General features: G+C 35.4%; 96 protein-coding genes and 1 tRNA gene (1 of these 97 only partly in view). 49 read left to right on the top strand and 48 right to left on the bottom strand.

What is annotated here, in order from left to right:
- Positions 1-1,115, bottom strand: the 5' portion of a protein-coding gene (locus tag IEV50_RS13385) for a sodium:solute symporter family protein (RefSeq protein WP_188415140.1). The gene continues 577 nt to the left of window position 1, outside the view; only the first 1,115 of its 1,692 coding nucleotides appear in the window; it begins with the start codon at positions 1,113-1,115; its stop codon lies beyond the left edge, outside the window.
- Positions 1,116-1,212: 97 nt separating this feature from the next.
- Positions 1,213-3,720 (bottom strand): PIG-L family deacetylase, encoded by a 2,508-nt coding sequence (locus tag IEV50_RS13380; RefSeq protein WP_188415139.1) that lies wholly within the window; start codon positions 3,718-3,720, stop codon positions 1,213-1,215.
- A 132-nt stretch (positions 3,721-3,852) separates the two neighbouring features.
- On the opposite strand from IEV50_RS13380, the gene IEV50_RS13375 reads away from it, so the two are divergent.
- From IEV50_RS13375 to IEV50_RS13365, 3 genes are all read left to right on the top strand, one after another.
- On the top strand, positions 3,853-5,190 hold the full coding sequence (locus tag IEV50_RS13375) for a sigma-54-dependent transcriptional regulator (protein WP_188415138.1): 1,338 nt from the start codon (positions 3,853-3,855) through the stop codon (positions 5,188-5,190).
- A 338-nt stretch (positions 5,191-5,528) separates the two neighbouring features.
- Positions 5,529-7,109, top strand: coding sequence for a M1 family metallopeptidase (locus IEV50_RS13370; RefSeq protein ID WP_188415137.1), 1,581 nt, complete (start codon positions 5,529-5,531; stop codon positions 7,107-7,109).
- Between the two features lie 452 nt (positions 7,110-7,561).
- A complete protein-coding gene (locus IEV50_RS13365) occupies positions 7,562-9,190 on the top strand; it encodes a PAS domain-containing sensor histidine kinase (protein ID WP_188415136.1) in 1,629 nt (542 codons plus the stop codon).
- 8 nt (positions 9,191-9,198) lie between these two features.
- Here the strand turns inward: IEV50_RS13365 and IEV50_RS13360 are convergent, their stop codons facing one another.
- The 4 genes from IEV50_RS13360 to IEV50_RS13345 all read right to left on the bottom strand — a co-directional run bounded on the left by IEV50_RS13360 (position 9,199) and on the right by IEV50_RS13345 (position 14,124).
- Positions 9,199-9,675, bottom strand: coding sequence for an acyl-CoA thioesterase (locus IEV50_RS13360; protein ID WP_188415135.1), 477 nt, complete (start codon positions 9,673-9,675; stop codon positions 9,199-9,201).
- A gap of 279 nt (positions 9,676-9,954) precedes the next feature.
- Positions 9,955-12,090: a glycoside hydrolase family 97 protein gene (locus IEV50_RS13355; RefSeq protein ID WP_229746728.1), complete on the bottom strand. Its 2,136-nt coding sequence runs from the start codon at positions 12,088-12,090 to the stop codon at positions 9,955-9,957.
- Positions 12,091-12,404: 314 nt separating this feature from the next.
- Positions 12,405-13,655 (bottom strand): DUF2130 domain-containing protein, encoded by a 1,251-nt coding sequence (locus IEV50_RS13350; RefSeq protein WP_188415133.1) that lies wholly within the window; start codon positions 13,653-13,655, stop codon positions 12,405-12,407.
- An 88-nt stretch (positions 13,656-13,743) separates the two neighbouring features.
- Positions 13,744-14,124: an OsmC family protein gene (locus tag IEV50_RS13345; protein ID WP_188415130.1), complete on the bottom strand. Its 381-nt coding sequence runs from the start codon at positions 14,122-14,124 to the stop codon at positions 13,744-13,746.
- A 354-nt stretch (positions 14,125-14,478) separates the two neighbouring features.
- On the opposite strand from IEV50_RS13345, the gene IEV50_RS13340 reads away from it, so the two are divergent.
- Both IEV50_RS13340 and IEV50_RS13335 read left to right on the top strand, forming a co-directional pair.
- Positions 14,479-14,844, top strand: a complete 366-nt coding sequence (locus IEV50_RS13340) for a YtxH domain-containing protein (RefSeq protein WP_188415128.1) — start codon at positions 14,479-14,481, stop codon at positions 14,842-14,844.
- Between the two features lie 290 nt (positions 14,845-15,134).
- Positions 15,135-15,719: a YdcF family protein gene (locus tag IEV50_RS13335; protein WP_188415126.1), complete on the top strand. Its 585-nt coding sequence runs from the start codon at positions 15,135-15,137 to the stop codon at positions 15,717-15,719.
- Between the two features lie 98 nt (positions 15,720-15,817).
- Here the strand turns inward: IEV50_RS13335 and obgE are convergent, their stop codons facing one another.
- The 5 genes from obgE to IEV50_RS13310 all read right to left on the bottom strand — a co-directional run bounded on the left by obgE (position 15,818) and on the right by IEV50_RS13310 (position 19,490).
- A complete protein-coding gene (gene obgE, locus IEV50_RS13330; protein ID WP_188415124.1) occupies positions 15,818-16,813 on the bottom strand; it encodes a GTPase ObgE in 996 nt (331 codons plus the stop codon).
- A 162-nt stretch (positions 16,814-16,975) separates the two neighbouring features.
- Complete coding sequence (locus tag IEV50_RS13325; protein ID WP_188415122.1) at positions 16,976-17,545, bottom strand: adenylate kinase; 570 nt, start codon at positions 17,543-17,545, stop codon at positions 16,976-16,978.
- A 327-nt stretch (positions 17,546-17,872) separates the two neighbouring features.
- Positions 17,873-17,946, bottom strand: a tRNA-Arg gene (locus IEV50_RS13320).
- A gap of 75 nt (positions 17,947-18,021) precedes the next feature.
- A complete protein-coding gene (locus IEV50_RS13315; protein WP_188415120.1) occupies positions 18,022-18,486 on the bottom strand; it encodes a redoxin domain-containing protein in 465 nt (154 codons plus the stop codon).
- A gap of 92 nt (positions 18,487-18,578) precedes the next feature.
- Positions 18,579-19,490, bottom strand: coding sequence for an SDR family oxidoreductase (locus IEV50_RS13310; RefSeq protein ID WP_188415118.1), 912 nt, complete (start codon positions 19,488-19,490; stop codon positions 18,579-18,581).
- A gap of 161 nt (positions 19,491-19,651) precedes the next feature.
- Here IEV50_RS13310 and atpD point away from each other — a divergent pair, with 161 nt between their 5' ends.
- The 18 genes from atpD (at position 19,652) to IEV50_RS13220 (ending at position 40,207) form a co-directional block, all read left to right on the top strand.
- Positions 19,652-21,157 carry a F0F1 ATP synthase subunit beta gene (gene atpD, locus IEV50_RS13305; protein ID WP_188415116.1) on the top strand — a complete coding sequence of 502 codons (1,506 nt, stop codon included), beginning with the start codon at positions 19,652-19,654 and terminating at the stop codon, positions 21,155-21,157.
- Between the two features lie 86 nt (positions 21,158-21,243).
- Complete coding sequence (atpC, locus tag IEV50_RS13300) at positions 21,244-21,489, top strand: ATP synthase F1 subunit epsilon (RefSeq protein WP_188415114.1); 246 nt, start codon at positions 21,244-21,246, stop codon at positions 21,487-21,489.
- A gap of 650 nt (positions 21,490-22,139) precedes the next feature.
- The gene (ilvE, locus tag IEV50_RS13295) at positions 22,140-23,030 is read left to right on the top strand and encodes a branched-chain-amino-acid transaminase (RefSeq protein ID WP_188415112.1); all 891 of its coding nucleotides are present in this window, start codon (positions 22,140-22,142) and stop codon (positions 23,028-23,030) included.
- A 137-nt stretch (positions 23,031-23,167) separates the two neighbouring features.
- The gene (gene ilvD / locus IEV50_RS13290) at positions 23,168-24,850 is read left to right on the top strand and encodes a dihydroxy-acid dehydratase (protein ID WP_188415110.1); all 1,683 of its coding nucleotides are present in this window, start codon (positions 23,168-23,170) and stop codon (positions 24,848-24,850) included.
- 46 nt (positions 24,851-24,896) lie between these two features.
- Positions 24,897-25,496, top strand: a complete 600-nt coding sequence (locus IEV50_RS13285; RefSeq protein WP_188415108.1) for an ORF6N domain-containing protein — start codon at positions 24,897-24,899, stop codon at positions 25,494-25,496.
- A gap of 21 nt (positions 25,497-25,517) precedes the next feature.
- Positions 25,518-27,269, top strand: coding sequence for a biosynthetic-type acetolactate synthase large subunit (gene ilvB / locus IEV50_RS13280; RefSeq protein WP_188415106.1), 1,752 nt, complete (start codon positions 25,518-25,520; stop codon positions 27,267-27,269).
- 76 nt (positions 27,270-27,345) lie between these two features.
- Entirely contained in the window at positions 27,346-27,984 is a 639-nt protein-coding gene (gene ilvN, locus IEV50_RS13275) for an acetolactate synthase small subunit (RefSeq protein ID WP_188415208.1), read from the top strand.
- A 97-nt stretch (positions 27,985-28,081) separates the two neighbouring features.
- Positions 28,082-28,543, top strand: coding sequence for a DinB family protein (locus IEV50_RS13270; protein ID WP_188415104.1), 462 nt, complete (start codon positions 28,082-28,084; stop codon positions 28,541-28,543).
- Between the two features lie 335 nt (positions 28,544-28,878).
- Positions 28,879-30,360: a ketol-acid reductoisomerase gene (ilvC, locus tag IEV50_RS13265; protein ID WP_188415102.1), complete on the top strand. Its 1,482-nt coding sequence runs from the start codon at positions 28,879-28,881 to the stop codon at positions 30,358-30,360.
- 56 nt (positions 30,361-30,416) lie between these two features.
- Positions 30,417-31,829, top strand: coding sequence for a 3-isopropylmalate dehydratase large subunit (gene leuC, locus IEV50_RS13260; RefSeq protein ID WP_188415100.1), 1,413 nt, complete (start codon positions 30,417-30,419; stop codon positions 31,827-31,829).
- A gap of 65 nt (positions 31,830-31,894) precedes the next feature.
- Positions 31,895-32,188, top strand: coding sequence for an antibiotic biosynthesis monooxygenase family protein (locus IEV50_RS13255; RefSeq protein WP_188415098.1), 294 nt, complete (start codon positions 31,895-31,897; stop codon positions 32,186-32,188).
- 152 nt (positions 32,189-32,340) lie between these two features.
- A complete protein-coding gene (locus tag IEV50_RS13250; RefSeq protein ID WP_188415096.1) occupies positions 32,341-33,105 on the top strand; it encodes a class I SAM-dependent methyltransferase in 765 nt (254 codons plus the stop codon).
- A 63-nt stretch (positions 33,106-33,168) separates the two neighbouring features.
- The gene (gene leuD / locus IEV50_RS13245) at positions 33,169-33,774 is read left to right on the top strand and encodes a 3-isopropylmalate dehydratase small subunit (protein ID WP_188415094.1); all 606 of its coding nucleotides are present in this window, start codon (positions 33,169-33,171) and stop codon (positions 33,772-33,774) included.
- 242 nt (positions 33,775-34,016) lie between these two features.
- Positions 34,017-35,477, top strand: a complete 1,461-nt coding sequence (locus IEV50_RS13240; protein ID WP_188415092.1) for an ATP-binding cassette domain-containing protein — start codon at positions 34,017-34,019, stop codon at positions 35,475-35,477.
- A gap of 88 nt (positions 35,478-35,565) precedes the next feature.
- On the top strand, positions 35,566-36,666 hold the full coding sequence (gene leuB, locus IEV50_RS13235; protein WP_188415090.1) for a 3-isopropylmalate dehydrogenase: 1,101 nt from the start codon (positions 35,566-35,568) through the stop codon (positions 36,664-36,666).
- Positions 36,666-38,171 carry a 2-isopropylmalate synthase gene (locus IEV50_RS13230; RefSeq protein WP_188415088.1) on the top strand — a complete coding sequence of 502 codons (1,506 nt, stop codon included), beginning with the start codon at positions 36,666-36,668 and terminating at the stop codon, positions 38,169-38,171. Before leuB ends, IEV50_RS13230 begins: the two co-directional genes overlap by 1 nt.
- A 301-nt stretch (positions 38,172-38,472) precedes the next feature.
- On the top strand, positions 38,473-39,723 hold the full coding sequence (gene ilvA, locus IEV50_RS13225) for a threonine ammonia-lyase IlvA (protein WP_188415086.1): 1,251 nt from the start codon (positions 38,473-38,475) through the stop codon (positions 39,721-39,723).
- A 136-nt stretch (positions 39,724-39,859) separates the two neighbouring features.
- Positions 39,860-40,207 carry a cupin domain-containing protein gene (locus tag IEV50_RS13220; protein WP_188415084.1) on the top strand — a complete coding sequence of 116 codons (348 nt, stop codon included), beginning with the start codon at positions 39,860-39,862 and terminating at the stop codon, positions 40,205-40,207.
- A gap of 28 nt (positions 40,208-40,235) precedes the next feature.
- Here the strand turns inward: IEV50_RS13220 and IEV50_RS13215 are convergent, their stop codons facing one another.
- Positions 40,236-40,796, bottom strand: coding sequence for a DUF4230 domain-containing protein (locus IEV50_RS13215; RefSeq protein WP_188415081.1), 561 nt, complete (start codon positions 40,794-40,796; stop codon positions 40,236-40,238).
- Positions 40,797-40,932: 136 nt separating this feature from the next.
- Here IEV50_RS13215 and IEV50_RS13210 point away from each other — a divergent pair, with 136 nt between their 5' ends.
- The gene (locus IEV50_RS13210) at positions 40,933-41,304 is read left to right on the top strand and encodes a hypothetical protein (RefSeq protein ID WP_188415079.1); all 372 of its coding nucleotides are present in this window, start codon (positions 40,933-40,935) and stop codon (positions 41,302-41,304) included.
- 261 nt (positions 41,305-41,565) lie between these two features.
- Here IEV50_RS13210 and IEV50_RS13205 read toward each other — a convergent pair whose 3' ends face one another.
- The 5 genes from IEV50_RS13205 to IEV50_RS13185 all read right to left on the bottom strand — a co-directional run bounded on the left by IEV50_RS13205 (position 41,566) and on the right by IEV50_RS13185 (position 45,771).
- Positions 41,566-42,558, bottom strand: a complete 993-nt coding sequence (locus IEV50_RS13205) for an ABC transporter ATP-binding protein (protein ID WP_188415077.1) — start codon at positions 42,556-42,558, stop codon at positions 41,566-41,568.
- A 163-nt stretch (positions 42,559-42,721) separates the two neighbouring features.
- Positions 42,722-43,534: an outer membrane beta-barrel protein gene (locus tag IEV50_RS13200; protein WP_188415075.1), complete on the bottom strand. Its 813-nt coding sequence runs from the start codon at positions 43,532-43,534 to the stop codon at positions 42,722-42,724.
- A 126-nt stretch (positions 43,535-43,660) separates the two neighbouring features.
- Positions 43,661-44,401 (bottom strand): hypothetical protein, encoded by a 741-nt coding sequence (locus tag IEV50_RS13195; RefSeq protein WP_188415073.1) that lies wholly within the window; start codon positions 44,399-44,401, stop codon positions 43,661-43,663.
- The gene (locus IEV50_RS13190) at positions 44,382-44,951 is read right to left on the bottom strand and encodes an RNA polymerase sigma factor (protein ID WP_025146912.1); all 570 of its coding nucleotides are present in this window, start codon (positions 44,949-44,951) and stop codon (positions 44,382-44,384) included. Before IEV50_RS13190 ends, IEV50_RS13195 begins: the two co-directional genes overlap by 20 nt.
- Positions 44,952-45,165: 214 nt before the next feature.
- Positions 45,166-45,771: a hypothetical protein gene (locus IEV50_RS13185; RefSeq protein ID WP_188415071.1), complete on the bottom strand. Its 606-nt coding sequence runs from the start codon at positions 45,769-45,771 to the stop codon at positions 45,166-45,168.
- Between the two features lie 202 nt (positions 45,772-45,973).
- Between IEV50_RS13185 and IEV50_RS13180 the strand changes: the two genes are divergently transcribed.
- Positions 45,974-47,476, top strand: coding sequence for an IS1182 family transposase (locus IEV50_RS13180; protein ID WP_188415069.1), 1,503 nt, complete (start codon positions 45,974-45,976; stop codon positions 47,474-47,476).
- A 32-nt stretch (positions 47,477-47,508) separates the two neighbouring features.
- Here IEV50_RS13180 and IEV50_RS13175 read toward each other — a convergent pair whose 3' ends face one another.
- From IEV50_RS13175 to hemA, 12 genes are all read right to left on the bottom strand, one after another.
- A complete protein-coding gene (locus IEV50_RS13175; protein WP_188415067.1) occupies positions 47,509-48,663 on the bottom strand; it encodes a lipid A deacylase in 1,155 nt (384 codons plus the stop codon).
- A 154-nt stretch (positions 48,664-48,817) separates the two neighbouring features.
- Entirely contained in the window at positions 48,818-49,372 is a 555-nt protein-coding gene (locus IEV50_RS13170) for a CopD family protein (RefSeq protein ID WP_188415065.1), read from the bottom strand.
- The gene (locus IEV50_RS13165) at positions 49,369-50,115 is read right to left on the bottom strand and encodes an ATPase (protein ID WP_188415063.1); all 747 of its coding nucleotides are present in this window, start codon (positions 50,113-50,115) and stop codon (positions 49,369-49,371) included. The genes IEV50_RS13170 and IEV50_RS13165 overlap by 4 nt, the downstream gene beginning before the upstream one ends.
- Before the next feature lie 2 nt (positions 50,116-50,117).
- Positions 50,118-50,351 carry a hypothetical protein gene (locus IEV50_RS13160; protein ID WP_188415061.1) on the bottom strand — a complete coding sequence of 78 codons (234 nt, stop codon included), beginning with the start codon at positions 50,349-50,351 and terminating at the stop codon, positions 50,118-50,120.
- A 44-nt stretch (positions 50,352-50,395) separates the two neighbouring features.
- Positions 50,396-51,421, bottom strand: coding sequence for a uroporphyrinogen decarboxylase (gene hemE / locus IEV50_RS13155; protein ID WP_188415059.1), 1,026 nt, complete (start codon positions 51,419-51,421; stop codon positions 50,396-50,398).
- A gap of 192 nt (positions 51,422-51,613) precedes the next feature.
- Positions 51,614-52,129: a hypothetical protein gene (locus IEV50_RS13150; protein WP_188415057.1), complete on the bottom strand. Its 516-nt coding sequence runs from the start codon at positions 52,127-52,129 to the stop codon at positions 51,614-51,616.
- Positions 52,129-52,833 carry a response regulator transcription factor gene (locus tag IEV50_RS13145; protein WP_109926856.1) on the bottom strand — a complete coding sequence of 235 codons (705 nt, stop codon included), beginning with the start codon at positions 52,831-52,833 and terminating at the stop codon, positions 52,129-52,131. Before IEV50_RS13145 ends, IEV50_RS13150 begins: the two co-directional genes overlap by 1 nt.
- A gap of 8 nt (positions 52,834-52,841) precedes the next feature.
- On the bottom strand, positions 52,842-53,708 hold the full coding sequence (locus tag IEV50_RS13140) for a sensor histidine kinase (RefSeq protein WP_188415055.1): 867 nt from the start codon (positions 53,706-53,708) through the stop codon (positions 52,842-52,844).
- A gap of 414 nt (positions 53,709-54,122) precedes the next feature.
- Positions 54,123-55,493: a glutamate-1-semialdehyde 2,1-aminomutase gene (gene hemL / locus IEV50_RS13135; RefSeq protein WP_188415052.1), complete on the bottom strand. Its 1,371-nt coding sequence runs from the start codon at positions 55,491-55,493 to the stop codon at positions 54,123-54,125.
- A 153-nt stretch (positions 55,494-55,646) separates the two neighbouring features.
- On the bottom strand, positions 55,647-56,615 hold the full coding sequence (gene hemB / locus IEV50_RS13130) for a porphobilinogen synthase (protein WP_188415050.1): 969 nt from the start codon (positions 56,613-56,615) through the stop codon (positions 55,647-55,649).
- Between the two features lie 359 nt (positions 56,616-56,974).
- Positions 56,975-58,555: a hydroxymethylbilane synthase gene (hemC, locus tag IEV50_RS13125; protein WP_188415048.1), complete on the bottom strand. Its 1,581-nt coding sequence runs from the start codon at positions 58,553-58,555 to the stop codon at positions 56,975-56,977.
- A gap of 689 nt (positions 58,556-59,244) precedes the next feature.
- The gene (hemA, locus tag IEV50_RS13120) at positions 59,245-60,471 is read right to left on the bottom strand and encodes a glutamyl-tRNA reductase (RefSeq protein ID WP_188415046.1); all 1,227 of its coding nucleotides are present in this window, start codon (positions 60,469-60,471) and stop codon (positions 59,245-59,247) included.
- 127 nt (positions 60,472-60,598) lie between these two features.
- On the opposite strand from hemA, the gene IEV50_RS13115 reads away from it, so the two are divergent.
- Both IEV50_RS13115 and IEV50_RS13110 read left to right on the top strand, forming a co-directional pair.
- Positions 60,599-60,976, top strand: coding sequence for a DoxX family protein (locus tag IEV50_RS13115; RefSeq protein ID WP_188415044.1), 378 nt, complete (start codon positions 60,599-60,601; stop codon positions 60,974-60,976).
- Between the two features lie 262 nt (positions 60,977-61,238).
- Positions 61,239-62,066, top strand: coding sequence for an alpha/beta hydrolase family protein (locus IEV50_RS13110; protein WP_188415043.1), 828 nt, complete (start codon positions 61,239-61,241; stop codon positions 62,064-62,066).
- A 212-nt stretch (positions 62,067-62,278) separates the two neighbouring features.
- On the opposite strand, the gene IEV50_RS13105 is transcribed toward IEV50_RS13110, so the two are convergent.
- From IEV50_RS13105 to IEV50_RS13080, 6 genes are all read right to left on the bottom strand, one after another.
- On the bottom strand, positions 62,279-63,562 hold the full coding sequence (locus IEV50_RS13105; RefSeq protein WP_188415042.1) for a mechanosensitive ion channel family protein: 1,284 nt from the start codon (positions 63,560-63,562) through the stop codon (positions 62,279-62,281).
- Positions 63,563-63,701: 139 nt separating this feature from the next.
- On the bottom strand, positions 63,702-65,684 hold the full coding sequence (ispG, locus tag IEV50_RS13100; RefSeq protein WP_188415041.1) for a (E)-4-hydroxy-3-methylbut-2-enyl-diphosphate synthase: 1,983 nt from the start codon (positions 65,682-65,684) through the stop codon (positions 63,702-63,704).
- Between the two features lie 65 nt (positions 65,685-65,749).
- Entirely contained in the window at positions 65,750-66,361 is a 612-nt protein-coding gene (locus IEV50_RS13095; protein ID WP_188415040.1) for an RDD family protein, read from the bottom strand.
- A gap of 58 nt (positions 66,362-66,419) precedes the next feature.
- Positions 66,420-67,400: a toast rack family protein gene (locus IEV50_RS13090; RefSeq protein WP_188415039.1), complete on the bottom strand. Its 981-nt coding sequence runs from the start codon at positions 67,398-67,400 to the stop codon at positions 66,420-66,422.
- Between the two features lie 54 nt (positions 67,401-67,454).
- A complete protein-coding gene (locus IEV50_RS13085; protein ID WP_188415037.1) occupies positions 67,455-68,084 on the bottom strand; it encodes a PspC domain-containing protein in 630 nt (209 codons plus the stop codon).
- Between the two features lie 19 nt (positions 68,085-68,103).
- Positions 68,104-68,793: an SDR family oxidoreductase gene (locus IEV50_RS13080; RefSeq protein WP_188415035.1), complete on the bottom strand. Its 690-nt coding sequence runs from the start codon at positions 68,791-68,793 to the stop codon at positions 68,104-68,106.
- Between the two features lie 146 nt (positions 68,794-68,939).
- Here IEV50_RS13080 and IEV50_RS13075 point away from each other — a divergent pair, with 146 nt between their 5' ends.
- The 7 genes from IEV50_RS13075 to msrA all read left to right on the top strand — a co-directional run bounded on the left by IEV50_RS13075 (position 68,940) and on the right by msrA (position 73,750).
- Positions 68,940-69,674: an MlaE family ABC transporter permease gene (locus IEV50_RS13075; protein ID WP_188415033.1), complete on the top strand. Its 735-nt coding sequence runs from the start codon at positions 68,940-68,942 to the stop codon at positions 69,672-69,674.
- Positions 69,674-70,426 carry an ABC transporter ATP-binding protein gene (locus IEV50_RS13070; protein WP_188415031.1) on the top strand — a complete coding sequence of 251 codons (753 nt, stop codon included), beginning with the start codon at positions 69,674-69,676 and terminating at the stop codon, positions 70,424-70,426. Before IEV50_RS13075 ends, IEV50_RS13070 begins: the two co-directional genes overlap by 1 nt.
- Positions 70,427-70,446: 20 nt before the next feature.
- The gene (vapB, locus tag IEV50_RS13065) at positions 70,447-70,686 is read left to right on the top strand and encodes a type II toxin-antitoxin system VapB family antitoxin (protein ID WP_188415029.1); all 240 of its coding nucleotides are present in this window, start codon (positions 70,447-70,449) and stop codon (positions 70,684-70,686) included.
- A 218-nt stretch (positions 70,687-70,904) separates the two neighbouring features.
- Positions 70,905-71,075 carry a PIN domain-containing protein gene (locus IEV50_RS19940; protein WP_371870273.1) on the top strand — a complete coding sequence of 57 codons (171 nt, stop codon included), beginning with the start codon at positions 70,905-70,907 and terminating at the stop codon, positions 71,073-71,075.
- A gap of 3 nt (positions 71,076-71,078) precedes the next feature.
- Positions 71,079-71,960 carry an RsmD family RNA methyltransferase gene (locus tag IEV50_RS13060; RefSeq protein WP_123206860.1) on the top strand — a complete coding sequence of 294 codons (882 nt, stop codon included), beginning with the start codon at positions 71,079-71,081 and terminating at the stop codon, positions 71,958-71,960.
- A gap of 103 nt (positions 71,961-72,063) precedes the next feature.
- Positions 72,064-73,110, top strand: coding sequence for a hypothetical protein (locus IEV50_RS13055; protein WP_188415027.1), 1,047 nt, complete (start codon positions 72,064-72,066; stop codon positions 73,108-73,110).
- A gap of 94 nt (positions 73,111-73,204) precedes the next feature.
- Positions 73,205-73,750 (top strand): peptide-methionine (S)-S-oxide reductase MsrA, encoded by a 546-nt coding sequence (msrA, locus tag IEV50_RS13050; protein ID WP_188415025.1) that lies wholly within the window; start codon positions 73,205-73,207, stop codon positions 73,748-73,750.
- Here the strand turns inward: msrA and IEV50_RS13045 are convergent.
- The 5 genes from IEV50_RS13045 to IEV50_RS13025 all read right to left on the bottom strand — a co-directional run bounded on the left by IEV50_RS13045 (position 73,747) and on the right by IEV50_RS13025 (position 81,437).
- Positions 73,747-74,835, bottom strand: coding sequence for an acyl-CoA dehydrogenase family protein (locus tag IEV50_RS13045; protein WP_188415023.1), 1,089 nt, complete (start codon positions 74,833-74,835; stop codon positions 73,747-73,749). The two genes, msrA and IEV50_RS13045, sit on opposite strands and share 4 nt — an antisense overlap.
- Before the next feature lie 60 nt (positions 74,836-74,895).
- Entirely contained in the window at positions 74,896-75,516 is a 621-nt protein-coding gene (gene pnuC / locus IEV50_RS13040) for a nicotinamide riboside transporter PnuC (protein ID WP_188415021.1), read from the bottom strand.
- Positions 75,517-76,051: 535 nt separating this feature from the next.
- Positions 76,052-78,943 (bottom strand): DNA gyrase/topoisomerase IV subunit A, encoded by a 2,892-nt coding sequence (locus IEV50_RS13035; RefSeq protein ID WP_188415019.1) that lies wholly within the window; start codon positions 78,941-78,943, stop codon positions 76,052-76,054.
- A 195-nt stretch (positions 78,944-79,138) separates the two neighbouring features.
- Positions 79,139-79,549, bottom strand: coding sequence for an endonuclease domain-containing protein (locus IEV50_RS13030; RefSeq protein WP_188415017.1), 411 nt, complete (start codon positions 79,547-79,549; stop codon positions 79,139-79,141).
- Positions 79,550-79,757: 208 nt separating this feature from the next.
- Entirely contained in the window at positions 79,758-81,437 is a 1,680-nt protein-coding gene (locus IEV50_RS13025; protein ID WP_188415015.1) for a PNGase F N-terminal domain-containing protein, read from the bottom strand.
- Between the two features lie 66 nt (positions 81,438-81,503).
- Here IEV50_RS13025 and IEV50_RS13020 point away from each other — a divergent pair, with 66 nt between their 5' ends.
- On the top strand, positions 81,504-81,680 hold the full coding sequence (locus IEV50_RS13020; RefSeq protein ID WP_188415013.1) for a hypothetical protein: 177 nt from the start codon (positions 81,504-81,506) through the stop codon (positions 81,678-81,680).
- Positions 81,681-81,694: 14 nt separating this feature from the next.
- Here the strand turns inward: IEV50_RS13020 and IEV50_RS13015 are convergent, their stop codons facing one another.
- Positions 81,695-82,183, bottom strand: a complete 489-nt coding sequence (locus tag IEV50_RS13015) for a cytidine deaminase (RefSeq protein ID WP_188415012.1) — start codon at positions 82,181-82,183, stop codon at positions 81,695-81,697.
- A gap of 146 nt (positions 82,184-82,329) precedes the next feature.
- Here IEV50_RS13015 and IEV50_RS13010 point away from each other — a divergent pair, with 146 nt between their 5' ends.
- The 3 genes from IEV50_RS13010 to IEV50_RS13000 are packed head-to-tail and all read left to right on the top strand — an operon-like array spanning position 82,330 to position 90,623.
- Complete coding sequence (locus tag IEV50_RS13010; RefSeq protein WP_188415010.1) at positions 82,330-87,324, top strand: translocation/assembly module TamB domain-containing protein; 4,995 nt, start codon at positions 82,330-82,332, stop codon at positions 87,322-87,324.
- A 16-nt stretch (positions 87,325-87,340) separates the two neighbouring features.
- Positions 87,341-89,599, top strand: a complete 2,259-nt coding sequence (tamL, locus tag IEV50_RS13005; RefSeq protein WP_229746726.1) for a translocation and assembly module lipoprotein TamL — start codon at positions 87,341-87,343, stop codon at positions 89,597-89,599.
- Positions 89,600-89,606: 7 nt separating this feature from the next.
- A complete protein-coding gene (locus tag IEV50_RS13000; RefSeq protein ID WP_188415000.1) occupies positions 89,607-90,623 on the top strand; it encodes a YihY/virulence factor BrkB family protein in 1,017 nt (338 codons plus the stop codon).
- A gap of 8 nt (positions 90,624-90,631) precedes the next feature.
- Here the strand turns inward: IEV50_RS13000 and IEV50_RS12995 are convergent, their stop codons facing one another.
- The 3 genes from IEV50_RS12995 to IEV50_RS12985 all read right to left on the bottom strand — a co-directional run bounded on the left by IEV50_RS12995 (position 90,632) and on the right by IEV50_RS12985 (position 95,250).
- Positions 90,632-92,782, bottom strand: coding sequence for an ATP-binding protein (locus tag IEV50_RS12995; protein WP_188414998.1), 2,151 nt, complete (start codon positions 92,780-92,782; stop codon positions 90,632-90,634).
- Between the two features lie 38 nt (positions 92,783-92,820).
- Positions 92,821-94,689, bottom strand: coding sequence for a DNA topoisomerase IV subunit B (locus IEV50_RS12990; protein WP_188414996.1), 1,869 nt, complete (start codon positions 94,687-94,689; stop codon positions 92,821-92,823).
- A 396-nt stretch (positions 94,690-95,085) separates the two neighbouring features.
- Complete coding sequence (locus IEV50_RS12985) at positions 95,086-95,250, bottom strand: hypothetical protein (RefSeq protein ID WP_188414995.1); 165 nt, start codon at positions 95,248-95,250, stop codon at positions 95,086-95,088.
- A gap of 4 nt (positions 95,251-95,254) precedes the next feature.
- Between IEV50_RS12985 and IEV50_RS12980 the strand changes: the two genes are divergently transcribed.
- A complete protein-coding gene (locus IEV50_RS12980; protein WP_188414993.1) occupies positions 95,255-96,592 on the top strand; it encodes an APC family permease in 1,338 nt (445 codons plus the stop codon).
- 266 nt (positions 96,593-96,858) lie between these two features.
- Positions 96,859-98,193, top strand: a complete 1,335-nt coding sequence (locus tag IEV50_RS12975; protein WP_188414991.1) for an MFS transporter — start codon at positions 96,859-96,861, stop codon at positions 98,191-98,193.
- A gap of 276 nt (positions 98,194-98,469) precedes the next feature.
- Here the strand turns inward: IEV50_RS12975 and IEV50_RS12970 are convergent, their stop codons facing one another.
- Positions 98,470-100,182, bottom strand: coding sequence for a RagB/SusD family nutrient uptake outer membrane protein (locus IEV50_RS12970; RefSeq protein WP_188414989.1), 1,713 nt, complete (start codon positions 100,180-100,182; stop codon positions 98,470-98,472).
- Positions 100,183-100,197: 15 nt separating this feature from the next.
- On the bottom strand, positions 100,198-103,428 hold the full coding sequence (locus IEV50_RS12965) for a SusC/RagA family TonB-linked outer membrane protein (protein WP_188414987.1): 3,231 nt from the start codon (positions 103,426-103,428) through the stop codon (positions 100,198-100,200).
- Positions 103,429-103,984: 556 nt separating this feature from the next.
- On the opposite strand from IEV50_RS12965, the gene IEV50_RS12960 reads away from it, so the two are divergent.
- A complete protein-coding gene (locus IEV50_RS12960; protein ID WP_188414985.1) occupies positions 103,985-105,280 on the top strand; it encodes a DEAD/DEAH box helicase in 1,296 nt (431 codons plus the stop codon).
- A gap of 646 nt (positions 105,281-105,926) precedes the next feature.
- On the opposite strand, the gene IEV50_RS12955 is transcribed toward IEV50_RS12960, so the two are convergent.
- Both IEV50_RS12955 and IEV50_RS12950 read right to left on the bottom strand, forming a co-directional pair.
- The gene (locus tag IEV50_RS12955; RefSeq protein WP_188414983.1) at positions 105,927-108,827 is read right to left on the bottom strand and encodes a leucine--tRNA ligase; all 2,901 of its coding nucleotides are present in this window, start codon (positions 108,825-108,827) and stop codon (positions 105,927-105,929) included.
- A 389-nt stretch (positions 108,828-109,216) separates the two neighbouring features.
- Complete coding sequence (locus IEV50_RS12950) at positions 109,217-109,621, bottom strand: hypothetical protein (RefSeq protein WP_188414981.1); 405 nt, start codon at positions 109,619-109,621, stop codon at positions 109,217-109,219.
- Positions 109,622-109,823: 202 nt separating this feature from the next.
- On the opposite strand from IEV50_RS12950, the gene IEV50_RS12945 reads away from it, so the two are divergent.
- From IEV50_RS12945 to IEV50_RS12910, 8 genes are all read left to right on the top strand, one after another.
- A complete protein-coding gene (locus tag IEV50_RS12945; protein WP_188414979.1) occupies positions 109,824-110,702 on the top strand; it encodes a cell division protein FtsX in 879 nt (292 codons plus the stop codon).
- Positions 110,702-110,929, top strand: coding sequence for a DUF3098 domain-containing protein (locus IEV50_RS12940; RefSeq protein ID WP_188414978.1), 228 nt, complete (start codon positions 110,702-110,704; stop codon positions 110,927-110,929). The genes IEV50_RS12945 and IEV50_RS12940 overlap by 1 nt, the downstream gene beginning before the upstream one ends.
- Before the next feature lie 39 nt (positions 110,930-110,968).
- A complete protein-coding gene (vapB, locus tag IEV50_RS12935) occupies positions 110,969-111,172 on the top strand; it encodes a type II toxin-antitoxin system VapB family antitoxin (protein WP_188414977.1) in 204 nt (67 codons plus the stop codon).
- Positions 111,172-111,507: a type II toxin-antitoxin system VapC family toxin gene (locus IEV50_RS12930; protein WP_188414976.1), complete on the top strand. Its 336-nt coding sequence runs from the start codon at positions 111,172-111,174 to the stop codon at positions 111,505-111,507. Before vapB (IEV50_RS12935) ends, IEV50_RS12930 begins: the two co-directional genes overlap by 1 nt.
- Positions 111,508-111,572: 65 nt before the next feature.
- Positions 111,573-112,367 (top strand): undecaprenyl-diphosphate phosphatase, encoded by a 795-nt coding sequence (locus IEV50_RS12925; protein WP_188414975.1) that lies wholly within the window; start codon positions 111,573-111,575, stop codon positions 112,365-112,367.
- 26 nt (positions 112,368-112,393) lie between these two features.
- A complete protein-coding gene (gene truB, locus IEV50_RS12920) occupies positions 112,394-113,125 on the top strand; it encodes a tRNA pseudouridine(55) synthase TruB (protein ID WP_188414974.1) in 732 nt (243 codons plus the stop codon).
- Positions 113,122-113,982 (top strand): YitT family protein, encoded by an 861-nt coding sequence (locus tag IEV50_RS12915; RefSeq protein ID WP_188414973.1) that lies wholly within the window; start codon positions 113,122-113,124, stop codon positions 113,980-113,982. The genes truB and IEV50_RS12915 overlap by 4 nt, the downstream gene beginning before the upstream one ends.
- 183 nt (positions 113,983-114,165) lie before the next feature.
- Positions 114,166-115,179, top strand: coding sequence for a bifunctional riboflavin kinase/FAD synthetase (locus IEV50_RS12910; RefSeq protein WP_188414972.1), 1,014 nt, complete (start codon positions 114,166-114,168; stop codon positions 115,177-115,179).
- Positions 115,180-115,343 lie beyond the last annotated feature (164 nt).

Genomic DNA, 115,343 nt, shown 5'->3' with positions numbered 1-115,343 from the left:
ACATGCAAATCTTTAACTTTTGATTGAGTAGTTTTGAAATCTTCAATTGTATTAACCAAAGCAGTAGAGTGGCTTTTTTTCAGCTTTAGAATTTCTTTTGATTCTGCATTAAATTTCTGTTGCAAAGCTTGATGCTCTTTTTCAAAAACTGCAGCTTGTTCGGGTTTTGTTTCTTTTAAATATTGATAAGAACGCTCGTTAAAATATATTGGTGCGGGTTTTAGCGAGAAGAAAGCAAACAACAGAGCGCCAATTAATAATATTGCAAATTGCATAGGGATTTTAACCAATCCGTTTAAAAGTAAACCCATTTTAGCATTCGTATTATCTTTTGCAGTGATGTATCGTCCAACCTGACTTTGATCGGTACCGAAATAAGAAAGTGCAAGGAAAAACCCACCAATTAAACCACTCCAAATGTTATATTTATCTTTCCAATCAAATTCTGTCGTAATTACATTTAACTTGCCTGATTTCCCTGCTAGATAGAGTGCATCTTTAAAACCAATACCATTTGGCATATTTTGAACAAGTAAATAACCAGCAAAAGCCATGGTTCCTAAAATAATCAAGAATTGAAGCTTTTGAGTATGTGCAATCGCTTTTGCACCACCTATGTAGGTGTAAATTAAAAGTATTCCACCGGTTAGTACGTTGGTTAAGTAAATATTCCAGTTTAAAACACTTGAAAGAATTATACTAGGTGCATAAATGCTTATTCCGGTTGATAATCCCCTGGAAAACAGAAAAAGTAAGGAAGTCAAAACTCTTGTTTTTTTATCGAAACGATTTTCAAGATACTCGTAAGCCGTGTAAACATTTAGTCGTTGAAAAATGGGGATGAAAGTAATACAAATCACAATCATCGCTAATGGCAAACCGAAATAATACTGAACGAAGCGCATGCCGTCAGTATAAGCTTGTCCGGGCGCTGAAAGAAAAGTAATTGCACTGGCCTGAGTGGCCATAATACCCAAAAGCACAATGTACCAGGGCATTTTATTATCTGCTTTTAAATAAGACTCGTTACTTTTTTGTCCGCGGCCAATAAAAACACCGTACACCACAACGGCAACAAGCGTAAAAATGAGCACCATCCAATCGATATTACTCATGCCCAGAATTTAGTAAACAAATAATAAAATACGATTTGAAATATTAATGCCAGTGCCAATAATATATACCATGTATTCCAGTTTTTAAGTTGGTTTTTCATTTATTTTGCTGTGCCGACAAGAAGTTAAAAAACAATTTTGCTGCTCCAACATTACCTGCTGGCAACTGCCTGAAAAAAGCTAAAGGCGTATAAATAAAATTCCCTTTACCATATTTTGCGTATAATGTAGATCCTTGCAAAGGTTCCTCATCAGTATCATTCATTTCAAAAAGCGGTTCATATTCTGCGTCCCATTTATCAGGAAAATAGGCACCACGTTCTTGTACCCATCCTTTAAAATCATCTGGTGTGATTTTGTTCGGAAAGTTTAGTAATTTATGATTTGGTTTTAAGAATTTCACTTCCGAATTTTCTTCAGTAACCCTTCTGTTTGCTATGCTGAATGGATATATACCCAATTTATCAACCGTTACATCTTGATTAGTATTGTATTGCATAACCAAGTTACCACCAGCTCTAACATACGACCATAAAAAAGGCATCCATCTACCGAGTTTTTTCTCGGTATTATTTGCTCGAACACCCAGCACAATTGCATCATATTGAGAAAGCTTATTCGAACCACCATTTACACCAGATTCATCAACATATCCATAAAAATCTTCATCTTTTAAAACATCAACCTGAATGCCTGCAATACGTAAAAATTCGGGAATGAAATCGCCTGCACCCTGAATATAACCAACCTTTTTTGCCCTAACCTGAATATCATTTTTAATAATGATTGCCGTTGCAGATGCAAAATATTGTAAGGAAGGTAAATGTGGATACTGAATTAACACTTGTTTTTTATTATAGGTTATTCCATCAATAACATAACTAGCATATAATTGCAATCGGTTCGAATTTATAGCCTCAAGTTTTGCTTTTGGTATAGGATAATCAATGGTGATCTCTTTCACATTTATATTCGTAAAATCTGCACCACCTAAACGCTCTCCATTATACATTAGGTTTATTTTGCCGTTATCAAACTTCTTATTTGTGTTCACTTTAAAGCTTAAACTTACACGCAAATCTTCGTTTTCTTTTATTATATAAATGGGTTGGGTAAATTTTAATTCTAAAGCCGGAACAATGCGCAAAGCCTCTACAACATCGCCGCGTACGGGATCTAATTTTTTATAAGATAAAGGCAGTTTAACCTGAATTTTTTCATCTCCGATCTTTAAAGATAGTAAAACATTTAAAGGCGATTCTGCTTCGGGCAAACCAATTAATGTATCATTGGCAACCGAAAATGTTGCTTCATTTTTTGGCGGTTTGGCCATCCAATAAGGTTCTGTTAAAGCTGCATCGTTTGGGATTTGCAGTTTATGTTCTATCGTGATTAACGAATCTCCTGATAGCTTTCTATTGAAAGTTTCTGACTGATTTAACCATTTCACATTTTCTAAAACAACAGAATTCGTAGCTCTTGAAATTAGGTTTAGCCTAAAATTATAATTATCTCCTGCAACAGCTTCTGCCTGATTGGTTACCATTTCGCCCATAAATCCAGAACAGCTTAAAATGATGTTATCTAATGCAAAAAGCTTATCCTTTTTTAAGTGCTGATCTTTCAAAACCAATACTTTTTTCCTCAAGGCAAGTAGAGCGGTTAAACTTAATTCGGGTTTGTTAAAATTAAATGCTGAAATGATTTTATCTAATGATTGATCAATGTCTGCATTTCCTTTTGCTACCCACGTTTTAGTAATGCCATCAAAGAGTGATGTTTTAGCCTGTTCACCCAACACATGAGTAAAATATTCGTTCCTTATACCTGCAACAGACTGTGTTCCTGCACCCTGACTTTTGTGTAAGCTTCTGCTTAAACCGGCCAGTTCGCCATAACCCATTCCTAGTTGTGCATCATATTGGCCGACTGTAACTTTAAACTGATTTTCTGCCGTTGTATTTACACTGCCAAAGCGGAAGGTATTCCACAATAATCTTGTTGGTTGCCAAACGCTTACATATTTTAACTGATTGGGAAACATATTTTTATCGGCAGCTGCTTTGAAAGCTTTTTCTGCAACTACTGCCGATGCCGCATGCTGACCATGGCCAGCTGCAGACGTTGGTGGAAACCGACAAATAATTACATCAGGACGGAATTTACGGATAACCCATACCACATCTGCAGTAATGCTGTCTGCATCCCATTGTTTAAAAGTATCTTTTGTATTTTTAGAGAAGCCAAAGTCAATCGCTCTTGTAAAAAATTGCTGAGCACCATCGAGCTTTCTGGCTTCTAAAAGTTCATGCGTTCTAATTAAACCTAAAGCAGCACCTTGCTCAGTTCCTAAAAGATTTTGACCGCCATCGCCCCTGGTTAATGATAAATAAGCTGTTTCTACATTCTGATCATTAATTAGCCAAGATAATAAACCCGTATTTTCATCATCAGGATGTGCAGCAAGGTATAAAACTTTTGGAATATGTTTCAGGGTTTTCAGTTCTCGGTAAATTTCTGAAGATTTTGATGGACGAACCTGTTGGGCCGAGCAAAAAATCGCAAAAAAAACTAAAAAAAATGTTATGGTTATTGGCTTAAACATAGAGTTTGCTTTGTGTTGTTTCAAAGATGCTAAAAATGGTTTTATTTTAAAGTGCAGGAAACGAAAAAGGTACAAATTATTATCGAGGCAAATTCCTGTTTTATCCTTAATATTGCCTCATAAATTCAACCTATGAATGGAATTGTCCTCATCATTGATGATGAAAAGAAAATTTGCAGTTTACTTTCTCGTATTATCGAACTTGAAGGCTTTAAAACCCTGCAGGCAGATACAGGAAAGGAAGGCATTAAAATGCTTAAAACAAACGATGTAAATCTCGTTATCAGCGATGTTAAATTGCCTGACGTAAATGGCGTTGCCTTAGTTAAAGATATTAAAGCGATTAAACCTTTCGTAGAAATTATAAACCTTACCGCGTACGGAACTATTGCTGATGGCGTTCTGGCGATTAAAAATGGTGCTTTTGATTACCTGGTTAAAGGTGATGATAATGATAAAATTATTCCTCTGCTTTATAAAGCGATGGAGAAATCAACCCTGCAACAAAGAGTTTTCGAATTAGAAAATAAGATTACCAGAAAGCATAGTTTCAATATAATAATTGGCCAGTCAAAAGCTTTAAAAGAAGCAATAGAATTGGCTAAAAGAGTTAGCCAGACAGATACAACTGTTTTGCTTTTGGGCGAAACAGGCACAGGAAAAGAAGTTTTTGCACAATCAATTCATTATGATAGCCCAAGAGCTTTAAAACCTTTTGTGGCGTTAAACTGCAGCGGTTTTAGCCCTGAATTATTAGAGAGCGAGCTTTTCGGTTATAAAGCAGGCGCATTTACGGGTGCAAATAAAGATAAAAAAGGTTTACTTGAAGAGGCTAATGGTGGCACTTTGTTTTTAGATGAAATCGGCGAGATGAACCTCGATTTACAGGCCAAACTTTTAAGGGTTTTAGAGAACCAAAGTTTTATAAAAGTTGGAGATACACTTACTCAACAAGTAAACGTTCGCATTTTAGCAGCAACCAATAAAGATTTAAAAGCTGATGCAGCCTCGGGCAAGTTTCGTTCTGATTTGTATTACCGACTTTCAGTTTTCAGTATTACTTTGCCTCCGCTTCGAGAACGTAAAGGTGATATTGAAGCACTTGCTGATCATTATCTTAAAGAATTTTCGGGCAAGGTGAATAAGACCGGAATTAAAATGGACGATAAACTTCTATCCATTCTTAGTGAGCATAACTGGAAAGGAAATATCAGAGAATTAAAAAATGTAATTGAAAGACTTGTAATTTTATCTGATGGACAAACTTTAAATACAACCGCCTTACCACCAGAGTTTTTTGAATTTGAACCGATAGAAAATGATTATAATTTACAACACGTAGAAAAACAACACATTCAAAAGGTTTTATTCCACACCAAAGGAAATAAAACCGAAACCTCCAGATTATTAGGAATCGGGCTTACAACGCTTTACCGTAAAATAGAAGAATATCAAATTAAGGAAATTTAAAATCGGTATTGAAAAATATTCACTAAGTTTGTTATGTGTGCATTCATATTTATCAAGCCAGAATGGGCAAGTAACTGCAGTTCAACTCCCTATCGAAGAATGCGAGAAGCTTAAAATCATGTATCTGGATATAGAGATGGTTGATTTTTCTTTACCTGAATATTCCTACTTTTGCACCAAAGTCATAATCTAAATATTCAGTTGTATAGAAATTAATAAATTGCTGATTGATCCAGGATTAAAACTTAAAAACTTTCAAAGAGATTAGCAACAGTATTTCCATTACATCAAAAGCTTTCATTTTTAGTACAATTTATTATCTTTCGAAAAAATTTAACATGCAGAAAACTTTTCTAACGGCTTTATTATCATTTTTTACGCTTACCTTATTTGCTCAGCAAAATTATTTTCAACAAAATTTAAACTACAGTATTGATGTTACTTTAAACGATAAAGAGAAATCTTTAAAAGGTTTTGAAACCATTAGTTACAAAAACAATTCTAATACGGCACTTGATTTTATTTGGTTTCACATCTGGCCAAATGCCTATAAAAACGAATCAACTGCACTTTTCAAACAGATAAACAGTGATACTTCCCGTAAGGAAAAACTAAAAAATGTAACTTACGGAAGTATTTATGGCTTAAACTTCAAAGTAAACGGACAAGTGGCAAAAACCGAAGCTCACCCTAATCCACAATTCATAGATATAATCAAAGTAGTACTTCCATCAACTTTAAAACCTGGCGATTCTATAAACATTACAACTGATTTTAATGTGAAATTACCAAGCTATTTTTCGCGTTCGGGTTATGCTGAAACAGAATTTATGGTAACGCAATGGTACCCGAAACCTGCAGTTTTTGATAAAGATGGCTGGCATGAATTTCCCTATTTAGATATGGGTGAATTTTATAGCGAGTATGCCAATTACAAAGTGAATATCACTTTACCATCTACTTATGTTGTTGGCGCAACAGGTGTAATGCAAAATGCCGATGAACTGGCAGACTATAAACGAATTGGCGCAAAAAATGCATCAACCAGAAATGATAAGCCTGAATTATATAATCCAAAAAGTAAATCTGGCACTAAAACTTTAACTTATTCTGTTAGTAACGTTCCTGATTTTGCTTGGTTTGCCGATAAAGATTTAGTTATTCAATATGATACTGTAAAACTTGCATCTGGAAAAGTTGTTGATGCTTTCAGTTACTACCACAATAAGAAAAATACACTCTGGGTAAATAGTATTGATTACATAAAAGACGCAACAAAACACTACAGTAAATGGATTGGAGAATATGAATATCCCGTTGTACAAGCCATTGAGGGACCAAAAAATAACGCAAGCGGCGGCATGGAATATCCAACAATAACGCTTATAACAAGTCCTGATGCAAAGAAAGAAACCCTTGATGGTGTGATTACGCATGAAGTTGGCCATAACTGGTTTATGAGTATGCTTGGTAGTAACGAGCGAATGCATACCTGGCAGGATGAAGGCTTTAACACCTTTTACCAGTTTAGATATGAAGCAGAAAAATACAAATCGAACTCTATCTTTGGTGATGCTATTCCCGAAAAAATTAAGGAGTTACCAACTGATAAATTTCTTGCAAGTATATATGGTGCATTATCGAATGTACCAATGCAATCGGCCATAGAAACACCTGCAGCCGACTTTAAAACCTCAGAAGAATACGGTCTAATTTCTTACGCTAAAACCGCTCTTTGGCTCTATATTCTGGAATCAGAAATTGGTCAGGAAAAATTTGACAAAGCATTTCAGGCATATTTTTCAGAGTGGAAAAACAAACACCCAACACCTACAGACTTTAAAGCTTCTTTTGAAAAATCGCTTGGTGTAAATTTAGATAAATACTTTAGCTTGCTAAATCAGCAAGGCAAATTTTAGTAAATAACTTTTTTAAAATATAATTAGTCTTAGAACCTGTTTAAATTTATATTGTGAAAATGTTTATCGCTTTTTTTGAGCGAAACAAGGCAAATGTTGCAGAGATAGCCAGCCTATCTCGAAATATTTAATGATGTTGCAGCCGAAAAGAAGCATAAACAAATTATTAGATAAATTTTAAACAGACTCTTAGCCTTTATACAAGAATTTTTTAATTAAGAAATTATAAATTGATTAGGAACTCTTCCTTATCAACGGGATTTTGTAGAATATTATATTATATTTTTCTATATAATCCACGCGACAATTAACATAAATAACAAATAAAATAATAGCTTCTAAATAAAATCCAATTTCATCGCTATTTAGTCGGTTAAATTTCAAACATATTTTATAAAGTTCTTGTTACTATCAAATATTTAAATTTTTGATATTAAGTACATCATTATTTTATGAGTTCAGATTCCCTGTTATTAAGTTCGGAGCAGCTATTAGATATATTTAACATTACGCCAACTGCAACAGCAATTCATATTGGAGAAGATGCGGTAATACAAATGGCTAATGATGCAATGCTAAGAATCTGGGGGAAAAGCAGAAGCGTTATTGGTAAATCATTAGAAAATGCCTTGCCGGAATTAAAAGGTCAGCCTTTTATAGATATGTTCAAAAAAGTCTGGATCGAAGGCCTTGTAATTTCCGGAAAAGATACCGCTGCAGATTTAATTATTAACGGTGAGCTTAAAACATTTTATTTTGATTTCGAATACAGGGCTATTAAAAACGAGAATGGAAAAACACTTTGTGTTTTACACACAGCTGTAGACGTTACAGAAAGGGTAATTAATCATCAGCAACTGAAAATAGCTGCTGAAAAAGAAGTTGCTTTGGAAAGAGAGCAGGCACTAAACGAAGAACTGGCTTCATATAATGAAGAACTAAATGCAACAAACGAAGAATTGCATGAGGCCAGGGAAAATTTAAGCTCATTAAACCGTGAACTCAAAACTCGCGTTGAAGATCGTGTAAAAGATTTATCAGATAGCGAAGAAAGATTACTTCAGGCTATCGATACTGCAAATATGGGTACGTGGAGTATAAATCTCGAAACTTTGGAAGTTACGATGTCTGATTTTGTTAAAAATATATTAGGCATACCGTTTAGCGAAAAACCGGAAATGGAAAATATAATGATGGCTATGCTACCAGAATATCATAACCCGCTATCGATAATATTGAAAAAAGCTATAGATAACCAAGAATCTAATGATACGGAATACCCTATAAAAAACATACAAACCGGCGTAATAAAATGGGTAAAAGCAACGGGAAAAGTATTTAATAAAAAGAATGGGGAGCCAAGTGAATATTTTGGTCTTTTTATGGATATTACAGAAAGAAAGCTTGATGAACTCAGAAAGAATGACTTTATAGGCATGGTTAGTCATGAGTTGAAAACACCATTAACTGCGCTAAATGGTTTTGTACAGGTTCTTCAACTTCGTGCTAAAAAATTAGAAGATAATTTTTTAGCTAATGCACTTGATAAAGCTTACAACCAAATCAAGAAAATGACTGTAATGATAAATGGTTTTTTAAATGTTTCCAGATTAGAATCTGGAAAACTTCAGATTGATAAAAAAACATTTGATTTGGAAGAACTTTTCAGAGAAGTAGTGGATGATGCTGGGATTTTACAAAGCTCTCATAACATCAACCTAGGCATTGATAAATCTATTCAAATTAATGCAGATAGAGACAAGATTGGGAATGTTATTTCGAATCTTATTAGCAATGCTGTTAAATATTCTCCAAGTGGCGGAAATATTGATGTTGACTGCAAATGCAATGACGATTCTATTACCTGCTGTATAAAGGATAGTGGAATTGGAATTAAAGCAGAAGATTTAGAAAAACTTTTTGATAGGTATTATAGAGTAGAAAGCAACCATACCATATCAGGTTTTGGAATTGGTTTATACCTTAGTGCAGAAATTGTACGCAGACACAATGGTAAAATATGGGTAGAAAGTGAACCAGGCAAAGGTTCTTGTTTCTACTTCAGCATACCTATTAACTAAATTTCGCATTAAACAATGTAAGGTTCCATTTCCTTATCAATACTTTTACGCAATTCCATTAACTTAATTGCATAACCATGCATTGCAATTTCCTTTTCCGTTTTTGGAGTAAATGATGGAATTACCTTTGGTTGACCATTATCATCAACAGCCACAAAAACAATAATACAATGTGTGTTTTTAACAAAATCTGCCTGTCCAACTGGTTTTGAAAAAGCATCAACAGCAATATGCATACTAGTTTTTCCTGTGTATATAATTCTTGCCTCCATTTTTACCAAATGACCGATATGAACCGGATGGAAAAATCGTATCCCACCAACATATACGGTTACACAATAGGTTTGGCTCCATTGTAATGCACAAGCAAAAGCCGCCTGGTCAATCCATTTCATCATCATACCGCCATGAACTTTTCCACCGTAATTTACATCAGATGGTTCACTTAAAAATTGAAGTTCGATGTGGTTTTTGATTTTAGCCATGTTGACAGATTTAAAGTATTTAAATTAACCGCAAAGTACACAAAGTGAAACGCAAAGAAAATTAAGTTTTGGTTTTTTCAATATCCTTTTATTGTTAACTTGAAGAGATAAAAAAATAGTTCAGATGGAGATTGCTTCGTGCCTCGAAATGAATAAGCCGCCGATTAAATAATAAAAAAGAGGGTGTTCATCTTTTTTTAAAAATGATACACCCTCTTAATAACAAATACACTTGGTGTACTTTGCAAAAAACTTTGCGCCTTTGCGGTTTAACCTACGCTACTTTGCCATTATGCTTATTGCATAACCACCTCCTGGTGCACAATATTGAGTTAGTTTGGTTTTATTTGTCACTTCCATTTTGCGAATGGTGTAAGCTTTTGGATTGGTTTCATAATTTGCATCCTTAGCATCTGCATAAATGGTTGCTGTATATTTTTTACCTGCATCTAAAAAGCTGAAATCGATTTTCGATGTTCGGGCAACTTCATCATTTGTACGGCCAACAAACCAGTTATTTTTACCTTTGGCTTTACGGGCGAAAGTGATATAATCGCCTGGTTCTGCTTCCAAAACTTTAGTGTCGTCCCAATCAACTGCCACATCTTTAATAAACTGGAAAGCATCCATATATTTATTATAAGTTTCTGGTAAATCTGCAGCCATTTGCAACGGACTATACATGGTTACATATAAAGCCAGCTGACGAGCCAATGTGGTGTGAACGAAAGATTTGTTATCAGGATTGTAGGCACTTACCCGGGTTTCGAAAATGCCTGGCGTGTAATCCATCGGACCACCAATTAAGCGAGTGAAAGGTAGAATTGTAGTGTGATCTGCATTGTTACCGCCAAAAGCTTCGTATTCTGTTCCACGGGCAGATTCGTTTCCGATTAAATTTGGGTAAGTACGAGCCAAACCAGTAGGACGAACAGCCTCATGCGCATTTACCATAATTTTGTATTCGGCAGCTTTTTCAATGGCATACAAATAATGATTGTTTAACCATTGCCCATAATGATGCTCCCCACGAGGAATCATATTGCCTACGTAACCACTTTTTACAGCATCGTAGCCATTGGCTTTCATAAACTTGTAAGCCGTATCGAGGTGCCTTTCATAGTTACGAACCGATGAAGAAGTTTCATGATGCATAATCATTTTAATACCTTTACTTGCTGCATAGCGATGCAATTCTTTCACATCAAAATCTGGGTATGGTGTTACAAAATCAAAAACATAATCTTTCGTTTTACCGAACCAATCTTCCCATCCTTCATTCCATCCCTCAACTAAAACAGCATCTAAACCGTTTGCTGCAGCGAAATCAATATATTCTTTTACATGCGCCGTGTTTGCAGCGTGCTTTCCGTTAGGCTTTGTTTTCGAGTAGTCAGTTACACCTAATTGTACGCTGGTTAAATCGTTGTAAGCCCAGGTACTTTTACCGGTAATCATTTCCCACCAAACGCCAACATATTTAGTTGGTTTAATCCACGATACATCTTTAAATTTTGTTGGCTCGTTAAGGTTATAAGTTAATTTCGAAGTTAAAATATCGCCAGCTTTATCGCTCACAATAATTGTTCTCCATGGTGATAAACAAGGCGCCTGCAAATAACCTTTATCTCCTACTGCATCAGGCGTTAACCAAGATTCTAAAACCATGTTTTTATCATCAAGATTTAACGACATTAAAGAGTAGTTTATTAAAGCTGCCTCATGAATGTTGATGTACAATCCATTTTTACTTTTCATCATCAAAGGCGTTTGTAAACCAGTTGGCGAAAAAGTAGTTTGTGATGCATTCGGGGTAACCGCAGCTTTCATTTTACCACGCACTTCTGATAAGTTTGAAGTTATTGTACTATATTCCTGTGTATCGTAATCTCCTGGCAGCCAAAAAGCTTTATGGTCGCCAGCTAAAGCAAACTGTGTTTTTTCTTCTTTAATTACGAAATAATCAAGATTTTTCTGCTCTGGAAATTCATATCTGAAACCTAAACCATCATTAAATAATCGTAACCTAACAATGATAAAACGATTGGTTTCTTTTTGCGTTAAAGTTATCGCAAGCTCGTTATAATGATTTACAATTTCTTTCACCTCACCCCAAACTGGTTTCCAGGTTTCATTGAAAGCACTCGTTTTAGTATCAGAAATTGTAAAACCGTTCACTAGCGATTTGCCTTCTTTGAGTTCTAAACCCAGTTTGCTGGTTTTAATAACATCTTTACCTTTGTATTTCAGGCTATACGTTGGTACGCCACCATCTGCTAAAGAAAAGTTAGCAACTAAATTAGCATCAGGAGATTTTAATTCCTGAGCAAAAGCCATTATGCCAATAAGCAAAAAGCATAGTGTTGTAAATAATTTAGAGAGATTAAAGAAATTGTAGTTTCGGTTTTTATTCACTGTATATAATTTATTTTAATGTTTGTTTTTATTGCTATTACAATCACCACCTAAGACATCTTAGCATAACTAAGCTTAATGATCTTAGGTGCCTTAGGTAGGCATTTTAAAATTTACTTTTATTGCTATTAAAATCACCACCTAAGACATCTTAGCACACCTAAGCTTACACATTCTTTTGTGCCTTAGGTATTCAAAATCTTATTATGGATAACTCACATTCATAGTCGTTCATTTACTTTTACCATATAAGACATTTAAGGAAATATAAGCTTGAGTTTAATCTGTGTTCACCCTGTTTATCTGTGGTAAAACTATTCTAGTAACAATGTATCATCATCATCTGTTAAGCTCAATTGGATGCTATCACTACCTGCAATGCCCTCAATAGAACCTCGAATATGCGTAGCGTTCAACAATACTTTCTCTAATTGTTTTTCACGGGCTTTCCATAAACGTTCCATGGCATCGCGTTCGCGTTGAATGGATAATTTCATACTCATAAAGCCTTCACGAATGGCTTTCCATTGCTCAGAAAACTCTGCTCCGGTTAAATAATCGTACAACATGTGCATTTTATCTCCTCTGTTCTCTTGAGATTTCATAGCCGATGATAAGCGCAAAATTCCATCACGTAACACATAAGCTACTGCATTCACTTCCTCAAAAGAGCAAATCCAAACGCCATCTTTTTGACCGAAACAATCCATGCCTTTAGGATAACATTGACTCACAATTACGGCAACATCAACGCCCATGCTTCGCATGTCTTTCTTCAGTTTTTCAATCCAGTCTCCGCCAAAATCTTTTGTTCGTTTACTTTCATAAATAATTTTGCCACACTCTTGTCCGAAGTTATTCCGAACTACCTGAACACAATCTGCTCCGCGAACGCCTTTGCCAACTTCCTCAATTAAATCGAAAGGAAAATTGCTGCGTAATAACTCTTCTAAAATTAACTCCTGCACCTCACCTTGTAATTGCATGCTACCCTGCTCGGCTTTGCGCTTCATTTCATCAACAAGCTTTTTTTGATCATCAAGTTGCTTTTCAACTTCTCTCATTCGCATTTGATGCTCGGTATCTTTAATGCTATTTTTTTCGGCTTCCTGCTTACGTATTTGCTCTACCAACTCATTACGCTGCTCTTGCATCTTACGTTGCATAGAAAGTTCCATTTCCTGCTCTTTAAGAAGTAAACCTTCTTCCCGTTTCAAAAATTGAAGTTCTTTTTCACGAGCAAGTCTTAATTTTTCGGCATTATCTTTCGCCGAACCTTCTAGCATTTGAAGTTTGGTTTCGTAATCAGAAGAGATACTTTTACGTAGATTTTCTTCTAAATCGCTTTTAAGTTTATTTTTCTCTTCAACCAATTTAGCATCAAAAGCTTTCTGTTGTTGTTGTTTTTCATTTTCCAGCGAAGTAAGTTTTCGCTGAAATTCTTCGTCTTTTTGCCTGGTAAAGGCAACCATTTTCTCTCGCAGCTCTTTCTTATAATCTTCGGCCATAGCCTCTTCCATCGGAAAAACATGGGCACAGTTGGGGCATTTAATTTCAGTCGCCATAAATATTTTTTCACTTCATACAAACCTGAAGGCATACAAATATATCAAAGCTTTTTAGCAATAAGTAAACGAGTTTTGCACCTTTTGTTTACAACACTTTTGAGCGAACTTCATGCCCTACCGTTAAAATTTTACTTACCGGGCATTTTGAGGCAATATCCTCTAATCTAAATTTTTGCTCTTCAGTTAAATTGCCCGTGCAGGTTATTTCTTCAAAAAATATTGTTTCAGCATTTTCTATATTGATGTTAACTTCAACTTCTATTTTTTTGACTTCCCAACCTTTTCTATCTATATACATTCTTAATGTAATTGCAACGCAAGAAGCTAAAGATGCCATTAATAATCCCTTTGGAGCAAATCCTTTATGTGTTCCACCTAAATCGAAAGGTTCATCTACAATTATATCATGCGACCCATTTGTTACTGAACATGCATAATGTTCCATGTTAATCGTTGCTTTTACCATATATTTTTATTTTTAGAATACTAATTAGAAAAGCTTGTTCTGCCTTTTATCGGTCCTGATAGTCCTGCTTTTCGTTTCAATCTTTTTTGACATCTGTAATGGTTATTTTGTACGCTATTGCATGAAGAAACTACAGGATAATTACATTCATTATGCGCTTCAAAAAAGGATTTCCACTTTAATCAGGTTTATAGAAACCATCTAATTTTACTATTATCGAAAACTCGACTAATTTCCTCATCAAACCTGCATGTTAACCAATTTAAACTTAGCAAGAATTGCGCTGAAGTTACCCTTTTCATATTTCCGAAACATTAAATCAATGCATTTGTTTCTTATACAAATCTTATCATTATGAAATACAGAAAGTTAATCGGAAAATGTTTTGTAAAAAAATCTAATAACAGTGCTCAGGTTGCTTTAGCAATGGTTGCAGGATTAGCTGCTGGTGCAATTATTAGCATATTATTCGCACCAGATAGAGGTGCCAATACTAGAGGAAAAATTGCAGGTGGTGCAAAAAATTTACGTTATGGTTTTCAAGATAAATACAGTTTATTAAAGGAAAAAGTATTCGGCGTGGAGGCAATTGAAGAGGATATTGTAGAACAGGAAATTTCACATTTTAAACATAAGGTTGAAAAAAAACGTAAATCTGATGTGAAAGATATTTTAGATAGCGCACATCAAAATGGTCAAGCTGACGAAGAACAAGCATAATGCTTTGTTAATATTATTTTAACAGTCTTATCTACAATCAGAGTATCTAATTAACAATTGTCTGATTAGATACTCTGATAAATTATAATTTAATTGATTTAGATTATACATTTGAGCTTTAATTTCGCTCCATGGCTTTTATTCTTTCTAAACTGTTAATTTTTATACTACAGCCAATCATTTGGATTTTGATAACGCTGTTATGCGCAGTTTTCGCTAAAAGACAACAAAACAGAAAGAAGCTCTTAATAGTTGCCTTTGCATTATTGTTCATTTTTTCTAATCGTTTTTTGATTGGGAAAGTTTATAACCTTTATGAAGCTAAATATCCTGAACCCGCAAAGTATGAAATTGGGGTTTTGTTAGGTGGTTTTTCAAAATCAACTCAACACAATGATTTAGGTGTAAATGAGCGTGGAGACAGGCTTATACAAACCATCAATTTACTCAAAAAAGGTATCATCAAAAAAATTTTAATCAGCGGTGGCTCTGGTAAGTTGATTGGATCAGAATCTATTGAAGCAGATTTAACTGCAAAATACCTGAAAAATATTGGCATTCCTGATTCAGTAGTTTTAGTAGAGAATGAAAGCAAAAACACCATTGAAAACGCAAAATATACTTTTGAGCTGATAAACAAGACGAAGCCAAATGCATCGATACTTGTGATTACAAGTGCATGGCATATTCCACGTTCAAAAATGATTTTTGACAAAATCTTTAATCGCAAGTTGGATTATTATCCTACTGATTATTTTGGAAAAGAAAACTATGACATTTCTGATTATTATTTACCTGATGCCGGAGCTTTTGCATACTGGCAGTTTATCTTAAAAGAATGGATAGGTTTAATCGTTGATAGAATGAGAACGTAGTTACTAGCTATGTAAAATGAGTTAGCTGTCATTTTAGAATACAAAATTCAATAACAAATTCTTCTGAATTCGGACTTTTTACTTTTAATTTTTGATTTTTACGCCTCAATTGCTTTCCAAAGCATGTCTTTCAATTCTAAAATGTTCTTTTCAGCTACCGAAGAAATAAATATTGATGGAATTTTAGGCAAATCCTGTTTCATTTCAGCCATTAATTCTTCATCCAACATATCAGATTTTGTAATGGCTAAAACATGTGGTTTTTGCATTAATTCAGGATTATAAGATTCCAATTCCCTTTTTAATATTTCATATTCTTCTTTTATCGTTCTGCTCGTATCAGCAGGAACCATAAATAACAATACGGAGTTACGCTCGATGTGGCGTAAGAAACGATAACCTAAACCTTTTCCTTTCGATGCACCCTCAATAATTCCGGGTATATCGGCCATTACAAAAGATTTCCCACCTCTGTAACTTACAATTCCCAAATTAGGAACAATGGTTGTGAAAGGATAATCAGCTATTTCAGGTTTTGCAGCAGAAACTACAGATAGTAAGGTAGATTTACCCGCATTAGGAAAACCAACCAAACCAACATCAGCCAAAACCTTTAATTCAAGAATATTCCAAACTTCTTTGCCTTGCTCGCCGGGTTGTGCAAAACGTGGTGTCTGCTGAACCGAGTTTTTAAAATGTGCATTACCCAAACCTCCGCGACCGCCAGGCGTTAAAATTTTGGTTTCGCCATCTTTGGTAATTTCAAAAAGCACTTCGCCGGTTTCTGCATCTTTAGCAATGGTTCCAAGTGGAACTTCTAAAATTTCATCTTTACCCTGGCGTCCGAATTTATGAGAACTTCCACCTGCTAAACCATCTTCGGCAATAATGTGCTTGCGGTATTTAAGGTGTAATAATGTCCAAATGTTACTGCTGCCAACAACAATGATATGCCCTCCACGACCGCCATCGCCGCCATCAGGGCCGCCCATTGATGTTAAAATATCACGATGCAAATGTGCTGAACCTGCCCCGCCCTTACCAGAACGACAACAAATCTTTACATAATCTACGAAATTTGAACCTTGTGACATATTGATTGAAGATTTTAGATTGACAATTTTAGATGTTAAAATTGCCGATAAAATTACTGCATTTACATTCTCGATTTTTTATATGTAAAAATCGCTAAAAAACAAACATCCGCAAAAAACAACTAATGCTTTTTCTGCGGATGCAATTAATTAAATATTGTACTAAAATTTATCAATAACCGAGCAAAGGTCATTGTAAACTGTTTCTATCTCTCCAATTCCATTTACTTTTTTCAACTTCCCTTGTTCCTCGTAATAAGGCAACACGTGGATAGTTTTATCAAAATATTCTGAAATACGTTTTTTCAACTTTTCAGCATCGTCATCAGCTCGACCGCTAACTTTGTGGCGCTCAGCAATACGTTTTGTTAATTCTTCCTGATCTACATCTAGAGCAATAACACCAGCAATTTTACTGCCTTTACGCTCTAAAAACAAATCAAGCTCAATAGCTTGAGGCACCGTACGTGGAAACCCGTCAAACACAAATCCTTTTGCATCAGGATTTTTATCAACCTCTTCTTCAAGCATGGCAATTGTTATCGCATCTGGCACTAATTCGCCATCTGCCAATAATTGGCTAACTTTTTTCCCTAATTTGGTTTCTCCCTTTACATGTGCTCTAAACAAATCGCCGGTTGAAATATGTAATAATTGATATTTTGATATCAACTTTTCGGATTGGGTACCTTTACCCGCCCCCGGTGGGCCAAAGAGAACTAAATTAAGCATCAACGTGGTTTAGGTTATCTTTAAAATTAAAAAAGCCTTATTCCTATGGCTCGCAAATTAATATTATGAAAATCAGACAAAGTGCTGCCTTTCAAGGCTGCAAATATATAATTATTAATTTACATGCCATTATTATTGATAATTTATTTAAAAAACGGGATAGTTTAAAACCTATCTAAACTATTCTACAACAGAAATTGAAGAATATATTCCTAAATCGAAACTTTTAAGGAATGCTTTAAACAATCTAAGAGAAATATGAGGTTTCTTACAGGTAATATGGTATAAAACAAAAAAAGAGGAATCAAAAATGATTTCCTCTTTATGTGCACTTGTAGGGATTCGAACCCCAAACCTTCTCATCCGTAGTGAGATGCTCTATCCAATTGAGCTACAAATGCGTTACCGTGTGGTTAACGGACTGCAAAAGTAAGATTTGAGATTTAATTTCGCAATTATATTTGAAAAAAAATGATTTAAGATTTTAAAGAATCATTAATTGCTTTAAAATCAGGTAAATCACCAGCACTTTCTAAAACCTCTGCATAAACAATTTTTCCATCTTCATCTATAACGAAAGCTGCTCTTTTAGAAACGCCTTTCAATCCGAATACAAATTCATCATAAAAAGCACCATAGGCTTGCGATGCTTCTTTATTAAAATCGGATAATAATGGAAACTGATAACTCTGTACTTCTTTAAATTTAGCTAAAGAGAATGGAGAATCTACAGAAATACCTAAAACTTGCGCATTAATACCTTCATAAAAGCTGAAATTATCTCTTATGGTACATAACTGTTCGGTACAGGTTCCTGTAAAAGCCATTGGAAAGAAATGAATAATTACTTTTTTGCCTTTAAATTCTGATAAAGAAACTTCAGCTAAATCCGAACTGTATAATTTAAAATCTGGGGCTTGATCGCCAATTTGTAGTGACATATTTTAATTGCTTTATTGTTAAGTGTTTTATTTAGTTAATAGTACAATGCATCCAATCTTGATACCTGATACTACTTGATACCTGATACTATCTACTTGATACTATTCTTCATCTGCTCATCCACAATCTTTAACCCCTCGCTAAAACTATGGGGATTGTAACCTAAATCTCTAATCGTTTTATCGAGTACAAATCCAGTTCTTAATGGGCGCTTCGCAGTTTGATTTAAACTTTCAGAACTTATCTCCGAAATAATTGATTTATCAAATGCCCAATAATCGGCAACTTTTCTCACTAAATCTGCAATACTCATGTAATCTTTGCCAGATATATGGTAAATTCCCTGGGCATTTTTTTCTAAAGCCAATAAACAAGCTTCGGCTAAATCTTCTGCTAGAGTTGGCATCCGCCATTGGTCATTAACTACATTAATTGGTATGCCTTTTTCTAAAGCACCTTTCGCCCAAAGTACTATATTACTTCTGCTCATGTCATTCGTAATTCCGTAAACTAAAATTGTTCTTAAAATTACCCAGTTTGCTTTTGAGTTTTTTAACAATTCTTCTGCTAAAACTTTTGACTCGCCATAATAGCTTAAGGGATTAACGGTATCATCCTCTTTATATGGCCCATCGGCCCCATCAAAAACGAAATCTGTGCTTAAATGTATGAATTGAATATTCTTTTCTTCGCAAAGCGATACTAAAGTTTTCACAGCATCAACATTTAACTGGTAGCAAAGTTCTTTATTTGCCTCTGCAGTATCAACATTAGTCATCGCCGCGGTATGGATAATTGCATCGGGCTTACATTTTTCGATAACGGCTCTAACCTGGGCTGGATTTAGAATATCCATTTCTGCGTATTCATAACCATTTGTAATGGGGTAACGATTTGCACCTTTTGAAGTAGCTTTCAGTTTTACCCTACCCTCAGCTAAAATCTTCTCAGTTATTTTTTGACCTAAAAGGCCATTGCTACCTGTTGTTAAAATTGTTTTCATCAGATGATTTTATGCCTCTAAATTATCTAATAAATCCTTGTTGAAAAAATTTATAATATATATTTAAAATTAGGCAAGAATAACTTAACTTTGCCAACCGAATTGGAGCCCCTACAAACAGCTTTAATTCATTGATTGTAATAAATTTACTCACAACAGATATGCCTAACTTAGGAAAAATAGCACAAATTATCGGCCCAGTGGTTGACGTTAGCTTTGCTGATGATGCCCATCTACCTAAAATTTTTGATGCGTTAGAAATAACGAAAGAAAACGGACAAAAAATTGTTTTAGAAGTTCAACAACACTTAGGTGAAGATCGCGTTCGTGCAATCTCGATGGATTCTACAGATGGTTTAGTTCGTGGAATGAAGGTTCTTGATACTGGTTCAGCAATTAAAATGCCAGTAGGCGACCAAATTAAAGGCCGTTTATTTAACGTGGTTGGTGAAGCCATTGATGGTATTACTGCTGTTGATAAAACAGATGGTCGTCCTATACATGCAACTCCTCCTAAGTTCGAAGATTTATCTACCGAAACTGAAGTACTTTTCACAGGTATTAAAGTAATCGATTTATTAGAGCCTTATGCAAAAGGTGGTAAAATTGGTTTATTCGGTGGTGCTGGTGTAGGTAAAACGGTATTAATCATGGAATTGGTAAATAACATCGCTAAAGCTTATGCTGGTTTATCAGTATTCGCAGGTGTTGGTGAACGTACTCGTGAGGGTAACGACTTACTTCGTGAGTTTATCGAATCAGGCGTAATTAACTATGGTGATGAATTCTTACACTCTATGGAAAAAGGTGGTTGGGATTTAAAATCAGTTGATACTGAAAAATTAAAAGAATCAAAAGCAACGTTAGTTTTCGGTCAAATGAACGAACCTCCTGGTGCACGTGCTCGTGTAGCATTATCAGGATTAACAGTTGCAGAATATTTCCGTGATGGTGATGGTGAAGGCGCTGGAAAAGACATACTTTTCTTCGTTGATAACATCTTCCGTTTCACTCAAGCAGGTTCTGAGGTATCGGCTTTATTAGGTCGTATGCCATCTGCAGTAGGTTACCAACCAACATTGGCAACCGAAATGGGTTTAATGCAAGAGCGTATTACCTCAACAAAACGCGGTTCAATTACATCAGTACAAGCGGTATATGTACCTGCGGATGATTTAACTGATCCTGCACCGGCAACAACATTTGCCCACTTAGATGCAACTACGGTACTTTCTCGTAAAATTGCTGAGTTAGGTATTTACCCTGCGGTTGACCCATTGGATTCAACTTCACGTATCCTTTCTCCTGCCGTTTTAGGTGATGAGCACTATAACACTGCACAACGTGTTAAAGAAACTTTACAGCGTTATAAAGAATTACAAGATATCATTGCAATTTTAGGTATGGACGAATTATCCGAAGAAGATAAATTAGTGGTATCAAGAGCTCGTCGTGTTCAACGTTTCTTATCTCAACCTTTCCACGTAGCTGAGCAATTTACAGGCTTAAAAGGTGTGTTGGTTGATATTAAAGATACCATCAAAGGTTTCAACATGATTATGGATGGTGAAGTTGATGAATATCCTGAAGCTGCATTTAACTTAGTTGGTAGCATTGAAGATGCTATTGAAAAAGGTAAAAAATTATTAGCAGAAGCGAACAACTAGTATCAAGATTTGAGTATTAAGTATCAAGATAACTAAACCCTACTCGATACTTGATACTTGCTACTTAATACTCAATTTTAAAAAGAATGAATTTAGAAATATTAACTCCAGATAAAAAAGTTTTCGAAGGTGAAGTAACAGCAGTTACGGTTCCTGGCACTTTAGGTTCTTTTCAGATTTTAAAAGACCATGCAGCTATCATCTCAACTTTAGAAGATGGAGAAGTTATTATTAAAGCAAACAAAACCGACGAACAACGTTTTTTTATCAAAGGCGGTGTAGTTGAAGCCATTCACAATAAAATTGTTGTATTGGCAGAAGGTATTGCATAATTGAAATTCGTCATGCTGAATTTATTTCAGCATCTCAAAAAAGCCTTTTCGATTAATTTCGAAAAGGCTTTTTTTGTAAATTGGAGAATTGATTTTTATAATGGATTATGATGAGGTAACTTGATAAATTCTAAAGTTACTCTTACAATTTATTCCAATAGAAATCTATTAAATTTTTAAATTTCATTTCCAAAAATGCAATTTTAAGAAGAAAAATGGAAAATTTATGATGCAAGCATAATAAACATACCATATACCGTTTTGATATTTAGTCTAGCTTCGTCGGCATTAAATCACTAAATTCACCACTATAAAGAATAATATTCGGAATTAACTTAATATGTTAGAATTATATTCTTATTTCACTTTTTTCTGATTTCTCTTGCATATTAATGAACCAAAAACTAAATTGGTATTTATAAAGCATCAAGAAATAATGACAATTCAAACCAACCGTTTTTCTAACATCGCACCTGCAATTGCAGCAGGAAATGTTTTGTTATTACCTGTCATTATTGTGAACCTACTACTCCTAAATATTTTACTAGGGAAGAAACCGGGCTGCTTTTAAATAGATGTAAATAACTAAATATACTTAAAGCGTCCCGATACAATCGGGACGCTTTTTTTAAATAACAAAACGCAGTATTATGAAGTACTATAATTCTAATACGATTATATACCTTGATGGAAAGTTTGAAAAGGCTGTAGATAGCAGTACTGATCTTTATGGTCAGTCGCTACATTATGGTTATGCTGCTTTTGAAGGTATTAGAGCCTACAAAACGCACAATGGCAATCGCATTTTTAAAGCAGCTGCCCATTTCGACCGTTTAGAGCGATCATGTCAACTGGCAAATATTCCATTTCCATGGGATAAGGAAGAGTTAGTTAAAGAAACCTATAAATTACTTACGCTAAATAAACTGAAAGACGCTTATATCCGTCCGCTTGTTTTTTGCCACCCAAACATGAAATTGAATGGACCAACTGGTGTTTCCATTTTAATTTGTGCCTGGGATTGGGATGCTTATTCGGGGAATAAATTATTGAAATTAACAATTTCCGATTACGAAAGGCCAAATCCAAAATCAACACCCATGGAGGCGAAATTGAGCGGTAATTATGTAAACTCTATCTTGGCAACAACAGCGGCCAACAATAAAGGCTATGATGAAGCTTTGCTTTTAGATATGCATGGTTTTGTGGCTGAGGCATCTGGCGCTAACATTTTCATCGAAAAAGATGGGAAGCTTTATACACCATCTGCAGGCAATATTTTACCGGGCATTACAAGGGCAACTGTTAAAGAACTTTGCACAGTTTTAGATATTGAATGCATAGAGAAAAAATTAACCGTGGAAGATTTGAAGAATGCAGATGGCGCTTTTTTGTGTGGTACAGCTACTGAAATTGCCGGTATCGCATCGATAGATGATATCGTTTTCCGTACGCTTTGGAGAGAATCTTTGGGTTATACCATACAACGTGCTTATAAAAATCTTGTGCTAGAGAAAGTAAATTACGAAGTGATTATTTAGTAGCGAATAGTAAGTATCAAGTACTGAGTATCAAGTATCAAGATTAGCTGAAAACTTTCAACTTCAAAAATATTACAACATTATAACTATTAAGGACGACATTACATCCATACAAAACATTACAACTTCCAATAACAATGAGTGAATTAAATAAGTACAGTAAAACATTTACACAAGACCCAACGCAACCTGCAGCACAAGCCATGCTTTATGGAATCGGTTTAACTGATGCCGATATGGCAAAAGCACAAGTGGGTATAGCGAGTATGGGTTATGATGGAAATACCTGCAATATGCACCTTAACGACCTTGCAAAAGATGTTAAAGCAGGCGTTTGGAAAAATGATTTAGTTGGCTTAGTTTTTAATACAATTGGCGTAAGTGATGGTATGAGCAACGGTACTGATGGCATGCGTTACTCTTTGGTAAGTCGCGATGTAATTGCAGACAGTATCGAAACCATTTGTGGTGGCCAATATTATGATGGTATTATTTCCATCCCTGGTTGTGATAAAAATATGCCTGGTGCCATTATGGCCATGGCTCGTTTAGACCGCCCATCGATTATGGTTTACGGCGGCACGATTGCTCCGGGTTATTACAAAGGTGAAGAACTAAACATCGTTTCTGCTTTCGAGGCTTTAGGCCAAAAAATATGTGGCAACCTTTCTGAAGAAGATTATCAAGGAATTATCAAACATACTTGCCCAGGTGCAGGCGCATGTGGCGGCATGTACACGGCGAATACAATGGCATCTGCAATTGAGGCTTTAGGAATGAGTTTACCTTATTCTTCTTCAAACCCAGCCATTAGCGAAGAGAAAAAACAAGAGTGTTTAGATGCAGGTAAGTACATCAAAATTTTATTAGAAAAAGACATCAAACCTTCTGATATCATGACGAGAAAAGCATTTGAAAATGCCATTCGTTCGATTATCATTTTAGGTGGAAGTACAAATGCAGTATTACACTTTATTGCAATGGGAAAAGCCATTGGCGTAGAAATTACGCAAGATGACTTCCAAAGAATGAGTGATGTAACACCTGTATTAGCCGATTTTAAACCCAGCGGTAAATATTTAATGCAAGATTTACATCAATATGGTGGTATCCCGGCTGTTTTAAAATACTTATTGGATGAAGATTTATTACATGGCGATTGCTTAACCGTAACCGGAAAAACGGTAGCAGAAAACTTGGCTGATGTTAAATCGATTATGGATTACGACCAGAAAATCATTCAAAAATTAAGCGAGCCTATTAAAGCAACTGGTCACTTACAAATTTTGTACGGAAACTTAGCTGAAAAAGGTTCTGTTGCAAAAATAAGTGGAAAAGAAGGTGAAAAATTCGAAGGTCCGGCACGTGTATTTGATGGCGAACATGATTTAATTGCTGGTATTTCGAGCGGTCGTGTTCAACCTGGTGATGTTATTGTGATTAAAAACTCTGGACCTGTAGGCGCTCCTGGAATGCCTGAAATGCTAAAACCAACTTCTGCAATTATTGGTGCGGGTTTGGGTAAATCGGTTGCATTAATTACTGATGGCCGTTTTTCGGGTGGTACTCATGGATTTGTGGTGGGCCACATTACACCTGAATCTTACAAAGGCGGCTTAATTGGCCTGGTGGAAGATGATGATAGAATTTTAATCGATGCTGTAAATAATATTATCAGCTTACAAGTTAGCGATGAAGTTATCTCAGAGCGAAGACAAAAATATGTTCAGCCCGAATTGAAGGTAACTAAAGGTGTACTTTATAAATATGCTAAAACTGTATCAGACGCAGCAAGTGGCTGCGTAACTGATGAATATTAAATTTGAAGTCATCCCGACAATAAATTAATATTTAAATGAATACCACATGCAAATTATTAAAAGCATTGAAAGCAGAATTTATGTAATTCGGGGTGAAAGAGTAATGTTAGATTTTGATTTAGCATCACTTTATGAGGTAGAAACTAAAGTATTGAACCAAGCGGTTAAGCGAAATTTAATGCGTTTTCCGGAAGATTTTATGTTTCAACTGACGACAAATGAATGGGAAAGTATGCGGTCACAAATTGTAACCGGTTATCAAAAAAACAATGATTTGTCACAACAAATGTTGAAAACATACGACCCCAACTTGAAGTCACAAATTGTGACTTCAAGTTGGGGTGGCACTCGAAAGATGTCATATGCATTTACCGAGCAAGGTGTAGCCATGCTAAGTGGTGTTTTGAAAAGTGAAAAGGCAATAAATATGAACATTGCCATCATGAGGACCTTTGTTGATGTTCGGAAAATTTTGCTAAAGCAAAACAACATCAATGAACAACTTACAGAAATTAAAGAACGGATTGGTGAACATGATGTTCAGCTAAATGAACTTTACGATGCTATGGAAAATTTAATCGATGAGAAAATTGCTCAATTAAAGTGGAACGATAGAGAAAGAATTGGGTTTAAAATTAAAAAATAATAGGACCGCAAAAACATAATTATGGAAACTGCACAAGATATGATACAACAAACTGAGGCTAAAGCAGAAACCTCGAAAACTTTATTTAAGGGAACAGGCTCACAGGTTTTGTTGAATGGATTAATTGAAGAGGGTGTAACCACCATTTTCGGTTATCCGGGCGGCGCAATTATGCCAATTTATGATGCACTTTACGATTACTCAGACAAGTTGGAGCATATTTTGGTTCGACATGAACAAGGTGGTATCCATGCTGCACAAGGTTTTGCCAGAACAAGTGGCAAAGTAGGTGTTTGTTTTGCAACCAGCGGACCAGGTGCAACTAACTTAGTTACAGGTTTAGCTGATGCTCAAATTGATAGTACGCCTTTAGTAGTGATTACAGGACAAGTTTTTGCCCATTTATTAGGTACCGATGCTTTTCAGGAAACTGATGTAATCAACATTACAACGCCAGTTACCAAGTGGAACTATCAGGTTACTGATGCCAACGAAATACAGGAAGTTTTAGCAAAAGCATTCTATATCGCTAAAAGCGGGAGACCGGGGCCAGTTTTAATTGATATTACCAAAAATGCACAAATACAGATTGAGGAATTTCCAGAGTATATAAAATGCAATCACATTCGTTCTTATCGCCCTAAACCAAAAGTAAGGGTAGAATATATTGAGCAAGCTGCTGAGTTAATTAACGCAGCTAAAAAACCATTTGTATTATTCGGCCAAGGTATTGTTTTAGGTAGCGCAGAACAAGAATTTAAAGCTTTTATCGATAAAAGTGGCATTCCAGCGGCATGGACAATTATGGGCGAAGGTGCAATCCCAACTTCTCACCCATTAAACGTGGGTATGTTAGGTATGCATGGAAATTATGGCCCGAATGTTTTAACCAATGAGGCTGATGTTATTATAGCCATCGGGATGCGTTTCGATGACCGGGTAACTGGCCGGTTAGACAAATATGCTAAACAAGCAAAAATTGTTCACTTAGATATCGACCCTGCCGAAATTGATAAAAATGTTAAAGCCGATGTCGGCGTTTGGGGCGATTGTAAGGAAACACTTCCGCTATTAACTAATTTGGTTAATGAAAATAAACACGAAGAATGGTTAGCTATTTTCAGAGATTACAATCAACAGGAAATAGACCAAGTAATTACTCCAGAACTTTATCCAGAGGGAGATGAAATTACAATGGGCGAAGTATTACGCAACATCAACGAAATTTGTGATGGTGAAGCAATTATTGTAACAGATGTTGGTCAACACCAAATGGTTGCATGCCGCTATGCCAAATTTAATAATACCAGAAGTAATATTACATCTGGAGGATTAGGCACAATGGGTTTTGGATTACCAGCGGCGATTGGTGCTAAATATGGTGCGCCCAATAAAACAGTTATCGCAATAATAGGCGATGGTGGTTTCCAAATGACACCACAAGAATTGGGTACGATTATGCAATTCGGTGCTGACGTGAAAATCCTGATTTTGAACAACCGCTTTTTAGGCATGGTTCGCCAATGGCAACAGTTATTTAACGATAAACGCTACTCTTTTGTGAACATTACAAGTCCTGATTTTGTGGCTTTAGCAAAAGCATATTACATAGAAGCGCAAATGGTTAACCAACGCGAAAACTTGAGAACTGCTTTGGAAACCATGATAAACCATAAAGGTTCTTACCTTTTAGAGGTTATGGTTGGAAGAGAAAATAACGTTTTCCCAATGGTTCCGCAAGGAATGAGCGTTAGTGAAATTAGGTTAAAATAATTAAGACAAAAGATAAATGAACAAGGATTTTACATTACTCTTTAATCTTTGCTCTTTCATCCTTAATCCAAGAAACATGACTACTGAAGATAAAATAAAATATACAGAAGATACGCTTGACTTAGATGGAAAGCAGGAATATACGATTACCGTATATGCTGAAAACCGCATCGGGTTATTAAATAGAATTGCAATTATCTTCTCGAAAAGAAAAATCAACATTGAGAGTTTAAACAGTTCGGCATCAGAAATTGATGGTATACACCGTTTTAATATTGTAATCCACGAAGGTTACGAAGTGGTGAGAAAACTTGCCCGTCAGATAGAAAAGCAGATTGAAGTATTGAAAGTTTATTTCAATACTAACGACGAAATTATCTGGCAGGAATTGGCTTTGTACAAGGTTTCTACTGATGAAATTGCTGAAAAAGTAACTGTTGAACGTTTATTAAGACAGTATGGTGCAAGCGCAGTGGTAATTCGTAAAGATTACACTGTTTTCGCTGTAACAGGCCATAGAGAAGAAACGGATGCATTAGTTAAGGCACTTGAGCCTTATGAGCTTATCGAATTTGTTCGTTCGGCAAGAGTGGCGATTATTAAAGATAGTGCCGGTTTCCACGAAAAACTGAAAGAATTTGAAGCAGAAGAACCAGGCGAAGAATTGGTTGAAAACGAATTTTTAGAAAAAGGCGGAAAGATATTTACCATGTAAGAGAAAGGTAGAGGGTAGAAAGGTTTAAGCCGGAAGGTACTAAGCTTGATACTTACTACTTGATACTCGATACTTACTACTTGATACAAAAATAACAATGAAACAAATATTTGAATTTATAATAAACTCGAGAAAAGCATTTATCAAATGGATTGATGGCTTAACCATCGAACAATTGAATAAAATTCCTGATGGCTATAACAATAATATCATTTGGAATTTCGGCCATATTGTAGTGAGCACCCAAACGCTTTGTTATGTACGCACAGGGATTTTAGCGGATGCAAGCTCGGTAAAGTTTAATGAATTCTATAAGAAAGATACTCGCCCGACTTATACGGTAACGGAACAGGAAGTTTTAGAATTGAAAGCATTGGCATTAGAAAGTATTGAAAAGATAAAGGAAGATTATGCGAATGGTGTGTTTGCTACCATCACTCCTTTTCCAACTGCAACTTATGGTGTAAAGATGAAGAGCATTGAAGAAATATTGATTACAACGATTGGGCATGATAACCTGCATTATGGATATGCATTGGCATTGAAGAAAAATTTGTGATGATGGAAGATGTTGAGTTGAAAATGGAAGATGGAAAATGGATTAGGATTTGAAACAGCAAAACTAAGTTTTCTAAACCCGATTGAAGTGGAAATACTTTTTGCTGCAGGTTTTTCGACAGGCTAACACTGACAAACACAAAAAGATTGAAACAGAAAGCGGGACTGAACGAGCCGAAGAGTACTGAAACCACCTTTTCAAAAAATAAATCGGTGAAATCATCTCATCAATATATCATCCAAAAGAATAAAAAAAATATAAACCGATAAAATTAAACATCCTGCTAAGTCCTCCCCTCTGGGGAGGGTTGGGTGGGGCTTAAAACCAATAAAACGATGTCAAATTATTTTAACACATTACCTCTTAGAGAAAAATTGAACCAATTGGGTGTTTGCGATTTCATGGATAGCAGCGAATTTTTAGATGGCGTTAGCGCTTTAAAAGGCAAAAAACTGGTAATTGTAGGTTGTGGCGCTCAAGGCCTAAACCAAGGTTTAAATTTAAGAGATAGTGGTTTAGATGTGAGCTACACGTTGCGTAAAGAGGCAATTGAAGGTAAAAGAGATTCTTGGAAAAATGCAACAGAAAACAACTTTAACGTTGGTACTTACAAAGAATTAATTCCTACTGCTGATGTGGTAATTAACCTTACACCAGATAAACAACATACTGCAGTAGTTAATGCAATAATGCCATTAATGAAAGATGGAGCAACACTATCTTACTCTCATGGTTTCAACATTGTAGAAGAAGGCATGCAAATACGTAAAGATTTAACCGTTATTATGGTGGCACCAAAATGCCCGGGCAGCGAAGTTAGAGCAGAATATGTTCGTGGTTTTGGTGTACCAACTTTGATTGCTGTACACCCAGAAAATGACCCTCAAGGTAAAGGATTAGCACAGGCAAAAGCTTATGCGGTTGGCACAGGTGGCCATAGAGCTGGTGTATTAAAATCATCGTTCGTTGCCGAAGTAAAATCCGATTTAATGGGCGAGCAAACCATTCTTTGTGGCTTGTTGCAAACAGGTTCTATCCTATCTTTTGATAAAATGGTAGAGAAAGGAATCGATGCTGGTTATGCATCTAAATTGGTTCAATATGGTGTTGAGGTAATTACTGAGGCTTTAAAACAAGGTGGTATTACTGCAATGATGGACCGTTTAAGCAATGTAGCTAAAGTTAAAGCTTTCGAAATTTCAGAAGAATTGAAAGACATTATGCGTCCGTTGTTTCAAAAACACCAGGATGATATTATGAGTGGCGAATTTAGCCGTATTATGATGGAAGATTGGGCAAATGGAGATAAAAATTTGTTGGCTTGGAGAGCGGAAACTGGCGAAACTGCTTTCGAAAAAACACCTGCTGGCGATGTGAAAATCGGTGAGCAAGAGTATTTCGATAACTATACATTAATGGTTGCTTTCGTTCGTGCAGGTGTCGAATTGGCTTTCGAAACAATGGTTCAGGCTGGAATTAAGCCAGAATCTGCTTACTACGAATCTTTACACGAAACTCCGCTAATCGCTAATACGATTGCACGTAAGAAGTTGTTCGAAATGAACCGCGTAATTTCTGATACCGCTGAGTATGGTTGTTACCTGTTCGACCAAGCTTGCAAGCCTTTGTTAGCCGATTTTATGAAAAAAGTGGATACCGATTTAGTGGGTAAAAACTTTAACGACGGCAAAGATGGCGCTGTTGATAACAGAAAATTAATTGAGGTAAATGAGGCCATTCGCTCGCACGAGGTAGAACAAATTGGCGCTACTTTACGCAAGGCGATGACTGCTATGAAAGCAATTAAAACAGCATAGTAAAAATCAAACCTTATAGGTTTTTAAAACCTATAAGGTTTACAAAATATAACAAAATGTCAAAAACATTAGTAGAAAAAATTTGGGATGCTCACGTTGTAAAAAGCGAAGAAGGCTTTCCCGATATTTTATACATTGATACACACTTAATACACGAGGTTACTTCTCCGCAGGCTTTTGATGGTTTGCGCAAAAGAGGTTTGCCTGTTTTACGTCCGAAACAAACGGTGGCAACAGCCGACCATAACGTACCAACCCTAAACCAATTAATGCCAATTAAAGAAGAGCTTTCCCGCTATCAAGTAGATATGCTCACAAAAAATTGTGCAGAATTTGGAATCGAACTTTATGGCTTAGGTCATCCCTTTCAGGGCATTGTTCATGTAATTGGTCCTGAATTGGGTATTACTTTACCAGGAAAAACAATGGTTTGCGGTGATAGTCACACCTCTACCCATGGTGCTTTTGGCGCAATTGCTTTCGGTATCGGCACATCGCAGGTAGAGCAGGTTTTTGCAACGCAGTGTTTATTGCAGTCGAAACCTAAAACCATGAAAATTGAAGTGAACGGACAGTTAGGGAAAGGTGTTGGTGCGAAAGACATTATTCTTTACATCATCGCACAGATTTCTGCGGCTGGTGGTACGGGTTATTTTATAGAATACGCAGGTTCGGCAATTGAAGCTTTAAGCATGGAGGCACGAATGACGATTTGCAATATGAGTATTGAAATGGGTGCGAGGGGTGGCTTAATTGCTCCAGACCAAATCACTTTCGATTACATTAAAGGCAGAAAGTTTGCTCCTGCCGGAGAAGAATGGGATAAAGCTTTAGCTTATTGGAAAACTCTATACAGCGATGCTGATGCAACATTCGATAGTGTTTTAACTTTCGATGCAGCCGATATTGCACCAATGATTACCTATGGAACTAACCCTGGTATGGGAATGGGTATCCAGGAAAATATCCCGGCTACCAATGCTCAACCAGAAAAAGAAAAACTTTCTTATCAAAAGGCTTTAGATTATATGGGCTTTGATGATGATGCATCTTTAATTGGTAAACCAGTTGATTATGTTTTCATTGGAAGTTGCACCAACTCTCGCATTGAGGATTTACGTGAAGTTGCAGATTTTGTAAAAGATAAGCGCAAAGCAGATAACGTAACGGTTTGGATTGTTCCAGGCTCAAAACAAGTAGAGCAACAGGCCATAAATGAAGGTTTAGATAAAATTTTCGAGGCGGCTGGTTTCCAGTTACGAGAACCAGGTTGTAGTGCTTGTTTAGGAATGAATGAAGATAAAATCCCGGCAGGTAAATATTGCGTTTCTACTTCGAATAGAAATTTTGAGGGCCGACAAGGACAAAATGCAAGAACGTTATTGGCTAGTCCGCTAACGGCTGCTGCTGCCGCTGTAACAGGTGTAATTACGGATGTGAGAGAATTATTAGAAAAGGTTGAAGGTTAAAAGGTGGACGGTTTAAGGTTTCTGCGATTTGCCTAGCCACTCTTCATTGAGGAAAAGTTAAAAACATGATTTTAGAAGTTGCGACATTGAATATAAAAGCAGGCCTATCAGCTGATTTTGAAAAGGCATTTAGCGAGGCTCAAAAAATCATTGCATCGATGGATGGCTACAATTCCCATCAACTAAAGAAATGCTTAGAAGAGACAGATAAATACATTCTGCTTGTAAACTGGGAAAATCTTGAGTCACATACGGAAGATTTTAGATGTTCAACAGCATATCAGGATTGGAAAAAGTTATTACATCATTTTTATGAGCCTTTTCCGATTGTTGAGCATTATATCGAGGCTGAAAGTTAAAAGATAGAAGGTTTAAGGTTTTGCATGATGTCTTACACATAGAAATATAAAAAATGTACTATAAATAATAAGATTTTGAAAGATTTGATGATTAGCCACTACATTCCACAATAATCTTAAAATCCATAAATCTTAGTAAAAGAATAGAAGTTATGCCAGAAATAGTTTGGGACGCCACATTATACGATAAACAACATCATTTCGTATCCGATTATGGAGCGGATGTTTTGCAATGGCTAGCACCGAAGGCACAAGAACATATTTTAGATATAGGTTGCGGAACGGGTCAGCTGGCGGCACAAATTGCAGAGTTTGGTGCTAATGTTTTAGGAACAGATGCATCTGCAGAAATGGTTGCCAACGCAAAAAAAGCTTATCCAAATTTAAATTTTGAAGTATTAGATGGGACTAAACTTCCTTACCATGAAAACTTCGATGCAATTTTTAGTAACGCTACTTTCCACTGGATTGAAGACCAAAATGCATTGGCCGATGGTTTATACAATAGTTTAAAACCTGGCGGAAGATTGGTAGCCGAATTTGGCGGAAAAGGGAACGTGAAAAGTATAACAGATGCAATTTCAGCTGCTGCTGAGCAATTGGGTTTAGCAGATAAAATTGCCACAAACTTTTGGTTTTTCCCATCAATAAGTACTTACACCACATTACTAGAATCAAAAGGTTTTGAAGTGGAACAAGCTTGGTTATTCGATAGGCCAACGAAATTAATCGGTGATGACGGCATGTACATTTGGATTAATCAATTTGCACAACACGCATTTAAAAACCTGACTAAAGAGCAAACCGAATCAATCAAAAATTTAGCTGTTGAAATGCTAAAACCCAACTACTTTATAAAAGGAGAATGGGTTGCAGACTATAGAAGACTGAGAATTAAAGCCTTTAAGAGAGGTTAAAGCATAACGACTAAAGCGAAACAAGTCTTGATACTTGATACTCACGACTTAATACTATTTAAAATGAAAAAGTTCACAAAATTAACATCGGCCATAGTGCCATTAAATATAGAGAATATTGATACCGACCAGATTATCCCTGCGAGGTTTTTAAAAGCGACTACTCGCGAGGGTTTTGGCGAAAATCTATTCCGCGACTGGCGTTATGAAAATGACAATCAGCCTAAAGCCGACTTCGTTTTAAATGACCCAACTTACAGCGGGCAAATTTTAGTTGCGGGTAAAAATTTTGGTTGCGGCAGCAGTCGAGAGCATGCGGCATGGGCTATCCAAGATGCGGGCTTTGATGTAGTTATCAGCAGTTTTTTTGCTGATATTTTTAAGGAAAATGCTTTAAACAACGGCTTATTGCCTATACAAGTGAGTGAGGAATTTTTGAAGAATATTTTTACCGCAGTTGAAACAGACCCAAAAGTAAAATTAACCGTCGATTTAGAAACCCAAACAGTATCTATCGATGAGCAAGTCCTCCCTTCTGGAGAGGATTTAGGTGGGGCTGAATCTTTTGAGATTAATGCTTACAAAAAATCGTGCTTAATTAATGGTTATGATGATATAGACTTCATTTTAGCGCAAAAAGAGTTGATTGAAGAGTTTGAAAAGAGGTAGAAATACCAAAGCTTAAAGACTAAAGCTAAAAGCGAAAACCCATAACTAAACTTTCATTAGCAATTATGATATGCTAGCCACAAACGGTCGTCATGCTGAATTCATTTCAGCATCTTAATAATATGAAAGACCCTGAAATAAATTCAGGGTGACGAACCGCCCATACTAGTTGCCTAAGTAGGAATAAAAAATAAAATCAGTGTAATCAAATAATCTGTGTAATCAAACCACAGGAAAAAAAAATGAAAGAGAGTATCGTCAGTATCCAGAATTTAAACCTAAAATACCAACAAAAGTTGGTGTTAACGGATTTGAACTGGACAATAAATCGTGGCGAAAATTATGTTTTATTTGGCGAGAGTGGAGGTGGAAAAACTTCTTTGGCAAAAATAATAGCGGGCTTACAAAATGGAATTGGCGAAGTAAAAATTAACTTCGACACCAATAGCCATTTACCTGCCGAAGTTTTATTTGTAGAAAGCTGGTATCAATTTAAAAACTTAGAAGGTGTTGCAAACTTTTATTACCAACAGCGTTATACCAGTCAGCAAGCAAAAGATACTTTAACTGTTCATGCAGAATTGGTGAACTATGGTATAGAAAAAAGTCTTAATTTAGACAAAGTCGAACCTATTTTAGAGGCTTTGAACTTTTCTTCTTTTGCGAGTTCTCAACTGATCGAATTATCGAGTGGAGAAAATAAAAAACTGCAATTGGTTAAAGCTTTATGGTTAAAGCCGCAATTATTAATCATCGACCAGCCTTATACGGGCTTAGATGCTGCATCACGTAAAAATCTGACCATTTTACTAAATGATGTTTCGCAAGACGGCGTTCAGTTGATATTAATTTGTAATGACTCGGAGTTACCTATTTCGATTAATCGCTTTGCGGAGATAAAAGATGGTCAATTTATTCAGCTTGATTCGCTGACTCAATCATCGTCCACTGAAAATCATTCTGGGGAAATACCGTCTTTCCTGAAAGAATCGCCTGTTTATTCTTCAGAGAATATTGTAAGAATGGTGAATGTTAACATCAGTTATGGCGAAAAACAGGTTTTAAAAAATATCAATTGGGAAGTAAAAGCTGGCGAAAAATGGTTACTGCAAGGGCACAATGGTTCCGGTAAATCAACTTTGTTGAGCTTAATTAATGGCGACCATCCGCAGTCTTACGCTAACGAACTTTATCTGTTTGGCAACAGACGCGGAAGTGGAGAAAGTATTTGGGACATCAAACAGCACATAGGTTTAATCTCACCAGAGTTTCATTGGTATTTTGATGCTACTTCAACCGTTTGGCAAAGTATCGCATCGGGTTTTTATGATACGGTAGGTTTGTTTCAACAACTTCCTTATTCTAAAAGCCAGCAGGTTGATGAATTGGTAGAATATTTTGGTTTAATGTCTTCAAAAAATGAACTGTTAGGTTCACTCCCACTGGGAAAACAAAGATTGGTTTTATTGGCAAGAACCATCATCAAAAATCCTGAATTATTAATTTTAGATGAACCATGCCAAGGATTAGACCAACAACAAACACAACATTTTAATCATTTGGTTGATGAATTGTGCAGTAATGGAATGACTTTAATTTATGTTGGTCATTTTGAATCGCAGTTACCAAACTGCCTGGAAAAAAGAATACTATTAGAAAGCGGCGAGGTTAAAGTCGTAGAAAATTTAAATATAGAAGCATAAAAATATTAACCAAGATTTATAGGACAAACGCAACTTAGTAAACATCATCCTAAAATCCTAAAAATCCTGGTCATAAGAGAGAGTTACAATGAAGAAGAACATTTTAGTAATACCTGGAGATGGTATTGGACCCGAAGTTACCACATGGGGAAAAGCAGCATTAGAAAAAATTGCCGAAATTTTCGGACACGAATTTGTTTTTGATGAGGCTTTGATGGGACATGCAGCTATCGAAGTTACTGGCGAACCACTGCCGGATGAAACTTTAGAGAAAGCACGAAAAAGTGATGCCATCCTCTTTGGAGCAATCGGTCATGCGAAATACGATAACGACCCTAGCTTAAAAGTTAGACCAGAACAAGGTTTATTAAAAATCCGCAAGGAGCTCGGCCTGTTTGCTAACCTCCGTCCGATATTACTATTTGATGAGCTTCTTCAGGCATCAAGCATTAAGCCCGAAATTTTAAGAGGAACGGATATTTTGTTCTTCCGTGAGTTAACTGGTGATGTTTATTTCGGAGAGAAAACACGCTCAGAAGATAGGAATACTGCATCAGATTTGATGATTTACCATCGTTATGAAGTTGAACGTATAGCGCACAAAGCTTATCAGGCAGCTCAACAACGTAGCAAAAGGTTATGTTCTGTTGATAAAGCGAATGTTTTGGAAAGTTCTCGCTTATGGCGTGAAACCGTTCAGGAAATTGCTAAACAATACCCTGATGTAGAAACGGAGCACATGTTTATCGATAACGCAGCAATGCAACTGATAAAAAACCCTAAGAAATTCGATGTGGTTTTAACAGCAAATTTATTTGGCGATATCTTAACCGACGAGGCTTCGCAAATTGCAGGTTCAATGGGTATGTTGGCATCGGCATCGGTTGGCGAAAGCACAGGTTTTTTCGAGCCAATCCATGGTTCGGCGCATGATATTACAGGTAAAGATTTGGCTAATCCACTCGCCTCTATCCTATCGGCTGCACTGATGCTCGAAATTGGTTTCGGACTAAAAGAAGAAGCAAAATTATTGGTTGATACCGTTGATGCAGTTTTGAAAGAGGGTTTTAGAACGCATGATATTGCTGACCAAACTACCAACCGATTTAAAGTTTTAGGCACTGCCGAAATGGGCAAATTGGTATTGAAATTTTTATCTCAAAAGTTAACCGCAACAACCAAAGCATAATGATACACGACCCAAATAAAGTATATATTTTTGATACCACCTTACGAGATGGGGAGCAGGTTCCAGGCTGCCAGTTGGATACAAACCAAAAAATTGAAATTGCAAAAGCACTTGAATTGCTTGGCGTAGATGTAATTGAAGCTGGATTTCCCATTTCAAGTCCCGGCGATTTTCAAAGTGTGGTAGAATTATCAAAAGCAATAAAAAACCCTACAATTTGTGCTTTAACACGTGCAATTAAGGGCGATATCGACGTAGCTGCTGAATCTTTACAATACGCTAAATATCCACGGATACATACAGGAATTGGTGCATCTGATATGCACATTCAATATAAATTTAACAGCACCCGCGAAAAGATTTTAGAACGTGCTGTTGATGCGGTAAAGTATGCCAAAAAGTTTGTTGAGGATGTTGAATTTTATGCAGAGGATGCCGGAAGAGCGGATAATGCATTTTTAGCTCAAATGATTGAAGCTGTAATTACAGCTGGCGCAACAGTGGTGAACATCCCAGATACAAACGGTTATTGTCTACCAGACCAATATGGTTCGAAAATTCTTTACCTTAAAGAAAATGTTAAAAATATCGACCAAGCCATTATTTCAGTTCATTGCCATAACGATTTGGGCGTTGCAACGGCAAATAGTATTGCCGGAGTTTTAAACGGGGCTCGCCAAATTGAATGCACTATAAATGGAATTGGTGAAAGAGCGGGAAATACGGCGCTGGAAGAAGTTTCAATGATATTGAAAACGCATTCCTTAGGTTTGCACACTGGTATCAACAGCAAACATTTCACTGAAATTAGTGGAATGGTAAGCCGCATGATGCACATGCCCGTTCAGCCAAACAAAGCTATTATTGGTAAAAATGCTTTTGCGCATAGCTCTGGTATTCACCAAGATGGATTTTTAAAACATCGCGAAAACTACGAAATTATAAATCCTGAAGATGTTGGGTTAAATAGTGCAGATATTATTTTAACGGCGCGAAGCGGTCGCCACGCTTTGAAACACCACTTGGAGCGTTTGGATTACGATATCGAAAAAATTAACATTGACGATGTTTACGAACGTTTCTTGGTTTTAGCTGATGAGAAAAAAGATATTACTGATGATGATTTACTTTTTTTAATGAGTGATGGTGAAACAGAATCGTATAAAAATGGGTACAAATTAAACTTGCTTCAAGTGGTTTGTGGCGACCAGGCTAAACCAACTGCAAACATCAAATTGCAATATAATGGCGAAGTTAAAGAAGCAAAAGCCGAAGGAAATGGACCTGTTGATGCAACTATTAATGCGATTGTAAGCATTATTGATAAAGGTATAACACTTAAAGAATTTACCATCCAGGCAATGCACGGTGGAAGCGATGATGTAAGTAAAGTAAATATGAAAGTTGATTATGAGGGTAAATCTTTTATAGGCTACGGTTTTAGCACTGATATTGTAAAAGCATCTGCTAATGCATATTTAGATGCAATAAATAAGTTTTTGTAAAGGAGAGGAAAGATTAAAGACCAAAAGGTAAAGTCTTAACTACAACATTTATTAAAACTTTGAGGGGTATTCCCTTCAGGAGGGAGTTAGGGGAAGTTCTTATTTGTAAAACAGACTTAATTTACCTAAACCTGATAGCAATGAAAATACTTTTTACCAAATCTTCTCTAGGAGATTTAGGGGTAAAAATATTGCAACGAATAGCAGGACTGAAATAACCGAAAAGCACTGAAACTGCTTTTCAAAAAAAAATAAAGCGATTAGACATCTTGATACTTAATACTAAAATCTTGATAAAAAAATGAATGATACAATAAAAAATACTTTCGATTTTGAAAACGCTTTTAAAACTTTAGAAGGCATTGTAAAACGCACCCCTCTTCAGTTTAATGAAGGGTTATCGTTAAAATATAATGCGGAGATTTATCTCAAAAGAGAAGATTTACAAATTGTACGTTCATATAAACTGCGAGGTGCTTATAATAAAATAAGTGGTTTAAAAGCCGAGGCTTTAGAAAATGGAATTGTATGCGCCAGTGCTGGTAATCATGCTCAGGGTGTTGCTTATTCTTGTAAAAAGCTAAACATTAAAGGCGTAATCTTTATGCCCGAAATAACGCCAAAGCAAAAGATTAGACAGGTAAATATGTTCGGAGGCGACAATATTGAGGTAATTTTAGTTGGCGATACTTTTGACGATTGTTTAAAAGAGGCCTTAATTTATTGTGAAGAAAAATCATCGACATTTATTCCTCCATTTGATGACGACAAAGTAATTGAAGGACAAGCTACCGTTGCGATGGAAATTTTTCAGGATTTACCAGAGCTGGATGCCATAATTGTGCCTGTTGGTGGTGGTGGTTTAGCATCGGGTGTTAGTGCCTACCTGCAAACGGTAAAGCCTTCAGTAAAAATTTTCGGCGTAGAACCAATGGGAGCACCATCATTAAGCGAAGCACTTAAAAATGGAGGGCCTGTAACCGTTGAAAATATTGAACGTTTTGTTGATGGTGCAGCGGTAAAAAGAATGGGTTGGATAACCTATAAATATTGCCAGGAGCTTCTAAGTTCTACATACTTAATTCCTGAAGGCCAAATTTGTACAACCATTTTAAAGCTTTATAACGAAGATGCAATTGTTGTAGAACCCGCAGGTGCATTATCAGTTGCCGCTTTAGAGCAGTTGAAAGACCAAATCGCGGGTAAAACTGTCGTTTGCATTGTTAGTGGTGGCAACAACGACATCGAGCGTATGCAGGAAATAAAGGAGAAATCTTTACTTTTCGAGGGATTGAAACATTACTTCATTGTTCGTTTCCCACAACGACCAGGCGCTTTAAAATTATTTGTGAACGAAGTTTTAGGCCCGCAAGATGATATTACGCGTTTCGAATTTATTAAAAAAACGAATAAAGAAAATGGCCCGGCTTTGGTAGGAATCGAGTTAACGAATAAAGATGATTATGCTAGCTTATTGCAACGCATGAAAGATTTTAAGTTCGAAATTATAGAGTTGAACCAAGACCAGACTTTGTTTGAGTATCTGGTTTAAGGGGTTAACCACAAAGAACACAAAGTTTTTCGCAAAGGTGGCAAAGTAGAAAGTTTAAAAATTCACCATATAAATATAAGAACACCTAAGCTAAATATTCGTACACACCTTGTAGAATTCAAAATAAGATTTAGAAATGAACTTCAAAGATTTAACCAACAAAACTTTAATAACTGATAACGACATAAATTGGGAAAATTTAGGTGCCGGTGTGAGAAGAAAAATAATGGCTTACGATGATAACCTAATGCTGGTAAAAGTAGCTTTCGAAAAAAATGCTGTCGGAACCATTCATAACCATCCACACCTACAATTAAGTTATGTTGCAAAAGGAAGTTTTGAAGTAACCATGGGAGATAATAAAAAAATACTTAAAGAAGGCGATGTTTTCTTTGCACCAACAATGGTATTTCATGGTGTATTATGTTTAGAAAGCGGAATCTTAATTGATGTATTTAATCCGCATCGTGAAGACTTTCTATAAAATCTAACTTCTATCTTGATACTTAAATTTATTCGAAAGTCAATCTTACATTTTTATAACCCAAACCTTCAATTATTGGTTTTAGAACATTCATAGCATTCGTTTTTGTTTGTGCTAAAATATTCGATTTTTTTACCTCGGCAGTTACATGTTTTTCGGCTGCTTTGTAAGCTTCATCAACCAAACCTGCCTCACGGAAGAAAGCCATCTTGGTATCATAAACCCGAGAATTTTTATGGTCGATTTTTACATAACAAATCTCTGGCTGTGGTAAATTTACTACAGCTGTATCAGCATCAAGTTCGATATCGTTTCGTGTAACTTTAGTAAGGTCGATACAACCAACGGCCTCGGCTTTTACAATAAGCAAAACACTAGCCTCGGGCAAAAAATCTGTTTTATTTTTGTGTTCCAACACATCGCTAATTTGGTAACGAACCAACTCTAATTTACCAATTGCTTCTATTTTTTCGACTAAAAGCTGGTGTTTGCTTTCAACAGATGTATTAATGCTAAACTTTTTCGAGATAAAAAAGTATCCTGCTATAAGTAAAATTAACCAGGGTAAAACTCTAAAAATGATTCTCATCGTGAATAAATTAATTCAAATTTCAATTATGTGTGTTCACAAATAAACAAATATTAAACCACATTGTGTTTGTTGAAGTTTTTTGGCAGTGGTTTTGTATTAAGCAAGGTACACACACAAATTAAACACAATTAACATGAAAAAACTTACTATCCTAATGCTTTGCATTGCCACACTAGGTTTGGCATCTTGCAAAAAAGACACAATTATACAACAAAAATCACAAAATAGAACCGTTGTGTTTGACGTAGCGCCAAATAAATGGGTATTCGAAAATGGAAAATATTATCTTGACTTAAACATCCCAGAAATTGACGATATTAATTTCTATGATGAGGGAATATTGGTCTACTCGGCTAATCCAAATTACACCAATTATTATCAACTACCTTACGGTGACATGGATTATGAAGCTCATATCGGGGGGCTTTCAATAAGCAGATCAACATTACCAACAACTCCAATTAGAATAAAAGTTGTTCTGATTTCAGCCGAAAATGTGACGTAAAACAATATAAAATCTACAAAAGCGACTAATATTCAATAGAATTTAGTCGTTTTTTTTTGCGTTTCATTTATCCCACAATAAAAATCACGGATATATACATGCTGTATACCTTGATAAGTATTGCCCTTAAATTGGGTATTGATAATTACGTATTTGGGATAATTCTTGGCTATTTAAGGCAATCGCGAAGTTCTCCGATTACTAAAAATTTATAAGTATACTTATAACTTTTGTTATAAATTAACACAATTATAAATATACTTAAAACTCTAAAAAACGACTAATGTTCAACTGAACGTAGTCGTTTTTTTTATGCTCTCCCCGATTCAATTGCAAGGCTCTAACGGTAACACCATTTCGCTCAAGCAATAATTCATCATAAAAACCTTTGTAGTAAACATCTTTCACTTCAAATCTTCGGCTGCTCCAATTGCTGTTTATTTCTGCCCATTCCGGGTAAAACACAACCGATGCGGCGAAGGTTTTCAGTCCGAGTTTTTCTGCATCGCCTCGAGATAAAACTACTGCATTGCCTAATATTTGTGCGGTGTAAATGTGCTTTGGCTTTTGATAAATATCTACGGGTTTGCCTGTTTGCAAAAGTTCTCCATTTCTGAGAATCAACAATTGGTCGGCCAGAAATAATCCATCTGCCGGGTCGTGAGATACTAAAATTACCGTTACACCGGTTTCTGCGGCAACGCGTTTAATGTCGGCTCGCAACTGGTTTTTTAATAATGCATCAACCTGACTAAAAGGTTCATCTAAGAGTAAAACCTTTGTATCTGTAACCATTGCCTTAGCAATCGCCACGCGTTGTTGCTCACCGCCACTTAATTCAATAATCTTTTTATTTTGTAATGGAAGGATCCGCAAATGCTCCATTATGGCTAAAGTCTTTTCAGCTTTGGTTTTTAAATCCGTGTTTGATAATTGTGAGGCAATATTATCGTAAACCTTGGCATAAATGTTTAATGAAAAATCCTGAGTAACCATTTTCATTTGCTTATGCCCAGGAATCAATTGTTCATCAGGCCCTTTAACTTTTTCCTCTTCGAAAAAAATTTCTCCCTTATCGGTTTTTAATAAGCCATAAATGGATTTCAGCAAAGTTGATTTTCCACTTCCGCTTTCGCCGATGATAGCTACTACATCGCCCCTATTAATATCAAAAGTGATGTTTTTAATTCCACCAGCTTGCTCAGTCTGGTATTGTTTCGTTAAATTTTTTACGCTGATTATGGTATCGCTCACAAAGTAAAGGTAAAGCTTAAAGCGGAAAGACTAAAGCTTAAATCGAAATGATTTTCGCAAAAAAAATCCTGTTCCGCCTAACCGAAACAGGATTTTATTGGTTCATTTGTTTAATCGTTTATTTGTCATCAGACTTCTGACTGCCGACGTATATATTCTACAACTAATTTAATCCAAAAGAGACACCAAAACTCATGTTTCTTAAGCCAGCTTGTGCAGGTGTGGTAAACATATCATTGAAATAATATTTGGTAAATAATCCTAAACCACCGTATCCAAATCTAACTGTACCACCGTAACGAACAGATTGAAAGTGATAGCTATCATACTGTTTCTCTTTTCCGCGTTCTTCGCTAATCTGTTTAACCTTTCCGTTTAGCAAGAAACTAACTTCGGGACCAACAACAAAGTAGAATCTTTTGCCTTTATTGTTCTCTTTGGTGCGAAACTCAAAGTTTAAAGGAATATGCACATAGCTGCTTGAGAAACGATTTTTAGAAAAGTCAATCGGTTCGTTTATATAAGTTAAAGTCGGTTGGTTTTTCTGAATGGTAATATTATCTCTCAAACGAATTAATGTCCAATCGAAACCGCCTGCAACATAAACCTTAAAATTGGAGTTAAAGCGGTAACCAAATTGCAAAACATCAAAAGAAAATGTGCTGGTTTTACCGCCCTTATAATCTAAAAATTCATTGTTTGGCGATAAATTGAAGTCACCATTATCAATTAATCTGGAGAAACCTAAATCTACTCTGGTAAACGTAATCCCTCCAACAAAACGGCCTTTTTTAACATCCTCAGTAGAATCTGTTTTGGTAATTATATTTCCACCGCCAATATTTAAGGTGTATTTTGCTTTTTTCTTCTTAACTACGGTATCCATTGCAACAGTATCTTGTTGCGCAAATGCCCTTGGAGCCATAACACCGGCAAGCCCGCTTACCAAAAGTGTTGTAAAAATTAGATGTTTCATATTTTGTGTGTTTTTTTTTGAATGAGTGAATTATTGAATGAGAGAATGACTGAATCGCTAAATAAAAGAATTATTGAATGAATAAACGCTTTAATCTTAAAATCCTATAATCTTAAAAACCTTGGTCTATTTCTTATTTTTCTTCCCTATTTTAAACGGACCAATATTTATCGATGAAAGTGAAGAGTCATCATCATCGGTACGAAACTGGATAAACTTATCTTTCCTTTTATCCACCTTATTCACGATTAAGTTAACAACGTCGCCTACATTACGGATGCCTTTACTTTCAGCTTGGTTTTCATAATCGATTATATCATCAGGTTTAACATTTGTAGCTGTTGATGCGATTACAGTTTCCTTATTCGTTTGTAAAATGGCCTCATCAATTTTCTTTTTGATAATTTCTTGAGTCGGTATTACTTGTGCAATCACAGTTTCTTGTTTTTGCATTTCCGGGGCGGTAACTATTTTTGGTTTTCCTACAGGTTTATTACTTTCTAAAACCTTAGTTTTCGCTACAGCCTCAACCTTTAACGCAACAGGTAAAACCAATTTTTCTTCCGGTGAGCTTTGTTTTTCTGCAGAATCTTTAACCATTTGAGTTTCTACTACTGGCTTAACCTTAGGTTCAACATTTGCGAATTGCTTTGGTTTAACTTCTTGCTGTTGATAAACCAAAACCCCAACTGTTGCGATTAATAAAACTGCTGCTGCAGATAACCAGTAAACAGGAATAATCCTTTTTTTCTTTGGTTCAATTTCACCTTCAATGCTGCTCCATAAATCTCTCGATGGTGTAATTTCTGCATCTTCGAAAGCATTTTTAAATAGCTTATCAAAATCCTTATCCTGTATAGGTTGCATAACCAAATCCCTCCATTTTTATAATTTCTTCTTTTAAAATTGCTCTTGCTCTCGATAACTGAGATTTACTTGCTCCTTCTGATATGCCAAGCGTTTCGCCTATTTCTTTATGCGAGTAACCTTCTATTACGTACATGTTGAAAACCATTCGATAACCATCTGCCAATTTTTGTATCACTTTCATCAAATCCTGCATACCTAAAGTACCGAAATCAAAACCTGTTGATGGTTGTTCGTAAGCTTCGTCTATCTCAACCACATTTAAGCTGCGTAAATTTTTGCGGTAGCTTTCAATTGCAGTGTTTACCATCACTCTTCTAATCCAGCCCTCAAAAGAACCATCACCCCGGTATTCCTTAATCTTTTGGAAAATTTTGATATAACCCATTTGCAGTACATCTTCTGCCTCCATCCTGTCTTTTGCGTACCGCATACAAACAGCTAACATCTTTGATGCCGTTTGCTTGTAAAGCAGCTCCTGCATCTTCCGGTCGCCAGCTTTGCAGCCCTCCATCAAATCGTTTATCGTATAACTTCGCGTCAATTTCATTGTGTGTTTGTACATAGAAGATGTTGGATTACAAACATTGGTTGCATGGAAGATATAAAAAAGTTAAATAAAAGTTAAAATTGGTTTTGATAGGTTGATTATCAATAAGATAAATCGTAAATATACTTTCAGAAAGATATATATTTTATTTGGAAAGTAATATTAGCTGCTTTGAAATGATAAATGAATTGAAACCTATAAGGTTTTAAAAACCTTATAGATCTAAAAAATCAAAATTCGAAAACTTTTCCTTTTGGTGAAAATTTACAAATTCTTCAATACCGCCAAACCAATCAAAAACAGCATCCCTTTCTAGTTTAGAAAATTTATTTAAAGAAATAATTGAGTTATACGATGAATAATACCACTCTGCGGCTGTTTTACAAAATTGATGGTGTACTGGGTTTTGATGAATGTAATTAATTAATCTTAAAAAATATGTTTCATCCTGTATCTGAGCTCTTTTTGTAAAATCTAAAAAAAGTGCACTCTTTCTGTTATTTTGCTTATTAAATGCTTTAGCATAGCTATTAAGAAAATTGCTTAGCCTTTGCATAATAAATTTGTGGAAGTCGAAATCCTCATCATTATTGTTTGCTAATTCCCTAATAATATTTTCATCTCTAACTTGAATTAAAAAATGAAAATGATTTCGCATTAAGCAATAACTGAACGTTTTTGCAATTGGATAAATATAATGCTCAAATCTGGAAAGAAAAAAGATATAATTTTCATGACTATTGAAAAGGTTTTCGTTTCCAACTGCATGATTAAAAATGTGGTAAAAATTGTCGGGATGAAATTTATCTACATATTTCATGGCAATTTTTTTCCTAAATATAGGGTAAACCTATAAGGTTTTTAAAACCTTATAGGTTTAATCAAAGCAGTTGGTTAGAAAACAGACTTCTATACTAATTCAATTTCCATTTTATTGCCGTTGGCTAAAGTGAGTGTTGCACAACTCACATCTGTTGAAAATCTTTTCGACTACTAATCTTGTTTTTTATTAAATTGTTATCATGCAAGGCAAGAAGATCTATCAGGAGAAATTATTTCTCACTTTTCAGTTGTCGGAACATATTCCTGCGGACAACATTTACCGACGTTTAAACGAACTTATTGATTTTAATTTCCTTTATAAATCTACAGCCAGTTATTATGGACCTGAGGGGCAGAAGAGTATCGATCCTGTGGTATTTATGAAATTAATGTTGGCAGGCTATCTTGAAAACCTTGTTAGTGATCGTCGTATCATCAATGCCTTGCGTTTAAGGCTGGATATTCGATATTTTATTGGATATGATCTAGATGAAGAGCTCCCATGGCACAGCACTCTAAGTAGAACCAGACAGCTATATGGCGAAGAAGTGTTTACCGAGCTTTTTAAAAATATACTCAAACAATGTATCCAGAAAGGAATGGTTTCAGGTAAACGGCAGGCTGTAGATAGCGTATTTATTAAAGCCAATGCCTCTATTGAGCGTATGCTGGAGAAAGAAATCCTGGATGACCTTTCTATTTACAATCAGGAGTTAGCCTCCAATGAGGAGCTTACAGCGGCTAAAATAGATTCAGACGAAAAACAGGGCGCCATGCTTTCAAAGGGCTCAAAGTTTACCAATAATACCCAGTATAGCCCTGTAGACCCGGATTCTCGCTTATCAATAAAACCAGGAAAGGTATCTAATCTGAACTATCTCGGACAAGTTAGTGTGGATACAGCCTCTCATGTCATTACTCATGTACAAGTCTTCCATGCAGATAAACGCGATAGCCAATGCCTACCTGCAATTCTGGTTCGTGTGGCCGATACTTTAAGAGAAAATAATCTGGTCCTGGAGGAAATAATAGCAGATACGAATTATAGCAGTGGCAATTCCCTAAAAGCTCTTTCTGCAATGGATCTTACGGGTTACATTCCCAATACTGGTAGGTTCATCTATGAGAAGAAAGGTTTTACCTACCATCCGCAAGGGGATTATTATGAATGTAGAAATGGAAAATCCTTAACTTTTAAAGGATTCAGCGAAAATGATAAGCGATACATGATTGCCCGAAAGAATTGTATGGACTGCCCTTTTAAAGATACCTGCATTGGTAACAGAAAGTATATGGTAGTTAAATCCACAAAAGATAAACCCTATTATGATCAAATGCATTTAAGGATGCAAACCAAAAAAGCAGCCCGCATGATGAAAAAAAGGCAAAGTACGGTAGAACCGGTAATCGGAACGCTGGTCAACTATCTGGGGATAAAAAAAGTGAGTTCAAGGGGCATAAGTCAGGCAAATAAATGCTTGACAATGGCTGCTGCAGCGTACAACCTTAAAAAACTATTAAAGTGTAAAACAAAATTGGATGAGGGTTTGCAAAGAATGGTTAAAATTGTGGCTTATACAGGCAATAAAGTCCACAAAAAGATCTCTCTGATGATTTCTCGACAAATAAATCCAGCTGTAACCCAATTTCATCATGATCCTAATAGATGCCATTTAATTTTAACTTTGGGCTACCAGTCCTAGTTGTGCAACACTCACTCTAGCTGACGGAAATTTTAATCTTTCCTCTTAACCTTAAACAACTTAAAATCTTGTTTGTAAGTCAAGAAAAACGAATGGTTAAACTGAAGTTGCTTATCCATATTATCTAAATCGATATGTGGTTCGAAACGAACATCAAGATATAAATGTGGAATCAGTTCTTTTTGATAAGCGTACCGTAACGAAACAATGTTTCTGCCACTCTGTTTTAAGCCATTGGTATATAAATTACTCGAAACCGATTCATATAGAGGCATTCCTTTAATAGAAATGAAGTTATTTCCTTTCCAATAAGAAGCCACCAAACTACCCCATTTACTTTCTACGCCGGCGTTTAACCACATACCAAAACCACCTTGATAAGCTCTTCTTTTATCGGGCGAAAAATCCTTATAAACCGCGATATAATTGTCTGTATAAACCTGTTTGATGTTGGTGTTAATAGCTTTGTGTAATTTCAATCCCGCAGCCCCGTTAAAAACGGTACTAATTGGAATTTCCTTTAACACATCAATTTGGCCGCCTTGATGGAAAGCCAAAAACTGTGCAGGAAAACTAAACTTCCAGCCATTATTTTCGGCTATTGTACTTTCTGTAGATAAACCTCCTATGATTTCTTCTTTGGCAGCTTCGCCTGTGTAAATCATTTTCTGCCAGGCAATCCAGGCATCTAGATTGAATTTTTTGCGCTCTACCAGTAGCTGTGTTCCATATTCAATTGGTGTAGTTATCGTTCTTTCAAAATCGTAAAGTGGCTCGATATATTTATGCTGAATGCCGCCTTCTAAACTTCCGAAAATCAAAGTTAAATTGCGCTTATGATATTTTAAACTGAACAAAGGTTTTGCATCGGTGATTCCATTTCTACCAAAATCCTTGCGAATAAAAGCACCGGCGGTTATGGCCAAATTTGGGTGTGCATAATACACAATTTGCGGTTGCAGTTGCGTTCCATACAAAGTATAACCGTCGTGAAAATCGTTGGTGTACTCGTAATTCCGAACGTAATTGAAGTTGTAAAAATTAAAATGAACCTCGTTGGTTAAGCTACTATCCGGACGAATTCTATTCTCAAAAGCCGACTGATTAAACTGTGCTGAGGCAAAATATGAAGTAAAAAGAAAAGTTATAAAGAGTAAGGTTTTTTTCAGACCTGTTATTTTTAACATGAGCTTGGTTTTATGCTGCAAATTTAGGATAGTTTTTTCGTAAAGTATAAAGTAACGACTATCAAGTATTAAGAACTAAATAGAAGTTTACGCAAGGAAAACAAAGAATGCCTGTGTCTTTTTTGCTTTGGTCTTTCTGCTTTACTCTTCTCGCCTATTTCTTCAACCGATAATTCTTATACAACTTAACTGCAATCATAATCGCCAATGCAACGCCCATTATCCCAAGTAAACCGTAAATCCAATTTAATGAATTTTTTAAAATTACGATAAAGACAATTGCTATCATAAAAATAGTTGCCAATTCTCGCCACAATCGAAGTTGAAAACTGGTCATTTTAAATTGATTATTTTTAAGTTGCCTAACAATATTTTGGCAAATGAAATGATAAATTAACAACCCTACTACAAAACCGAGTTTAACCCACATCCAATCGGTTTGGAGCAAGCCTGGGCTTAAACTAAGCATTGATACGCCAGCTAAAACAGAAATAATCATCGCTGGTGTTGCAATTATGTTCCATAAAGTTGCCTCCATTTTTATGAATTGCTTTACAAGAATGCTTTTCTCAGGCTCAGGCTTATCGTTTGCTTCTGTATGGTAAATGAATAAACTTAAAATATAGAATAACCCTGCCATCCAGCTAATTACGAAAACAACATGTACTGCGATGAAGTAGCGATAATATGGCAAAAGGATTTCTATCATGATTTAATTTTTTTCAGAATATATGTGTCAACCCAATTTGGAATATTCAAAAACTCTAGATTCAAAGTTCCATTCTTTATATTTCCCAAATAAATATGCCTAGCACCTGAATTATCCCAAAGATAAGTTTCATCAACCTCTTTTAACATATTTATAAGTAAATCCATTGTAAGAAAATAACGCTTTTCTATTTTATCATCATCAACAGAATGACCACCCTTTTTTACTCTATCCTTTACACGCTCTAAGTTCATCGCAGGCGTTTCTGTTCCAATAAAGTATAGATAAATCTTGTAGTTATTTTGGTGGGCAAATTCAATGAGTTTCAATTTAGACGGGTGTGAGAAAACCGTTTCGAAAGAAAATGATTTTTTAGATTCAATTAATTTGTGGCGAATAAAGTCAGCTATTATTGCAAAGTGATAGGAATTATAATTGCGCAAATCATTTTCACCCTTAACAATGACGTTTTCTTTTATAACTAAATTCCAGCTATCTGCTTTGAAACCAGCTTTAGTAAACAAACCATTTAATAAATAGAATTCTTCGAATTCAGTTTGCGAACAAATAATATCAAATTCTGAAAGATTTAGAAAGTTATTTTTCTTAAAATCTGATTCTAAGTTATCTGCATTTACAAAAAGCCGTGTAGAGAAATAAATAGGTTTTATAGAACTGTATAGAGTGGTTTTACCCGAACCGTTAGGCCCCGCAAAAATTCTTAACTTAGGCTTAGTAGCCATTATTAAAACAGTTTAATCCTCTTATTAGTAACTTTTTTTTTTGCGAAACTTCCTGAAGAAATTTTTATTGTTTCTCCATTGTTGAAAGTTCTGTAAACACCATCAGGTTTTACTTCAGTTCTACCTAAATTCATAGCATCAACTACACGAAGAACATCATCCATCGATTTATTTATGGCATCAATTACCTTTTTAATGGGTAATTTATCTTCGTCTTGTGGCGATTTAACGTTCATGAATCAAAAATAATTTAAGCTAATATACGAAGAAGACTTGTAATTTAATACTTAAACTCTTTTACCACCTCAATCGCATATTTCACATTCTCGAAAGGAATATCAGGCATAATGCCATGACCTAAGTTAAAAATAAAACCTTCAGTTCCACGCATGCGTTCGAACAGTTTATGAATTTGTGCTTTAATTACCGATTGGTCTGCGTATAGAATATGCGGGTCTAAATTCCCTTGAACGGCAATACCAGCAGGCAAAGCATTTTTAATGTTCAGTAAATCTGCATTCCAATCAACCGAAATCACATTAGGTTTAGCCTCTGCCATCATCGGTGCAAAAACCGAACTTCCTTTACAGAAAGAAATTACCGGAATATCTTTTCTGTTTAAATTGGAAATAATCTCCTGAATATAACGGTGTGAAAACTCCTGATAATCATTCCATGATAAAGCAAGCGCCCAGCTATCAAAAATCTGAACAGCATTTACACCAGCCGCAATTTGAAGATTCAAATAATCAGCCGTTACTTTAGCAATTTTCGCTAAAAGCTTATGTGCCAAATCAGGTTGGTTGTGTATAAAAAGCTTGGTTAATTTAAAATCCTTTGATGAACCACCTTCAATTAAGTAACTCATTACCGTAAAAGGCGCACCAGCAAAACCGATTAAAGGAATACTTCCATTTAACCGCTGTTGAATTACTTTAATGGCATCAGCTACGTACTGCAATTCATCCAAACAATCAACATTTAAATTTTCTACATCTTGTGCAGTGCGTACCGGGTTTGCAAACTTCGGACCAACACCTTGAGTAAAGCTCAAATCGCCACCCATTGCCTCGCCGGTTACTAAAATATCACAGAATAAAATCGCTGCATCAATACCCAATAAATCAACAGGTAACATCGTAACATCAGCCGCAATTTCCGGGGTTTTGCACATCTCTAAAAAAGAGTATTTGTTCTTAATCTCCCAGTATTGTGGCATAAAACGACCAGCCTGACGCATCATCCACACAGGTGGACGTTCTGTTTGTTTAGAAAATGCTGCGTCTAAAAATAAATTATTCTTCATGATTTGTTATTGTGTCTTACCATCGTCACCCTGAATTCATTTCAGGGTCTTAATAGCTAGAAAGATGCTGAACTAAATTCAGCATGACGATTGAGAAAATTTTTAATTCCGCAAATGTATAAATAAAAAAAAAACGAAGTACCTTTTTATGCCTAAAGCGGTATTTCGTTTCTCAAAATGACAATACGAGTATTATAATTTACTTATTTCTTTTTCAATCTTAACAATTATATCTTTCGAACGTGTCGATTCTGCAAGTTCCTTCGCTAAACTAACGTAAGCTTCGGCTCTTTCCTTATCCTTTTTTCGCAGAGCGAGATTAGCTAAGTGTATCAAAACGTAGCCCTTTTGGGTTTTGCCACCAACAGGAAAACGACTTGCCAATTGAAAATGATATTCTGCTTTTTCGTAATCCTCTTCTTTCAAGGCCATGTTACCTTGCATAAATTCATAGTAGCCCCGTCGGTTTTTTGATAACCTTTCCGGATTTGGAACTTCTGCAAGCATCAGCTTCACTTTAGAAAATTCATTGTTCTTAAAATATTTAGAGGCCATTAAAACAGAACTATGCCTGAAATGACTCCAAATTACAAAAACAAACAGAAAGCCTGCAACTGCTGCCAACTCGTATTGATTGAAATAAACACAAACCAATGCTGCAAGCACAAAAACGGTCATCAACACATATCTGCCGAGACTGCTATACATTAATGAATATCAGTGAACTTATAGCCCACACCACGAATAGAATGGAAATAAACAGGATTTTTCTGGTCTGGCTCAAAGTATTTACGGAATGTTAAAATGAAGTTATCAATCGTTCTGGTTGATGGATAAACATCATAATTCCAAACAGTTTCTAAAATCTGCTCGCGAGAAACCGCGTCATTTTTACGCTCAATTAACAGTTTCAATAACATCGTTTCCTTTTTGGTTAACGGTGTGATTGTTCCATCATCATGTTTCAATTCGAATGAATTAAAATAGATGGTTTTATCACCGATTTTGTAAGAATTTAATTCTTTTAAATCATCAGATTTTAAACTGCGTTTAACCAAAATACCCACACGAAGAATCAACTCTTCTAAGTTAAATGGTTTAACTAAATAGTCATCAGCTCCTTTTTTCAAGCCTAAAACTCGGTCTTCAGATGTGTTTTTAGCTGTTAAAAACATAATCGGAACTTCTGCATTTTCCAAACGTATGGTTTCACAAACCTGGAAACCATCCATTTCTGGCAACATAACATCTAAAATAATTAGATTGAAGCGTTCTTCTTTGAATATTTTAAGAGCGGTTTTGCCATCTTTAACGGCATGAACTTTATAACCCTCAAGTTCGAGGTTTAATTTGATAGCATCTAACAAGTGATCCTCGTCTTCTACCAATAGAATTCTTAATTTTTGTGACATAATTGAGATTAACTAAATGTTACTTCAAAAATACTTCCTTGAGGCAAATTGTCTTTAACTGTAATATCTGCATCATGATATTGTAAAACCTCTTTCACAATAAACAAGCCTAAACCTGTTCCTTTCGCTTTCCTGACATTCTCATTACCAACGCGGTAAAACTTATCAAATATCAACATTTTTTCGGCATCTGAAATACCAGGCCCCTTATCAATTACACATAATCTTAAATGTCCATCTACTTCATCTAAAAGCACATTTACCTCATCACAAGGACTCGAATACTTAACCGCATTTTCTATCAAATTTGTAACTACTGACGATAAGGCAAATTTGTCACCCATTAACTGCAAATTTGGCTGAATTTGGGCATTAATCAGTTGCTCATTGCCACACGAGTGAACCTGCAACCTATCTGTAATTTTATAAACCAATTCTGAAAAATTAAATTCCTCTTTTGGAAAGGTGTAAGAACGGTTTTCAATCTTGGTTGCCAATAACATATTTTCCACTAAATCATCCAAGCGTTCAATGTCTTTTAAAGAATTATTCAGTAAAGATGTTTGTCGTGCCTTGTCCAAATCTCTTTTAACAATAGTCTGGATGGAAAGTTTTATGGCGGCCAGAGGTGATTTTAACTCATGTGTGATCGACATCAAGAAATTCTGTTGCTGCTCTCTTAATTTATCCTCACGTTTTAACGATTGATGCAGAAAATAACCGCCAATGCACAACAGAAATAAAAATACAGAGCCTTCACCCATAATCATCGTCATGCGGCTGGGTTGCAAACGCACCACTAAAGTACCCCAAGAAACAAGCTGAATTAAGGCGTAAAGTAATAAAGCGTAAAAGATTATGATGGATTTTTTCATCTGTCTTTATCAGGATTTTTATAATTTAAGGATTTTAAAATATTTATTAGCATATTAATACTGAGTATAGTCGAAATTTGAAAAGCAAGTTTCTGTTTTCTTCGGTTATTTCAGTCCCGCTTTTCGTTACAATCTTTTTGCGATTGTCAGTCTGAGCTTGTGAAGACCTGCATCAAAAAGTATTTCCACTTCAATCGGGTTTAGATAACTTGGGTTTGTGCCTAAAATAAGAAACACCCTGCCTTTCTGGCACCTCTCTAAAAAAGGGGAATTCCCCTCAAAGTTTAAAACCTTGTTACAACGACACAATAAGCTTATATTTTCTTATATGTCTTACATGGTTGAAAACTCTTTATTCTCTTTGAAAATCTCCGTTTTCTCTATCGTAAAAACTATCAGCCGCAAGGGCTGATGCTACGACCTAAAAACCAAATCTAATGCCTCAAAAATCGCCCTCTTCGCTTTCTCTAACTCAATCTTCGTATGTGCTGCAGAAACAAAGCCAACTTCATATCCCGATGGACCTAAATAAATTCCGCGATTCAACAACTCTCGATGCATAATTTTGAATTTCTCCATGCTGCTTGCATCAATATCATCAGCCGATTGAATTTTATCTTTATCTGTAAAGGCAAACCAGAAAATAGAACCAACTGTAAAAACCTTAAATTTATAATTTCTAGCAGTAGCAAAACGCTGAATACTGGCAACAAAATCTTGAGTTTTATTGTTCAAATCTTTATAGAAACTCGATTTATTAAGTTCTGTTAAAGTTGCGATGCCTGCAGCCATAGCCACCGGATTACCAGATAAAGTACCTGCCTGATAGACTGCACCGTCTGGAGAAATGTGCGACATAATTTCAGCAGATGCGCCATACATACCAACAGGCAAACCGCCGCCAATAATTTTGCCGTAAGTTACGATATCAGGCTTTACACCGTAATACGCCGCTGCTCCCTCAAAACCAACTCTGAAACCGGTAATTACTTCATCAAATATCAATAATGAATTATTCTTGGTGCAAATTTTACGTAAGAAATGAATATAATCCTCATCCTGAATAATTAATCCGTTATTTGCAGGAATACCCTCGATTATCACCGCAGCAATTTGGTCTTTAAATTGAGCAAAAGCTTGCTCAATCGCAGCCGTATCATTCAAAGGAATTACAATGGTTTCTTCAGCAAACGATTTTGGAACACCGGCAGAAGAAGTTTCACCAAAAGTTACTAAACCCGACCCTGCTTTAACCAAAAGCGAATCTGTATGACCATGGTAACAACCTTCAAATTTTAAAATTTTATCTCTACCCGTAAAACCTCTGGCCAAACGAATCGCCGACATTACAGCCTCTGTTCCTGAACTCGTAAAACGAATTTTCTCTACAAAACGATTGTTTTTTATAATCAATTCTGCCAGTTCATTTTCTAAAGCAGTTGGCGCACCAAAGCTCATTCCGTTTTGCATCACTTCGGTAACCTTCTCCCGGATTTTAGAATTATTATGTCCTAAAATTAAAGGCCCCCAACTTCCACAGAAATCAATAAATTGATTGCCATCAGCATCCCAAATATAGCAACCATCGCCTTTTTCAATAAAAAGTGGCGTACCATAAACAGACTTGAAAGCCCTAACCGGTGAGTTTACTCCTCCAGGGAAATAGGTTTTTGATTTCTCATACAACTCTGCTGATTTTACCCTCGAAATATCAGGTTTACTACCTGTATTTACCGGAACATCGGCCTCGCTGCCTGAAAACATTTTCTTTAATGAATCTAACATCTTTATTAAGGTATAAGGTAAAAGGCGTAAGGTTTAAGGTAAAAGCATTAAGCCTAAAAACCTAAACATCATAATACCTATATTTATTTATTGATGGAATTGTTATCGAATTGGTCAAAACCTTAAGCCCTAAACCCTTAACCCTCCACCTTTTTAAATCCAATCGTTATTTAAAATATCTTTAATGTGGTAAGTAGTAATAATACTTGCTCCAGCTCTTGCAAAGGCATGCATTGTTTCCATTACTACTTTTTGTTCGTCAATCCAGCCACGTTCTGCAGCAGCTTTAACCATTGAATATTCGCCCGAAACATTATAAACTGCGATTGGCAAGTTTGTATCTTGCTTTAACCGCTGAATGATATCCAGATATGCCAGTCCCGGTTTAACCATCAAAACATCTGCGCCTTCTTGTTCATCTAGTTGCGCTTCTCGCAAGGCTTCCAAAGGGTTTCTAAAATCCATTTGATAAGCTTTTCTATCGCCTTTACTTGGTGCACAATCTGCTGCTTCTCTAAAAGGACCATAATAAGCAGATGCAAACTTTGTAGCATGACTCATAATGGCTGCATTTACAAAACCGTTTTCATCCAGCAAATTTCGCATCGCTTCGATTCGCCCGTCCATCATATCAGATGGTGCAAACATATCTGCACCGGCTTGCGCATGTGTTAAAGCCATTTTAGCAATTACCTCAACTGTTTTATCGTTTTGAACATAATCGTTTTCCAAAATACCACAATGACCATGAGTAGTATAAGAACAAACGCAAACATCTGTAATTACATATAAATCTTCCCCGAATTGCTTTTTTAATTCACGCACTGCTGTAGGTACTAACGAATGGTCGTGATAAGCAGATTTTGCTTCCGCCGATTTTTCATCGCCAACTCCAAAAAGCATGATTTTATTCAAGCCTTTCTTCATTCCTGCTTCAACATCCTTAACTAGGGTATCAACCGAATAATGGTTTACACCAGGCATTGCATCAATTGCATGGGTTACTTTCGTACCTGGCACCACAAAATAAGGGTACACAAACATATCTTTCGATAGTCGAGTTTCGGCTACCATCTCTCTAATCAACGGGTTTTTCCTTAATCTCCTCGGACGATGTAACATTTTATTAGTATCAAGTATTTAGAATTATTAGTATCAAGTATTTAGTATCAAGTATCAAGACTTGAAATGTATTAATTTTTAGAACGCTGTATTTTGTGTCTTAACGAAACATTTTGTCATATTGAGCATACTCATAATATGGAAAGCATTTTCAGTATTTCTTCGATTGCTATAGTCCCGCTTTTCGTTGCAAGCTTTTTTAACTTCTGAAAAAAAAGGCTTTCCACTTCAATCGGGTTTAGAGAATCCTGCTTAGTATATCAAAAAAATAGTTTTCGGCTTGTCTGTCTCTTCGCTTTGGTCTTTCAACTTTAATCTTTAAGCTTTTTATACTCCCAAACCCTCTACCTTAAACCTTTCTACTTTATTTCTATTCCAAAAACAGCTTCCGCCAAACCAATTTCATCTGGTGAATACGGCAAAGCATAACTCACGCCCATTTCATTAAATTTCTTCCCTGTTGAGTTACCAATAGCAATTACTTGTTGTCCTGGCTCTAATAAATTATCGGCAAAGTAAGCGTCAACATTTGATGGACTGGTAAAAATCAAAACGTCTGCATAACTCTGGTCGATATTTTCTTCTATTACGGTTTCGTAAATCGGTAAATCGATAATTTTAGCATCTGCTGGTAAAGATTTTTGAATTGATTGCAAAGAATCCTGGGCCCTTGGAAACAATACATTTTTGGCAGAAACCAATTTTGCAAAATCTTCTGCTACTTCAGTAATATCACCACTTGCACCAACAAAATCTGCAAAGTGACCGAATTTACGCAAGGCATCTTCCGAGCCTCTTCCTACAACACCAAATTTAGTTTTTTTAGGCAATTGCGGTTTTAGGTTGAAGAAATATTCTACGCAATTTCTACTACTAAAGAAAATCCAGTCGATGTTTTTTAGTATGAATTGGTCTAAAATGGTAACTATTGGAAAAGTACGAATCAACGAACGTCCCTCAATTTCTATATTATTATTTTCTAGTGCTCTGCGGAAATAACTATGCTCACCAATTTCTCGTGAGATGAAAACTTTTGCTGGTTTTTTTCTTTCCGTACTAAATTTTGCAACAATTTTTTCGGCTAGACCTTCCGTGGTATCAGCACGCAAAAATAAACGCTCCGGAAAATCATCTGCTGTTTCGGCTTTAGATGTCCAAACTTCGAACTTGCCATTCTCCTTTCTACAATAACACCCCAAAGGCATGTGGCAGCCACCCTCAAAAATATTCAAAACCTTACGTTCTACACCTACTTCCTCTGCTGTTTCCTCATGATGTAATTTTTGAAGCGCATTAAAAAGCTCACTATCGTTTTCTCTAATCTGAATTGCTAAAGCACCTTGAGCTGGCGCAGAAACAAATTCAGTAGTTTCTAATTCTTCTACGTGCAAATCGCTAACATCTAGGTCAAGACGTTTTACGCCGGCTTTAGCAATCAGAATCGCATCATAATCTTCATCTCTAAGTTTTTGAATGCGAGTTGGAACATTTCCGCGTAAATCTATCACTTCTAAGTCGGGGCGTAAACCCAATAGTTGAGCTTTACGGCGATTGGATGAAGTACCAACCATTGCTCCCTTTTTTAATGACAGTTTTTGAGAAACATCTACACAATCTTTTAAAATTAAAAGATATTCAGATGCTTCTTCACGAGGTGGAATTGCAGCAATCATTAAACCATCTGGATGATTAGTTGGTAAATCTTTAAGGCAATGTACGGCCAAATCGATTGTTCCTTCCAAAAGTTCTTCCTCCAGTTCTTTGGTAAAAAAACCTTTTCCCTCTAATTTATCTAACCTTAAATTCAGGATTTTATCGCCCTGCGTTTTAATGATTTTTATTTCAGCTTCTATTCCTATAGCAGACAATTCATTTTTAATATGATTTGCTTGCCATAAAGCCAGATCGCTACCGCGTGTTCCGATGGTTAATTTCTTCACTGTTTTTGTTAAATGATTTACAAATCTAACTAAATACGGCTTTATCTTGTAAAATGTTTAAAAATGAGACAGTGAGGTTACAGAATTTTTAGGTTTATGGGTTTTAATTGACATAAATATTTCCGCTAACCGCGAGGCTTATTACTTTTTTCTTGATAAAAAAGTAATCAAAAAATCAAGGCTTGTAAATGATGTCGTAAAAATTCGTCAAACCGTTTTTGAAAATTATTTAAGGCCTTTGCTTTGCTCTTTCCTCTGCACAGGCTGAAAATAATTTAGCCAATGGTGGCATGAAATATTTATGCAAACGGTTTCAATGTTTTTTACTTCCCTCATTTAGTAGGCCAATCCTCGTTCTTTGGAAAGGCGGTGATAAATTGTAAGTTTGTTTAGCAATTTTCAGGATAGGCGTTTTGCAACTCATCTCCCATTTTACGGCTGTTTTTTTAACTTAAAAGCACAGTTTCAAAATCTTTAAACCCGATTGAAGTGTAAATACTTTTTGGTGCAGGTCTTCGACAGGCTCACACTGACAACCGTAAAAAGATTGTAACAAAAAGCGGGATTGAATTAACTGAACCGCACAGAACCCTGTTTTTTAAATTATCTTGATTTTTAAGAATATATGGAAATATAAGATTTACTTTGGAGTTCTCTGCGACAAAAACTTTGCGAACTTTGCTGTTAAATTAAGATTGATTAACCAAAATTTCTTTGGCCATAATCATTGGAACACTAATACATTTTTTCTCCATGTAGTTCATAACGCGTTCTAAAACTTCGCGAGATGCATCGTCCATTTGACTAATTTCATTTGCAAACACACCATTAATTGCTGTATTTTTAATTTCTTTAATCTTTCTTGGCACATCCTGCATGGCCAATTCAATTCGGCGTTGTTTTAATACGGTAAAAAATTCAGTAATATTTGCGCTGATAATATCTTCCGCATGCACCAATTCGTTATAACGTTCTTGGATATTTTTACGCGCAACCTCTTTTAAAGATTCTACCTCGATGTAATGAATTGGATTATTGTGAACAACTGCAGGAGCAACATCGTTCGGGATGGCTAAATCTACAATTACCTTTTTGCCTGTATCGCCATTAAGCAATTTAGCATATAGTTCTTCGGTAATAATCGCTTCAGTAGAACCCGTACAAGTAATGATAACATCAAAACCATCAGTAAAATTCTCTAGAGCCTCTAAATGAAAAGCTTTACCATTTAACTCTTCGGCTAAGGTTTCGGCTTTGGAAAGCGTACGATTAAAAATTGAGAAATTTGAATATTTATGCTTGTTAAGGTATTTTGCAATATTTTGGTTGGTTTCGCCTGCACCAATAATTAAAATGCGGGAATTGCCGCACATGTTTAATTCTTTTAATTTGCGGTAAGCTAATGAAACAACAGAAACGGGATTTTTTGAAATATTGGTGTGGGTATAAACTTCTTTCGCAGTTTTTACTACCCTATCCATAATCATACGCATGTAATCGCCAGTAAAACCGGCATCACGGCAACTTTCGTAAGCTTTACGGATTTGTGCTAAAATTTCTTTTTCTCCAACCACTAAACTTTCTAAAGAACAAGAAGTTCTTAAAAGGTGATTAAACGCTTCTTCATTTTCGTAAACTGAAACATTATCAAGAAAACGCTCCATAAATTCTGGAGGGAAGCCCATATCCAAAACAGTAAGGAATTTAGTTACAAATTCTTTATCGGTTTTTTCTTTGGTTAGGAATACAAACTCTACACGATTACAAGTTCCAATGTAGAAAATCTCGCTAACAGGAAGTTCAGTTTGAATATTCTTTAACCTACTGTCCAAACTTTCGCCACAAATAACTAACTTTCCTAAAGATTTTAGGTCGATGTGATGATGCGTAAAAGCTATTACTTTTAAATATTCCAAGTGCTTACTTTGTTAACTATTATCGGGACACAAAAGTAACATGGCTAAGGCATGTGACTGTCATTAACCTGTAATATACATCAATTTAGAACGGTTTTAAATAAATACAAAATAACTACAAACTTTTATGCTTTATAGAATTTTACTTTGGATTTATGCCGTTTTCTATATCCTAGCAGGATGTAATCACTTTATCTCCACTGATGGCTATTACGCTATAATGCCAAAATGGTTGCCAGAACATGGATTTTTAATTTACCTATCTGGCGTGGTTGAAATTATTTTGGGTATTTTATTATTTTTTAAAAATACTAGAAAGCTTGCTTCGCTTCTAATTATTTTAATGCTCATATCATTTATGCCTGCTCATATTTATATGATTCAGATAGCGCCTTTTATGCTCGGAAAAATTTTGGTCACACCATTTATAGCATGGATAAGGTTACCTTTTCAATTGTTTTTTGTTGGTTGGGCTTGGTATTATTTCAGAAATTCTGATAAGTAATTTTTCTTATCATTAGAAAAGCAGGGTTCTATTTTTCATTTTTAGGTTAGCCCCGCTTTACCTGCAAGCACAATGAAAAATTGTGGCTTTCCGTTCAATCGGGTTTAGAGAACTTGGGTATGTACTAAGAACTTAAAACCTCCCCCTGGCCCATACAAAGAAAAACCCCTCAAAGTTTTTTAAAATATTTCTAAACCTTAGAAGAAAACATAATAACAAAATCAAATTTAGTAGGTTTATAATTTGAATCAATTTATAAAATATGATTACACAAAACGAATTCAGCCTAAGTGGAGCCGATGGAAAATTAATTATCGGCGACATCACTTTCGATAGTAAAAATCAAAATACGCCTATTATACTTTTTGTTCATGGCTTTAAAGGCTTTAAAGATTGGGGTGCGCATAATTTAGTTGCTAGATATTTCGCAAGCAATGGCTACAAATACATTAAATTTAATTTATCGCACAGCGGCGTCTCTGTCGATAACCCGAAAGACGTTACCGACATGGAAACTTTCGCCAGCAACACTGTTTCAAAAGAACTTTTTGATGTAAATGCGGTACTAGATTTTATTGAAAAAGCTTATGGCAAAGATACTCAAGTAAATTTAATTGGACATAGTCGCGGTGGTGGCTTAGCTATTATTGAGGCTGCTAACGATTTAAGAATTAACAAATTAATTACCTGGAGTGCCATTTCTAGTTTTAATAGTTTGTGGAAAAAAGAGCAAGAAACAGAATGGAAAAAGAACGGAAAAATCTTTGTAGCCAATGCAAGAACGAAAGAGCAAATGCCATTAAATGTAACATTACTCGAAGATTTTGAAGAAAATGCAAAGACTTTCGATATTCTCAATGCCTCAAAACGGATTAATATTCCATGGATAATTGTGCAGGGTGATGATGATGTAAATGTTCCTTTTGAACACGCACAGAAACTGGCTGATAAAAATCCGAATAGCAGATTGTTGAAAATTGAGGGTGCAAATCATGTTTATGGAGCAACTCAACCTTTTGAAGGTGAGACTTTACCGCCGCTTTTATTTAAGGTTTGCGAAAAGTGTTTGATGTTTTTAGGAGAGGAATAAGCATGTTGTCATTCTGAGTTTGCAAAGAATCTGAAACCCTCAAGAAGCAATCTTATTGCAAAATTGGCTTAAATTCTGGTTGGTGAGTAAACTAACTTTTGAGTTCAGGCGGTCTTCACCCTGAATTCTTTTCAGGGTCTATTTAGCAGGAAGGATGCTAAAATAAATTCAATATGACGATAGGTTCAGTTAAGCTGTTTAAAAAAGATTGATTAAACACCATAATCATTCCCTCTACCAACAAAACCACGCATATCACTTCCGCTTGGGCTTTGAAAAATTTCTAAATCAAAATATGGAACCGCAGCCAGTAGATGATCGAAAATATCTGCGGCAACTTCTTCAAATTTTTTAAGTGCTTTTTCTTTTGAGAAAACATAAATTTCAATCGGAAGTCCGTTTTCGGTAGCCTGCAATTGCCTAACCATAAAGGTTAAATCGGTATTGATGTGTGGGTTGCTTTCCAAATATTTTTCCGCATAAACCCTAAAAGTACCGATGTTAGTCATATGTTTTCCATTAACCAAATTATTTGGATTTACTGCGTTTTCTGCATTAAACTTAGCAATTTGTAATTGCGTTTCCTTTAAATAGTCTTTCAGAAAGTCGATGCTTTGCAAACGGGTAATCAATTCTTCATCACAAAATTTAATACTTGAAATTTTAATATTAATGTGGCGTTTTATTCGTCTGCCCTCGCTTTCTTCCATTGCCCGCCAGTTTTTAAAAGACTCACTAACAATGGCATAACTTGGCACAATAGTTATTGTTTTATCCCAGTTACGAACTTTAATGGTGGTTAAATTAATCTCTGTTACTTCGCCATCGGCACCATATTTTTCGACAGTAATCCAATCGCCAACACGAACTAAATCTATGGCACTCATTTGTACAGATGCTACAAAACCTAAAATCGGGTCGCGAAACACTAAGATAAATACCGCTGTTACCGCTCCAAATCCACCGAAAATATATAAAGGAGATTCGTTTAAGATAATTGAAAGAATCATTACAAAACCAACAATATAAAATACAATTTTAGCTACCTGTTTATAACTTCTGATGGGTTTATCCGCATATTTCCTGGATGCTTCCATAATAGAAACCAATGCGTTTAAAAATGCATTTATAGCAAACATTACAGCCAAAACAATATATATCTTTGCAAAGATTAAAGCATAATAAAGCCAGTTTTTAAAATCTATAAAAACAAACGGAACGGCATTGTAGATAATGTAAGCGCCAAAAATTAAAGCAAATGCTCTGAAAACCCTAAACTCGAATAAGGCAGTTTGCCAGTTGGATTTCGTTTTCGCCCCTTTTACGGCTCCAATAAAAACCTGCCTGGTTATAAAAATAGTAATGAATAGGAATAACGTTACACCAGCAAGTCCGATAAAGAAGTAGGAATAAATTAGTTCATTATCTGCAAGGCCTTTACCAAGAAGCCAGTTTCTAAGTTCATTAAATATAGATTGGAACTCTGGGATTTTCATTAAGGCAATTTAGCGTTTATTGGTTAAAAATTATAAAGTGCTTCAGAAGGGGCAATATACATCTTGTAATGTTGGGCTTGTAGAACATTATCAATATCTAAGGTTCTTCGCCAAGCTGAATGACAAATCAAAAACATTACTAAGCTTTTTCAACCCAATTTCCATCACCTTTTATAATATCAATCAACTCATCTAAAGCAAAAGCTGTATTTACATTCTTTTTTACAACTTCCTGTCCGCGATATAAAGTTATTTTATCTGGTCCAGTACCAACATAACCGTAATCTGCATCTGCCATTTCACCCGGACCATTTACTATGCAGCCCATAATTCCAATTTTAAGTCCTTTTAAATGGTCTGTTCGAGAGCGAATAAGCTGTGTGGTTTCTTGCAAATCGAAAAGTGTTCTACCACAACTCGGACAAGAAATATATTCTGTTTTACTGATTCTGGTTCTCGTTGCCTGCAAAATACCAAAACTGGTTGAATTGATTAATGCTAAATTTTGACCTTGTGCATCAATCCAAATCCCATCTCCGAAACCATCTGTAAATAATGCACCAATATCTGTTGCCGAATAAAGCATTAAATTATCAGCGTCTAAATCTTTATAAGTTCGTTTGATGATAACTGGGATTTGAACATTTTTTTCTTGCAAAGCAACGAAGAAAGCCCTTTGCTCTGCCATTCCATGATTAGCAGATGTTTCTAAAATCAAAACAACATTGTTAAATTGTTGGATTGTTAGAATGTTGAATTGATTAGCATCAACCTTAACGAAGTTTAAAAATTCATCTTTAACATTTGTTTTGCTAAATTCTTCAAAAGAAAACAGCGGATGGCAGTTATTTTTATCTCTTAAATTTAACCAGGTATTGTAATTATACACCTGCTTTAAATTTCCAGGAAAAGAAAACGATGGCAAATTATCGCCCAAATAAGCTAAATCGCAAGCCTGGTCGGCTAGGTTATATTTATCAAAACCAGCGCTATAATTATAACCAACAGAACTTAAAAAATATGGATCTTTAAGGTTTTCTTTGGAAACATCAATCATAACTACAGGATGATGATGCCCGCCAATATGCTGAACAGGAGCTGTAACTCGGCGAGAATAGGAATATGGATTGTAAGTTGATGGTTGTCCTTCGACAAGCTCAGGATGAGAAGCGATATAAGTACTTTCGACTTTTAACTTTTCACTTTCCACTCTTTTTAGGTATCTATCAGCCAAAGCTTTCGCAACGGGCGCTTCAAATTCAGGGTCTTCAGTTAAAGAAACACGAATGGTATCTCCTAATCCATCTTCTAATAAAGTACCGATGCCAACCGCTGATTTTATGCGACCATCTTCGCCATCGCCTGCTTCGGTAACACCTAAGTGCAGCGGGTAATTCATTCCCTCTTTCACCATCGTTTCTACCAGCAAACGATAAGCCTGAACCATAACCTGGGTATTACTGGCTTTCATAGAAATTACCAGATTGAAGTAATTTTGGTCCTCGCACATGCGGATAAATTCCATTGCAGACTCAACCATTCCTCTGGGTGTATCGCCGTAATGGCTCATAATCCTATCCGATAGTGAACCATGATTGGTACCAATTCGCATGGCTGTACCGTATTCTTTACAAATTTTTACCAAGGGAATAAATTTCTTATAAATCCGGGAAAGCTCAGCATTGTATGCGTCTTGGGTATATTCTATATTTTCAAACTTCTTTTTATCAGCATAGTTACCTGGATTTACACGAACCTTTTCAACAATTCGAGCTGCCATTTCAGCAGCATTCGGTGTAAAGTGAATATCGGCAATTAGAGGAACATTGTAACCTTGAGAGCGAAGTTCTTTTTTTATGTTGGCAAGATTTTCTGCCTCTTTAATACTTGGAGCGGTAATACGAACATATTCACTACCCGATTCTACCATGCGGATGGTTTGCTCAACAGTAGCTAAGGTGTTCATGGTGTCGGTGGTCGTCATCGATTGGATACGAATTGGATTATGACCGCCGAGGGCAATATCACCAATGTTTACCTCGCGAGTTAAAAACCTCGAATATTGCGTTAAACTGTTGCAATATCCACCACCTAATTCTGGCTTTACCAATAAATTTTCCATGCTGTTACAAAGATATAGATAGAATTTTGAATGAGCGCATTTTGAACTAGAGAATGACTTAAAATCTATATCAAACGTTCTTTTATCACCAAGGTATCTGCGGCTATATCATGCCAGCATTGATTTTTCTTATTTAAGAAACTATAGAAATAACCAAAAAAAGCTGGGATTACAGAAATTACTTTTGAAAAGTTGCGGATGAATGATCTGCCCAATGATATCGGGCTTCCTTCCATATCTGTTACTTTAATATTAACCAAACGCTTGCCAATTGTTGCCTGTCGCTTTGAAGATTCAGCAAAACTGCCGTAAATTAACTTTATTATAAAAATTGCAGGAAATGGAATTAAAAAAGCCATCATGCGTTGGTCTTTACCTTCGATTGCGATGAAACTTGATAGAATAACAATACAGTAAACTACAAAAATCAGAAAGTGATCTATCACGGAAGCCAACAACCGTAAATCGAAAGCGGCGAAATATTGTGGGGCAGTTTTCTGAAAACTAAAACCAAGAAGCTCACGCAATTCTAAAATTGCATGAGCTTCTTTATAATCATCCATTCCAGGTTTACGAATAAACGTGTTTGGCTTTATGTTCAAATGAGCTAACTCAACCAAATTATATGGACCTTGAGGCTTACCATTTATAACAACTGTGTACTGATCAGTGTTCATCGGATTTGATATTTAAAGGTACTGCCGCTTTAGCCTTTAAGCTTTTACCTTTGCGCTTCTAATACCTTGACACCTCAAAGTTACTCAATCCACCATCCAAATTGATAAAGATTTTTTTTGTTGATGTTTTATAGTTTGAAGTTTCGTAAACCCCATCACTTAGCTTTTCAAATCCTTCGAAATCTTTTGCCGATAAACCCGTTTTGGTCTTAATCCTACACCCTGAATTTGTGGGGATTTTAATTTTAACATCAGCAACACCCGATTTTACAATTACATCAGCAATTGGCAACAAATCTCCCATTTTAATATCTAATGAAGCAGCACCACCATCGAAACGGAAAGTACGAACTTTGTAATCCTCAAAATCAAAATCAGCTTCACCAGCACCCAGCTTCATAATAACATCCCAAAGAGGTGCCTTATTCAATTTAAAATCTACGTCATTACCACCATCACCAAAATTCCATTTGTTCTTTTTATCGCCCATTTTAAAGTTAAGAACAGTTGTGCTATCAGTGGTTTGTTTTGTTAATGAGAAATCGCCATGTCTTTTCTTTACATCAGCTTTAATTAAATCTGTTGTTTCTCCATCTAAATTGAAAGAAACTCCACCGCCTGAAATATTCAAAACTGTTTTCTTATCACTATCTATTGATGCAAATGGCTCTGACAAGTTTAACTGATTAAATGCTGTATCACGGTCTTCATCATCGTTGCCGTCGCTATCACTATCATCCATATTTATATCGACATCTTTTTTGAAGTTATGACCCCACCACGAACTTCTATCAGGTTCTTGTTGCCCTTTAAAGAAAAGAAACCCTAAAGTTACCACCAAAACGGCGAGGGAAACCATACTACCTGTTTGCGAATTATTTCTGTTGAACAAAATATTTACACCTGCAATAATTAAAAATACCGGCCAAAAGTGCCATACATTACGCCAATAAAATTCGATTACGCCAAAATTTTCTAGTAAGAGTACACCGCCAATAAAAAGCAGTAAAATACCCCAAATTAATCTATCCAGTTTCATAATATTTATATTTGTGGGTTAGTAGCTGTTGAGCTATTTTCGTTTTTCGTTTCTTCAACAATTAATTATTGCATCAGTAACGGTTTCTGTCTTTGGTTCTTCTGCTGCTTGCTGTTGATTTTGAAATGCAGCCCATTCATTTTTTCTTTTAGATTTAGCGATGATGCTGATACCTAAAACAATGAATATTACCGGCCAAAAGTTTCTAAACCTAAACCAATCGGGAATAAAATCAAACTCACGCATTAAAAAGAAACATCCAACTACCAGTAAAAGTAATCCGGCTATTGTTCGGCCTGTATCATTAGGTTTATTGAATTTATTAAAATCTGCCTGAGTTTCAAACGGTGTTTTCTGAGCATCATTAACGGGTTGTGTCCAGTTTGGATTTCCTGAACCTACAGGGCCTACGAATGGATCTGCTTGTCCGAATGGCATACTATTCGGATTATTTTTATTAAAGTAATCATTAAATTTCGAGAATTTTGCAGCCGGATCATTATTAACCGGCACAATTATCCACATAATTATGTAGGCTACCAAACCTCCTCCGGCCATAAAAATGGTCGATAATGCAAACAATAATCTAACTATAGTTACCTCTACCTGCATATACTCTGCAAGACCTGAAGCTACACCGGCAATCATCTTATCGTGTTCGTTCCTAAAAAGCTTCTTTTCCATAACGCTGTTCATTTTGTGTTTAAAAATCGAGCGGAGTAATTAGCACTTCATCAACATTTACCCCTTTACTTAAGTTTAAAATGGTAAACAAAGTTTCTGCAATATCTTCGGGCTGTACAAATTTTTCATTAGGAATTGTTGTTCCTTCCCATGATGCTGTTTTGGTCGAACCCGGCAAAAAAGCAGTTACTTTAACATTGTGTGGTGCTAACTCTTGCCGCAATACATGATTAAGACTTAACATCGCTGCTTTTGTTACACTATAACTTCCACCATTTTTTACTGGTGCTATACTTGCAACAGAACAAATATTAAATATATGTCCACGCTTCTCCGAACGCATTTTTTTACCGTAAAATTTGCTGATGTAATAGCCAGCATTAACATTAATACGTTGTTGATTTTCAAAAGCTTCATCATCTTCATCAAGCATGCTTCCAGGTAAAAAAGCACCAACGTTGTTTACCAAAACATCAATAAAATCAAATTCTTTTTCTGCTGCATTTAAAAATTTTTGAACTTCTTCTTTAACGCCACAATCAACAGCATAAATTAAAACCGTTCTTCCTTCCAAAAATAATTCTTCACGAAGCTTTTCCAATTCATGTACATTTCTGGCAACAAGCGCTAAATCGAAACCATTTTTCCATAGTTTAATCGCGATTGCTCTACCAATTCCTTTCGTTGCTCCAGTTATTACAGCTTTCATAATTTATGGTTTAATTTTTGTAAGCAAAAAACCATATTTATATTTGAAACCACGAATATTTTTGTAATTAATCAAGGCCTACAACTTTTTTATCGTTTCTTTGTAGTATTATATATTAAACATTTAAATTAAGCAACACATACGGAATGAATTTTACTAATTTCGGCAGGTACGTACTGCTACTCAAATCTGTATTCAGAAAGCCGGAAAAACTGAAGATATATCTTAAAGAGATAGCAAAGCAGATGGACTATGTGGGTGTCGGTTCTGTTGGGCTAATAGCGATTATTTCTACATTCATTGGCGCAGTAATGACATTACAAATTGCTTTCCAGCTGGTTAGTGATTTTATTCCGAAAACAATTATCGGTTCTGTAAACAGAGATTCAAGTATTCTGGAGTTAAGCCCTACCATAAGCGCAATTGTTTTGGCTGGTAAAATTGGTTCGGCAATTTCATCTGAAATAGGCTCCATGCGGGTTACAGAACAAATCGATGCATTGGAAATTATGGGTATAAATGCTCCAGGCTATTTAATTCTGCCTAAAATTATTTCTGGCATAACGATGGTACCAATGTTGGTTATCATTTCTATGTTTTTAAGTATTACAGGTGGTTATATAGGTGGTTCGATATCTGGAGCGGTAACACCAGCAGAATATCTTCAAGGAATAACTACTGATTTTAATCCTTACACAATTGTTGTGGCATTGGTTAAAGCTTTTGTATTTGGCTTTATCATCACTTCAGTTCCTGCCTACGAAGGGTTTTATGTTCGTGGTGGTGCTTTAGAGGTTTCTATGGCAAGTACAAGAGCGGTTGTAATCAGCTGTATTTCAATTCTGGTTTGCGATTATTTAGTTACTCAATTGTTATTATAATGATAGAGATTAAAGATATTTATAAATCCTTCTCGGGAAATGATGTTTTACAAGGCATATCAGGGAAGTTTGAGGAAGGGGTAACGAATCTTATTATAGGCGGCTCAGGCTCTGGTAAAACAACATTGCTTAAATGCATGGTTGGTTTACATCAACCAGATTCGGGTTCGGTTTTGTATGATGGAAGGGATTTTACACCAATGACTTATGAACAGCGAATCGAAATTCGTAAAGAAATTGGGATGCTTTTTCAAGGTTCGGCACTTTTTGATAGTATGACTGTTGAAGAAAACATTATGTTTCCTTTAAATATGTTTACTGAACAAACCAGAAGTGAGAAAATAGATCGCATAAATTTTTGCCTTGAACGTGTTAATCTTGCAGGCAAGAACAAATTATTTCCTGCCGAGTTATCTGGCGGTATGAAAAAGCGTGTGGGTATTGCAAGAGCCATTTCCATGAATCCAAAATATTTATTTTGTGATGAGCCAAACTCTGGTTTAGACCCCAAAACGTCCATCGTAATTGATGAATTAATTAAGGAATTGACTGAAGAATATAAAACAACTACCATTGTAGTAACCCACGATATGAACTCTGTTATGGGTATCGGAGATTATATTTTATTCTTACACGAAGGCAAAAAATTCTGGGAAGGCAGTAATAAAGAAATTGCTCATACTGATATAAAAGAACTAAACGATTTTGTGTTTGCCAGCCGTTTTATGAAGGCTGCAAAAGATAAATTTTAATTTAATTATTATATTTGGTTATGACTACGGCAACTAAAAATATCATCGATAAGTTGGAAACCTTACCAGAAAATATGGTGAATGAGGTAAAAGATTTTATTGATTTTTTAAGTGCTAAGCATTCCAAACATGCTGCGATTTTAGATAATTCAAGCGATAAAACTGATAAGCCAAAAAGCTTATATGGTGCAGCGAAAGGTCTTTTTATTATACCTGAAGACTTTAATAAGCCATTAGATGAATTTAAAGATTATATGTGATGCAATTTCTTATTGATACACATATTTTTATTTCTTTAATAAACGAAGACGGCAATCTTGACAAAAGAATAATTGAAATATTGGATAAAACGGAGAATCAAAAATCAAAAATCAATAAGCATAGTTAGCATTTGGGAAATTGTGATCAAAATAAATATTGGAAAATTAACCATCATAAGGAACTTGCAAGAAATGTTCGATTTGATTGAAAATTTGGAATTTCTGTACTAAATATCCAAAAGAATCACCTTGATACTTACTTATCGTTGCTGCTAATACATAAAGATCCATTCGATAGAATGATTATTTCTCAAACAATTGCAGAAGATTTAACGATTATTACTGATGACCAATACATTAGAAATTATCCGAATTTAAAGTTAATTTAACAAATGATACAATTACTTGCCCCAACCCATTGGAAAGATTATGAACTAATAGATTGTGGGGATTTCGAAAAATTAGAACGCTTTGGGAATGTTACCCTAATAAGACCTGAACCTCAGGCGGTTTGGAAAAAAACCCTATCAGAGCAGGAATGGAAAAAAATAGCAAACATTACTTTTCGAGGTCGTTCAGCTACATCGGGTGAGTGGGTAAAAAAGAATCCAGCTACACCAGACCGCTGGCATGTTGAATATAAAAACAATGAAGTTGCCATTAAACTTCGTTTAGGGTTAACATCTTTTAAACATGTTGGTGTTTTCCCTGAACAGGCTGTAAATTGGGATTTCATTTCCTCATCAATCAAAAAATTTAAAACACCTCAACCTAAGGTTTTAAACTTATTTGCATACACTGGTGCAGCATCACTTATTGCTAATGCTGCTGGTGCAGAAACTACACATGTCGATTCTATTAAACAGGTTGTAACCTGGGCAAATGAAAATCAAGAACTTTCGGGCTTAAAAAATACCCGCTGGATGGTTGAAGATGCTTTAAAATTCGTTAAAAAAGAGCTTAAAAGAGGTAAAAAATACAATGGCATCATCTTAGATCCACCGGCTTATGGTCATGGACCAAATGGTGAAAAGTGGAAACTCGAAGACCATATCCAGGAAATGATGCAAGATGTTGTGCAGCTGTTAGACGAAAAAGAACATTTTTTAATCTTAAATACTTACTCTTTAGGATTTTCTTCCGTAATTGTAGAAAATTTAATTCGCACATCTTTCCCTAATGTTAAAAATTTAGAAACCGGAGAATTGTATCTACAAGCCACTGCAGGCATTAAACTTCCACTTGGCGTTTTTGGTAAATTCTGCAATGTGTAATATGTTGATTACTTTATTTTGAAGTACCGGTTTTGCATCCTACTTTCATGTATAAACAGATTTGGAAAAACTGTCTAAACATTAAAAATCTATAAATAACTCTATGAAATTTCCTCAAGTAGCGGGCACCTTAGTTCTTGGTTTTGCCGCAATCAGTTTATTTGCCAACTGTAATTCGGACGGTAAAGGCGGTGGCGTTGGTAAAATATTTTCTTCTGATACCAGCAAAAAGAAAACCGATTCTACGATAAATGTGATGAAACCTGTTGACCCAAAATTATATGATTCTTTGGTTCGCAAATTATCCAATGGTGATACTACTGGAAAATGGCCTGTTAAAAATCAGCCAACTCCTTTAGCGGGTGCTATTCTTCCATTTAAACGGATTGTAGTTTATTATGGCAATTTACACTCAAAAAAAATGGGCGCTCTTGGCGAATATGCTCCAAAAGAAATGTGGCAGCGCCTAAATACAGAAGTTAAGGGTTGGGAAAAAGCAGACCCCACAACTCCGGTACAACCAGGTTTACATTACATTGCGGCTGTTGCAAGTGGCACACCAGGTAAAGATGGAAAATACATTAACAGGATGGGAAATAAGCAGATAGATTCTGTGCTATCGATAGCTAAAATGCAGCCTAACACAATTGTATTTCTAGATTTGCAAGTTGCGTTGAGTACAATCAAAGCCGAACTCCCTCATATAGAAAAGTATTTACAATTACCTTATGTGCACTTAGGCATCGACCCAGAATTTTCTATGAAAGACGGTTCCTTACCTGGAAAAAAAATCGGGACCTATGATGCAGCAGATATCAATTATGTAACAGGTTATCTTGCAGACCTAGTTAAGAAATACAATTTGCCTCCAAAGGTTTTCGTTTTACACCGTTTTACTAAGAAAATGGTAACCAATTCTGCCAACATAAAATTACGGCCAGAAGTGCAAGTAGTTATGCACATGGATGGTTGGGGAGAGCCTGAATTGAAAAAAGGCACTTACCGTCATTTCATTTTTGGAGAACCTGTACAATTTACCGGCTTTAAATTGTTCTACAAAAATGATTTGAAAAAGGATCCAAAACGTTTAATGACACCAGAAGAATTGTTGAAATTAACACCTAAGCCGATATATATTCAATACCAATAATTTATAAATTATTTTAGATGCCTTTTAGCTAAATCTAAGAGGCATTTTTTTATATATTAAAAACCTTTGTAGTGCTATTTTCGTTTATGGAAATATGCAGACAGCAATATTTGGTGGAGGATGCTTTTGGTGTACAGAAGCTGTTTTTCAATCTTTACAAGGTGTAAAAAAAGTGGTATCAGGTTACATGGGTGGAGAATTAAAACACCCCACGTACATGGAAATTTCTAATGGCGACACTGGTCATGCCGAAGTTATTCAAATTGATTTTGATGAAACTCAGATTTCTTTTACTGAGTTGTTATTGATTTTCTTTAAAACACACAATCCTACCTTATTGAACAGACAAGATAGCGATAGAGGAATACAATATCGGTCTGTAGTTTTTTACGATACCCAAGAACAAAAGCGTGAAACCGAAAAAATGATAACTGATTTAACAAGAGATAATATTTTTGATAAGCCAATTATTACTGAATTAAGCCCTGTTTCCGAATTTTATGATGCCGAGGATTATCATCAAAATTACTTTAGCAAAAATCATGAAAAACCTTATTGCTCTTTCGTAATTCAACCCAAGCTTGATAAGTTTGTACAAGAGTTTAAGGATAAAATTAAACCTGAGCTGCTTGGTGATTAAAACGAAAATGTAAGTAAAGCATGTTGGCTAGCAGTATGAATATCTCTCCAAACCCGATTAATTTCTGATTCCTTTTTTGCAGCTTCCAATCCACAATAAGGAAAAAGTATATCCGAGGTTTTTCTGCAAGCATGAGCCAACTTTCTGCTTACCAAACTTACTTCCTCTAATTTAGTCTCATTAACAGTTCCTTGCTTTATTAACTGTTCCCACGATTCGTCAAATGTTCCGTAAAATTGAGCCTTCAAAAATTGCACTTCGTTTTTGCAACGTTCAAGTTCATCATTAAAAAAATCAATTTGTTTTTCATTGTAGCGTTTCAAACCCGAACGGGTAAAAAAAGACTCTTCAACTAACCTAATGAAATGACTTGCCATACCTAAACTGTTTACTGCTAATGTAGTTTCCGCGAGCTGTAGAAATGGATAATCAAAGCCTTTATCTGCTATTTGAATTGTGCTGTTTATCTTAAACGTTCTGTTCTCCGGCACAATTAAATCTCTCACTTCAAAAGCATGACTACCGGTAGCAATTAAGCCAAAGTATGACCAGCCAGAAAGAATTTCAACCTCATCTTTTTTGAGTATAAACGATAGCACTTTCGGATTTCCAGCCTCATCTAAAACATCTGTTCCATCACTATTTTTAAGGTAACAATTGGCAGTAAAAATCGTGGCATGCAACGCACCACTTGCATATTTCCAATGCCCGTTAACGAGGTAACCATTTTCAGTTTTTACAGCAATTCCACCAATTGCGCCACTGCCAGCAAAACAAACTTCTTTATCTGCAAAAACTTCTTTTGCCAAATCTGGGTTTAAAAACCCGGCAAACCATGCTGCTCCGGCACATAAAGTGATTGTCCAGCCTAAACTTCCATCAGCTTCAGCAAGCTCTTCTTCTAATCTTAAAATTTCAGGAAGTTTTTTTCCGGGTCCGCCGTAAACTTCAGGCACAAAAAGTTTAAACCAGTTTTTCTGGTAAGCGAGTTCCAAAACTTCAGGATGTAACGCTCCCATTTCTTCAGATTTTGCCGCGAATTCATTTACTTTTTCTTGCCAGGTTGGTGTTAGCATATGGTTCATGTTTTTTTTTGCCGCAGATTCGCCGATTGACTTTTAATAATCTACAAATCTTTAGCCAACTTAAATTGTTCTAAGCTTTCTCTTCCCAATAATTTTCTTCCAATCTATAAAACCAAAAATGGCTACAACAAAAAGGAAAGTAGTTAGGCAAGCCATTAATGGCAGTTTTTTATGGAATAGCAATGGAATGGCAACAATATTTGAAACATTTAGGAAGATCCAGTTTTCAATTTTACGTTTAGCCAAAAGCCACATTCCTGCCCAAGCAGTTGAAGACACGAATGCATCAAGAAGTGGCACATCAGAATCGGTATGGTTTCTCAATACAAAGTAGAAAACAAAAAAGCCTACTACCGAAATTAAAACAGCAATTGTAAGCTCATTATTTGTACTCCACGATACCTGATTTTCGCCTTCAATTTTTCGTTTTTTCCAAATTACCCACCCATAAACGCTCATTATCAAGTAATAAATACTCAAAAGCATTTCAGCATAAAGTTTTACATTTAGCAAAAGAAACATCGATAAAAGAATAGAAATTATTCCTGTAGGATATAACCAAATGCTATTCTTTCTGGCCAATAAAACTTCAGAAACACCAAAACCAACAGCAAACCATTCAACTAATGAAGTATTTAAAATTTGCTCGTAAAAAAGCTTATACCAATCTTGAAAATTCATTTACAATATTTTCGCCTATTTGGCTAATAAAAAATAATTGAAAGCTACTTTCGGGGCGAAACAGCATTGTAAATTTAACCTCTTCCCTACGCCGGCATTATCCGAATCAGGTGCATTAAAAGGTAAAAGGTTTTGAGGTGTAAGGCATAAGGTGAAAACCCTAAACCTTAAGCCTTTTGCCTTAAACCTCTTAAATGGGTGTAATCTCAGCCTTTTAATGGAAAAAGAAATTTCCGATTTAAAAAGCACCCCTTTGAGTAAGACAAATATAGTTTTTAAAATGAAAGATGAAGAGTTTTAATTTATCATTCAAAATGTTTAGCATTTTTAAAAAAATACATAAATCAGGATGCCAGTTATTTATATGTGGCATTGTATAAGTGCAATGGGATGTGCGGTCGTTATGCTGAATTTATTTCAGCATATTTCCTGCTAAGCCACCTTGCTGTTAAGACCCTGAAATGAATTTAGGGTGACGACCGTTCATAGCAATTTTTAAGTCTGCCGATGCCTCGCAATGACGAAATCACTATAACTAAAATAAGCCCAATTGCCCTTTATCATCAATATCGATATCATCAGGATTGGTAATTTCAAAATCGACTTTTTTAACCGGTTTTTCCTCTTTTGGCGTTTCAGCTGGTTTTGGCTCCTCTTTTTTAATAGGCACTGGTTTAGGTATTTCAACTGGTTTTTCACTAACCGGTTTGTCTTCCACAGCTGGTATCTCCTCGGCTACGGACTCAGCTTTATGCTGAAAATTCGGTTTTTGTTTTTCTTCAGCTGATTTATCTTCTGTCATTTCAGGCTCCAAGCCTTCTACAGGTGTAGCCTCAGCATTTTCATCCATCTCCAAATCTTCATCTTCGACTGAAGTTTCATTACCTCCATTATCATCACTAACTTCAACTTCTTCTACTTCAATTTCTGGCTCTTCTAATACAACTTTCTGCACATCATGTGGCGATAAGCGATTACCATTCGCCTTCAAACCTTTTACATCAATTGCTTCAGATAATACCAAATCCAATGTTTCAGGTATTTGAGTTTTACCTTTCAAAACATCGACAATAATTTTTGCGGCAGGGTTTGCCGTTAAATACAATAACTTCGATTTTTGTTCTTCACTAATGAAAATGGTTTTTCGCCCAACAGACTGCAATTCAAAAACAAAGCGTTTGATAAAATAATTTTGTGCCTTGCCATCGAAATGAACGGCAGCAAAAACTTTTTCAGGGTCAAATTTTTCAATTAAAACTAATCCATCATCAAAGTGATTGCTTAATTCAAACGAACTTAATTCGTAGTAACCATCCTTATGAACCAGCAGTATTCTATCATCTCCATCAAATTCACCAAGATATTTACCTCTACTATCAACATTTAAGCGTTTAAGCAAACTATCGTACCAAATTTTAAGTCCAGATAATGTTGAAACCCCTTTGCTTTTCAGAATAATTTTTTTAACAGGATATTTTGAAATAATATTTCCTTGAGAGCCGCGACCTTTAATCGCTACTTCTGCAAAATCCTGGTCGAATTGAAGTTTACGCAGTTTAGAATGCGGTTTCAAACCAACATTTACAATCTCAGCTTCGCCATTTGGGTTTGCAGTGAAATATAAAACTTTAGACCCTTTAGAACCCTTGGTTAAATCATATTCTTTATCGCGGGTTACGCCAACAACAGCGAAACGTTTAATGTATGCTGTTCCCGTCGAACCATCTTTATAAATCATATTATAAATGGTTCGCTCATCGTTTTTCTTAAAAACTTGTGCATGGATAATGCCTTTCCCAACGAAAGTTTTATCAGCAACTTTTGTAATCATACATTTTCCATCCTCACGGAAAACGATAACCTCATCAATGTCCGAACAGTCAGCAATAAATTCATCTTTACGCAATCCCGTACCAATAAAACCATCTTCACGGTTCATATATAGTTTTACGTTTGCTAAAGCAACTTTCGATGCCTCAACCCTGTCGAATAACCGAATTTCCGTTTTACGCGCTCTTCCTTTACTGTATTTATCTTTCAGTTTTTGAAACCAGGCAATTGCGTAATCCGTTAAATGTTTCAGGTGATTTTTAACAATTTTGATTTCATCTTCCAGATTTTTCATCTGCTCATCGGCCTTTTTCACATCAAAACGGGTAATGCTACTCATCGGCTTATCGATTAGCTTTTTAAAATCTTCAGGTAAAATTTCGCGGTAAAGCGATGCTTTAAAAGGCTCGAATAATCGGTGTAAAACCTCTACAACGGTATCAAAATTCGTAGCGTTTTCATATTCAGGATTTTTATACATCCCTTCCTGAATAAATATTTTAAGTAATGAACTGAAGAAAATCCGCTCCTGCAACTCGTGCAGTCGAATTTCCAATTCTTTCTTTAATAATCTTTTAGTGTGTTTTGTGTTTTCAATCAGGATGTCGTTCACACTTAAAAAATGTGGTTTATCATCCTGAATGATACAGGTATTTGGTGAAATAGAAACCTCGCAGGCTGTGAATGCGTAAAGCGCATCAATGGTAACATCAGGAGAAATACCTGGTGCCAAATGCACAATAATTTCTACATGGGCAGCGGTACTATCTTCAATTTTTTTAATTTTGATTTTGCCCTTATCATTCGCAGCCAAAATACTATCTATTACCGAACTCGTTGTGGTGCTGTAAGGAACTTCGGTAATTACCAAAGTCTTTTTATCTTTCTCGGTTATCTTTGCACGAACGCGAATTTTACCACCACGCTGTCCTTCATTGTAGTTGGAGAAATCGGCCATTCCTCCTGTAAAGAAATCGGGTAAAATATTCGGCCGAACACCTTTTAGCGATTCGATTGAAGCATCTAGTAACTCAATAAAATTATGAGGCATCACCTTTGTCGCCAAACCAACTGCAATACCTTCTGCCCCTTGCGCCAATAACAAAGGAAATTTAACAGGCAAGGTAACGGGTTCATTGTTACGCCCATCATAACTTAGCTGCCATTCGGTGGTGTCTGCATTGAAAACTACTTCGTTTGCAAATTTAGATAAGCGGGCCTCAATATAACGAGGCGCTGCAGCGCTATCGCCGGTAATCGGGTCGCCCCAGTTGCCTTGCATATCAATAAGCAAATCTTTCTGACCGATTTGTACCATTGCATCGCCAATAGAGGCATCTCCATGTGGGTGGTACTTCATCGTATTACCAATAACGTTTGCTGCTTTATTGAAACGTCCATCATCCATTTCCTTTAGCGAATGCATGATGCGTCTTTGAACGGGTTTTAACCCATCATGAATGTGCGGGACAGCACGATCCAGGATTACATAGGATGCGTAATCTAAAAACCAGTTTTCATATAAACCGTTAATTGGAGTTATGGTATGTTTGTGCTCTTCGTTTGGATTTAAGTTTTGGTTTGATTCTTCACTCATTTATTTACAGAAATTGGCAGCCGTAAATATAATAAAAATGATTTTACAGAATGAAGCGAGGTTATTCACATTTAGCCGTTGAAAATTTCATTAAAATAATTTGAAAAAACAGGATTAGCAGTTTTTTTAAAGATGAATTAAACTTATTTCTACTCCATAAAAGTAGGCACCTCATATCCCCCGATGGCGGGGGAATTAAAGGGGGTGGTTTTTACTTTCCCATTCAAATGCTTCAACATAAAAACATATAGCCCGATTGACGTTCTCAATATCCGTCAAAATTTCATCATCATTAAATCTAAGAACAGAAAATCCAATATCCGCTAAAAGTTTATCCCTTGTAATATCGTTTTCAGCAACATTTTCCCAACTGTGCGTTAAGCCATCAACCTCAATAACGAGCATTAATTCCTTACACATAAAATCAACTATAAAATTTAATATTGGTCTTTGTCTTCGAAATTGATAACCCATCATTTGTTTGCCACTCAACACGAATTTCCACAGACAAGCCTCGGCTTTTGTCATGTCTTTTCGATTAGAATTTGCAAATTTTTTAAGCCCTGTATTGTAGTGCCAAAGATTGTTTTTATCAGCCTCATCCATAATTCAAGATAAGAATTAATTTATTTTTTCTAACAGACAAATTGAAAGATAGCGAATGTTATAACTTTTAGATCCTCCCCCTGCCCCCTCCAAAGGGGGATACAAGGTGCAGATAGCATGATGGAATATCAAATTGGTATTGTAGGTTGTTAATATTTTTTTATCATTCTTCTGATCTATTGTAAATCTCTCAAAGGCCTCAGCTCAATTACTCCGTACCCAATGAAACACCCGAAACATTCCAGGCACTAGAGCTAGAACCCTGTGGAGGCCCCATTGGGATGGTAACTTTTATCGTATGCCTTCCGGCTTTTAAGTCACCTAAAGGAATTATATTTGGATTAGTAACTGTTCCCGGACACCAGTTAGAGCGACTTAAATCAGATGAGGATAGACCTGTTTCAAAATTACCGGAAGCCGGATTGGATAAACGGTAAGAACCACAATCCTGTCTCCAGGGAATAAATGCAAAAGTTTCTTTCCCATCCAGCCAAATCGTGTTTTTCTTTGGCACAAATTCATCTCCACCGCCCCAGCCGCCATGGCCTGTTGTAATGTAACGTAGTTTGGCATCCTTAACATCTTTATCCAAAGTAAATGTAACCTCCAAACCTTTATCGCTACTAAACATGGTTGCATACTCTTGCCCCGCCATTTCTAGTACATTTGTGGAGTTGAACAAGGGCATAATTACAGCCTTATCTGCTTTTTCCCTTCCGCCATTATGAAGTGTGATATTTAAAGAAACTTTGTGTCCGCCTTTATCATAATTACCTATAAAAACAGCTACCCAAACTTCCTTTCCATTTACTAAAGGAAATAATTCTGAAATGTCTTGCCTGTAATAAACCTTATCCGCCCAGTTTTTATCCTTCAGTTTTAAATTATTGTATTTACCAACGCCGAAAGGTGTAAAAAACCGCATCAATTCGATAACAGGGTTATAAGTTGAGGTAGCGATTACGCCCTGGTATTTTTTACCATTTCCGTTTTCATAAACTGGTAAATTCTTTACCGAATTTTTAAGTGCATCCATCAAACTTATATTTTTATCTGTCGGTATAATAAATACAGAACCTGTTCTATCGTAAGCATCACCATTAGATTGCTCCGTTAAATCGACAAAAACATTTGGGTTGGCTAGCATTTCAGGAAACTTTACTTTCCTTACGATAACTGTTCCACCAGAAAACCTGAAGATTGAATCGTTTGATTGTGGCTTATCCAAAAAATTTAGGGTTTCATCTTTGAATATGTTTAGCGTGGTAAACCTGCTTTTCCAAAGCAAATCTTTATAAGTTAAGCCGTCGGTTAATTTTAATGCACTTAAATCAATCTGTTTATTATTATTAACCTCTTCAATCTTTGTTGCCGTGATATAGCTATTTCCGTTGCGCACCTGCTCCAATACCAAACCAAGGCTCTGGCTTAAAACCGTTGGCGCAGCTTTAATGCCCGCCTCGGTCGTGTACCACAACTCAATGGTATTCGAATTTACAACGGTTTTAGCTTTTTTGCAGATGTAACCTAAAATCACTTTCGTTTCGTTGCTAAACTCAAAAATTTGTTTAGAAATTGTAGCACTATCAGCCGTTGAAATTTGATTGGCTTTATCTAAATCGGCAACCTGAAACAAAATATTTTCTGGTTTGGCAATTATACTTTGCTCGAAAGGATATTTAGCTTTATTCGCCAATATGCTTTCCATACTCAATACGTTTTGTTTTGCGCCGGCAATAATTACTGTTGCATTCCTATCTTCTTTAGGTTTGCCATCTGCAGAGCGCCAATACGTAATTTTATAGGTAAATGTGGGTTTAAGCTTTTGCTGAGACCAAGCCGTAGAAGCAAAAAATAGGGAGAAGAGGAATAAGGAAAACTGTTTCATGGATTTTGAAAAATCAAATATAAATAAGATAATTCAGTATCTCTTGATTAGGAAGAGGGTAACCCAATGAATAACCGCCTAGTTGGCTACCAAGGAGCGCAAACTGATAATTATAAACCCGACAACAGCGGCAGCACCGAATATTTCATGAGGGCTATAGCGAATGGCGGGACTGCTGTTCCGGAAGAATTACCGAACCTTTCATTTCCAAAAAATCTTAATAATTATCTAACTCATCAGTAGCTTTTACAAAAAGCTTATTTCTCCAGCCTATCCTCAACAAAAGCAAAAGGCAATAAACTTTTTACACTTGGCACCTTTAAAATTTCGCCATTTAAACAATAAAAAATCACTTCAATTGGCGCATTTTGCTTACGCTCAAACTCAGCCATAACTTGCAAACAACCACCACAAGAAGTTACCGGTTTTAAAATTTCGAAGTTATCAGTTTGAGCGGTGATGGCCATACTTTCGATTACCGCATTTGGATAGGCAGATCCGATTGAAAAAAGTGCTACACGCTCGGCACACAGGCCAGAAGGATAAGCCAGGTTTTCCTGATTGCTGCCTAAAATTATTTCGCCTGATTTTAAGCGGATTGCAGTACCAACCCTGAATTTTGAATAAGGTGAGTAAGAACTTTCTAATGCTTGTTCTGATAATTCACAAAGCAACCTATCTTTTTCGTTCAATTCCTCAATGCCTTCGTATTGTTCAAAGCTTATATTTAAATTTATTGAATTCATTTTAACAAATTATAAAACTGCCAACATTAAATTTTTCAGCAGGGCGAACAATTTAAGTTATTTTTTGTATTATTTACATAATCTGCCATCAAATTAATTTCATGGCATGCTTTTAGCATTTGAAAAATCACCAAACATAATCAGTTTTGAATAAATACGTACGTAAAAGTCTTAAAGTTTTACTCTGGGTTATCGCCACAATCATCATCCTTGTTGTTGGCTTGGCTTTATCACTTAATATCCCTGCGGTGCAGAATTTTGTTAAAGGCAAAGCCATAAATTACCTTAAAACTAAAACCAAAACAGAAGTTAGCCTTGAAAGCATAAAAATTGCGCTTCCGAAAGACGTTGTTTTAAATAAGTTTTACATCGAAGATAAAAAAGGTGATACCTTATTATATGCAGAGAAATTAGCCATTGATATTAGCTTATTTAAGCTGTTGAAAAATACAGTCGAGATAAATAATATCGAACTAAAAAACATACGTGCAAATGTTAAGCGAATTAGCCCTGATACAACTTTCAATTTTTCTTTCCTGGTAGATGCTTTTGCAAGTGACCAAAAAAAACCTCAGGATAAAGTTGATAAAGACACCACATCAACGCTTAAATTTTCTATTGATAAAGTCTCATTCGAAGATATTGGTATAAATTATCGTGATGATGTTGCAGGAAACGATGTTAAATTATACCTGGGTGCCTTCAAAACAAAAATCAAAGATTTTGATTTGGCCAATCAGCATTATGTAATCAAAGAACTAAGTTTAACTAATACTTCCTTAAAATACTTACAGCAAAAACCATTAGTACAACTCGCACAGCACCTAACAAATAGTGTAGACAGCAGTCAAAAAGAAACTGGCAAACTTCCTTTAATTGAAGTTGAAAACTTTGCTTTTCATAATGTTAAAGTAAATTACGAAGACCAGATTTCGACGACCAAAGCAATTGCTGATGTAAACGAATTGGGTTTGGTAAATTTAAAAGTAGATTTAACTAACAGCAAATACACGGTTGATGATGCCAAGCTGAATAAATCTAATATTCTTTTTGCTTTTAAACCAGCACCTTCAAACGATTTAAAAAAGGTAAAAGATACTGTAGTTCCCGAAAAATCTCCTTTAGGGTTAATGATTAAAAACATCAGCCTGGCAGATAACAATGTTCAGTTTGATAACCTTGGTGCAAAAGCAACGGCAAAAGGAATGGATTTTAATCACCTTAAAATTTCTGGGTTAAGTTTTGGTGCCGGCGATGTAAGTTATAGTGCTGCTGGCATTAAAGCCAATGTTAAAAATTGTTCGTTAAAAGAGAAAAGTGGCTTTGCTTTAAATGAACTGAAAGGAAATGCAGTTTATAACGATAAGCAAATTAAGTTGAGCAACTTCGTTTTAAAAACACCAAACACAAACATCGAAAATGCAACAGAACTGAATTTTACATCGATGGATGATTTAACAAAACATCCTGAAAGAGTAAAACTTGCTTTAAGTTTCAAAAATACAACGATTGGCTTAAAAGATGCCGGATTTTTCAGCGAAGCAATTCCTGCCAATTATCGTAATGAAAAAATTAAGTTAAATGCAGATGTAAATGGCTATTTAAATAACCTAAATATTCCCCGTTTACAAATCAGCGGACTTAAAAATACTCAAATTGATATTAGTGGAACTGCCAAAGGATTACCCGATATTAAAAAAACTTATCTCGATTTAAACATCAAAAAACTGTATTTAACTAAAGGCGATATTTTAGTTGTTGTTCCTAAAAAATCGTTACCCCCAAGCATAGAATTGCCTAATGTTATAAATGCGAAAGGTAAATTTATAGGCTCTATGACAGACTTCAACACCAACATGAATATCCAAACGGATATGGGTAGTGCAGTTTTAACAGCAGCCATGAAAGGGCCAAAAGGCAGGGAAAGTTATAAAGCAAATGTCAACCTGAATAACTTTAACGTTGGCAGGTTACTAAAAATGCAACCAAAATTAGGCAGAGTTTCTGTTAAGGCAGATGTAGTAGGAACAGGTTTAGACCCTAAAAAAATCAATGCTAAATTTAATGCTAAGGTGCTTAATGCTTATTACAACAAATACACTTATCGTAATTTAAGCCTTGCCGGAAACTACAGCAATCAAAATATTAATATTAAAAGCAGCATGCCTGATAGTAATGCAAATTTCGCTTTAGATGCTAAAGTTAACATGGCGGGCAAATATCCGGCAGTTAAAGCCAATCTGAATTTAAAACAAGTTAACCTTCAGGCCTTAAATTTCAGTCCTACGGTTTTAAGTGCAGCAGGCCTAGTAAAAGTAGATTTGACAACTGCTGATGCTGATTATTTAAATGGTTCGGTTGATATTACCAGTTTACAGGTTGTAAAAGACGCTCAAAAAATCAATATCGATACCATTTCTGTTCGTGCAAAAACTACTGAAACGGCTAACGAACTAACATTAAAATCTGAAATTCTTTCTGCAAAAATTGATGGTAAATATCAGTTAACGAAAGTGAGCAATGCCATCATTAACGAAATAAATAAATATTATGCATTTGGTGAGGTTACAAAAATTCCTGATCAGCGTTTGAGATTTTTTGTTCAGGTTTACGATTCTAAATTATTAAAACAGTTTGTACCTGAATTAACGGTTTTTAAACAGTCGCAATTTTATGGCTTAATTGATACACAAAAAGATAGTCTGCAAATTAAAGGGAATTTCCCGCAGGTCGTTTATGGAGATTTCAAAGTAGATACAACGGTTTTAAACATCAATAACGATAATAATAAACTTGCTTATGCTTTAACAGTAAAAGCTCTGCAAAGTCCATCAGTCTCTCTTTTTAACACCGAAATAAGTGGAGATGCAGCGAATAACAACTTGGGTGTAAATATTTTTCTTCGAGATAGACAACTTAAAAATAAATATGTAATTGGTGGAACATTCCAATCTATAAATAAAGATTATAAATTTACTTTAGACCCACAGAAACTTTTGCTGGATTACCAAAAATGGGTTGTTTCTCAAGAAAACTACATACAATTTGGTGCATCAGGCATTTTAGTAAATCAATTTCAAATCAGTAATAGCGGCCAATCCTTATCCATAAATAGTAATCCAACTCAGCCAAATGCACCGTTAGCTATACAATTCAAAGATTTCCAATTAGAAACCTTAACCAAATTTGCCGAAACAGATACGACGCTAGTTGGAGGAAGATTGAATGGAACAGCGAACGTTAAAGACTTGGCTTCGACGCCAAAATTTGAAGCAAATTTAACAATCGACCAATTGCGTTACCAAAAAGACCAGTTGGGTACGTTACGATTAGCGATAAACAATAATACAGCAAATGCTTTTGAAGTAAATGTGGCGCTTACAGGTGTTCATGAAATGAGGGTAAATGGTTTCTATTATACAGCTCCTCAAAGCGCATTGGATTTAACCGTTAACATCGATAAAATTGAGATGAAAAATATCGAAAGTTTATCACAAGGTCAGTTAAAAAACGGAACAGGAACACTTACAGGAGCACTTTCTGTAAAAGGGGCTTTAACAGCGCCTAAAATTCTTGGCGATTTAACTTTCAACAATGCAGGTATTAATGTGGCCTATGTAAATTCTTATTTCCGTATGCCTAACGAAAAAATTTCATTTACTAATGAAGGCATCAGCTTTAATAATTTCACTTTAATTGATTCACTAAATCAAAAAGCTACCATTAACGGTAAAATTCTCACAACGGATTATAAAAATTATCGCTTCGGATTGGACATTAGAATGAATAATTTCAGAGCGATTAATTCTACGGCAGCCAATAACGAATTGATTTACGGAACGGTTTTCTTAACCAGTAATATCAAAGTTCGGGGAGATTTAAATCAACCCGATGTAAACATGACAGTCAAAGTAAATAAGGGAACTAAGTTCTTTTTTGCATTACCTTCAAGTGATCCGTCAGTCATCGATCAGGATGGAATAGTACAATTTATTGATGCCGATGCGCCACCATTTAACGGTCAAAAAGCCTTAAAAGTTGATAGCATCAGTAAATCGCCTGTTAAGGGAATAAATTTAGTTGCCAATGTATCAATAGATCCAGAAGCTGAACTTAATGTAGTTGTAGATCCATCAAACGGAGATGCACTTAAAGTTCGTGGTGAAGCCAATTTAAATGCTACAATGGACCCAAGTGGTAAAATCAGTTTAACAGGTAGGTATGAAATTAATGATGGTTCATATAACTTATCTGTTGGCCCATTGGGTAAGAAAGAATTTAAATTGGTTAAAGGTAGTACCATCATTTGGACTGGTGAACCAACAACAGCAAATGTTAACTTAAGCGCCTTATATGAAGTTAATGCTGCGCCAATTGATTTAATTAATGATCCATCAAACATTCAGGCGAAAACGAAATTGCCATTTCAGGTATATTTAATGATGAAAGGAGAATTACTAAAACCAATTATATCTTTCAAACTTGATTTGCCAGAAAATGAACGTGGAGCACTTGGTGGTATTGTTTACACAAAATTATTAAATGTAAATCGTGATGAAAGTGAGTTAAATAAACAAGTTTTCGCTTTGCTCGCGTTAAACAGGTTTATAGCAAATAACCCTTTCCAAAGTTTAGCAGGTGGTGGCGGCGGTGTTTCTACTCTTGCCCGCTCAAGTGTGAGTAAATTACTTACCGAGCAGCTTAACAATTTAACTTCTGATTTAATTCAGGGTGTAGATTTAAATTTCGGTGTAAACTCATCCGAAGATTACTCTTCAGGCTCAATGCAGCAAAAAACCGACTTAGAAATTGGCTTATCTAAAAAGCTGCTGAATGATAGATTAACCGTAACGGTTGGTAGTTCATTTGCATTAGAAGGTCCGCAAGCACCAGGAGAAAAATCGACAAATATTGCAGGAAACGTGAATGTAGAATATGCATTATCTGCCGATGGAAGGTATAGATTAAGAGCTTACAGACGTAACCAAAACGATGTTATTGTTCAAGGACAAATTATTGAAACCGGATTAGGTTTTACACTTGTAGTTGATTACAATAAATTTAAAGAGATATTTCAAAAGAAGAGAATTAGAAGAATAAGAAACGTTGAAGAGAAAGCACAAAATGAGACCACTAACTAGACCCTTTTTATTTATAATGGCCTGTTTAGTTTGGGCAGGTTGCAGCAGTACAAAATCGTTAAAGCCGGGTCAGGTTTTATACACAGGCGCCGAAGTTATCATAAATCCAGATTCATCAAAAAAAATTGATGATCAGAAACAAATTAAAACCGATTTGGAATCGAAAACCAGACCACGACCAAATAAATCAATTTTAGGGATAAAATATAAACTTGGTATTTACAATCTTGCCGGCGAGCCAAAAAAACCAAAAGGATTTAAAAACTGGTTAAGAAAGCAAGGCGAACCACCTGTTTTATTAAGCGAAGTAAAGTTAAAATACAACAATGATGTTTTATCGAGCTATTTAATAAGTGAAGGTTATTTACAAGCTGAGGTTACGGGTGATACCGTTGTAAAAGACAAAAAAGGTAAGGCAATTTACACGGCTAATACTGGAGATAGATATAAAATTAATAAAATAAACTTTCCGGCCGATACTGGAGTTTTAACCAAAATTATAAACGAAAATAAAGGCAAGAGCTTATTAAAAGTTGGTGATTTTTATGATTTAGACGTTTATAAAAATGAACGAATTAGAATCGATAATGATTTAAAGGAACGTGGCTACTTCTACTTCAGTCCTGATTATTTAATTATGCAGGTTGACAGTACGATTGGAAAAAATTTAGTAAATGTTTCTGTTGCAGTAAAAAACATCGCTCCTGATGCCGGTTTGAAACCTTATACCATCAAAAATATAAATATTTACCCCAACTATTCATTAAGAAGAGATAGCATATTAAGAAAGCTAAAACCGATTGAGTACAATGACTTTTATATTTATGATGATAAAAATACGTTCAAACCAAGGCTATTTGATAGGCTAGTATTTTTCCAAAAAGGCGAACTATATAATAGGAAAGATCACAATCAATCGTTAAACAGAATGGTTAATGTTGGTGCTTTTCAAGATGTTAGAGCAGAATTTTTGCCGTTGGATAGTTTCAAGAACGACCAAATGGATTTAAACATCTACTTAACCCCACTCAAAAAAAATTCGTTAACCTTTTCTGTAACTGGAACAAGTAAATCAAACAATTTTGTTGGGTCTGAAGTGAAGGTAACGCAAACTACTAGAAATCTATTTCGTGGTGCAGAGCAATTAGATGTTAGTTTAAGTGGAGGCTTTGAAACCCAAACAAGAGGAACATCTTTAGGGAGAAACCAAATTTCTTTAACTGCCGAAGGTAAATTAACTTTCCCAAGACTAATCGTCCCTTTTTACAAACCAAATTCCACTACTGCTTTTATCCCAAAAACGATAACATCGCTATCGTACCAAATGCTTAATCGTGGTTCTGAATATACTTTGCATGCGCTAAAAGGTGAATTTGGTTACAATTTTAAAGAGAATATTTACAAGGAACACAATTTAAATCCGATATCTCTAAGCTATATTTCTACAAGTTTCCCATCAGATAATGTTAGAGATAGTTTATTTGATACTAACCCATTGCTAAAAGCAACACTAGAAAATCAATTCATCATTGGTAGTAGTTATAACTTTACCTATACAAATCAAATGGAAGATAGCAGAAGAAATAATTCCTATTTCTTTGGTGGGATTGAAACTGGTGGAAACGTTTGGGGTTTGTTTGCGCCAAAAAATGATCAAAATCAAAAATCAATTTTTAATATTCCATTAACCCAGTTTGTTAGGTTAGAAGCAGATTTTAGAAATTATTATAAAATTAATAAAAGCTTAATTTGGGCAAACCGTTTGAATCTGGGTTATGGTTATGCCTACGGAAACAGTACTTCGTTGCCTTTTGTGCGGCAGTTTTTTGCAGGTGGTGGTAATGATTTAAGAGCTTTTCCTGCCAGAGCATTAGGTCCGGGTACATTTAAAGTTGCAGATTCTGCTGTATTTGCCGACCAGGGTGGAGACATTAAGTTAATGCTCAATTCGGAACTTAGGTTTAAAATAGTTAGTGTTTTATATGGAGCATTATTTGCCGATGCAGGAAATGTATGGTTGAGAAAAGAAGATCCGCTAAGACCAGGTTCTGAATTTAAGGCTAAAAATGCACTAAATGAACTTGCAGTTGGTACTGGAGCAGGCGTAAGGGTTGACGCTACAATTTTTGTAATTCGTTTGGATGTAGCTTTTCCGGTTCGTAAACCTTATTTACCAGAAGGACAACGATGGGTATTTGATAGTATCGCTTTTGGAAATAAAGATTGGCGAAGAGAAAATTTAATTTTTAATATAGGTATAGGTTATCCTTTTTAATTTTTCGATGAAAGTAATCCATAAGGTAAAACATTTCTTTATTGCACTATATCATCTGCTAGTAGCTGCCGGAAAAGGTTTTGCAGAAGATAGAATAATGAAGTTAAGTGCGGCTCTTGCATATTATACCATCTTTTCACTTACGCCATTAATAATAATTGTACTTTCTGCCGCAACATTGTTTTTTGGTGAGCGAATGAAAACCAGAGATAAGTTTTTTACAGAAATAACTGAATTAGTTGGGAAAGATGCCGCTACCCAAATTCAGGGATTTGTAGAACATGCTAACAAATCGGGCCAATCAACTATTGGTTTAATAATAGGTATTAGCACTTTAATTATAGGTGCTACCGCAATTTTTATTGAGATTCAGGATAGTATTAATCTGATTTGGAAAGTAAAACCCATTCCTAAAAAAGGCTGGTTAAAAATGCTAACCAATAGATTATTGTCTTTTTCGTTAATCGTTTCAATGGGATTTTTACTTCTGGTTTCGCTTGTTGTTAACAGTGTAGTTGTGGGATTGGGTGATAAACTCGTATCGCTAATTTCTGAAACCAAAATCGATGATGTTATACCTGTGGCCAATGAAACAATGGCATTACTTATTATAGTTTTAAATAATGTTATTACCATTGCTGCCGTTACATCAGTATTCACCATAATTTTTAAAGTATTACCTGATGTAGAAATTAGATGGAAATCTGCAATTATTGGTGCGCTTTTTACGGCGGTATTATTTAGTTTAGGAAAATATCTTATTGGAATTTATATCGAAAAAGGCAGTACGGTTTCGGCTTTTGGCGCAGCAGGTTCTATCATTATTATTTTACTTTGGATTTACTACACTTCGGTTATACTTTATTTCGGTGCAGAATTTACTCAAGCTTACGCAGAAAAATATGATGGTGGCATTTCGCCAAGCAAATATGCGGTGTTTACAAAAATTACTATTGTAGAAAAAAAGGTTGATGTTTTACCACCACAGCATCCTGAAGATACCGTTAATTCGCCTAAGGATTAATTTGTAAATTAAACTTTTACCTTAAAACAGTGGAGCATCTTTTCTATCAATTCCTTTTCTAAAAATGGCTTTAAAACCAATTCGTTCATTCCCGATTCAAGATATTTTTTTCTATCTTCCTGCATTACGTTTGCAGTTACACCTAAAATAGGAATATTTCTTTTCAATTCATCTTTGCTACTCCTTATCTTTCTTGTCAATTCTATCCCGCCCATTTCCGGCATTTGAATATCGGTTAGAATTAAATCATAAGTATTTTCGTTAAACAATTCGTAAGCCTCCATTCCATTATAAGCGGCATCAAAATTAACTTTATATTTTTTAAGAATTGTACTTGCAAGCAGAATATTAAGCATGTTATCATCAGCTAAAAGCACGCGTTTGGTTTTTAAAAGTTCTACATCTTCAATTCCAATTGAGGAATTAATGCTTTCAAGTTTAACTTTATCTGTAATTTCAAATGGTAATTCAAAATAGAAAACAGAACCTTTTTTTTCTTCACTAATCACCCCAATTGTACCACCTTGAAACTCAACTATTTTTTTACAAATTGCTAATCCTAAACCTGTACCCTGTTGCTTTTCTTTTGTAGATGAATAATAAACCTGAGCAAATTCATCAAAAATAACTTTTTGATCTATTTGATTAATACCCATTCCAGTATCGGAAACTCTAACTTTTAATTGAGCATTTTTCCCTGCAGTATTTATTAATTCTGCATTTAAAGTTACTTCTCCATGTGTGGTAAACTTAATCGCATTGCTCAACAAATTCATAACAACTTGTTTCAAACGTAAAGGATCGCCAAGTATAAAAATGTCTCTTTCAATTGGCATATTTAAAACAAAGCCAATCTTCTTTTTGTCAGCCTGAATTTTCATACTTTCGAAAACATCATAAATGGCAATATATGGTGAAAAAGTAATTTGCTCTAAAGTAACCTTACCCGTTTCATATTTAGAAAAATCCAGAATATCGTTCACAACATCAAGCAACATTACGGAAGAATTTCTAATTGCATTAATTTGCTCCTGATGCTCCTTATCAAGATTTACATTTGTTAACTGCTCCGAAAATCCGACAATAGAATTGAGCGGTGTTCTGATTTCATGACTCATGTTTGCCAAAAAACGACTTTTTGAAAGGGCATATAGTGAAGCTTTATTACTATATTCTATCAATGCCTTTTCATTTTTGTATAAGCTATAAATCGTGTAAAACACAATAATTAAGAGTCCTGAGGCCAAAATAAGCAATAGCAATGTGAACTTATCGAGATTTTCTACTGTGCTGAAAGCAGTTGAGCTAACCAATTGCTGAACTGAAGAATAATATTTTTTTTCCGTCGATTTATATTCCTTTAATCCATTAACAATTGTTAATATTAGCTTATGGTTAACCTCCAACAATCCCCTTTCCTTATCTTTCAGCTTTTTATTAATTCTATATAAATTTAAATAATAATCGTTTATAGCTCTAAGCTGCTTTTTGTTATAAGCTTGGCTTATTGATGTTGTATCAGCAGAAATAGTTGTTCTTATTATCGTTGATTTTGAACTATCAATACCTTTATCTTCTTTAGCGTTTAAAGCTGCTAAAATGCGACCAAAAAATTTCTTTTTTGGTTGCGCCACTACCTTTGATTTTAAAGTATCTATTTTGATTATATTTTTAAACCGTCTTGACGTGAATAATCTACTTTCGGGATTAATTTTTTCTACATTTTTATCAACCTGTATAGAAAAATTGATTAGACTATCTGATAATCTTTTTAAAAGTATGAACTGAACAGTTCTAAGTTTCTTCTGAATTATTAATTTATCAAATGATTCTTTTGATAATGCTTTTTCATTTTGGTTTTGCTGTTTAATCTTATCCATGATTAAAGAAATCTCTTTAATCTCACTTACAAACTGATTATAATAACTGCGTTCACCACTAACCACATACATTCTGCAGCTATTTTCTGCATTATAGAGTTTAAAAATACAACTATCGAGTTTTGTAAAATCATTCTGAACCTGAACAATTTTATTTACTGATTTTAGGAGTGGTATTTTAGAAAAATTAATGAATAATCCTGCTGTTATTCCAAAAATTACTAAAATTAAAAATACAACTATCAGGTACTTTCCTGCTGAACTTTTAGTGGGTTTCAAATGCGTTGATTTAATTTCGCGACAATCAACGTCGAATTTTATGCTACTTCATCAATTATTTTAGGTTCTTCCTGTACCTCGTCTTTTTCTACACGCAGATTTCTGATGATGTGCTGCTGCCTATCAGGAGTATTTTTACCCATATAATATTCCAGCAAACTTTTAATAGTTTGGTCTTTTAAAATAACAGGATCTAATCTGATATCCTTACCAATGAACAAACCAAATTCATCAGGAGAAATCTCTCCTAATCCCTTAAAACGAGTAATTTCAGGTTTATTCCCTAATTTTTCAATAGCATTTCGGCGCTCTTCATCACTGTAACAATAAATAGTTTCTTTTTTATTCCGAACCCTAAATAATGGGGTTTGTAAAATGTAGACATGTCCTGCTTTTACTAAATCAGGAAAAAACTGAAGAAAGAAAGTCATCATTAACAACCTGATGTGCATGCCATCTACATCGGCATCAGTTGCGATAACAATGTTATTGTAATGCAATCCTTCTAAACCATCTTCTATGTTTAAAGCATGTTGCAATAAGTTAAATTCTTCATTTTCGTAAACCACTTTTTTAGTTAATTCATAACAATTAAGTGGCTTGCCTTTCAGGCTGAAAACAGCTTGACAATCAACATCACGAGATTTTGTAATGGAACCTGAGGCAGAATCTCCTTCGGTTATAAATAGCGTAGTTTCGTAGCGCTTTTCGTGAGTAGTGTTGAAATGAACCTTACAATCGCGAAGTTTTTTGTTATGCAACGATGCTTTTTTAGCCCTGTCGTTTGCCAATTTTTTAATACCGGCAATATCTTTACGCTCACGTTCAGATTGATTAATACGTTTTAAAAGCGCATCTGCAACATCAGCATTTTTGTGCAGGTAATCATCTAATTCCTTTTTAACAAAATCGTTAATAAAAGTAGCAACTGATGGCCCATCCGGGCCCATATTCTGAGAGCCTAACTTAGTTTTAGTTTGCGATTCGAAAACCGGTTCCTGTACGCGAACTGAAATTGCAGCAATTATAGATGAACGAACATCAGCCGGCTCAAATTCTTTCTTAAAAAACTCACGGACCGTTTTTACTACTGCCGCCCTGAAAGCAGCCTGATGTGTTCCGCCTTGTGTTGTATGTTGTCCGTTAACAAACGAATGATAGTCTTCGCCGTATTGCTGACCATGCGTCATAGCAATTTCAATATCGTTACCAATCATGTGGATAATTGGGTAGCGAATTTCTTCAGGCTTATTAAATTTAGAAAGCAAATCGTAAAGACCTCTTTCCGAGAAATATTTTTGATTGTTAAAATTTACTGTTAATCCTGTGTTCAAAAACACATAGTTCCAAACCATGCTTTCTACAAAATCAGGAATGTAGTGGTAGTTTCTAAAAATGCTTTCATCAGGATAAAAAGTAATCGATGTACCATTTCTTTGTGTGGTATCTATTACCGCTTGCTCGTTTACAATTTCTCCTTTCGAAAACTCAACCTTTTTGGTTTTACCATCGCGATAAGATTGTACAACAAAATTTGTTGACAACGCATTTACGGCCTTTGTACCAACTCCATTTAAACCTACCGATTTTTGGAATGCGTTACTATCATACTTACCACCCGTGTTTATCTTGCTTACACAATCTATAACTTTACCCAATGGAATACCCCTACCATAATCTCGTATGTTTACCTTTTGCTCAGAAACTGTTATTTCGATGGTTTTTCCACTTCCCATCACAAACTCATCAATAGAATTATCTACAATTTCCTTTAACAAAACATAAATTCCATCATCTTGCGCAGAGCCATCACCAAGCTTACCGATGTACATACCGGGGCGTAGTCTGATGTGTTCTTTCCAATCTAATGAGCGAATACTGTCGTCGTTATAAATTACTTCTGCCATAAATTTTGTTATTTTTATCAGATTGATTGAACTTTGCTTTAACACAAAGCAGCCATACCGAGGGATGTTCGGAGCAAGCTTTAACTTTCAACATGACAAGTGTTTAGGAATGATTTGATATTGAGAATTCGAAAAATATTAATATTGTCTTTTTACAAATCTCAATTAGCAAAAATTATTATACAATAATAGATTTATTCTTTGAGGGTAGCAAAATAAAATTTCAACAAAAAGGCGATGGGAAAAAATGGAAGATGTAAAGGGTAAGATGGATAATGGAAGGATGGCGGTGTATTATCCATTTATCATATATGAAATAAAGGTATGCCACCCAAAAAGGCCATATAACCCCATCTCCGTTCTACTTAATCCGGCCTAAAAAATTTTTCGGATAGCTTAGCAAAGCCAAACCACAAACTTTAGTAGAAAATTTTCAACTGGTATTTTTTTTGACATCAAAAGAAAAGCCTGTCCGCCCAGACTAAAATTATATTCAGTTTCCATCATCCATCCTGCATCTTCCATAATTTCCCTATCTTCATCCTTTAATTTATTATTCATTTAAATGCAACAAAAAAAGCAACTTTCGCTCTTCGATTTATCCATGATTGTGGTCAGCCTGGTTATCGGAATGGGTATTTTCCGCACGCCTGTAAATGTGGCTGCAAAAGCTCAAATTCCCGAACTTTTCTATCTGGCTTGGGTTATTGGTGGTTTTGTAGCTTTTTGTGGTGCATTAACTTATGCAGAAATCGGTTCCCGTTATCCGGTAACAGGTGGTTATTATAAAATTTTCTCAAAAGCTTATCATCCATCAATCGCTTTTGCAATTAACTGTATTGTATTAATTTCAAGCGCTGCATCAGTAGCTGCAATCTCAATAATTGGTGCAGAATATTTAAGTAAAATAGTTTTACCTGCAAATATGCAGACTGACTTTTATCGGGTAACAATTGCCATCACAACTATTTTGGTTTTCTATCTAATTAACCTACTAGGATTAAAAGCAAGTTCTAAAACTCAAAATGCATTAACCGTAATTAAAATCGGATTAATTTTAATTTTAATTTGTGCTATATTTTTTGGCGGCCAAACCCAAACCATAAGCCCTATTTTTAAAACAACCAGTGGTGCATTACCAACCTGGTCTGATTATGGAAAAGCATTAGGTTTATGTTTAATTGCCGTTTCTTTTTCTTATGCAGGTTATGCACAAACCATCAACTTTGGTGGAGAAGTTAAAGAAGCTAAAAAAGTAATTCCACGTTCGATAATTATTGGCTTAACAATTATTGTGTCACTTTATTTAATCTTAAATTACGTTTATGTAAAAGTTATTGGTTTTGAAGAATTAAAATCGGCAGAAAGTATTGCGGCAATATTAGCCTCAAAAATATTTGGACCTGCTGGTTTTAAAATGCTTTCTGTAATCATTTTTATTTCTGTAATGGGCTATGTAAACGTAAATCTACTCAGCAACCCAAGGGCAATGTTCGCCATGGGCGAAGAGGGAGCGTTACCAAAAATCTTTAGTAAAATAAATAAAAAAACAGAGGTAATAACCATAAGCTTAACTGTGTTTACGCTTGTTGCTGTTGTAATTATTTTCTACGCTAAAACCTTCGATAAGATTTTAAACTATACAATTTTCTTAGAAAGTATTAGTATGGCTAGCTCGGCTGCAACAATTTTCATTTTAAGAAAACGAACCGCAAATATTGACAAAAAAACCATTTATACTGTCCCATTATATCCTATATTGCCTGCAATATTTATTGCTGCTTACACTTTTGTTGCCTTTAGCATTTATGCCGACGATCCGAGCGCAGCATTAAATGGTTTATATATTTTTATTGGTTTTCTTGTAATTTATTTTATTTCGAGATGGTTTAATAAAAAGTAATTTTTAAAACATTTGAAAAGCAATTGTGGTACTAATAGGTTTCGATAGCCCCGCCATACGCTGTAGCCCTCATTAAAAAAATTCGGGGCTGTCGCTTTTGTCGGGTTTAATTGGCAACACCAGTTTTTCTTTTGGAGCTAAATTTAATGTAGAGATGTTTAATAGTCGCTTTTCAAAAAAAGACTTCTACATTTCAATTGAAATAACAGAATTTGACTTAACGATATCTTTAAAAAAAGAATAAAAACTTAATTTTAATTTAGTTAATGAATAAAACACTCTCATTAAAGCAAGAAATAGCTTATGCAGCAGGCATGATTGGCTGGAGTACGATGACGAATATTATCATCGTAATGCTGCCGTATTTTTACCTCCCACCAAGCAATGCTGGCTTACCGCCACTGGTGCCACAACTTGTTTTTTTAGGTGCTTTTAACATTCTATCTATTATTGCAGCCTCGGGAAGATTGGTTGATGCCATTTTCGATCCTTTTATCGCCTCAAGAAGTGATGCAAGTAAAAACCCGAAGGGGCGCAGAATGCCATTTATGAAATGGGCAATTATCCCATCCATGATTTTTTGCGGATTAGTCTTCTACCCTATTCAGAAAGGAGAAAGTTTACACAATGCATGGTGGTTAACCATCACCCTTTGCTTTTTTTTCATTTCAGTAACTACTTATATTATTCCTTACAATGCCTTACTGGCCGAGGTAACAAATACACCCAGGCAGAAAGTAAAACTATCCAGCTACCAGCAGGTTGGTTTTGTAATCGGCATTATTTTATCGGCTTGCACCAATAACTTTGCCGACTTGGTTCAAAATAATTTTGTAGTAGGAAATCGAAGTGAGGCTGTTCAAATCGCCATTTGGGGTTTATGTATTTTATCCGGTTTAGTTATGTTAATGCCCATCTTCTTTATTAACGAGAAAGAATTTTCAGTTGCCAAGCCAACACATATTCCCCTATGGCCTGCAATAAAAAACACTTTCAAAAACAGCAACTTTAAATATTACCTGATTTCTGATTTCGCTTTTTACACCGCATTAAGTATTATTTCAAGCGGATTATTGTTCTTCTGCACTGTACTTTTAGGTTTACCTGAATCGGAAGGAGGCAAATTTATGGGCGCTATGGTATTGGCATCATTATTTTTTTACCCCATTGTTAATTTTGGATCTGCAAGATTTGGAAAAAAACCTTTTGTTTTGCTTGCTTTTTTTGTGCTATGCTTAATCTTCATAACCATCTTCTTTTTGGGTAAAATGCCTTTCGGGCCTTACACTCAGATTTATATGTTGGTTTTATCAGCATCATTTCCATTAGCTGCTTTAGGAATTTTACCTACCGCAATTCTGGCTGATATAGCCCAGAAAGACACATTGGAAACAGGCGAAAACCACGAAGGTATGTTTTTTGCCGTAAAATATCTTTTTGTAAAACTTGGTCAAACTTTAGGTATTGCCATATTTGCCATGCTTACTATTTATGGCAAAGACCCAGGTAATGATTTTGGTTTACGCCTCAACGGAATTGTAGGTTTTGGCCTTTGTTTATTGGCCCTTCTTTTTTTTAGCCGCTTTAAAGAAACCAAGTAAGTATTTTAAAATCCTTAACCGCAAAGTTTTCTAGGTTTTTTCGCGAAGTACAACAAAGCTAATTTACCAGTAAGGTATTTAAGAAAGAACGAGCCAGATGTATTATATGTTTCAAATCAAGCAAACAAAACCTTCTAGGATGAACCAACGTGTGTTAGGTAGTTAATCATATTTTAATTAACTCAGTTTAGCAGAATTTCTTAACCACAAAAAAAATACATGAATAAAGTGGTGATAAAAACCACAACCTTACTCATGTATTATAATTTTACTTTTTTAATAACCAGGGCTTTGTTTAAGTGTGCCCTTGCTTCTGTCGATTTGATCTTGTGGCAATGGAAAATACTCATCTCTTGCCTCAACACTTATACCTTTCAAATAATCAAAGTAACCACCTTCAAAAGAAAAATAGCTTTCGAGTGTTTGCTTTACTATACCCCAGCGAACAAGATCAAAAAACCTATGACCTTCCATAGCCAATTCTAATCTTCTTTCAAATCTTACTGCGTTTCTGGCATAATTAACATCTGGAAACGAAGCATATTGACTCACTTTATAAGCCGCTGCAGCTGTTCCGTTTATTTGTTGCGGGGTTATTTTTGCTGCACGCTGCCTAACCGCATTTACTAGCACTAAAGCCCGGGCTAAATCGCCTTTTTCTACGGCACATTCTGCAGCCATTAAGTAAACATCTCCTAATCTAATCAGGTTTACATTAAGGCCAGTAACATTAGTAGTTCCTGGCGCACTGCCACTTCCAATTTGAGCAGATTCTATTGTGTTTTTAACCGCAACAAATGGACCTCCATTACTTGCGTCACGAATCCATGTATCGCCAGCCATAATTCCCCAGTCGCGGTAAGGAACTCCGCGTCTACCAATAGTTGCTTCTATTCTTGGATCTAAAGGAAGAGTTTTATCAACAACATAATTATCTTTAGCAGTACCAGTTAATCCAAAATCTGATTTATATGCGTTGGTTCTATAACTTCCATCAAGCAATGGTAAGCCATTTGCATCAACTTTAAAAGCATTAGCCAAATCAATAGATGGCTGGAAGAAACCGCAGCAATTAATTGGTGTATTTCCGTAAGGAAAATTTAAAATATCGCCAACATTTCCATTGTCGCCGCCAGTACCGTCCGTTCCAACCGAGTGCTGAACAGACATAATTGTTTCCGGACCGTCTTCCTTGGTAATATCAAAATTATCTGTGTAAGGAAGTGTAGTTAAATCTGGCTTTGCTAAAATTACAGCATTCAATAAATCATAAGCTTCAGTATATTTTTTCTGATATAAGAAAACTTTACCAAGATAAGCCTGTGCAGCATATTTATCAACCCGTCCTTTTTGATTTTTTGGTTTAGTTGTACCTAGATTAGCTACGGCAAAGGTAAGATCATCAACTATATTCGGATAAATATCTTTATCGTTTGGAACAAAAGTACCAGATGTAGCTTCGGTAACATAAGGAACAGATTTAAAAACCCTTATTAAAAAGAAATAATAATGAGCACGCAGCAAACGTGCTTCGCCTTGTATCTCTTTAGCACGTGCATCGCCAAATTTAACAGTACCCTGACCAGCCTGCAAATTAGCTAATATTTTAAGGGTATTGTTGCAGCGCTGAATTCCTTCAAAACACCTATCCCAAAGGTTTGACAAGTTATCGTTAGTACTAGTCGGTGCATGTCTTTCTATTGCATTCATATTAGGTTGATCTCCAACACTACTACCTTTGTGTGCATTATCAGAAGCAACTTCGCCAAATAACCATTGGCTTGGTGCAGCTCCATAATTCCCATAAGTACCATTAACATTGCCATTTAGTAAGCCATAAGCACCTATTAATAGTCCTTCAACCCCATCTTGTGTGGTTAATTGAGACTCTGTGAGTTCTCCCTGAGGCTGAACAGTTAAAAATTCCTTTTTGCAGGAAAACGTACTGCAAATTAATAGGGAAAGGAGAATATATTTTATATGTTTCATCTTTATATTTTTTAATTAAAATCCAACATTAATACCGATTAAAAACTGACGAGGAGTTGGATAAACACCTTGATCTACCCCAGGTGCTGAAAAAGTATCTGTAATTTGACTTACTTCTGGATCCATGCCTGTATATTTAGTTATGGTAAATAAGTTTGTTGCACTAACATAAACCCTTAGTCTATTAATTGCAACCTTTGAACCAAAGGCTTTAGCCGTAGGGATTGAGTAGCCAATTTGTAAGTTTTTCAACCTTACAAAACTTCCATTTTGAATATAGTAGCTAGATGAAGCAAACTCTAAATCTGAAGCTCCGGCATAGGCAGAAGGTATAACACTTGTTGGATTTGATGTACTCCAGGCATCTAACAACCTAGTGCTTTTGGCTCCATCAAAAGAAGGGAAATCTGTAAAGTAACGAGTGGCTTGAAAAATATCATTTCCCTGAACGCCATATATAAATGCGGCAACATCAAAGTTTTTATATGATATATTAAGATTTAAACCATAAGTAAAATCAGGATTTGGATCACCAATTATTGTACGGTCTTTAGGATCAATTACGCCATCCCCATTAATATCCTGATAACGCAGGCCACCAACCCTTGCGCCTGAATAAGATGGAGTATTTTGTATATCGGATGCGCTTTGATAAATTCCGTTTGTTTTATAACCAAAAAATGAGCCGAATGGTGCGCCTTCTTGCAGCACACTAGTTTGTAAACTCCGGTAATTACCATAAATCTGGTTAAAAATTCCAGGAGCAAGTCTTTCAATTTTATTGTTGTTTTTAGAGAAATTCAATCCGATGTCAAATTTAAGAGGACTTTCTACAGTTCTGCCATAATGATAAGCAACATTAAACTCAATACCCTTATTGCTCATATCGCCGATATTTACAAATGGCGAACTACCTAAACCTACTACACTTGATGGAAGCGGAAGGTTATAAAGCATATCTGAGGTTTTCTTATTGTAAAGATCAAGAGATCCATCCAAAGCACCACCTAGTAAAGTAAAATCAATACCAACGTTTAATGCTTTTAAAGATTCCCATTTTACATCAGCATTCTGATAAGCATTTTGCCAAACACCGGTAGTTAATCCATTTGCACCACCAACGGCATAAGCAGAGTTTATAATAGAGCTTTGGAAACGATTAATGTACTGATAAGGAGGAATTCGCTGGTTACCTGTTTGTCCGTATCCTACACGAATTTTTAAATCGCTTACCCATTTAACGCTTTTCATAAATTCTTCTTCGGATAATCTCCAGGCGGCACTTGCTGCAGGATAAAAACCATATTTATTTGCATCTCCGAAGTTAGAAGAACCGTCTCTTCGAAGTGTAACACTAGCCAAGTAACGATCGTTATAAGAATAATCTATTTTTCCAAATAAAGAGAAAAGTGAACCTATGGAACCGAAACTGTTATTGCTAATATTAGAAGAGCCTGTGCTTAGATAATAATAATCCTGATTTCCTAAAATGAAGAAATCATTTCTGCCCGCATTTAACTGTCTTGATCGCGATCGGATTGCCTCTGTACCAACCAGTACATTCACTCTGTGTTTTTCATTAAATACTTTATTATAATTTAAAGTGTTACTCCATGTCCACTCTGTGTTATAACCTTGATACTCATTTAAATTATTTGAATTGTTTCCCTCAGAGAATTCCAGATTGGGATAACGCATTGATAAACCGTTAAAATTTTCATAACGTAAACCAAAATTAGTTTTCAGCACAAGGCCTGGAAGTATATCCCCTTCCGCGTATGCATTTCCGAAAAAGAAATTACTTTTATTTTTATTGTCTTTTGCACGGTAAAGAAATGCAAGTGGATTTTCGGCATTACCGAGTTGACTTCCGCGGCTACCCGCAAAATTTCCATTAATATCGTAAACCGGAATAATTGTAGGAATACGATAAGCCCAGCCTAAAGCACTGCCCTGATCCTGATAACTGCCAGGCGTATTCGGATTAACGCCAAAGCCATAACCTTCAGAATAGCTATACTGGGCATTTTCGCCAAAACGCACATGCTTGTTAAAAGCAGATATGTTTGTATTCGACCTGAAATTATATCGTTTAAACCCGGTATACTTTATCGTTCCTTTTTGATCGAGGTAACCCCCAGAAAAAGTATATGTTGCACTTTCTCCACCACCAGTAGCGCTAAGTTGATAGTTTTGAACAGGAGCAGCATCCGTAATCTCATCAAACCAATTGGTTCCTTGTTTGTTTGCTCTGGTAATCTGATAAAAAAGATTCGGATCGCGACTGTAATTATACTTTGAAGGATCAGCATCGGCGGCGGTAACATCCTGACCCAATACAGAACCAGCTACAAGATATTCGGGCAATACAGGCGTTGTCCCTGAACCATAATTTTTACCTGCTGCAATAGCTTTCCCTGCATTTTTGTATCCGTCAAAAACATATTGTGCATATTGCTGAGGATTCATCATTTCCGGAAAACTACTTTTTCTAGGCGATTGCGTACCATAATAAGAATCGAGTGTAATTTTCGGTGCACCAGGCATACCCTTTTTTGTTGTGATAATTACAACACCATTATTAGCCCTGGAACCATAAATTGAAGCAGAGGATGCATCTTTTAGAACCTGCATACTTTCGATATCGTTCTGGTTAAGCCATGATAATTTACCTTCAAACGGAACACCATCAATAACATAAAGTGGCTCGTTATTATTAATTGTACTTGTACCACGAATACGGATTTGAGGTGTAGAACCGGGTGCTCCATCATTTATAATCTGCACCCCTGTAGCTTTACCTTGTAAAGCTTCGACAGCACTGGCTGCTGGCTGCGATTTTAACAAATCCATGCTTACTACAGCCACAGCACCTGTTAAATCTTTCTTTCGTTGTGAAGAGTAACCAGTTACAACTACCTCTGTTAAGTTGTTGTTTTCGGCTTGTATTACAACAGAAATGTTAGTTTGGTTCCCTACCGTAACTTCTTTTGATACGTAACCTACAAAAGAAAAGACTAATACATCAGTAGGATTTACAGCAATGGAGAATGCACCATTTGCGTCAGTAGTTGTTCCTGTGGTTGCACCTTTGACCTTAATAGTTGCACCAATTACAGGGAGTTTATCATCACTGGAAGTTACTTTCCCGGTAATTTTAGTTTGGGCATTTGCCGTAATTGCAAATAATATACCCAAGCACAAGAGAAGAAAACTCCTCTTGATAAAAGATAGATTTTGTTTCATATATTAATGGTTAGTAAATGATTCTTTAATCAGACTGTAATCCATCAAGTTCATTGGATTTGATGAAAAATAGTAGCAGTGCAGGGCTAAATTTTCAGCAAATACACGCTTGTTCTTTTTTAAATATTGTGGAATAGAGAGGAGAAATAAATTCTCTTAAATAGAGTAATAGAGTTTTCATAAAGGATTTTGGTTAGAAGTTTAATATAAAATTACAATAATGTACCAAAATAATTACGGATAAATAATTATATCAAGTACATATTTTGAGAATAAATATACAAATAAATAATTACGGTAATACAAAAATATTTATTTTGTAAATTAAAGGTCAATTTGTAATGCAATGGTGATGTTGTGATTTACTATTCAGCTGTCTATTCAGTAAACATTCCTTCAAAACGTAACACGTTATGTATATTTTAAATTAATTTGTATCTTTACAGCGAAGCAGGAATAAGGGCTTGCCATTCTTTATGGCATATTCTCTCCGCAAGTTAGTCCTTCAACAAATGATTGTTCTAGCTTCTTCGATAAATATTACAAAAAAAGATAAATGTTATTCAAAGAATTAAACCTCATTGAGCCAATTTTAAAGGCTCTTGAGACAGAAGGTTATACACAACCAACGCCTATACAGGAGCAATCCATCCCAACCATATTAAAAGGAAAAGATTTATTAGGTTGCGCACAAACCGGAACGGGTAAAACTGCAGCCTTTGCCATCCCTATGTTGCAATTGTTGCATGAGAAACACATCAACATTAAGGCTACAAAAAATATTAAAGCGTTAATTTTAACGCCTACACGTGAGCTTGCCATTCAAATTGAAGAAAGTTTTAAAGCCTACGGACGTAATTTAAACCTACGCCATTTGGTAATTTTTGGAGGGGTTAATCAACACTCTCAGGTAGAAACACTTAAAAAAGGAGTTGATATTTTAGTAGCAACACCCGGCCGTTTATTGGATTTAATGAACCAGGGTTTCATTAACTTAAATACAATTGAGCTTTTTGTATTAGATGAGGCCGACCGTATGTTGGACATGGGCTTTATCCATGATGTAAAAAAAGTAGTTGCTAAATTACCATCGAAACGTCAGACTTTGTTTTTCTCGGCCACCATGCCAGATGAGATTCAAAAATTGGCGAACACGATTTTATCAAATCCTACAAAAGTAGAGGTTACGCCTATATCATCAACTGCTGAAACTATTGTCCAATCGGTTTATTTTGTTGATAAACCCGATAAAAAGAAGTTGTTAATTCATCTTTTAGAAGATGAAAAGATTGAAACCGCATTGGTTTTTTCGCGTACTAAACATGGTGCAGATAGAATTGTAAAAGATTTAGCGCATGCCGGAATTAAGGCAGCAGCCATTCACGGAAATAAATCCCAAAACGCTCGTCAACGTGCTTTAACTGATTTTAAAGATAGAAAAATACGTGTTTTAGTGGCAACAGATATTGCCGCCCGTGGCATCGATATCGACCAGTTATCTCACGTTTTCAATTTTGAATTACCTAATATTCCGGAATCTTATGTACACAGAATCGGTCGTACCGGTCGTGCGGGTGCAAATGGTATTGCAATTTCTTTCTGCGATGCCGAAGAAAATGAATACTTATTAGATATTCAGAAACTGATAAAAATTACACTCCCGGTTGTTGATGATCATCCTTATCCATTAAGCTGGGAAAGTATGTTGGCTAAAAATCAAATAAAACGTAAACCACAGGCTCAATCGAAAGGTGGCGGTGGAAGAGGCGGTGATGGGAATATGAGCGGCAAACCTCGTAACGCAAGCAATAATAGAAAGTTTAGCGGAAATAGAAGAAAAGCAAAGGCGTAGTTTAAGCAGAAAGACCAATGCTAAAAAATAGGTAAAAGAGCAGAACAGAAAGACTAAAGCTTTCCTACTGTAATTATAAAAACCCGAGTTGTAAAATTACAGCTCGGGTTTCTTTTTATAAAACTATCGATTGGTGTCCCACCTATCGATAGTTAATTTAAAGGCTTTTTCAGCCGATCAATCAATATTATAAATGTAATGACCATAATGCTTGTCTAAGAACCGCCGTCTTTCCCGCGCAGGCGGGAATCCTAATGCAATTAGCTTTAAGATTCACAATAAAATTGAGAATGACGATTGTTCTAAAAAAGCAAACCCCGAATTGATTGCTCAACTCGGTTTTTTTTATTTGTTTCCGTAGACTGAAGTCAGACAGCAATAAAGTGGCGAATTGCTTTAACACGCTTCCATGAACAGTTATCATTGCGAAATGGCTTTTTCAGCCAATGAAGTAATCTTATAAATGTAATTACCATAATGCTTGTCTAAGAACGGCCGTCTTTCCCGCGCAGGCGGGAATCCTAATGCAATTAGCTTTAAGATTCAGAATAAAATTGAGAATAACGATTGTTCTAAAAAAGCAAACCCCGAATTGATTGCTCAACTCGGGGTTTCTCTTTATAAAATTGTAAGAAAAGCTTTCAGCTTAAACCACAACATTAATAATTTTTCCTTTTACAAAAATTACTTTCTTAGGTACTTTCCCATCCAAATATTTAGTGAACTGTTCATCAGCCATTAAAATAGCTTCTGCTTCTGCTTGAGCCAAGGTTAAACTTAAATTCAAATTCATTTTCATTTTACCATTGATGGAAACCGGATAAGCAAACTCATCTTCTACCAAATGTTCTGGATTGAAGGTTGGAAATTTCGTGTACGATAAACTTCCTGCTTCGTTGCCCAATTGTGCCCAAAGTTCTTCACAAATGTGCGGTGCATATGGTGAAAGCAAAATCACCATTTCTTGCAAAATACTACGTTTATTCGATTTTAAATCTGTCAATTCATTAACGGCTATCATGAAACTCGAAACTGAAGTATTGAAAGAAAAACGCTCAATATCATCCTGAACTTTTTTGATGATTTTGTGCAACGATTTCAATTCAGCTTTGGTCGGTTCGGAATCAGAAACTGTAAATTCCCAGGCCTCATTGTGGAATAACCTCCAAAACTTACGCAAGAATTTAAATACACCTTCAATACCATTGGTATTCCATGGTTTACTTTGCTCCAACGGACCTAAAAACATTTCGTACATACGTAAAGTGTCTGCTCCGTAACGCTCAATCAAATCGTCGGGATTAACCACGTTATAGTAACTTTTTGACATTTTTTCTACCTCGAAACCGCAAATGTATTTACCGCCCTCACATATGAACTTTGCATCCTTAAATTCTGGCCTCCATTCTTTAAATTTCTCTATATCTAAAACATCATTTTGTACAATATTCACATCAACACGTGTGCTTTGAAATATTGAATTTGTCTCTTCATTAAGATGCCTTTTGTATATTTCATATATTTCTGCATCAAATTCAAGTCCGAAATCATTTAACAAAGCTCGATAAGCTTCTTCCGTATTAGCTTTGACAGCAAAAGTATCAACATATTTATCTTTAATATTTTTAGAAACTAATTTATTACAGCCAATAAATCGATAAATAAAATTACTTCTCCCCTGAATCATTCCCTGGTTAATCAATTTTTTGAAAGGCTCTTCTTCTTTGGTATAACCTAAATCTTTCAAAAACTTGTTCCAGAAACGGCTGTATAATAAGTGTCCGGTAGCATGTTCAGAACCACCGATGTATAAATCGACAGCTTGCCAGTATTCAATGGCTTCTTTTGATGCGAAATCATTATCATTATTGGCATCCATATAACGGTACCAATACCAGCTACTTCCTGCCCAACCTGGCATGGTGCTTAATTCGTAATGTCCGCCTTCTTTTGGAACCCAGTTTTCAGCCCTCGCCAAAGGAGGTTCTCCAGTTTCGGTTGGTAAATATTTATCAATTTCTGGCAAAATTAAAGGTAATTCTTCTTCTTTCAATAAATATGGCAAACCGTCTTTAAAGTAAACGGGAATTGGCTCACCCCAATAACGCTGGCGACCGAAAATCGCATCTCGCTGACGGAAATTTACTTTTGCTTTTCCAACTTTCTCTTCTTCTAACCAATTGTTTAAAAACGGAACAGATTCCTTGTAAGTTAATCCGTTAATGAAACCTGAATTAATATATTTTCCTTCTTTTGTTGGGTCGGCTTGAGTATCAATGTCTTTCTGACCGTCCAAAATCTGGATAATCGGTAAATTGAAATGTGCTGCAAACAACCAATCGCGTTGGTCGCCGCTTGGCACACCCATAACCGCACCTGTTCCGTAACCCGCAAGCACGTAATCTGCAATCCACAATTGAACATGTTCCCCATTCACTGGGTTAATTACATAACTCCCTGTAAAAGCCCCTGAAACCGTTTTTGTATCCGCCATGCGGTCTAACTCCGATTTCTTTTTAGTTTGAGAAATGTAATTCTCTATATCTTGTTTTTGTTCTGGCTTGGTTAACTCTGCAACCCATTCGTGCTCTGGTGCCAATACCAAATACGAAACACCGAAAATCGTATCAACACGAGTAGTAAAAACTTCAATTTGTTTATCATTACCTTCAACCTGGAATTTTACCGATGCACCAACACTTTTACCAATCCAGTTGCGTTGCATTTCTTTTATTGGTTCAGGCCAGTCGATGGTATCCAATCCTTGCAAAAGCCGATCAGAGTAAGCAGTGATTCTCATGCTCCACTGCATCATTTTCTTTTGCTCAACAGGAAAACCACCACGCTCAGAAAAACCGTCTTTTACTTCATCATTAGCTAGTACAGTTCCCAAAGCTGGGCACCAGTTAACTGTACTTTCTCGTAAATAAGTTAACCTATATTTTAATAATTCTTGTTGTTTCTCTTCTTCAGTAAAAGTTGCCCAATCGCTCGGTAAAAACGATTTTACATCGTCATCGCAAACCGCTTTTACATCGGTTGTTCCAGCGGTATTAAATTTTTCAATTAAAGTAGAAATGTCTTCTGCTTTATCATTTTCGATGTTATACCAAGAATTGAACAACTGCATAAAAATCCATTGCGTCCATTTATAATAAGATGGTTCGCTGGTTCGTACTTCGCGGCTCCAATCAAAAGAGAACCCAATTTGATCTAACTGGCGACGATAAGTTGCAATATTTGCTTCTGTGGTTATTGCCGGATGCTGACCAGTTTGTATGGCATATTGCTCAGCAGGTAATCCGAATGAATCATAGCCCATGGGGTGCAATACGTTAAAACCTTTAAGGCGTTTGTATCTCGAAAAAATATCTGAAGCAATGTAACCTAGTGGATGACCAACGTGTAAACCTGCTCCCGATGGATAAGGAAACATATCTAACACATAATATTTTGGTTTATCAGAATTGCTTTCGGCTTTAAATGTTTGATTATCGGCCCAAAATTTCTGCCACTTTTGTTCTATTTCTTTAAATTGGTAATCCATTGCAAGTTCTAAATTTTTAAAGGGGCGAAATTACGGAAATTAAGGGGTTTAGTGAAACATAATTTTAGCAGGAGCATACATGTTTTAAGGCTTCAGTTAAATAAATATTGATAAAAAAAAGTTTTTATACTTAACCTCACCCTATGAAAGTCGCTGGTTATTGTTTAGACAATGTATCCCTCTAATGAAGGAAAGGGAAAGGTAAGATTATACGTTGAACCATTGGGTTTCACTCATCGCAGCGTTAAATCCCTCTCTTCAAGGAAAGGGACAACAAAATATGAGCAAAACCAAAAACTTTAATAGGGTGAAGTAAATAGGACACGAAACTTCAGTTTAAAATTTACACTTGTGATAATAACTTTAGCAAAAATTTGACTTTCTCGATTCTATCTCGTTAAATAAAAAACTTTACTAACGTTAGTTTTATCCATTTTTGCAGTAAATTGAAGCTGCGACCCACTCAGAGTAGCTACCGTACAATAATATGTTCCTTCAGGAAATACCAATTGAAACTCAGTACCTAATGATATAATATATGAACCAATTGTACGCTGGTTATTCAAACCTAACTCAACCTGATCATCATTATTTGCTTTGAAATCCATATAATCATTAATGGTGTAATTGAAAGTTCCATTTAAACTTTCATTAGAATTGCCGCTAACTTCGATTTTATTCACAGTCCATTTTCCGGTAATTCTTGCTTTTACAGATGTATTATCTTTCTTGCAAGAAAATAGAATTATAGTCGAAATAAGGATTAGGCAAAGTGTTGCAATTTGTCTTTTCATTTTAGGGTAGATTTTAGTTTTAAGTCAGTTTATAAACGCAGCTTCTTTAAGTTTGGTACCAAATAATAAAGTGCCGATGCTTTATTTGCAATTTAAATACCGAACTAAATGCACTTTCAGGGCGTTATTATTCTTTACAAAAGCTTTATATTGGTGTTTATCAGGTATAATTTATATTTTCGCAGAAACAAAATTGAAATACATGGAAGAATTCGAAGTAAGTGATGCATCTAAGAAAACCAAAACCGTATATATCTCTACTATATTTAGTATTGCATTGGTTTTATTAATGCTAGGGCTGCTTGGGTTGGTACTTGTACATGCCAAAAACCTGTCTAATTATGTTAAAGAAAACATCGTTTTAAATATTATTGTTGATGAAGGTGCAAAGGAAGCAGATATTTTGGCATTCCAAAAAGAACTGAATGCTAATCCTGCAGTTAAGCAAACTCAATATGTAAATAAAGAACTTGCCGCCAGAAACTTAACTCAAGATTTAGGCGAGGATTTTGTTAACTTTTTAGGTTACAACCCATTAACTTCTACTTTTGATGTATACCTAAAGGCAGAATACGCCAACAATAAAGGCATAGATACTTTAAAAGCGAATATATCTAAAAACCCTGTTGTAAAAGAAGTGGTCTATCAAAGTTCACTTATTGATATGGTAAATAAAAATATAAGTACAATTGGCTTAATTATTTTAGCTTTTGCTGTTGTGCTTTTAGTTATTTCTATCGCGCTGATAAACAACACAATACGACTAGCCATTTACTCTCAACGCTTTTTAATTAAAAGTATGCAGTTGGTTGGTGCAACGAAAAATTTTATCAGACGTCCTTTCTTATTATTTGCAGCCTTACACGGGTTAATTGCTGCTTTTATTGCAATAATTATTTTGTTGGCTACTTTAATTTATGCTAGAAAAGAAGTTCCTGAAATTATTATCCTTAATAATTACAAAGAGTTTGGATTTGTATTTGTTAGTTTATTAATTATTGGAATTTTTATTACAGGCATAAGTACATGGTTTGCAGTGAGCAGATATTTACGTTTAAAATCTTATCATCTTTACAGATAATGGCAGAAAAAAAAACAGGTCCGATTGTTAAGGACGTAAAAAGTGAATTGGTTTTTACCAAAAAGAATTACCAATTGCTATTAATTAGCATTGCTATAGTTGTTGTTGGGTTCATTTTAATGATGGGCACAACCGGAGACATTTACGATTTTAGAAGAACTTTATTGGCACCGCTGGTTGTGTTGGCAGGTTTTGCATTTGGCATTTATGCTATTTTAAAGAAATAATCTTTTGTGATAACTATTCTTTTTTTTTATTTTTATAGTATGACAACAACTAATTTGCAAATAGAAATTAATTCTTTGCCTATGAATCTTAGGCAAGAGGTTGCAGATTTTGTCGAATTTATCAAAACAAAACATAAAAATAAACCGGAAATAAAATCGCGTGAATTTGGATTTGCCAAGGGCAAAATTAAATTGGCAGATGATTTCGATGAGCCATTAGATATGTTTGCAGATTATATTTGATGGCCTTTCTCTTAGATACACATACATTTCTATGGTTCGTAGCCGGCGATAATCAATTACCAGCCACGTTAAAAACAAAAATTTCTGACATTAACGAATCTTGTTTTATAAGCATTGCTTCTTTATGGGAAATTGCCATAAAAATGCAAATTGGAAAACTTACAATAAATCTTGGGTTTAATGATTTATATCGTTTTGCGGAACGTAATCAAACAGAAATCATAGCAATCAATGAAACTCATTTAACAACGTTATTAAATCTTGAATTTTTCAATAATGACCCTTTCGATAGAATAGTATCCCAAGCAATTGCCGAAGACCTAACCTTGATATAGAAGGATGAAAAATTAAAAAAATATAAAACAAAATTACTTTGGCAATAGCCAATTAACAAATTCTTATGAATTCTTTTGAAGCCATTATCCTAGCAGTTATCGAAGGATTAACCGAGTTTTTGCCAGTATCAAGTACCGGTCACATGATTATCGCATCATCCTTCATGGGCATAGCGACAGATCCTTTCGTTAAACTCTTTACCATTGCAATACAATTGGGCGCCATTCTTTCGGTAGTTGTACTCTACTTTAAAAGGTTTTTTAAATCTATTAATTTTTACATCAAACTTTTGGTTGCTTTTATTCCAGCTGCTGTTTTTGGTCTTTTATTAAGCAAGAAAATAGATGAGCTATTAGAAAGTCCGATGGCTGTTGGTATATCTCTTTTAGTTGGCGGTATAATTTTATTATTTGTTGATAAATGGTTTAATAAACCGACCATAAATGAAGAAGAAAACATCACTTATTTAACAGCTTTAAAAATAGGTTTTTTTCAATGTATTGCTATGATTCCTGGCGTATCACGTTCTGGAGCAACAATTGTGGGTGGTATGACACAAAAATTAAGCAGAAAAGTAGCAGCAGAATTTTCATTCTTTTTAGCTGTGCCAACCATGTTTGCAGCAACAGCAAAAAAGCTGTTCGATTTTTATAAAGAAGGAAATACCATTACGCACGAGCAAACTAACTTGTTAATTATTGGTAATGTTGTAGCTTTTATTGTTGCACTTTTAGCTATTAAAAGTTTCATCGGATATTTAAACAAACACGGTTTCAAGGTGTTTGGTTATTATAGAATTGCAGCAGGCTTAATCATCATCATTCTGTTATTATCTGGCCATAACCTACAAATTATATAATCTGTATCTTTGCGCAAAAAAGATTTGTGAGTACAGAAAATTCAAAATTTAAAGATTTCAATTTCGCAGAAGGTGAACTGCTATTAATTAACAAACCATACAAATGGACATCTTTTGATGTGGTGGGCAAAATTCGTAATTCTTTAAAACCATTAAAACTCAAAGTTGGCCACGCAGGCACTTTAGATCCGTTAGCAACAGGATTGCTTATAATTTGCACAGGGAAATTAACCAAACAAATAGATACTTTCCAGGCAGAAGAAAAGGAGTATACAGGCACCTTGATTTTAGGCGCTACAACGCCTTCTTTCGATATGGAAACCGAAGTTGATAAAACTTTCGACATCAGTAAAATTACTAAAGACGAAATTTATGCCGCCACTAAACCTTTTATTGGCGATATAGAACAATATCCCCCAGCACATTCTGCGGTAAAAGTTAACGGAGAACGTTTATACGTAAAAGCACGTTTAGGTGAAGAAGTAGAGCTTAGGAAACGCTTTGTTAACGTACCCGAATTTGAAATTACCAGAATAGAATTACCTGAAATTGATTTCAAAATTGTTTGCAGTAAAGGCACATATATTCGTTCTTTAATTTCTGATTTTGGTAAAAATTTAAACAACGGAGCGTACCTTTCAAAATTGACCAGAACCCGCAGCGGAAATTTTTTGCTTGAGAATTCATTTGAGGTTTTAGAACTGGTTAATTATATTCGTAACAAGAAAGAAGAAGCCAAAGCGCAAGAAGAAGCATGAACAACATAAAAAACAAGAACACCAGATTTATAAAAGAAATTCTTTTAATTGCTGCAGGTGTTACATCAGCTTGTTTTGGTTTAAAAAGTTTTTTAATGCCCAGCCACTTTATTGATGGAGGTGTTACAGGAATTTCCTTATTGTTAAGTACTTTAACCGGGTGGAATTTATCTTACTTAATCGTAATTATTAATATTCCATTTATTTTTTTAGGTTATAAACAAATTGGAAAAGGCTTTGCTTTTAAAACCGCTATAGCCATTACAGCCCTTTCAATTGCTTTAATTGTATTGCCATTTCAACCAATAACACACGATAAATTACTAATCGCATTTTTTGGTGGTTTATTTCTTGGCGGCGGCATCGGGCTTGCCATGCGGGGAGGTTGCGTGATTGACGGAACCGAAGTATTAGCACTTTACATTAGTAAAAATAGCATACTAACGGTAGGAAATATTATACTTATCCTAAACATTATAATTTTTGCCTTTGCCGCGTATTTTTTAAATATCGAAACAGCTTTATATGCAATTTTAACGTATTTATCGGCGTCCAGCACAATCGATTTTATAGTAAATGGTATCGAGCAATATACAGGTGTAACCATAATATCCGAACATCAGGAAGCCATTAAAGCTTACATAATCACCGATATGAAACGTGGTGTAACCATTTACAAGGGTGAAGGCGGTTACGGCGAGAAAAAAGATATTGATATTATTTTCACGGTGGTAACCAAACTGGAAATGAGCAAATTACAAACAGCCATAAGACAAATTGATGCCGATGCATTTATAATACAACAACAAATTGCCGATTTAAAAGGTGGTGTGGTAAAACGACATGCACTACATTAAACTAAATAGAAAATAATTTCGGCATGCCCCCAAGCTACGCAAGGGGTCGGGCTGTACGCTAAAAATCCCCGATGAAACCTGTGAAACAAGCAAGCATGCCGCAAAATAATAAACAACAATGCTTAAATCGGGGGATACCGCTTCCATCCCTCATGCAAAACCTAATTAAATAAAAAAATACCCTTGAAAATATACCATAACCTTAGCGATTTTAATAAATTAAACAATGCCATTGTAACTATCGGTACTTTTGACGGCGTACATTTTGGTCATCAAAAAATTATAAAACAACTGGTAGAAAAAGCAAAAGCTGATGGAGGTGAAAGCGTTATTTTAACATTTTTCCCACATCCACGAATGATTATTGACCCGGAAAATCAGGATTTGAAAATGATTAGTACAATTAACGAAAAAGCCGAAATTTTAAAAAGCCTTGGCGTTGATCATCTTATAATTACGCCTTTTACAAGAGATTTTTCCAATCAGATACCTGAAGATTATATTAAAAACACGTTAGTAAATAACATCGGCACCAAACACATAATTATCGGCTACGACCATCGCTTTGGTAAAGACCGTTCAGGAAATTTATCTGATTTAAAGGCTGCTGGATTGCATTTTGATTTCACCGTTGAAGAAATTATGGAACAGGATATTCATGATGTTGCGGTAAGTTCATCTAAAATTCGTCAGGCACTTTTGGCTGGTGATGTTAGTTTAGCCGCAGATTATTTAGGTTATCCTTTTTCCATTTATGGACGGGTAATAAAGGGCGATAAAATTGGAAGAACCATAGGTTTCCCAACCGCTAATATTTTTGTAGAGGAAACCTACAAACTGATTCCAGGCGATGGAATTTATGCCGTTACTGTAACGATGAGCCTTGAACCTGCACAAACAAATCTTGCTATAGATGAACGTTCAAGAAATAGCACTTCGGTTTTAGATTCTCAATACTCAACATTTAAAGGTATGGCTTATATTGGCCAGCGACCTACAATAAACGGTATGACCAGAAATATTGAGGTTAATATTTTTGATTTTAATCAGGAAATTTATGGTCAGGATATTAAGATGAACTTTTTAAAATTTCTTCGCCATGATGTAAAATTTACCGGCTTGGATGCGTTGAAACTACAACTGCAGAAAGACAAAGAAAATACGCTTGGCTACTTCAAATCGTTGGAATCAGAGTAAATCCTTTTTAGGTAATTCTTGTTGCAAAATGATTTAAGATAAAACCTGTTTTTAAATTTGGTGTGATAAATTTGCTTAAATCTGAAAACATCTAGTCTGGTAAAATTTAAGTATTATTTATTGAGGTGTAACGAATCTATCTCATAAAAAATCTATGGCTCAAC

The organism is Pedobacter mendelii (assembly GCF_014635725.1).
Taxonomy (GTDB): domain Bacteria; phylum Bacteroidota; class Bacteroidia; order Sphingobacteriales; family Sphingobacteriaceae; genus Pedobacter; species Pedobacter mendelii.
The sequence above is the reverse complement of the archived record's forward strand: the minus strand, read 5'-3'. Positions and strand labels throughout refer to the sequence as shown.

Excerpts from the sequence above, each read along its gene's own strand:
- IEV50_RS12950 (WP_188414981.1), bottom strand. The coding sequence starts at position 109,621 with ATGAAAAGACAAATTGCAACACTTTGCCTAATCCTTATTTCGACTATA.
- IEV50_RS13000 (WP_188415000.1), top strand. The coding sequence starts at position 89,607 with ATGAAAGTAATCCATAAGGTAAAACATTTCTTTATTGCACTATATCAT.
- hemL (WP_188415052.1), bottom strand. The coding sequence starts at position 55,493 with ATGTTAGATTCATTAAAGAAAATGTTTTCAGGCAGCGAGGCCGATGTT.
- msrA (WP_188415025.1), top strand. The coding sequence starts at position 73,205 with ATGCAGACAGCAATATTTGGTGGAGGATGCTTTTGGTGTACAGAAGCT.
- IEV50_RS12975 (WP_188414991.1), top strand. The coding sequence starts at position 96,859 with ATGAATAAAACACTCTCATTAAAGCAAGAAATAGCTTATGCAGCAGGC.
- leuC (WP_188415100.1), top strand. The coding sequence starts at position 30,417 with ATGTCAAAAACATTAGTAGAAAAAATTTGGGATGCTCACGTTGTAAAA.
- IEV50_RS13035 (WP_188415019.1), bottom strand. The coding sequence starts at position 78,943 with ATGAGTGAAGAATCAAACCAAAACTTAAATCCAAACGAAGAGCACAAA.
- IEV50_RS12940 (WP_188414978.1), top strand. The coding sequence starts at position 110,702 with ATGGCAGAAAAAAAAACAGGTCCGATTGTTAAGGACGTAAAAAGTGAA.
- IEV50_RS12915 (WP_188414973.1), top strand. The coding sequence starts at position 113,122 with ATGAACAACATAAAAAACAAGAACACCAGATTTATAAAAGAAATTCTT.
- IEV50_RS13150 (WP_188415057.1), bottom strand. The coding sequence starts at position 52,129 with ATGTATAGCAGTCTCGGCAGATATGTGTTGATGACCGTTTTTGTGCTT.
- ilvE (WP_188415112.1), top strand. The coding sequence starts at position 22,140 with ATGAAGTACTATAATTCTAATACGATTATATACCTTGATGGAAAGTTT.
- ilvN (WP_188415208.1), top strand. The coding sequence starts at position 27,346 with ATGACTACTGAAGATAAAATAAAATATACAGAAGATACGCTTGACTTA.
- ilvD (WP_188415110.1), top strand. The coding sequence starts at position 23,168 with ATGAGTGAATTAAATAAGTACAGTAAAACATTTACACAAGACCCAACG.
- IEV50_RS13210 (WP_188415079.1), top strand. The coding sequence starts at position 40,933 with ATGAAAAAACTTACTATCCTAATGCTTTGCATTGCCACACTAGGTTTG.
- IEV50_RS13020 (WP_188415013.1), top strand. The coding sequence starts at position 81,504 with ATGAATAACCGCCTAGTTGGCTACCAAGGAGCGCAAACTGATAATTAT.
- IEV50_RS13220 (WP_188415084.1), top strand. The coding sequence starts at position 39,860 with ATGAACTTCAAAGATTTAACCAACAAAACTTTAATAACTGATAACGAC.
- IEV50_RS13360 (WP_188415135.1), bottom strand. The coding sequence starts at position 9,675 with ATGGCTAAAATCAAAAACCACATCGAACTTCAATTTTTAAGTGAACCA.
- IEV50_RS13170 (WP_188415065.1), bottom strand. The coding sequence starts at position 49,372 with ATGATAGAAATCCTTTTGCCATATTATCGCTACTTCATCGCAGTACAT.
- IEV50_RS12965 (WP_188414987.1), bottom strand. The coding sequence starts at position 103,428 with ATGAAACAAAATCTATCTTTTATCAAGAGGAGTTTTCTTCTCTTGTGC.
- IEV50_RS13060 (WP_123206860.1), top strand. The coding sequence starts at position 71,079 with ATGATACAATTACTTGCCCCAACCCATTGGAAAGATTATGAACTAATA.
- IEV50_RS12945 (WP_188414979.1), top strand. The coding sequence starts at position 109,824 with ATGGAAGAATTCGAAGTAAGTGATGCATCTAAGAAAACCAAAACCGTA.
- IEV50_RS13345 (WP_188415130.1), bottom strand. The coding sequence starts at position 14,124 with ATGGTAAAAGCAACGATTAACATGGAACATTATGCATGTTCAGTAACA.
- IEV50_RS13285 (WP_188415108.1), top strand. The coding sequence starts at position 24,897 with ATGCAAATTATTAAAAGCATTGAAAGCAGAATTTATGTAATTCGGGGT.
- IEV50_RS13025 (WP_188415015.1), bottom strand. The coding sequence starts at position 81,437 with ATGAAACAGTTTTCCTTATTCCTCTTCTCCCTATTTTTTGCTTCTACG.
- IEV50_RS13105 (WP_188415042.1), bottom strand. The coding sequence starts at position 63,562 with ATGAAAATCCCAGAGTTCCAATCTATATTTAATGAACTTAGAAACTGG.
- IEV50_RS13270 (WP_188415104.1), top strand. The coding sequence starts at position 28,082 with ATGAAACAAATATTTGAATTTATAATAAACTCGAGAAAAGCATTTATC.
- hemB (WP_188415050.1), bottom strand. The coding sequence starts at position 56,615 with ATGTTACATCGTCCGAGGAGATTAAGGAAAAACCCGTTGATTAGAGAG.
- IEV50_RS12930 (WP_188414976.1), top strand. The coding sequence starts at position 111,172 with ATGGCCTTTCTCTTAGATACACATACATTTCTATGGTTCGTAGCCGGC.
- IEV50_RS13090 (WP_188415039.1), bottom strand. The coding sequence starts at position 67,400 with ATGAAACTGGATAGATTAATTTGGGGTATTTTACTGCTTTTTATTGGC.
- pnuC (WP_188415021.1), bottom strand. The coding sequence starts at position 75,516 with ATGAATTTTCAAGATTGGTATAAGCTTTTTTACGAGCAAATTTTAAAT.
- IEV50_RS13200 (WP_188415075.1), bottom strand. The coding sequence starts at position 43,534 with ATGAAACATCTAATTTTTACAACACTTTTGGTAAGCGGGCTTGCCGGT.
- IEV50_RS13070 (WP_188415031.1), top strand. The coding sequence starts at position 69,674 with ATGATAGAGATTAAAGATATTTATAAATCCTTCTCGGGAAATGATGTT.
- IEV50_RS13055 (WP_188415027.1), top strand. The coding sequence starts at position 72,064 with ATGAAATTTCCTCAAGTAGCGGGCACCTTAGTTCTTGGTTTTGCCGCA.
- vapB (WP_188415029.1), top strand. The coding sequence starts at position 70,447 with ATGACTACGGCAACTAAAAATATCATCGATAAGTTGGAAACCTTACCA.
- IEV50_RS13350 (WP_188415133.1), bottom strand. The coding sequence starts at position 13,655 with ATGGCGACTGAAATTAAATGCCCCAACTGTGCCCATGTTTTTCCGATG.
- atpC (WP_188415114.1), top strand. The coding sequence starts at position 21,244 with ATGAATTTAGAAATATTAACTCCAGATAAAAAAGTTTTCGAAGGTGAA.
- hemE (WP_188415059.1), bottom strand. The coding sequence starts at position 51,421 with ATGAAGAATAATTTATTTTTAGACGCAGCATTTTCTAAACAAACAGAA.
- IEV50_RS12970 (WP_188414989.1), bottom strand. The coding sequence starts at position 100,182 with ATGAAACATATAAAATATATTCTCCTTTCCCTATTAATTTGCAGTACG.
- IEV50_RS13230 (WP_188415088.1), top strand. The coding sequence starts at position 36,666 with ATGATACACGACCCAAATAAAGTATATATTTTTGATACCACCTTACGA.
- leuB (WP_188415090.1), top strand. The coding sequence starts at position 35,566 with ATGAAGAAGAACATTTTAGTAATACCTGGAGATGGTATTGGACCCGAA.
- IEV50_RS13145 (WP_109926856.1), bottom strand. The coding sequence starts at position 52,833 with ATGTCACAAAAATTAAGAATTCTATTGGTAGAAGACGAGGATCACTTG.
- IEV50_RS13045 (WP_188415023.1), bottom strand. The coding sequence starts at position 74,835 with ATGAACCATATGCTAACACCAACCTGGCAAGAAAAAGTAAATGAATTC.
- IEV50_RS13215 (WP_188415081.1), bottom strand. The coding sequence starts at position 40,796 with ATGAGAATCATTTTTAGAGTTTTACCCTGGTTAATTTTACTTATAGCA.
- IEV50_RS12980 (WP_188414993.1), top strand. The coding sequence starts at position 95,255 with ATGCAACAAAAAAAGCAACTTTCGCTCTTCGATTTATCCATGATTGTG.
- IEV50_RS13085 (WP_188415037.1), bottom strand. The coding sequence starts at position 68,084 with ATGGAAAAGAAGCTTTTTAGGAACGAACACGATAAGATGATTGCCGGT.
- IEV50_RS13075 (WP_188415033.1), top strand. The coding sequence starts at position 68,940 with ATGAATTTTACTAATTTCGGCAGGTACGTACTGCTACTCAAATCTGTA.
- IEV50_RS13190 (WP_025146912.1), bottom strand. The coding sequence starts at position 44,951 with ATGAAATTGACGCGAAGTTATACGATAAACGATTTGATGGAGGGCTGC.
- IEV50_RS12990 (WP_188414996.1), bottom strand. The coding sequence starts at position 94,689 with ATGGCAGAAGTAATTTATAACGACGACAGTATTCGCTCATTAGATTGG.
- leuD (WP_188415094.1), top strand. The coding sequence starts at position 33,169 with ATGAAAAAGTTCACAAAATTAACATCGGCCATAGTGCCATTAAATATA.
- IEV50_RS12985 (WP_188414995.1), bottom strand. The coding sequence starts at position 95,250 with ATGAATAATAAATTAAAGGATGAAGATAGGGAAATTATGGAAGATGCA.
- IEV50_RS13080 (WP_188415035.1), bottom strand. The coding sequence starts at position 68,793 with ATGAAAGCTGTAATAACTGGAGCAACGAAAGGAATTGGTAGAGCAATC.
- IEV50_RS13325 (WP_188415122.1), bottom strand. The coding sequence starts at position 17,545 with ATGCTTAATTTAGTTCTCTTTGGCCCACCGGGGGCGGGTAAAGGTACC.
- IEV50_RS13095 (WP_188415040.1), bottom strand. The coding sequence starts at position 66,361 with ATGAACACTGATCAGTACACAGTTGTTATAAATGGTAAGCCTCAAGGT.
- ilvB (WP_188415106.1), top strand. The coding sequence starts at position 25,518 with ATGGAAACTGCACAAGATATGATACAACAAACTGAGGCTAAAGCAGAA.
- IEV50_RS13250 (WP_188415096.1), top strand. The coding sequence starts at position 32,341 with ATGCCAGAAATAGTTTGGGACGCCACATTATACGATAAACAACATCAT.
- IEV50_RS13255 (WP_188415098.1), top strand. The coding sequence starts at position 31,895 with ATGATTTTAGAAGTTGCGACATTGAATATAAAAGCAGGCCTATCAGCT.
- vapB (WP_188414977.1), top strand. The coding sequence starts at position 110,969 with ATGACAACAACTAATTTGCAAATAGAAATTAATTCTTTGCCTATGAAT.
- IEV50_RS13370 (WP_188415137.1), top strand. The coding sequence starts at position 5,529 with ATGCAGAAAACTTTTCTAACGGCTTTATTATCATTTTTTACGCTTACC.
- IEV50_RS13365 (WP_188415136.1), top strand. The coding sequence starts at position 7,562 with ATGAGTTCAGATTCCCTGTTATTAAGTTCGGAGCAGCTATTAGATATA.
- IEV50_RS12960 (WP_188414985.1), top strand. The coding sequence starts at position 103,985 with ATGTTATTCAAAGAATTAAACCTCATTGAGCCAATTTTAAAGGCTCTT.
- obgE (WP_188415124.1), bottom strand. The coding sequence starts at position 16,813 with ATGTCACAAGGTTCAAATTTCGTAGATTATGTAAAGATTTGTTGTCGT.
- atpD (WP_188415116.1), top strand. The coding sequence starts at position 19,652 with ATGCCTAACTTAGGAAAAATAGCACAAATTATCGGCCCAGTGGTTGAC.
- IEV50_RS12925 (WP_188414975.1), top strand. The coding sequence starts at position 111,573 with ATGAATTCTTTTGAAGCCATTATCCTAGCAGTTATCGAAGGATTAACC.
- IEV50_RS13195 (WP_188415073.1), bottom strand. The coding sequence starts at position 44,401 with ATGCAACCTATACAGGATAAGGATTTTGATAAGCTATTTAAAAATGCT.
- IEV50_RS13015 (WP_188415012.1), bottom strand. The coding sequence starts at position 82,183 with ATGAATTCAATAAATTTAAATATAAGCTTTGAACAATACGAAGGCATT.
- IEV50_RS13175 (WP_188415067.1), bottom strand. The coding sequence starts at position 48,663 with ATGTTAAAAATAACAGGTCTGAAAAAAACCTTACTCTTTATAACTTTT.
- IEV50_RS13375 (WP_188415138.1), top strand. The coding sequence starts at position 3,853 with ATGAATGGAATTGTCCTCATCATTGATGATGAAAAGAAAATTTGCAGT.
- IEV50_RS13240 (WP_188415092.1), top strand. The coding sequence starts at position 34,017 with ATGAAAGAGAGTATCGTCAGTATCCAGAATTTAAACCTAAAATACCAA.
- IEV50_RS13185 (WP_188415071.1), bottom strand. The coding sequence starts at position 45,771 with ATGAAATATGTAGATAAATTTCATCCCGACAATTTTTACCACATTTTT.
- ilvA (WP_188415086.1), top strand. The coding sequence starts at position 38,473 with ATGAATGATACAATAAAAAATACTTTCGATTTTGAAAACGCTTTTAAA.
- IEV50_RS13110 (WP_188415043.1), top strand. The coding sequence starts at position 61,239 with ATGATTACACAAAACGAATTCAGCCTAAGTGGAGCCGATGGAAAATTA.
- IEV50_RS13380 (WP_188415139.1), bottom strand. The coding sequence starts at position 3,720 with ATGTTTAAGCCAATAACCATAACATTTTTTTTAGTTTTTTTTGCGATT.
- IEV50_RS13180 (WP_188415069.1), top strand. The coding sequence starts at position 45,974 with ATGCAAGGCAAGAAGATCTATCAGGAGAAATTATTTCTCACTTTTCAG.
- IEV50_RS12955 (WP_188414983.1), bottom strand. The coding sequence starts at position 108,827 with ATGGATTACCAATTTAAAGAAATAGAACAAAAGTGGCAGAAATTTTGG.
- ilvC (WP_188415102.1), top strand. The coding sequence starts at position 28,879 with ATGTCAAATTATTTTAACACATTACCTCTTAGAGAAAAATTGAACCAA.
- IEV50_RS13340 (WP_188415128.1), top strand. The coding sequence starts at position 14,479 with ATGAAATACAGAAAGTTAATCGGAAAATGTTTTGTAAAAAAATCTAAT.
- tamL (WP_229746726.1), top strand. The coding sequence starts at position 87,341 with ATGGCCTGTTTAGTTTGGGCAGGTTGCAGCAGTACAAAATCGTTAAAG.
- IEV50_RS13315 (WP_188415120.1), bottom strand. The coding sequence starts at position 18,486 with ATGTCACTACAAATTGGCGATCAAGCCCCAGATTTTAAATTATACAGT.
- IEV50_RS13160 (WP_188415061.1), bottom strand. The coding sequence starts at position 50,351 with ATGAACGTTAAATCGCCACAAGACGAAGATAAATTACCCATTAAAAAG.
- ispG (WP_188415041.1), bottom strand. The coding sequence starts at position 65,684 with ATGGAAAATTTATTGGTAAAGCCAGAATTAGGTGGTGGATATTGCAAC.
- IEV50_RS13140 (WP_188415055.1), bottom strand. The coding sequence starts at position 53,708 with ATGAAAAAATCCATCATAATCTTTTACGCTTTATTACTTTACGCCTTA.
- IEV50_RS13115 (WP_188415044.1), top strand. The coding sequence starts at position 60,599 with ATGCTTTATAGAATTTTACTTTGGATTTATGCCGTTTTCTATATCCTA.
- IEV50_RS13165 (WP_188415063.1), bottom strand. The coding sequence starts at position 50,115 with ATGGCTACTAAGCCTAAGTTAAGAATTTTTGCGGGGCCTAACGGTTCG.
- IEV50_RS13030 (WP_188415017.1), bottom strand. The coding sequence starts at position 79,549 with ATGGATGAGGCTGATAAAAACAATCTTTGGCACTACAATACAGGGCTT.
- IEV50_RS13310 (WP_188415118.1), bottom strand. The coding sequence starts at position 19,490 with ATGAAAACAATTTTAACAACAGGTAGCAATGGCCTTTTAGGTCAAAAA.